The 112,123-nt window shown below is 70.5% G+C and carries 110 protein-coding genes and 3 tRNA genes (2 of these 113 only partly in view); 16 read left to right on the forward strand and 97 right to left on the reverse strand.

What is annotated here, in order from left to right; genetic code table 11:
* Positions 1–935: the 3' portion of an MFS transporter gene (locus INTCA_RS13695; protein ID WP_013493525.1), read on the forward strand. The gene continues 358 nt to the left of window position 1, outside the view; the window shows 935 of its 1,293 coding nt (coding positions 359–1,293); the start codon falls outside the window, past its left edge; it ends in the stop codon at positions 933–935.
* A 184-nt stretch (positions 936–1,119) separates the two neighbouring features.
* Here INTCA_RS13695 and INTCA_RS13700 read toward each other — a convergent pair whose 3' ends face one another.
* From INTCA_RS13700 to INTCA_RS13725, 6 genes are all read right to left on the reverse strand, one after another.
* Positions 1,120–1,953 (reverse strand): hypothetical protein, encoded by an 834-nt coding sequence (locus INTCA_RS13700; RefSeq protein ID WP_013493526.1) that lies wholly within the window; start codon positions 1,951–1,953, stop codon positions 1,120–1,122.
* The gene (locus INTCA_RS13705) at positions 1,950–2,495 is read right to left on the reverse strand and encodes a hypothetical protein (RefSeq protein ID WP_218916268.1); all 546 of its coding nucleotides are present in this window, start codon (positions 2,493–2,495) and stop codon (positions 1,950–1,952) included. Before INTCA_RS13705 ends, INTCA_RS13700 begins: the two co-directional genes overlap by 4 nt.
* A gap of 43 nt (positions 2,496–2,538) precedes the next feature.
* Positions 2,539–3,483, reverse strand: coding sequence for an aldo/keto reductase (locus tag INTCA_RS13710; RefSeq protein WP_013493528.1), 945 nt, complete (start codon positions 3,481–3,483; stop codon positions 2,539–2,541).
* A 96-nt stretch (positions 3,484–3,579) separates the two neighbouring features.
* Positions 3,580–9,384: a pullulanase-type alpha-1,6-glucosidase gene (pulA, locus tag INTCA_RS13715; RefSeq protein WP_013493529.1), complete on the reverse strand. Its 5,805-nt coding sequence runs from the start codon at positions 9,382–9,384 to the stop codon at positions 3,580–3,582.
* A 218-nt stretch (positions 9,385–9,602) separates the two neighbouring features.
* Positions 9,603–10,130, reverse strand: a complete 528-nt coding sequence (locus tag INTCA_RS13720) for a YbaK/EbsC family protein (protein WP_041308781.1) — start codon at positions 10,128–10,130, stop codon at positions 9,603–9,605.
* 43 nt (positions 10,131–10,173) lie between these two features.
* The gene (locus INTCA_RS13725) at positions 10,174–11,238 is read right to left on the reverse strand and encodes a nitronate monooxygenase (protein WP_013493531.1); all 1,065 of its coding nucleotides are present in this window, start codon (positions 11,236–11,238) and stop codon (positions 10,174–10,176) included.
* Positions 11,239–11,365: 127 nt separating this feature from the next.
* On the opposite strand from INTCA_RS13725, the gene INTCA_RS13730 reads away from it, so the two are divergent.
* Entirely contained in the window at positions 11,366–13,636 is a 2,271-nt protein-coding gene (locus tag INTCA_RS13730) for a cell wall-binding repeat-containing protein (RefSeq protein ID WP_013493532.1), read from the forward strand.
* Between the two features lie 58 nt (positions 13,637–13,694).
* Here INTCA_RS13730 and INTCA_RS13735 read toward each other — a convergent pair whose 3' ends face one another.
* The 13 genes from INTCA_RS13735 to INTCA_RS13795 all read right to left on the reverse strand — a co-directional run bounded on the left by INTCA_RS13735 (position 13,695) and on the right by INTCA_RS13795 (position 23,820).
* Complete coding sequence (locus INTCA_RS13735) at positions 13,695–15,377, reverse strand: ABC-F family ATP-binding cassette domain-containing protein (RefSeq protein ID WP_013493533.1); 1,683 nt, start codon at positions 15,375–15,377, stop codon at positions 13,695–13,697.
* Positions 15,378–15,450: 73 nt separating this feature from the next.
* The gene (locus INTCA_RS13740; protein ID WP_013493534.1) at positions 15,451–16,065 is read right to left on the reverse strand and encodes a hypothetical protein; all 615 of its coding nucleotides are present in this window, start codon (positions 16,063–16,065) and stop codon (positions 15,451–15,453) included.
* A 2-nt stretch (positions 16,066–16,067) separates the two neighbouring features.
* Entirely contained in the window at positions 16,068–16,529 is a 462-nt protein-coding gene (locus INTCA_RS13745; RefSeq protein ID WP_013493535.1) for a hypothetical protein, read from the reverse strand.
* A 209-nt stretch (positions 16,530–16,738) separates the two neighbouring features.
* Positions 16,739–17,650, reverse strand: a complete 912-nt coding sequence (gene truA / locus INTCA_RS13750; RefSeq protein WP_013493536.1) for a tRNA pseudouridine(38-40) synthase TruA — start codon at positions 17,648–17,650, stop codon at positions 16,739–16,741.
* On the reverse strand, positions 17,647–18,570 hold the full coding sequence (locus tag INTCA_RS13755; RefSeq protein WP_013493537.1) for a serine hydrolase: 924 nt from the start codon (positions 18,568–18,570) through the stop codon (positions 17,647–17,649). The genes truA and INTCA_RS13755 overlap by 4 nt, the downstream gene beginning before the upstream one ends.
* Positions 18,571–18,874: 304 nt before the next feature.
* Positions 18,875–19,666, reverse strand: a complete 792-nt coding sequence (gene rplQ / locus INTCA_RS13760; RefSeq protein WP_013493538.1) for a 50S ribosomal protein L17, sunset domain variant — start codon at positions 19,664–19,666, stop codon at positions 18,875–18,877.
* 68 nt (positions 19,667–19,734) lie between these two features.
* A complete protein-coding gene (locus INTCA_RS13765) occupies positions 19,735–20,760 on the reverse strand; it encodes a DNA-directed RNA polymerase subunit alpha (protein ID WP_013493539.1) in 1,026 nt (341 codons plus the stop codon).
* A 196-nt stretch (positions 20,761–20,956) separates the two neighbouring features.
* On the reverse strand, positions 20,957–21,565 hold the full coding sequence (gene rpsD, locus INTCA_RS13770) for a 30S ribosomal protein S4 (RefSeq protein WP_013493540.1): 609 nt from the start codon (positions 21,563–21,565) through the stop codon (positions 20,957–20,959).
* Positions 21,566–21,598: 33 nt separating this feature from the next.
* Complete coding sequence (rpsK, locus tag INTCA_RS13775; RefSeq protein WP_013493541.1) at positions 21,599–21,994, reverse strand: 30S ribosomal protein S11; 396 nt, start codon at positions 21,992–21,994, stop codon at positions 21,599–21,601.
* Between the two features lie 58 nt (positions 21,995–22,052).
* Positions 22,053–22,427 (reverse strand): 30S ribosomal protein S13, encoded by a 375-nt coding sequence (rpsM, locus tag INTCA_RS13780; RefSeq protein WP_013493542.1) that lies wholly within the window; start codon positions 22,425–22,427, stop codon positions 22,053–22,055.
* Between the two features lie 221 nt (positions 22,428–22,648).
* Positions 22,649–22,762: a 50S ribosomal protein L36 gene (gene rpmJ, locus INTCA_RS13785; RefSeq protein ID WP_007928044.1), complete on the reverse strand. Its 114-nt coding sequence runs from the start codon at positions 22,760–22,762 to the stop codon at positions 22,649–22,651.
* Between the two features lie 123 nt (positions 22,763–22,885).
* Complete coding sequence (gene infA / locus INTCA_RS13790) at positions 22,886–23,107, reverse strand: translation initiation factor IF-1 (protein ID WP_013493543.1); 222 nt, start codon at positions 23,105–23,107, stop codon at positions 22,886–22,888.
* A 359-nt stretch (positions 23,108–23,466) separates the two neighbouring features.
* Positions 23,467–23,820 (reverse strand): iron chaperone, encoded by a 354-nt coding sequence (locus INTCA_RS13795; protein WP_013493544.1) that lies wholly within the window; start codon positions 23,818–23,820, stop codon positions 23,467–23,469.
* A gap of 16 nt (positions 23,821–23,836) precedes the next feature.
* On the opposite strand from INTCA_RS13795, the gene INTCA_RS13800 reads away from it, so the two are divergent.
* Positions 23,837–24,496, forward strand: a complete 660-nt coding sequence (locus INTCA_RS13800) for a hypothetical protein (RefSeq protein WP_234423789.1) — start codon at positions 23,837–23,839, stop codon at positions 24,494–24,496.
* A gap of 69 nt (positions 24,497–24,565) precedes the next feature.
* Here INTCA_RS13800 and INTCA_RS13805 read toward each other — a convergent pair whose 3' ends face one another.
* The 48 genes from INTCA_RS13805 to INTCA_RS14040 all read right to left on the reverse strand — a co-directional run bounded on the left by INTCA_RS13805 (position 24,566) and on the right by INTCA_RS14040 (position 70,132).
* The gene (locus INTCA_RS13805; RefSeq protein WP_052338017.1) at positions 24,566–26,080 is read right to left on the reverse strand and encodes a DHA2 family efflux MFS transporter permease subunit; all 1,515 of its coding nucleotides are present in this window, start codon (positions 26,078–26,080) and stop codon (positions 24,566–24,568) included.
* Between the two features lie 190 nt (positions 26,081–26,270).
* Positions 26,271–27,617: an NADP-specific glutamate dehydrogenase gene (gene gdhA / locus INTCA_RS13810; protein WP_013493547.1), complete on the reverse strand. Its 1,347-nt coding sequence runs from the start codon at positions 27,615–27,617 to the stop codon at positions 26,271–26,273.
* A 152-nt stretch (positions 27,618–27,769) separates the two neighbouring features.
* Positions 27,770–28,612: a type I methionyl aminopeptidase gene (map, locus tag INTCA_RS13815; protein WP_013493548.1), complete on the reverse strand. Its 843-nt coding sequence runs from the start codon at positions 28,610–28,612 to the stop codon at positions 27,770–27,772.
* A 9-nt stretch (positions 28,613–28,621) separates the two neighbouring features.
* Positions 28,622–29,200: an adenylate kinase gene (locus INTCA_RS13820; RefSeq protein ID WP_013493549.1), complete on the reverse strand. Its 579-nt coding sequence runs from the start codon at positions 29,198–29,200 to the stop codon at positions 28,622–28,624.
* Positions 29,201–29,249: 49 nt separating this feature from the next.
* Entirely contained in the window at positions 29,250–30,572 is a 1,323-nt protein-coding gene (secY, locus tag INTCA_RS13825) for a preprotein translocase subunit SecY (protein ID WP_013493550.1), read from the reverse strand.
* Between the two features lie 177 nt (positions 30,573–30,749).
* Complete coding sequence (gene rplO / locus INTCA_RS13830) at positions 30,750–31,223, reverse strand: 50S ribosomal protein L15 (RefSeq protein WP_013493551.1); 474 nt, start codon at positions 31,221–31,223, stop codon at positions 30,750–30,752.
* Positions 31,224–31,225: 2 nt separating this feature from the next.
* Positions 31,226–31,408, reverse strand: a complete 183-nt coding sequence (gene rpmD, locus INTCA_RS13835; RefSeq protein ID WP_013493552.1) for a 50S ribosomal protein L30 — start codon at positions 31,406–31,408, stop codon at positions 31,226–31,228.
* Positions 31,408–32,070 carry a 30S ribosomal protein S5 gene (rpsE, locus tag INTCA_RS13840; RefSeq protein WP_013493553.1) on the reverse strand — a complete coding sequence of 221 codons (663 nt, stop codon included), beginning with the start codon at positions 32,068–32,070 and terminating at the stop codon, positions 31,408–31,410. The genes rpmD and rpsE overlap by 1 nt, the downstream gene beginning before the upstream one ends.
* A 37-nt stretch (positions 32,071–32,107) precedes the next feature.
* On the reverse strand, positions 32,108–32,482 hold the full coding sequence (rplR, locus tag INTCA_RS13845; RefSeq protein ID WP_013493554.1) for a 50S ribosomal protein L18: 375 nt from the start codon (positions 32,480–32,482) through the stop codon (positions 32,108–32,110).
* A 3-nt stretch (positions 32,483–32,485) separates the two neighbouring features.
* The gene (gene rplF, locus INTCA_RS13850) at positions 32,486–33,022 is read right to left on the reverse strand and encodes a 50S ribosomal protein L6 (protein WP_013493555.1); all 537 of its coding nucleotides are present in this window, start codon (positions 33,020–33,022) and stop codon (positions 32,486–32,488) included.
* A 12-nt stretch (positions 33,023–33,034) separates the two neighbouring features.
* Positions 33,035–33,433: a 30S ribosomal protein S8 gene (rpsH, locus tag INTCA_RS13855; RefSeq protein WP_013493556.1), complete on the reverse strand. Its 399-nt coding sequence runs from the start codon at positions 33,431–33,433 to the stop codon at positions 33,035–33,037.
* Positions 33,434–33,609: 176 nt separating this feature from the next.
* Positions 33,610–33,795 carry a type Z 30S ribosomal protein S14 gene (locus INTCA_RS13860; protein WP_013493557.1) on the reverse strand — a complete coding sequence of 62 codons (186 nt, stop codon included), beginning with the start codon at positions 33,793–33,795 and terminating at the stop codon, positions 33,610–33,612.
* Position 33,796: 1 nt separating this feature from the next.
* Positions 33,797–34,381, reverse strand: a complete 585-nt coding sequence (gene rplE, locus INTCA_RS13865) for a 50S ribosomal protein L5 (protein ID WP_013493558.1) — start codon at positions 34,379–34,381, stop codon at positions 33,797–33,799.
* Positions 34,382–34,383: 2 nt separating this feature from the next.
* Positions 34,384–34,755: a 50S ribosomal protein L24 gene (gene rplX / locus INTCA_RS13870; RefSeq protein WP_013493559.1), complete on the reverse strand. Its 372-nt coding sequence runs from the start codon at positions 34,753–34,755 to the stop codon at positions 34,384–34,386.
* A gap of 2 nt (positions 34,756–34,757) precedes the next feature.
* A complete protein-coding gene (rplN, locus tag INTCA_RS13875; protein ID WP_013493560.1) occupies positions 34,758–35,126 on the reverse strand; it encodes a 50S ribosomal protein L14 in 369 nt (122 codons plus the stop codon).
* Between the two features lie 246 nt (positions 35,127–35,372).
* Positions 35,373–35,654, reverse strand: coding sequence for a 30S ribosomal protein S17 (gene rpsQ, locus INTCA_RS13880; protein ID WP_013493561.1), 282 nt, complete (start codon positions 35,652–35,654; stop codon positions 35,373–35,375).
* Positions 35,651–35,995, reverse strand: coding sequence for a 50S ribosomal protein L29 (rpmC, locus tag INTCA_RS20495; protein ID WP_013493562.1), 345 nt, complete (start codon positions 35,993–35,995; stop codon positions 35,651–35,653). The genes rpsQ and rpmC overlap by 4 nt, the downstream gene beginning before the upstream one ends.
* The gene (gene rplP / locus INTCA_RS13890) at positions 35,995–36,414 is read right to left on the reverse strand and encodes a 50S ribosomal protein L16 (RefSeq protein WP_013493563.1); all 420 of its coding nucleotides are present in this window, start codon (positions 36,412–36,414) and stop codon (positions 35,995–35,997) included. The genes rpmC and rplP overlap by 1 nt, the downstream gene beginning before the upstream one ends.
* Before the next feature lies 1 nt (position 36,415).
* Positions 36,416–37,249: a 30S ribosomal protein S3 gene (gene rpsC / locus INTCA_RS13895; protein ID WP_013493564.1), complete on the reverse strand. Its 834-nt coding sequence runs from the start codon at positions 37,247–37,249 to the stop codon at positions 36,416–36,418.
* Complete coding sequence (rplV, locus tag INTCA_RS13900) at positions 37,249–37,614, reverse strand: 50S ribosomal protein L22 (protein WP_013493565.1); 366 nt, start codon at positions 37,612–37,614, stop codon at positions 37,249–37,251. Before rplV ends, rpsC begins: the two co-directional genes overlap by 1 nt.
* Positions 37,615–37,649: 35 nt before the next feature.
* On the reverse strand, positions 37,650–37,931 hold the full coding sequence (rpsS, locus tag INTCA_RS13905; protein ID WP_013493566.1) for a 30S ribosomal protein S19: 282 nt from the start codon (positions 37,929–37,931) through the stop codon (positions 37,650–37,652).
* Between the two features lie 15 nt (positions 37,932–37,946).
* On the reverse strand, positions 37,947–38,783 hold the full coding sequence (gene rplB / locus INTCA_RS13910) for a 50S ribosomal protein L2 (RefSeq protein WP_013493567.1): 837 nt from the start codon (positions 38,781–38,783) through the stop codon (positions 37,947–37,949).
* 30 nt (positions 38,784–38,813) lie between these two features.
* Positions 38,814–39,113 (reverse strand): 50S ribosomal protein L23, encoded by a 300-nt coding sequence (gene rplW, locus INTCA_RS13915; protein WP_013493568.1) that lies wholly within the window; start codon positions 39,111–39,113, stop codon positions 38,814–38,816.
* Positions 39,110–39,748 carry a 50S ribosomal protein L4 gene (rplD, locus tag INTCA_RS13920; protein ID WP_013493569.1) on the reverse strand — a complete coding sequence of 213 codons (639 nt, stop codon included), beginning with the start codon at positions 39,746–39,748 and terminating at the stop codon, positions 39,110–39,112. The genes rplW and rplD overlap by 4 nt, the downstream gene beginning before the upstream one ends.
* Positions 39,745–40,410, reverse strand: coding sequence for a 50S ribosomal protein L3 (gene rplC / locus INTCA_RS13925; protein ID WP_013493570.1), 666 nt, complete (start codon positions 40,408–40,410; stop codon positions 39,745–39,747). Before rplC ends, rplD begins: the two co-directional genes overlap by 4 nt.
* A gap of 10 nt (positions 40,411–40,420) precedes the next feature.
* On the reverse strand, positions 40,421–40,729 hold the full coding sequence (rpsJ, locus tag INTCA_RS13930) for a 30S ribosomal protein S10 (RefSeq protein WP_009775966.1): 309 nt from the start codon (positions 40,727–40,729) through the stop codon (positions 40,421–40,423).
* A gap of 405 nt (positions 40,730–41,134) precedes the next feature.
* Positions 41,135–42,448: a M18 family aminopeptidase gene (locus INTCA_RS13935; RefSeq protein WP_013493571.1), complete on the reverse strand. Its 1,314-nt coding sequence runs from the start codon at positions 42,446–42,448 to the stop codon at positions 41,135–41,137.
* A gap of 281 nt (positions 42,449–42,729) precedes the next feature.
* Positions 42,730–43,926 carry an elongation factor Tu gene (gene tuf, locus INTCA_RS13940; protein WP_013493572.1) on the reverse strand — a complete coding sequence of 399 codons (1,197 nt, stop codon included), beginning with the start codon at positions 43,924–43,926 and terminating at the stop codon, positions 42,730–42,732.
* 126 nt (positions 43,927–44,052) lie between these two features.
* Positions 44,053–46,170: an elongation factor G gene (fusA, locus tag INTCA_RS13945; protein WP_013493573.1), complete on the reverse strand. Its 2,118-nt coding sequence runs from the start codon at positions 46,168–46,170 to the stop codon at positions 44,053–44,055.
* 121 nt (positions 46,171–46,291) lie between these two features.
* Positions 46,292–46,762, reverse strand: a complete 471-nt coding sequence (rpsG, locus tag INTCA_RS13950) for a 30S ribosomal protein S7 (RefSeq protein WP_013493574.1) — start codon at positions 46,760–46,762, stop codon at positions 46,292–46,294.
* Positions 46,762–47,136: a 30S ribosomal protein S12 gene (rpsL, locus tag INTCA_RS13955; protein WP_013493575.1), complete on the reverse strand. Its 375-nt coding sequence runs from the start codon at positions 47,134–47,136 to the stop codon at positions 46,762–46,764. The genes rpsG and rpsL overlap by 1 nt, the downstream gene beginning before the upstream one ends.
* Positions 47,137–47,611: 475 nt before the next feature.
* Positions 47,612–48,154, reverse strand: a complete 543-nt coding sequence (locus INTCA_RS13960) for a hypothetical protein (protein ID WP_013493576.1) — start codon at positions 48,152–48,154, stop codon at positions 47,612–47,614.
* Positions 48,155–48,293: 139 nt separating this feature from the next.
* Positions 48,294–52,193 (reverse strand): DNA-directed RNA polymerase subunit beta', encoded by a 3,900-nt coding sequence (locus INTCA_RS13965; RefSeq protein WP_013493577.1) that lies wholly within the window; start codon positions 52,191–52,193, stop codon positions 48,294–48,296.
* Positions 52,194–52,356: 163 nt separating this feature from the next.
* The gene (gene rpoB, locus INTCA_RS13970; RefSeq protein WP_013493579.1) at positions 52,357–55,809 is read right to left on the reverse strand and encodes a DNA-directed RNA polymerase subunit beta; all 3,453 of its coding nucleotides are present in this window, start codon (positions 55,807–55,809) and stop codon (positions 52,357–52,359) included.
* A gap of 443 nt (positions 55,810–56,252) precedes the next feature.
* Positions 56,253–57,296, reverse strand: a complete 1,044-nt coding sequence (locus INTCA_RS13975; RefSeq protein ID WP_083807990.1) for an agmatine deiminase family protein — start codon at positions 57,294–57,296, stop codon at positions 56,253–56,255.
* The gene (locus tag INTCA_RS13980; protein ID WP_013493581.1) at positions 57,286–58,260 is read right to left on the reverse strand and encodes a nitrilase-related carbon-nitrogen hydrolase; all 975 of its coding nucleotides are present in this window, start codon (positions 58,258–58,260) and stop codon (positions 57,286–57,288) included. The genes INTCA_RS13975 and INTCA_RS13980 overlap by 11 nt, the downstream gene beginning before the upstream one ends.
* Positions 58,261–58,314: 54 nt before the next feature.
* A complete protein-coding gene (locus tag INTCA_RS18770) occupies positions 58,315–58,932 on the reverse strand; it encodes a hypothetical protein (RefSeq protein ID WP_013493582.1) in 618 nt (205 codons plus the stop codon).
* 19 nt (positions 58,933–58,951) lie between these two features.
* Positions 58,952–59,452, reverse strand: a complete 501-nt coding sequence (locus tag INTCA_RS13990; protein WP_013493583.1) for a hypothetical protein — start codon at positions 59,450–59,452, stop codon at positions 58,952–58,954.
* A gap of 26 nt (positions 59,453–59,478) precedes the next feature.
* A complete protein-coding gene (locus INTCA_RS13995; protein ID WP_013493584.1) occupies positions 59,479–60,759 on the reverse strand; it encodes an MCE family protein in 1,281 nt (426 codons plus the stop codon).
* On the reverse strand, positions 60,756–61,817 hold the full coding sequence (locus tag INTCA_RS14000) for an MCE family protein (protein WP_013493585.1): 1,062 nt from the start codon (positions 61,815–61,817) through the stop codon (positions 60,756–60,758). Before INTCA_RS14000 ends, INTCA_RS13995 begins: the two co-directional genes overlap by 4 nt.
* Positions 61,814–63,028, reverse strand: a complete 1,215-nt coding sequence (locus INTCA_RS14005) for an MCE family protein (protein ID WP_013493586.1) — start codon at positions 63,026–63,028, stop codon at positions 61,814–61,816. The genes INTCA_RS14000 and INTCA_RS14005 overlap by 4 nt, the downstream gene beginning before the upstream one ends.
* Entirely contained in the window at positions 63,028–64,083 is a 1,056-nt protein-coding gene (locus tag INTCA_RS14010) for an MCE family protein (RefSeq protein ID WP_013493587.1), read from the reverse strand. The genes INTCA_RS14005 and INTCA_RS14010 overlap by 1 nt, the downstream gene beginning before the upstream one ends.
* Positions 64,080–65,096 carry an MCE family protein gene (locus INTCA_RS14015; RefSeq protein ID WP_013493588.1) on the reverse strand — a complete coding sequence of 339 codons (1,017 nt, stop codon included), beginning with the start codon at positions 65,094–65,096 and terminating at the stop codon, positions 64,080–64,082. Before INTCA_RS14015 ends, INTCA_RS14010 begins: the two co-directional genes overlap by 4 nt.
* A complete protein-coding gene (locus INTCA_RS14020; protein ID WP_013493589.1) occupies positions 65,093–66,451 on the reverse strand; it encodes an MCE family protein in 1,359 nt (452 codons plus the stop codon). Before INTCA_RS14020 ends, INTCA_RS14015 begins: the two co-directional genes overlap by 4 nt.
* Positions 66,448–67,296, reverse strand: a complete 849-nt coding sequence (locus INTCA_RS14025; protein WP_013493590.1) for an MlaE family ABC transporter permease — start codon at positions 67,294–67,296, stop codon at positions 66,448–66,450. The genes INTCA_RS14020 and INTCA_RS14025 overlap by 4 nt, the downstream gene beginning before the upstream one ends.
* A 9-nt stretch (positions 67,297–67,305) precedes the next feature.
* Positions 67,306–68,076 carry an MlaE family ABC transporter permease gene (locus INTCA_RS14030; protein ID WP_013493591.1) on the reverse strand — a complete coding sequence of 257 codons (771 nt, stop codon included), beginning with the start codon at positions 68,074–68,076 and terminating at the stop codon, positions 67,306–67,308.
* Positions 68,076–69,080, reverse strand: a complete 1,005-nt coding sequence (locus INTCA_RS14035; RefSeq protein ID WP_013493592.1) for an ABC transporter ATP-binding protein — start codon at positions 69,078–69,080, stop codon at positions 68,076–68,078. Before INTCA_RS14035 ends, INTCA_RS14030 begins: the two co-directional genes overlap by 1 nt.
* Positions 69,081–69,253: 173 nt before the next feature.
* A complete protein-coding gene (locus tag INTCA_RS14040) occupies positions 69,254–70,132 on the reverse strand; it encodes a LysR family transcriptional regulator ArgP (RefSeq protein WP_013493593.1) in 879 nt (292 codons plus the stop codon).
* 70 nt (positions 70,133–70,202) lie between these two features.
* Between INTCA_RS14040 and INTCA_RS14045 the strand changes: the two genes are divergently transcribed.
* Positions 70,203–70,886 (forward strand): LysE/ArgO family amino acid transporter, encoded by a 684-nt coding sequence (locus tag INTCA_RS14045; RefSeq protein WP_013493594.1) that lies wholly within the window; start codon positions 70,203–70,205, stop codon positions 70,884–70,886.
* An 87-nt stretch (positions 70,887–70,973) separates the two neighbouring features.
* Here the strand turns inward: INTCA_RS14045 and INTCA_RS14050 are convergent, their stop codons facing one another.
* The 3 genes from INTCA_RS14050 to rplJ form a co-directional block, all read right to left on the reverse strand.
* On the reverse strand, positions 70,974–71,978 hold the full coding sequence (locus tag INTCA_RS14050; protein WP_013493595.1) for a hypothetical protein: 1,005 nt from the start codon (positions 71,976–71,978) through the stop codon (positions 70,974–70,976).
* Between the two features lie 127 nt (positions 71,979–72,105).
* A complete protein-coding gene (gene rplL / locus INTCA_RS14055; RefSeq protein WP_013493596.1) occupies positions 72,106–72,498 on the reverse strand; it encodes a 50S ribosomal protein L7/L12 in 393 nt (130 codons plus the stop codon).
* Between the two features lie 66 nt (positions 72,499–72,564).
* Complete coding sequence (gene rplJ / locus INTCA_RS14060) at positions 72,565–73,152, reverse strand: 50S ribosomal protein L10 (protein WP_013493597.1); 588 nt, start codon at positions 73,150–73,152, stop codon at positions 72,565–72,567.
* A 342-nt stretch (positions 73,153–73,494) separates the two neighbouring features.
* On the opposite strand from rplJ, the gene INTCA_RS14065 reads away from it, so the two are divergent.
* A complete protein-coding gene (locus tag INTCA_RS14065) occupies positions 73,495–74,313 on the forward strand; it encodes a DUF3152 domain-containing protein (RefSeq protein WP_148236606.1) in 819 nt (272 codons plus the stop codon).
* A gap of 72 nt (positions 74,314–74,385) precedes the next feature.
* Here the strand turns inward: INTCA_RS14065 and rplA are convergent, their stop codons facing one another.
* The 5 genes from rplA to INTCA_RS14090 form a co-directional block, all read right to left on the reverse strand.
* Complete coding sequence (gene rplA / locus INTCA_RS14070) at positions 74,386–75,105, reverse strand: 50S ribosomal protein L1 (protein WP_013493599.1); 720 nt, start codon at positions 75,103–75,105, stop codon at positions 74,386–74,388.
* 130 nt (positions 75,106–75,235) lie between these two features.
* Positions 75,236–75,670: a 50S ribosomal protein L11 gene (rplK, locus tag INTCA_RS14075; protein WP_013493600.1), complete on the reverse strand. Its 435-nt coding sequence runs from the start codon at positions 75,668–75,670 to the stop codon at positions 75,236–75,238.
* 234 nt (positions 75,671–75,904) lie between these two features.
* Positions 75,905–76,783 carry a transcription termination/antitermination protein NusG gene (gene nusG, locus INTCA_RS14080; protein WP_013493601.1) on the reverse strand — a complete coding sequence of 293 codons (879 nt, stop codon included), beginning with the start codon at positions 76,781–76,783 and terminating at the stop codon, positions 75,905–75,907.
* Between the two features lie 49 nt (positions 76,784–76,832).
* Positions 76,833–77,102: a preprotein translocase subunit SecE gene (secE, locus tag INTCA_RS14085; RefSeq protein ID WP_013493602.1), complete on the reverse strand. Its 270-nt coding sequence runs from the start codon at positions 77,100–77,102 to the stop codon at positions 76,833–76,835.
* A 102-nt stretch (positions 77,103–77,204) separates the two neighbouring features.
* Positions 77,205–77,277, reverse strand: a tRNA-Trp gene (locus tag INTCA_RS14090).
* Positions 77,278–77,465: 188 nt separating this feature from the next.
* Here INTCA_RS14090 and INTCA_RS14095 point away from each other — a divergent pair.
* The 4 genes from INTCA_RS14095 to INTCA_RS14110 all read left to right on the forward strand — a co-directional run bounded on the left by INTCA_RS14095 (position 77,466) and on the right by INTCA_RS14110 (position 81,188).
* Positions 77,466–78,785 carry an aspartate aminotransferase type Ic gene (locus INTCA_RS14095; protein ID WP_013493603.1) on the forward strand — a complete coding sequence of 440 codons (1,320 nt, stop codon included), beginning with the start codon at positions 77,466–77,468 and terminating at the stop codon, positions 78,783–78,785.
* Positions 78,786–78,811: 26 nt separating this feature from the next.
* Positions 78,812–79,312: a DUF5709 domain-containing protein gene (locus INTCA_RS14100; protein ID WP_013493604.1), complete on the forward strand. Its 501-nt coding sequence runs from the start codon at positions 78,812–78,814 to the stop codon at positions 79,310–79,312.
* Between the two features lie 62 nt (positions 79,313–79,374).
* Positions 79,375–80,436: an adenosine deaminase gene (locus INTCA_RS14105; protein ID WP_041307764.1), complete on the forward strand. Its 1,062-nt coding sequence runs from the start codon at positions 79,375–79,377 to the stop codon at positions 80,434–80,436.
* Between the two features lie 62 nt (positions 80,437–80,498).
* Entirely contained in the window at positions 80,499–81,188 is a 690-nt protein-coding gene (locus INTCA_RS14110; RefSeq protein ID WP_041307766.1) for a DUF4352 domain-containing protein, read from the forward strand.
* 18 nt (positions 81,189–81,206) lie between these two features.
* Here the strand turns inward: INTCA_RS14110 and INTCA_RS14115 are convergent, their stop codons facing one another.
* The 6 genes from INTCA_RS14115 to INTCA_RS14140 form a co-directional block, all read right to left on the reverse strand.
* Entirely contained in the window at positions 81,207–82,277 is a 1,071-nt protein-coding gene (locus INTCA_RS14115; RefSeq protein WP_013493607.1) for a UDP-N-acetylmuramate dehydrogenase, read from the reverse strand.
* Between the two features lie 9 nt (positions 82,278–82,286).
* Entirely contained in the window at positions 82,287–82,733 is a 447-nt protein-coding gene (locus tag INTCA_RS14120; protein ID WP_013493608.1) for a MaoC family dehydratase, read from the reverse strand.
* Positions 82,733–83,179 carry an FAS1-like dehydratase domain-containing protein gene (locus tag INTCA_RS14125; RefSeq protein ID WP_013493609.1) on the reverse strand — a complete coding sequence of 149 codons (447 nt, stop codon included), beginning with the start codon at positions 83,177–83,179 and terminating at the stop codon, positions 82,733–82,735. The genes INTCA_RS14120 and INTCA_RS14125 overlap by 1 nt, the downstream gene beginning before the upstream one ends.
* A gap of 175 nt (positions 83,180–83,354) precedes the next feature.
* Positions 83,355–83,525 (reverse strand): 50S ribosomal protein L33, encoded by a 171-nt coding sequence (rpmG, locus tag INTCA_RS14130; RefSeq protein ID WP_013493610.1) that lies wholly within the window; start codon positions 83,523–83,525, stop codon positions 83,355–83,357.
* A 123-nt stretch (positions 83,526–83,648) separates the two neighbouring features.
* Positions 83,649–83,725, reverse strand: a tRNA-Met gene (locus INTCA_RS14135).
* Positions 83,726–83,771: 46 nt separating this feature from the next.
* A tRNA-Thr gene (locus INTCA_RS14140) sits at positions 83,772–83,844 on the reverse strand.
* A 139-nt stretch (positions 83,845–83,983) separates the two neighbouring features.
* On the opposite strand from INTCA_RS14140, the gene INTCA_RS14145 reads away from it, so the two are divergent.
* Entirely contained in the window at positions 83,984–85,243 is a 1,260-nt protein-coding gene (locus tag INTCA_RS14145) for an AI-2E family transporter (RefSeq protein WP_013493611.1), read from the forward strand.
* An 85-nt stretch (positions 85,244–85,328) separates the two neighbouring features.
* Here the strand turns inward: INTCA_RS14145 and INTCA_RS14150 are convergent, their stop codons facing one another.
* Together INTCA_RS14150 and INTCA_RS14155 are read right to left on the reverse strand one after the other, a co-directional pair.
* Positions 85,329–86,216, reverse strand: a complete 888-nt coding sequence (locus INTCA_RS14150) for a hypothetical protein (RefSeq protein WP_148236608.1) — start codon at positions 86,214–86,216, stop codon at positions 85,329–85,331.
* Positions 86,217–86,218: 2 nt separating this feature from the next.
* Entirely contained in the window at positions 86,219–87,082 is an 864-nt protein-coding gene (locus tag INTCA_RS14155; RefSeq protein ID WP_013493613.1) for a GNAT family N-acetyltransferase, read from the reverse strand.
* Positions 87,083–87,183: 101 nt separating this feature from the next.
* Here INTCA_RS14155 and INTCA_RS14160 point away from each other — a divergent pair, with 101 nt between their 5' ends.
* Positions 87,184–87,999, forward strand: coding sequence for an MBL fold metallo-hydrolase (locus tag INTCA_RS14160; RefSeq protein WP_013493614.1), 816 nt, complete (start codon positions 87,184–87,186; stop codon positions 87,997–87,999).
* A gap of 134 nt (positions 88,000–88,133) precedes the next feature.
* On the opposite strand, the gene INTCA_RS14165 is transcribed toward INTCA_RS14160, so the two are convergent.
* Positions 88,134–90,242 carry an MMPL family transporter gene (locus tag INTCA_RS14165; protein WP_013493615.1) on the reverse strand — a complete coding sequence of 703 codons (2,109 nt, stop codon included), beginning with the start codon at positions 90,240–90,242 and terminating at the stop codon, positions 88,134–88,136.
* Positions 90,243–90,447: 205 nt separating this feature from the next.
* Here INTCA_RS14165 and INTCA_RS14170 point away from each other — a divergent pair, with 205 nt between their 5' ends.
* Complete coding sequence (locus tag INTCA_RS14170) at positions 90,448–92,094, forward strand: cell wall-binding repeat-containing protein (protein ID WP_041307767.1); 1,647 nt, start codon at positions 90,448–90,450, stop codon at positions 92,092–92,094.
* 78 nt (positions 92,095–92,172) lie between these two features.
* Here the strand turns inward: INTCA_RS14170 and INTCA_RS14175 are convergent, their stop codons facing one another.
* Positions 92,173–92,949: a helical backbone metal receptor gene (locus INTCA_RS14175; protein WP_013493617.1), complete on the reverse strand. Its 777-nt coding sequence runs from the start codon at positions 92,947–92,949 to the stop codon at positions 92,173–92,175.
* A 62-nt stretch (positions 92,950–93,011) separates the two neighbouring features.
* On the reverse strand, positions 93,012–96,254 hold the full coding sequence (gene icmF, locus INTCA_RS14180; RefSeq protein WP_013493618.1) for a fused isobutyryl-CoA mutase/GTPase IcmF: 3,243 nt from the start codon (positions 96,252–96,254) through the stop codon (positions 93,012–93,014).
* 109 nt (positions 96,255–96,363) lie between these two features.
* Between icmF and INTCA_RS14185 the strand changes: the two genes are divergently transcribed.
* On the forward strand, positions 96,364–96,876 hold the full coding sequence (locus tag INTCA_RS14185) for a MarR family winged helix-turn-helix transcriptional regulator (RefSeq protein WP_013493619.1): 513 nt from the start codon (positions 96,364–96,366) through the stop codon (positions 96,874–96,876).
* Positions 96,877–97,005: 129 nt separating this feature from the next.
* On the opposite strand, the gene INTCA_RS14190 is transcribed toward INTCA_RS14185, so the two are convergent.
* The 5 genes from INTCA_RS14190 to INTCA_RS14210 form a co-directional block, all read right to left on the reverse strand.
* Positions 97,006–98,412 (reverse strand): sensor histidine kinase, encoded by a 1,407-nt coding sequence (locus tag INTCA_RS14190; protein ID WP_013493620.1) that lies wholly within the window; start codon positions 98,410–98,412, stop codon positions 97,006–97,008.
* Positions 98,413–98,419: 7 nt separating this feature from the next.
* Entirely contained in the window at positions 98,420–100,114 is a 1,695-nt protein-coding gene (locus INTCA_RS14195; protein ID WP_013493621.1) for an NAD(P)/FAD-dependent oxidoreductase, read from the reverse strand.
* A 145-nt stretch (positions 100,115–100,259) separates the two neighbouring features.
* Positions 100,260–101,444 carry a galactokinase gene (galK, locus tag INTCA_RS14200; protein WP_013493622.1) on the reverse strand — a complete coding sequence of 395 codons (1,185 nt, stop codon included), beginning with the start codon at positions 101,442–101,444 and terminating at the stop codon, positions 100,260–100,262.
* On the reverse strand, positions 101,441–102,568 hold the full coding sequence (galT, locus tag INTCA_RS14205) for a galactose-1-phosphate uridylyltransferase (RefSeq protein WP_013493623.1): 1,128 nt from the start codon (positions 102,566–102,568) through the stop codon (positions 101,441–101,443). Before galT ends, galK begins: the two co-directional genes overlap by 4 nt.
* 152 nt (positions 102,569–102,720) lie before the next feature.
* Positions 102,721–103,494: a class I SAM-dependent methyltransferase gene (locus INTCA_RS14210; RefSeq protein WP_013493624.1), complete on the reverse strand. Its 774-nt coding sequence runs from the start codon at positions 103,492–103,494 to the stop codon at positions 102,721–102,723.
* A gap of 72 nt (positions 103,495–103,566) precedes the next feature.
* Here INTCA_RS14210 and INTCA_RS14215 point away from each other — a divergent pair, with 72 nt between their 5' ends.
* A complete protein-coding gene (locus INTCA_RS14215; protein ID WP_041307769.1) occupies positions 103,567–104,286 on the forward strand; it encodes a hypothetical protein in 720 nt (239 codons plus the stop codon).
* Between the two features lie 132 nt (positions 104,287–104,418).
* On the opposite strand, the gene INTCA_RS14220 is transcribed toward INTCA_RS14215, so the two are convergent.
* The 3 genes from INTCA_RS14220 to INTCA_RS14230 form a co-directional block, all read right to left on the reverse strand.
* Entirely contained in the window at positions 104,419–105,636 is a 1,218-nt protein-coding gene (locus INTCA_RS14220; protein WP_013493626.1) for an NAD(P)/FAD-dependent oxidoreductase, read from the reverse strand.
* A 153-nt stretch (positions 105,637–105,789) separates the two neighbouring features.
* Complete coding sequence (locus tag INTCA_RS14225) at positions 105,790–106,113, reverse strand: hypothetical protein (protein WP_013493627.1); 324 nt, start codon at positions 106,111–106,113, stop codon at positions 105,790–105,792.
* Positions 106,114–106,196: 83 nt separating this feature from the next.
* Positions 106,197–106,415, reverse strand: a complete 219-nt coding sequence (locus INTCA_RS14230) for a hypothetical protein (RefSeq protein WP_013493628.1) — start codon at positions 106,413–106,415, stop codon at positions 106,197–106,199.
* Positions 106,416–106,447: 32 nt separating this feature from the next.
* On the opposite strand from INTCA_RS14230, the gene INTCA_RS14235 reads away from it, so the two are divergent.
* Together INTCA_RS14235 and INTCA_RS14240 are read left to right on the forward strand one after the other, a co-directional pair.
* The gene (locus INTCA_RS14235; protein ID WP_013493629.1) at positions 106,448–106,897 is read left to right on the forward strand and encodes a MarR family winged helix-turn-helix transcriptional regulator; all 450 of its coding nucleotides are present in this window, start codon (positions 106,448–106,450) and stop codon (positions 106,895–106,897) included.
* 132 nt (positions 106,898–107,029) lie between these two features.
* Positions 107,030–107,563, forward strand: a complete 534-nt coding sequence (locus tag INTCA_RS14240) for a hypothetical protein (protein ID WP_013493630.1) — start codon at positions 107,030–107,032, stop codon at positions 107,561–107,563.
* Positions 107,564–107,654: 91 nt separating this feature from the next.
* Here INTCA_RS14240 and INTCA_RS14245 read toward each other — a convergent pair whose 3' ends face one another.
* The 3 genes in view from INTCA_RS14245 to INTCA_RS14255 are tightly spaced (at most 24 nt apart) and all read right to left on the reverse strand, a layout consistent with a single transcriptional unit that may run on beyond the window.
* Positions 107,655–108,800, reverse strand: coding sequence for an Mrp/NBP35 family ATP-binding protein (locus tag INTCA_RS14245; protein ID WP_013493631.1), 1,146 nt, complete (start codon positions 108,798–108,800; stop codon positions 107,655–107,657).
* Positions 108,800–111,691 (reverse strand): molybdopterin dinucleotide binding domain-containing protein, encoded by a 2,892-nt coding sequence (locus INTCA_RS14250; protein WP_013493632.1) that lies wholly within the window; start codon positions 111,689–111,691, stop codon positions 108,800–108,802. The genes INTCA_RS14245 and INTCA_RS14250 overlap by 1 nt, the downstream gene beginning before the upstream one ends.
* A gap of 24 nt (positions 111,692–111,715) precedes the next feature.
* Positions 111,716–112,123: the final stretch of a 4Fe-4S dicluster domain-containing protein gene (locus INTCA_RS14255; protein WP_013493633.1), read on the reverse strand. 1,119 nt of this gene lie beyond the right edge of the window; 408 of the gene's 1,527 nt are visible here — the last part of the coding sequence; its start codon lies off the right edge, out of view; the stop codon is at positions 111,716–111,718.

A 112,123-nucleotide genomic window follows, 5' to 3' on the forward strand; every position in this document is an offset into this window, starting at 1 on the left:
CGTGGTTCGTCGACACCGTGCATGCCACCGAGCCCGACGCGGACGTCGACGGCGCCCTGGCCGCCCACGGGACGGTCGTCGGCGTCTCGATCGCTGCGGGCGCCCTGCTGTCGGGCGGTCTCATCGCGTGGCACCCCGTCGAACAGCAGTCCGCGCTGTGGCTGCCCGTGCTGTGCGGAGCCGGCTTGTCCGTGCTGCACCTCGTCATGGTCCTGCTCCTGCTCAAGGAGCCACGCGGCGTCGGCCACCTCGACGTCTCCGGTCTGCGTCGGGCGGCCGCCTCTGCCAAGGAGGCCCCGATGGTCGTGCGGGACGGCCTGCGGCTGGTGCGGTCGAGCCGCGTCCTGCAAGGGCTGATGCTCGCCGAGGTCGCCTGGTCGGTCGCCATGGTTGTGTTCGAGATCTTCCAGCCGGTGCGGTTGGCCGAGCTCCTTGGCAGTGAGGAGGCCGCCGGCGCGTGGATGGGACCCATCGCAGCCGGTGGCTGGGCCATCTTCGCGGCGGGGTCCGCGCTCGCCGGCCTGACGAGCAAGCGGCTCGGGGTGTCGCGCACGGCCATCCTCGGACGGCTGCTCAACAGCGTCGGAGCGATCGTGATGGGTCTCGTGGCCGGCCCGGTCGCGCTCGTCATCGCCTATGCGTTCACCTACTCGATGCACGGATTCCTCGGACCCATGCACGCCGCCCTGCTGCACCGGGTGGCTGAGGCGCGCAACCGCGCGACGATCCTGTCGATGAACTCCATGACCGCGTTCGCCGCCTTCTCGATTGCCATGCCCCTGCTGGGCGTGTTCGCCGAGCGTGCGTCGACGCAGGTCGCGATGCTCGTGGCGGGCGCGATCAGCCTCGCGGGTCTGCTCGCCTACCTCCCGGCCCGCCGGGCCGAGCGCACCCGCGCCCGCGCGAGTGGCTCCGGTGTGCACACCCTCGGCTGATCCCGGAGCGGGCTGACGGGCGACCCAGGCCCGCAACTTTCGGACCCGCGTCCGATAGTGGGCGGCCGCTCCCGACCCAGGCCCGCAACTTTCGGACCCGCGTCCGATAGTGGGCGGCCACCCCGACCCAGGCCCGCAACTTTCGGACCCGCGTCCGATAGTGGGGCGCGGGGGCGGCGGTCTCCTACCTTCCTGGGACTCCGCAGACCGGCGGCTCGGTGAGGCGGCGAGCCAATGCGGCGCCGCCGAGCACCATCGCGAGGGCGGCCCGCTCCCCCTCGTGCGCCGTCTCGATGGCGAGCCACGGACCGGCGACGGCGAGAGCCAGGCCGGCCACGGCGCACGGCGCGCAGCCGAGGTCGGGTCGCCACCCTTCGCCCGGCCGCGGGACGAACAGGGCCAGCGCGAGGGACGACAGCACCGCGGCTCCGGCGGTCAGCACCGACCAGAGTGGCGCGTCCACCAGCGGCCAGCCCACGGTCGCCCCGATGAGCACGAGCAGTCCGACGAAGATCAGCACGGCCGCCACCCGCCGCCGCTGCGGCCACCGCACCCTCTCCCCGGACGCGGCAGTCGGACGCACGCCGCCGAGGATGGTCTGACCAGTGAGGATGTCCCCGACACCGGGAGCTGCCGGCCCACCGGCCCGCGCCCCCCGGAGGTCGTCCTCCAACGCGGTCAGGGCGTCGAGGCCGCCTGCGACGTACTCCCCGGAGCCGGGCCGGGCGGCGAGCGGCCCGCTGATGCCCTGCCAGGCTGACCTGACCTCCTCGATCACGGCCTGGGCGCGCTCCGCAGCCACGGCCCCGGTCGGCTCGCCGGCTTCACGCCGCAGCGCACGCCGCACGTCCGACAGCGCGGCCGCCGCGCCCTCGCTCGCCTTGACGGTCTGCCGGGTGCCGTCGACCCGGCAGAGCGGGGCCCCGCCGGTCGTCGCCTCCAGCGCGGCCAGGGCCGCGGCCTGGTGCCGCTCGACGATCTCGAGTGGTGCTGCACTGCGCGGCGGCGACTCGGTCATGACGCACCCGCGACTCGGCACGCGCCGTCAGCGCACGGGCGGCGTCTGGCGGCATAGCCGACCGCCCCCACGAGGGCCAGGAGCGAGATCGCGGCGAGCCACGGCTGGAGCGGCTCCCAGATGCCGAGGGCACCGGACGTGCCCAAGGCGATGAGGACGATCTTGTTGCAGACCGGGCACGCCACGGCGAACAGGGCCAGGCCCGCTGCACCGACCGCCGGTGCGTTCGAGTCCTCGCCCGCCACCGAGCCGTCGGCGGCAACGACCCGCCGGGCCCGCTGCAGACCGAACCAGAGGCCGGTGAGGACGCTCGTCGCCAGCAGGACCCACGGCTCCCAGGCGCGCACCGGCACCTGTCGCCCGAAGACCGGGTTCGGCACGATGTCCGTCGGCACGCCGATGACGAGGAACGTCGCCGCAGCCGCCAGCAGGCTGATGCCGAGGTGGGGCCTGGGCCGTTCCCAGTGAGCCGTCTCGTCGGGCTGCGCACCGGCGCCCGGGTCCGGAGCGTGGGTGAGGTCGTCGGACACCATTCGATCCATACCCCCTAGGGTATATGCCGCAGAGCCTCACCCCCAGCCGGTCTCAGCGATCCGGTCCCAGGGTGATGTCGTCCAGGGCCACGAGGTCCGCAGCCGTCGGCTCCCACGAACCGGCGCGCACGTTGTCGAGGACCTGTTCCGGGCTGGTCGCCCCCGAGATGACCGACGCCACCGCGGGCTGGGCCGCGAGCCCGCCGATGGCCACGTCGATGAGACGGAGACCGCGCTCAGCGGCATACGCCTCCAGAGCCTCGATCGTGTCCCAGTCCGCGCGGGCGAGCCGGTCGGAGGGGTCCGCCAGCCGCGTCCCCGTGGGCGCGGCCTCGCCGCGGCGGTACTTGCCCGTGAGGAGCCCGGACGACAGCGGGAAGTACGGGAGCACGCCGACGCCCACGTGGTCGCACGCCGGGACGAGCTCGTCCTCAACCCCCCGCTCGAGCAGCGAGTACTCGTTCTGCGCCGAGACGAACCGCTCGAACCCCTCCGACCGCGCCACCCAGTCGGCGTCGACGACCTGCCATCCGTCGAGGTTGGACGAGCCGAGGTAGCGCACCTTGCCCTCCTGGACCAGCTCGGTGAGGGCCGCGAGCGTCTCCCCGATCGGCGTCACCCCGTCCGGGCGGTGCAGCTGGTAGAGGTCGATCCAGTCGGTGCCGAGACGGCGCAGGCTCGCCTCCACGGCGCGGCGGACGTAGCGGCGCGAGCCCCGCGAACCCCAGTCCGGACCGTTGGACCCCTGCATGTCCATCCCGAACTTCGTTGCCACGACGACGTTCTCACGCTCGGAGCCGAGCGCCCGGCCAAGCAGCTCCTCGCTCGCACCCTGTCCATAGGTGTCCGCGGTGTCGAAGAGCGTCACACCCGCGTGGAGCGCCTGGCGCACCACGGCCGCCGTCGTCTCCTCGTCGATCCGGCGGCCGAAGTTGTTGCAGCCGAGGCCCACCGTGGACACCGTGAGGCCGCTGTCGCCGAGCTGTCGGTACGTCATCTCTGGAGTGGTCACGCACCACACCGTAGTTGGCGCGGCCCCGCGCCCGAGGGCACGGGGCCGCGTCAGCGAGCCCAGCGGCATACGACGTGGGTGTCAGCTGGGCTGGACGAAGACCGCCACCGTCCGCGCGGGCACCGTCAGCGTCGACGACGACGAGTCGTATGCCGCTGACCTCGCCACGCTGTCCGCCCCCTCCCGCTGGACCGGGCTCAACGAGACCGGGCCGCTGAGTCCCGGGACCCGCTGGGCCACCGCGTCCGGCGAGGCGTTGAGGACGACGACGAGGCCGCGCAGGGCGGGGTCGACATCCGTCCCGACCGTGTCGTCGATCCGCATGACGATGACGCCGGGGTGCGCGTCCGAGGTGCCGGACACCGGGAAGCTCACCTTCGCGCGGATCGCCTCCGCCGAGCCGAGGCGGAAGAGGGGCGTGCTGAACCGCAGCTCGAGCAGGTCCTGGGCCATTGCCGTCGCCTGGCGGGCGTCGTCCTGCGTCGGCTTGAGGGCCGGGTCGGCGAGCAGCGGCCGCATGAACGGCCACTTCGCCGCGTTGACCCCCTCCGGCGGCAGGCCGTGACCGAAGCCGTTGTCCTGCCCGGTCCAGTCGAGCTCGTTGAACCAGTCGCCGCTGTCGTAGGAGTCGCGGTTGAGGCTCTTGCTCCGGAGCAGGTCCGCGCCCGCGTGCCAGAACGACGGAGTCTGGGCGAGAGCGGTCGTCGCGAGGGACAGCGAGTTCATCCGGACCCGGTCGGCCATCGTCGTGGGGACGGGCAGCTTGTAGGTCAGGGCGTCGAAGAGCGTCTCGTTGTCGTGCGCGTCGACGTAGGTGACCACCTCGTCGGGCTCGTCGGCGTAGCCCGCCGGCGACCCGTTGTAGTCGACGTCGGTGCCCTGGACGACCTCCCCGGTGGCCTGGCTGCGGAACGCGTAGGTGCGGAGGTTCCCGGCGAGCCCGAGCTGGACGAGGTCGGTCTCGTGGGCGAGACGTGCGGCGGCCGCGGCGGCGTCACCGTTCGTCGCGGCGCCGTTGGGGTCGGTCGCCAGCCCTGTGCCGAAGCCCTGCTTGCGCGGGTCCTCGTCGAACGGCCCACCGCCGCGGACGGCGTCGCGGAGCCGGTCGGAGAAGGTGCCGATGTGGGTGCCGCCCAGCTGTCCCTGAGTCGCCTGCTCGAAGAGCGTGTTGCCGGCGACCTCCCCGAAGTTCCAGCCCTCTCCGTAGAGGTAGATCCTCGTGCCGTCGACCCCGTCCCTGGCCGGGGTGAGCGCGTCGAGGGCGGTGCGGATCGCGAGCAGGTTTGCCTTGCTGTGGTGGCCCATCAGGTCGAAGCGGAAGCCGTCGACCTTGTAGTCCCGGGCCCACGTGACGACCGAGTCGACCATCATCTTCTCGGCCATGGCGTGCTCGGTCGCGACGTTCTGGCAGCACGTCGACGTCTCGACCGCACCGGTGGCGTTGAGGCGGTGGTAGTAGCCGGGGACGACCTTGTCGAGCACGGACCTGGCGCCCTGACCCGACTCGGCGGTGTGGTTGTAGACCTCGTCGAGCACGACCCGCAGGCCGTCCTGGTGCAGGGCCCCGACCATGGTCCGGAACTCGGCGATCCGGGCCCCGCCGTCAGCGGCCGCGGCCGTCGAGGCGTAGGACCCCTCGGGCGTCGTCCAGTGGTACGGGTCGTAGCCCCAGTTGAAGGCGTCGGCGCCGGCCACCTTCGTCGTGCACTTCTGCTGCTCCTCGCTGTCGGGGGCGAAGGACTCGAGGTCGCAGTCCGGCTCCTGCTGCCTGGCCGGGTCCTCCTCGATCGAGGCGATGTCGAAGGTCGGCAGGAGGTGGACCGTGTTGAGGCCGGCCTCGGCGAGCGCGCGGAGGTGCTTGCGGCCGTCGCCCTCCTGCGCGAAGGCGAGGTAGCTGCCCCGCAGCTCCTCGGGGACCGTCTCGTCCGTGGCCGAGAAGTCGCGCACGTGCAGCTCGTAGATCGTCGTGTCGACGTTCTGGGCCAGCTGCGGCGACGGGGTCGTGCGCCAGGCCGACGGCATGTGCTCACGGTCCTTGAGGTCGACCGCGACCGAGTGGGTCGAGTTCAGCGTCAGGGCAACCGAGCTGGGGTCGGTGACCCGGTTGGTCTCGACCTTCCCGGTCGTCGGGGCGAAGACCCTCACCTCGTAGAGGTAGCGGGCCTCCTTGGCGGAGGCGCCGAGCGTCACGGCCCAGGAGCCGTCGGCCGCGCGCTTCATCGGGGTGCGCCTGGCCCGGTCGACACCGAGGTCGTCGGACCCGGCCGGCCAGGTGAGGAGGTCGACGTCCTGGGCGGTCGGCGCCCAGAGGGCGAACGAGACCCCGCCCTTCGGGAAGCCGACGCCGTACGAGCGCTTGCGGGCGGCACCGGAGTACATGGCGTCGAGCGCGATGGCGATCTGCACGCCGGTCGCGTCGAGCAGCACGCCGGTCGAGTCGTACATCCCCACCGCGACCTGGCCCGTCAGGATCTCGGGCATCAGGGCGGCGGTCCGCTTGTCGGTGCGCAGGGCCACGGCGTCCTTCAGCTCGGGATGGGCGGCGAGCACCGCTGCGGGCAGCCCCTTGGGGTCGCGGGTGAGGGTCGCGACGGACCCGCCCGTCACGGCCTCGGCGTCGACAGCGAGACCGCCGCCCGCCGACCAGTGCAGCCGCCACGTCAGGGTGGCCGGGTCGACCCCGGCCGGCACCGACGACGCCGGCCACGCGACGAGGTCGTCGTCGACGATGAACGCCTTCGCCTTGGTCAGGTCCGGAGCCGCGCCGGCGCGGGACGTCCGCACCGAGATCTGGTGGGTGGCGAGGACGTAGCTGATCGTGACGAGCGTCCCGTCGGACGGCACGGAGAAGGCGACGTTGGGGCCGTTCTGCTCACCACCGGCGCCGTAGTTGACCTTCCACGACAGCCCGTGCGTGACCTTGAACTCGTAGCTGCCGGCGGGGACCTGGCTCGACGACCACGTGTAGGTGCCGTCGCCGTCGGGGTCCTGCAGCCAGGAGCGCATGCAGTCCGGCGCCCAGTCGCCCGCGCAGCCGAGCTCGCTCTGGAAGCTGCCGGGCGCGGTGATGATCTCGCCCTGGGCGTCGCTGGTCACCCAGTGCGTCCGGTGGTCGTAGTAGAAGGTCACCGGTGCCCCGGTCGCCGTGAGCGGGATGTTGGAGCCGTTGCGCGCGCCACCGAGGCCGTAGTTCTCGTCCCACCCCTTGTTGATCGCGGCCTTGTACTCGTAGTCGCCCGCGGGGATCGTGGTCGTCAGGCGCCAGATGTCGTCGTTCGGGTTGCGGGTCAGCTGGGCCCGGTCGCAGGCGGGGTCCCAGTCACCGGCGCAGCCCATCTCGGAGTTGAGGTTCCCGGGGACCGAGACGTGGTCCGGCTGGACGACCGGGCCGGTCCCGCCGCCGCTGCCGCCGTCACCGCCCCCGGCCCTGGGGTCACCGACGATCCCGTAGGTCGACGTGGCCGCGAGGTTGCCCTCGATGTCGCGAGCGACCATCCGGTACTCGAGGAGGGTGCCCTTCGCGAGGCCCGTGACATCGTGGAAGACCCGGTAGGGCGCGTTGTCGTCGGTGCCGATCGGGGTCCACGCGGTCGTGCCCACGGGCCGCTGGAGGAAGGTGACCTCCGCGAAGGCGTTGCCCGGCATCGCGGCGCCGATCTCGGCGCGGCCGCCGACCACTCCTCCGGCCGCCGGAGCAGCGGGATGGACGGTGATCGCCGACTCCGGCGCGTGGAAGGCGGTCTTGGCGCGGAACACCTGGACCGACAGCGGCGGCACCGTGACGGTGACCCGCCCGGCCCGGTCCGAGGTGACGCCCTTCGACGTGCCGAGCAGGGGCAGGAAGCTCGTCTTGGGGGACGCGGTGGCGAACGTCGCCGTCTTCGCTTCGGTCGCGTTGTTCGCGACGACGACGTACTCGCGGCGGGCGTTCTTGTCGATGCGGCTCACCGCGTAGATGCCGGCGGAGTCCGAGGCGTAGCGGTGCAGCTGGGCCCCGTCGGCGAGCGCCGGGTGGGCCTGGCGCAGGGCGGCGAGCCGGGCGGTGTGCGTGTAGAGCGGGCCGGCCGTGCCGTAGCGGTCGGCCGAGCCCATCGGCTCGTCGGCGCCGCCGTCGATGATGACGTCGTCCTCGTAGTCCGCGACCTGCGTCGCGAACATGTCCTGGCGCGCGTCCTTGTCGCCGCCGGCGCCGGTGAAGCCCTGTTCGTCGCCGTAGTAGACGACCGGCTGGCCGCGGGTGAGGAACATCAGCGAGTTGGCGAGCTCGGTGCGGGCGAGCAGCTCGTCGCCGCCGAACTCCGCGTCCCGCAGCATCGCGCCGACGCGGCCCATGTCGTGGTTGCCGAGGAAGGTCGGCAGGGAGTAGGCGTTGGAGTCGAGGTCGGTGTAGTAGTCGTCACCGGCGAAGAGGTCGCGCAGGCCGGTCGTCGGTGTGCCGGAGGCGAAGCCGAGCGCCGCACCCTGGAAGCCGAAGTCGAGCGTCGCGGGCAGCCGACCCTCGGTCGTGTACCGGCTCATGTAGGCCGGGCTGCCGTCGAACACCTCCCCAAACATGAAGAAGTCATCGTTCCCGGCGGCCTTGGCGTGCTCCATCAGGGCCGGCCCGAAGCTGCGCCAGAACGGCAGGTTGACGTGCTTGACGGTGTCGATCCGGAACCCGTCGATGCCGAGGTCGACCCACGCCTCGTAGATGTCCTCCATCCCCTTGACGACCACGGGGTCCTCGGTGAAGAGGTCGTCCAGGCCGAAGAAGTCACCGTAGAGGCTCGACTCGCCGGCGAAGGTCGAGTTCCCGCGGTTGTGGTAGCGCACGGGGTCGTTGAGCCAGGCGGGCACCTTGACCGTCTCGTCCTGGGGCGTGCGGAACGTCGGCACGTAGGGGAAGGACGTGGCGGGGTCGAGCGTGGGGAAGTCGCTCGTGCCGGCGACGTCGGTGTCGTCGAAGACGGTCCCGTTGGCGTCCTGGTACGGGTGGGCCTCCTTGGAGCGGTAGTCGTCCGAGTCGCCCTCGTAGTCGATGACGTCCGCGGTGTGGTTGGTGATGATGTCGAAGTAGACCTTCATCCCCTTCGCGTGCGCGGCGTCGATGAGCGCCGTCATCTCGGCGTTCGTGCCGAGGTGCGGGTCGATCTGGGTGAAGTCGGTGATCCAGTAGCCGTGGTAGCCGGCGCTCACGTCGTCGCCGCTGCCTTGGACGGGGCGGTTCTTGAAGGACGGCGTGAGCCAGATGGCGGTCGTGCCGAGGCCCTTGATGTAGTCGAGCCGGTCGCTGATGCCCGCGAGGTCACCGCCGTGGTAGAAGCCCTTGTCCGTCGGGTCGTAGCCGGTCGCGAGCCGGTCCCCGGCGAGGCCGCCGTCGTCGTTGGACGGGTCGCCGTTGGCGAAACGGTCGGCCATGACGAAGTAGAACCGCTCCTTCGTCGGTGCCTGCCGGAGCGAGGGGGTGGCGAGCGCCGCGTCGGCGTCGGTGGCCGGGCCGGAGAGCTCGACCGGGGCGATGCCGATCTGGTGGGACACGTCGTCGTAGCTGAACCGGATGCGCGCCGGCCCTTCGAGCACGAGCGGCAGGTTGGCGCCGCCCTTCGCACCGTCCGCGCCGTAGTTCTCGTCCCAGGAGCGGTTGATCGCCACCTTGAGCTCGTAGCTGCCCTTCGGCACGTCGAAGACCTTGGCGTATGCCGCTGAGCCCGCTTCCAGCACCAGCTCCGTCGCGCTGCAGCCGGGGTCCCAGTCGCCCGGGCACCCGAGCTCGTCCTGCAGCGAGCCGACCAGGGTCACCGTGCGGTCCCCGGCCCACGCCGTGACCGCTCCGGACACCGGGGTGACGAGACCAGCTGCGGCAACGGCGGCGACCGTGGCGGCGGACAGGAACGGGCGTCGGCGCATGCGCACTCCTTCGTGGCACGAGGAACTCGTGAGGCTTCGGCCGCGCGGTGGGAGCGCGACGGGGTCGCACCATGCTCGGCACGGGCAACCTAGCGCTGCGCAGGTTCGACACGCCAGAGGTTTCTGCAATTTTTTGCAGAACCGGTCCTGGTTCTTGCGGATGCTTGCGGGGAGCGTCCACCACTGACCGGACCCCGGCCCGATCGCGGGCGGACCGTTCAGAGGGTGAGGTCGAGTACCTCGGCGCCCGGGAGGTCCGCGAGTGCGGCACCGTCGACGAGCAGCTTCGCACCGCGAATCCCGGCGCCGATGACGACCGGCCCCGCACTGGCGACCTTCGCGTCGACGAGGACCGGCCAGTCGGACGGCAGACCCACCGGAGTGATGCCGCCCTGTTGCATCCCGGTCAGCTCCTCGGCGACCGACTGGTCGGCGAAGGAGATCTTCCGCACGCCGAGGTGCTTGCGCACCACGCGGTTGACGTCGGCTCGGTCGGTCGCGAGGACCATGACGGCTGCCCGGGTCGTCACGTCGCCGCGACGCCCCTCGACGACGACGCAGTTGGCGGACGCGGCGGGGTCCACGTCGTAGGCGTCGCAGAACGCAGCGGTGTCGGCGAGCGCGGCATCGATCGCCGCGACCTTCGCGCCCGGGACCGCGGGCAGGGCCGCGGCGACGGGCGTGGCGAGGAGCTCAGGATGCTCCAGGGCGGGCTTCCAGGTCAGGTTCCCCTCGGCGCTCGGCATGGCGTCACCGTACGACACCGCTGGTCTCGATGCCTGCGCCTGGTCAGTCCCCGGCGATCTGCCGCACGACGGTGGCGGCGGGGACGTCGGCCGCGTCGCGCCACCCCGTTCCCGCCCAGAGGGCCATCGCCCGGTGGTCGTCCGCCGCGGCCGACGCCCGGCGCAGCGGGCTGGTCAGGTGGTGCAGCTCCGGGTACGCGGCGGGTGCGAGGTGGTCTCGCTCCCGCACGAAGTCCGTCTCCAGGGCCCGGGCCAGTCGACCCGAGAAGGCCCGGGTGACGACCGTGCGGGTGAGCTCCGGGTCGGCGAGGGCGCGGCGGTAGGCGAGCGCCGTCCCCGCCTCGGGGGTGCGGAGCAGAGCCGTGCCGACCTGCACGGCCGTCGCCCCCGCGTCCAGAAGCTCACGGGCCCGCGACCGCGTCGAGATCCCACCTGCGGCCACGATGGGGACCGAGCATCCCTCGCGGACCAGCCCGACGAGCTCGACGACGTCGAGGGTGGACGGCTCCTTGGCCACGTCGAGCGTGCCCCGGTGTCCACCCCCGTCCGGCCCCTGGACGACCAGGGCGTCGACCCGCGCCTCGAGCGCGGCCTCGGCCTCCTCGACGTCGCTCACGGTCACGACCACCTCGATCCCCGCGCGACGCAGCTCCGCCAGAACGGCAGGGCCGGGCAGCCCGAAGGTGAAGGACACGACCGGCACCTTCTCCCGGACGACGAGGTCGAGCTTGCGCTCCCAGTCGTCCGAGTCGCCCGGCACCTGCTCGGGCAGCTCCACCCCGAACCGCTCCGCGACGGGGAGCAGGCACTCGCGGTAGCGGGAGACGGCCCGGGCGCGGAGGTCACCGGTGAGCGGGACGAGCCCAGCGGCATACGGCATCGCGAAGGTGTTGGCACGGTCCGGCACGAAGAGGTTGACCCCGAAGGGTCGCGAGGACGCGTCCCACACGTCGGCGATCTGACGCGCCAGCTCGTGCGTCGCGAGGTAGCCACCCGCGAGGAAGCCCAGCCCGCCCGCCTCGGACACCGCCGCGACGAGCTCCGGAGTGGACGGGCCGCCCGCCATGGGCGCCCCGACGAACGGGACGGCGAGCGCGTCGATCACCATCCCTCGACGCTACTCCCCTGCCACCGGACGCGCCGGTCCGCGCACGGTGCGCCACACAGGGCCGTCGGTCCTTGTCGTTCGGGGAATCCGGTCACACACTGGCGGAAGACCCCGAAGCGAGGCCACCGTGCACACTCCCCCCGCCGTCAGACGACGTCGCTCCCGCCTGCTCCGAGCGGGAGCCGTCGTCGTGGCCCTCGTCTCCGTCGCCGCGGCCGCTCCGGCGAGCGCGGTCACGTCCGCCGACCCGGCCGTGGCCACGACGCCCACCGTGGCGACCGCCCTGCCCGACCCCGTCCCGGGCGCCGAGGTCTACCCGCGGCCGGCCGACGGCACCTACGACATCACCGGCGGAGGGTTCGGCCACGGGATCGGCATGTCGCAGTACGGCGCCCACGGCGCAGCCCTGGCCGGGCTGACCCACGGGCAGATCCTCGACTTCTACTACCCCGGCACGCAGCAGGGTGCCTCGCCCCTCACCTCGCTCCGCGTCGGCGTGCTCGCCGACAACGACGGCGTCCTGACGCTCCCCGCGCGTCCCTCGCTCGCCGCGACGATCGGCGGCACCACGGAGACCTTGCCCGCCGCGCCGACCCAGTGGCGGGTCCGGGCGACCGGCGCCACCACCAACACCTGCTCACTCGACTCGTACGACGGCTCCTCGTGGACGGTCCACCGCAGCGGCACCATCTGCCCCGTCCGCTTCTCGACGACCGTCGGGACCGTCGACGTGCTCCTGCCCAGCGAACGGCGCGTCTACCGCGGCACGCTGCTCGCGATCTGGCGTTCGGCCAGCACGGTGGGGACGGCCAACGACGTCGAGATGCAGTCCTACCTGCGCAGCGTCGTCCCCGCCGAGATGCCACCGTCCTGGGCGGACGAGGCCCTGCAGTCCCAGGCCGTGGCGGCACGGACGTACGCGGCCCGCCGGTCCGGCGGCACGTCGTGGTACGACACGTGCGACACCACGGCCTGCCAGGTGTACCGGGGGCTGGGTCGGCGCAACAGTGACGGGAGCATCACGTCGTACGAGTACGCGACGACCGACGGCGCGGTCGCGGCGACCGACGGGGTCGTGCTCACCTACCGCTTCAGTGACGGGGTCACCCGGCTCGCGACGACGATGTTCTCGTCCTCCAACGGCGGCCAGGTGGCGCCGGGCTCGCCGGACCACCCGTACCTCGAGGCGCACCCCGACGGCTACGACGACGTGTCGATCAACTCGAGGCACCGCTGGTCCGCGTCCCTGCCCGTCACCGCGCTCGAGTCCTCCTTCGGGATCAACCGGGTCGAGCGACTGCAGGTCCTCGCACGCGACGGCCAGGGAGCCTGGGGTGGACGCATCCTCAAGGTCCGCGTCGAGGGCGTCACCTCCGCCGGCGCCTACACGGCCGTGGACACCTCGGGCGACGCGCTCCGGGCAGCCCGACCGTGGCCCACCTACAGCAGCGGCCTGTCCTCCAACTACTTCTCCATCGCACCGACCGTCACCACGGTGCGCCTCGCCGGCGCGGACCGGTACGCCACGGCCGCCGCCGTCGCGGACGCGCGCTACTCCCCCGGCGTCGACGTCGTCTACGTCGCGACCGGGCTGACCTTCCCGGACGCCCTTGGGGGGGCAGCCCGTGCCGGCGTCACGCGCGGCCCGCTGCTGCTCACCCGCACCAGCTCGCTGCCGACCGTGACCCGCGACGCCATCGACCGGCTCCAGCCCGCACGTGCGGTCGTGCTCGGCGGAACCGCCAGCGTGGAGGAGCCGGTTGCGGCCAGCCTGGCCCCGCTGACGACATCGGGCGACGTGCAACGGGTCGGTGAGCAGGACCGCTACGCCACCGCCGCCGCACTGTCCGGCTACTACCCCAGCGGTCTCGCGGTCGCCTACGTGGCCTCGGGTGAGAACTTCCCCGACGCGCTCGCCGGCGCAGCCATTGCCGGGCGGGACCGCGTCCCCATCCTGCTCACCCGCGCCGGTGCGCTCCCCGGCGTGACCGCCGACGCCCTGCGGCGGTTGGCTCCCGGCCGGATCGTCGTCGTCGGTGGGACGGCGACGGTGTCGGACACGGTCGTCGAGCAGCTGCGCCCCCTCGCCAGCTCCGGCAACGTGGCGCGGTACGCCGGCGCTGACCGCTACGCCACCGCGGCTCGCGTCGCCGCGGAGTACCCGACGGCCGCCACCGTCTACGTGGCCTCCGGTCAGACCTTCCCCGACGCGCTCGCCGGCGCCGCGGCGGCGGGACGCGACGGGGTCCCCATCCTGCTGACCCGCTCGGACACCTTGCCCTCGAGCACGCGCGACGCCCTGAGCCGGCTCAACCCCGCCCGCGCCTACATCGTCGGCGGCACGGCCACCATCACGGACGGGGTCCGAGCGGCCATCCTCGACGCGATGTCCCGCTGAGGCGGGGCGGCCGGTCCCCCACCCGGACCGGGGCGGGGCGGGGCGGGGTGACCCTGCCTCACCTGGGACGGACGACCCGGCCCTCGTCCCACACCGGCTCCGTCGCCTCGTAGACCCGCCCGTCCGCGCCGAAGACGAGGAACCGGTCGAAGCCGCGCGCGAACCACCGGTCATGGGTCACCGCGACCACGGTCCCCTCGAACAGGTCCAGCCCCTCCTCGAGCGCCTCGGTGGACTGTAGGTCGAGGTTGTCGGTGGGCTCGTCGAGCAGCAGGAGCGTGGCCCCGGACAGCTCGAGCAGCAGGATCTGGAACCGCGCCTGCTGCCCACCGGACAACGACTCGAACCGCTGCTCCCCGGCGCGCGCCAGGCCGTAGCGGTCGAGCGCCCGGGCGGCCTCCTCGCGCGGCTTGCCGGCCCGGTGCTCGTCACCGCGGTGGAGGACCTCGAGGAGGGTGCGGCCGAGGAGCGACGGGTGGTCGTGGGTCTGCGCGAACCAGCCGGGCCGGACCCGCGAGCCGAGCCGGACGACACCGGTGTGCTCGACCGGTGTGGGCCGGACGTCGCCCACCGGCTCGTGCTCCCGCTCCGGGTCGGTCCCCCCGGCGGCGAGCAGTCGCAGGAAGTGGGACTTGCCGGATCCGTTGGAGCCGAGGACCGCGACCCGCTCGCCGTACCAGACCTCGAGGTCGAACGGCTTCATCAGGCCGGTCAGCTCGAGGCCGGTGGCGACGATGGCCCGCTTGGCGGTGCGCCCGCCCGTCAGGCGCATCCGGACGTTCTGCAGGAGCGGGACGGCCTCGGGTGGGCCGGCCTCGACGAACTTGGCCAACCGGGTCTGCGCGGCCTGGTACCGCGAGGCGAGCCCGTCGTTGTAGGCGGCCTTCTGCTTGTACATCAGCACGAGGGCCTTGAGCTTGGCGTGCTCCTCGTCCCAGCGGCGGCGCAGCTCCTCGAGCCGGGAGTTGCGGTCGAGGCGGGCCTGGGCGTAGGTCGCGAAACGACCGGGGTGCACCCACAGCGTCGCACCGACGCCACCCGGCTCGAGGGTGGCCACGCGGGTGGCGACCCGGTCGAGCAGCTCGCGGTCGTGGCTGATGAAGAGCACCGTCTTGGGCGAGGCGATGAGGGCGTCCTCGAGCCAGCGCTTCGTGGGCACGTCGAGGTAGTTGTCGGGCTCGTCGAGGAGCAGCACCTCATCGGGTCCACGGAGCAGCGCCTCGAGGACGAGCCGCTTCTGCTCGCCACCGGACAGGGTGGTCACCGGCCGCCACTGGGCCTTCTCGTAGGGCAGGCCCAGCGCGGCCATCGTGCACTGGTCCCACAGGGTCTCCTGCTCGTAGCCGCCGGCCTCGCCCCACTCGACGAGGGCGTGGGCGTAGGCGAGCTGGTCCTCCTCCGAGTCGCGCTCCATCATGAGCAGCTCGGTGCGGTCGATCTCCGTCGCCGCCGTGCGGATGCGCTCGGGCGCCACGGAGACGAGCAGGTCGCGCACGGTCGACTCGTCGCGGACCTTGCCGATGAACTGCCGCATGACGCCGAGCCCGCCGGACCGCGTCACGGCGCCCTCGTGCGGGTCGAGGTCGCCGGCGATGATCCGGGTCAGGGTCGTCTTGCCGATTCCGTTGGGCCCGATGAGCGCGACCTTCGCCCCCTCGCCGACGCGGACGGAGACGTCACGGAGCAGCACCCGCCCGTCGGGGAGGGTGTAGGTGACGGAGTTGACGTCGACGTGTCCCACAAGCGTCAAGCGTTCCGTATGCCGCTGGGCTCGGTCACCCGGTTATCCGAACGGGGTGCCCTCCCGCGCCGGCTCATCCCCAGGTCCAGGAGTCGAGGACAGCGGCGAAGGCTGCGAGCGCCTCCTGCTCGTGGGCGGGATCGTAGGTCACGCGGATCGGGAAGGCTCGCTCGGCGTAGATGCTGATCGCGTAGACGTGGCGCGTGCGAGGTGGCACGTCGACGATGACCCCCGCAGACGCGAAGCCGGCGACCTGCCGCCGCGGCAGGGCCCCCAATTTGCCCTCCCCGGAGAACCCGTCCTCGAGCTGGGCGACCACTTCGTCGAGACTGCGGGCACCCACGCCGAAGACCCGGTCGACGGCGATGTAGTAGGGCAGCGCCTCGTCGCGCGGAGCGATCGTCGAGTCCGGCTGCGGGTCCGCCTCGAGGTCCACCTCGGTCCAGTCCCGCGGGACGCTGTAGGCGTAGTCCTGGCCGCGGACCCGGGCCTCGCTGAGCGCCACGGGAGGCAGTGCGGTGGGGAGGGAGACGATCGGCACCGGAGCGCCCCGGGCGGGCGCCACGGCGGTGGATGCCGCCTCACCCGACGTGGACGGCGTCGCGTCGGAGCAGCCGGCAGCGGCGACCACCAGGCCCGCGGCGACGGCGAGGAGGGCGCCACGGGCGCGTTCTGCAGGACGGGACATGACTACGTCCAGGTCCAGCTCTCGAGGATCTCGGCGAAGTCGGCGGCGGCCTGGGTGGACGCAGTGGTGCCCGAGCTGAGGGTGAGCAGGTAGACGTGACTGTCGTGGTGCACCCCGTAGGAGCGCGCGACGACCTCGACACCCTGTTGGCTGAAGGAGGTCGTGAAGCCGGTGGCTCGCACCCCGCCGACGGTGACTCCGGGCGCATCCGAGACCGTGCGCCCGAGGTCCGCGAGCTCCTCCCGGCCCGTGGCCAGCTCGGTCGCGAGCAAGGCGGCGTCGCCCGGCGCGACGTGGATGACGAGGTTGGTGTTGAACCCGGCCGCCTTCTCCGACGACATCAGGACCAGGTCGATCCCGGGGACGGCGCCGACGGCGTCGGTGGCCTCCCCCCATCCAGCAGGGGGGAGCACGGAGTAGGTGCCACTGCGCCCGAGCACCGCGTCCGCCGCGTCGACCGGCACGGACGGTGCGGCTCCCGACGTGCCGGAGGTTGCCGTCGACGGGCTCGCCGGGGGCGCGGGCCGGGAGGTGGCGCCGGGCTGCGGTGCCTCGCTCGCGCATCCCGTCAGCAGCAGTGCCGCAGCGACGCAGGCGGCCCGGGCCTGCCGGGACCTTCGCGGCGCAGTGAGGCATCGGGGGAGCATGGCCAGATCAAACCACAGCGGCCCCGTCAGGCAGGGGCGTCCCCCACAGGCGGAGGTTCACGGCGGGCCCGAGCGGTCTCGGCGCGGCTCGCCAGCTCTGAGTCGGGGGGGTAGGTGACGGCCTCGAGGCTCAGTCCGTGCGCCGGCATCACCCGCACGTCGGCGGCGCGCTGGGTGCGCTGCTGCAGCTCGGCCGGCCAGGAGGTCGGCCTCCGCCCCTCCCCCACGGCCACCGCCGCACCGACGAGGGAGCGGACCATCGAGTGGCAGAAGGCGTCGGCCCGCACGGTTGCTGCGAGGACTCCATCGCCGAGGCGGACCCAGCGGTACTCGAGCAATGTCCGGACCGTCGTCGCGCCCTCCCGGCGTTTGCAGAACGCGGCGAAGTCCCGGAGCCCCACGAGGGGCCGGGCCGCCTCGTCCATCCGCTCCGCGTCGAGGGGCCGCGGCCACCACACCGTGTCGTGGCGGCGGAGGGGGTCGCGGAGGGCGTCCGCGTCGGCCAGTCGGTAGAGGTACCGCCGCTCCTGAGCCGAGAAGCGGGCGTCGAAACCCTCCGGTGCGCGGGCCACGCGGTGGACCACGACGTCCGGGTCCAGGAGTCCACCGAGGCGGCGCAGGAGCGCCTCCTCGGGCGTCCGGTTCGATCGGCCGGGCAGGGCGGCGAGCGCGGCCGGCTCGACGTCGACATGGACGACCTGCCCGCGGGCGTGGACGCCGGCATCGGTGCGTCCGGCGACCGTGAGGCTGACCGGCGCGGGGGCGCGCAGGACCGTCGTCACGGCGGTGGCCAGCTCGCCCTCGACGGTGCGGAGCCCCGGCTGGGCCGCCCACCCGGAGAACGCCGTTCCTTCGTAGGCGAGGTCGAGACGGAGGCGGACCGTCGTCGCAGGGCCATCGTCCCGAACCGTCGTCTGGACCGTCGTCTGGACCGTCATCGCAGTGGTGTCTCGAGGGCTGCGAAGACCGCCCTGCCGATCCGGCTGGCCCGGGCGATCCCACTGTCCTGGTCCGGCTGAGCTCGCTGCAAGAGGGCCATCGCGTAGTCGCGCCCGGCCCCGCGGACGTCGCCGACGCTGTTGATCACCCACGGGTCGTCGACGCGCATCCAGCCGTTCTTGACGTGGACGTCCACCGTGGCCGTTCGGACCGTGCCGACGCCCCAGCGCTGGCCGTCAATGACCTGGGCCATGAGGTCGAGCAGCGCGGCGTCGTCGTCGGGATGGGTCACGGGGTTGCCTGCGCGCAGCTGCTCCATGAAGCGGACCAGGTCGTTCGGGGTGGTCAAGGTGAGGCCCCAGTGGTCGGCGGGCCTGGCCCGGGCGGTCGCTGCGAGGCCGAGCTGGGCAGCGAGGTCGGCGATCGCCGCGTGTCCGCCGATCCAGGCGTAGAGGGCGTCGGCGGAGGCGTTGTCACTGCGGGTGATGGCCATGCGCGCCTGCTCCCGCCGCGCCGTCGTCAGGGTGCTGTCGGAGGCCCGGGCCTTGCGCAGGGCGGCGGCCACGATGAAGACCTTCGAGACGCTGCCCTTCGGGGCCAAGGCGTCGCCGCGGTAGTGCCACCACGCCCCCGTGCGTCGGTCCAGGACGCTGACCCCGATGACCGGGGAGCGGCCGCCGAGGACCTCGAGGACAGCCTTGGACAGGGCGGCGCGGCTGGGCGTGTCGGCGCGTGCCGAGGCGGCCGGGACGGCGCTGCGGGCGAGCACGCCCGCGATGTCGAAGGCGCGCCGCGCCGCCGTCCCGATCCCCCCGGACAGGGCCTCGCCGACGCTGCCGGACCCCAGCGCCAGGACCGCCGTGGGAAGCAGGAGGAGGGCGCCGCGGCGCGTCACCGACCGGTCGGGCCCCAGCGGCACGGCCGGGCGGGGGCACGGGACGCCCCGCCTGGGGGATCGCCTGGGGGATCGCCTGGGGGATCGCCTGGGGATCAGCTGCACGCCGTCATTGTGTCGCACTGACCCGCCTGGCTGATCAGTGCGGCAGCCGCGGGCGGGCGCGCAGAAAGGAGTGGCGCACCAGGCAGAGGCGCGGCGCGCAGGGGCGGCGCAAACGAACATCGAGTGTGCACTTGTGCCCGCACCGCCTCGGGAGGCAGGTGGAGCAGCACGTGCACACTCGATGTCAACGGCTGACTTGGGTCAGCCAGGGTTCAGCACGAGCTCACTTGGAGCCGGAGCCGGCCTTCTTGAAGCCGGCGGCCTCGGCGTCCTCCGCCGACTTGAACCAGAACTCCGCGATGGTCGCGTCGTACCACTGGCCGTCCGGCTCGTGGTACAGACCCGAGTCGGCGTTGCCCTTGACGGTGTAGCCCTCGGGGGCGGAACCGTCCTCGTTGGCCGGGGCGGCGCCGGCGGGCAGGTCGACGGCCGGGGCGTCAGCCTCGGCGTCGACCACCGCGGCAGCCTCGGTCGCGGGACCGTCGGTCGCCTCGACCTCGGGGGCGGCCTCGGTCAGCGTGAGGTCCTCGGCCTGGTCGGACTTCGCAGCGTCCTCGGCGGCCTTCGTCGCAGCGGCGGCCTTCTTGGACTCGCTCTGCTTGGCGGCGCGCTTGGTCGCAGCCTCGGCTTCCTTGACCGTCGCCTTCTTGGCCGACAGCGGCTCGCGGACGAGCTCGACGACGACCATGGGGGCGTTGTCACCCTTGCGGGCGCCGATCTTGGTGATCCTGGTGTAGCCGCCCGCGCGCTGCGCCATGTCCGGGGCGATCTCGGCGAAGAGGCGGTGGACGACGCCCTTGTCACGGACGACCGTGAGGACGCGCCGACGCGCGGAGAGGTCACCGCGCTTGGCGAACGTGATGAGCCGCTCGGCAAGCGGGCGAAGGCGCTTCGCCTTGGCCTCGGTCGTCGTGATGCGGTCGTGCTCGAAGAGCGACGTCGCGAGGTTGGCGAGGATCAGCCGCTCGTGAGCGGGACCGCCACCGACGCGGGGACCCTTGGTGGGGGTGGGCATTGTGTTCTCCTAGAAGGGGATCTGACCAAGCCGCTCGGGACTCCCCGGCAGCGAGGTCAAGCGGTTGGTCAGAGCTGCTCGTCCTCGACGAAGGACTCGTCGTCGTTGTAGTCCTCGTCGCCGTAGTTGTCCACGAGGGCCGACGGGTCGAACCCGGGGGGGCTGTCCTTGAGGGCCAGACCCATGCCGACGAGCTTGGCCTTGACCTCGTCGATCGACTTCGCACCGAAGTTGCGGATGTCGAGCAGGTCGGCCTCGCTGCGGCCCACGAGCTCACCCACGGTGTGGATTCCCTCGCGCTTGAGGCAGTTGTAGGAACGAACCGTCAGGTCGAGGTCCTCGATCGGCAGCGCGAGGTCCGCAGCCAGCGCGGCGTCGGTCGGCGACGGGCCCATGTCGATGCCCTCGGCCTCGACGTTGAGCTCGCGCGCCAGGCCGAAGAGCTCGACGAGCGTCTTGCCGGAGGAGGCCATCGCGTCGCGCGGGGTCATCGAGTTCTTCGTCTCGACGTCGACGATGAGCTTGTCGAAGTCGGTGCGCTGCTCGACACGGGTCGCCTCGACCTTGTAGGTCACCGCGAGGACCGGCGAGTAGATCGAGTCGACCGGGATGCGGCCGATCTCCTGGTCGCCGGACTTGTTCTGCTGCGCCGAGACGTAGCCGCGGCCGCGCTCGACGGTCAGCTCCATCTCGAGCTTGCCCTTGTCGTTCAGGGTGGCGATCGCCAGGTCGGGGTTGTGCACCTCGACGCCTGCAGGCGGGGTGATGTCACCAGCGGTGACGACGCCGGGGCCCTGCTTGCGCAGGTACATGACGACCGGCTCGTCGTGCTCCGAGGAGACGACGAGGCCCTTGATGTTGAGGATCATCTCGGTGACGTCCTCCTTGACACCCGGCACGGTCGTGAACTCGTGGAGCACGCCGTCGATGCGGATGGACGTGACCGCGGCACCGGGGATGCTCGAGAGCAGGGTGCGACGGAGGCTGTTGCCGAGCGTGTAGCCGAAGCCGGGCTCGAGCGGCTCGATGGTGAAGCGGCTGCGGTTGTCCGCGACGACTTCCTCGGAGAGCACGGGACGCTGTGCGATGAGCACTTTGTGTTTCCTTCCCACGGGCGACCGCCATATGACGCCTCGTGACGTCCGGGACGAGTCCCGGATGTGAGGCCCATCTCTGTCTGTGGGCCTCACTGGCCCGAGGGGCCCGCGCAGCGGCGGGGGAGCAGCCGCGCGGGTCCTTCGGGGGTTCTCGGGGGCGCAGGCCCGCTGGGGCCGTGCGCTCCCGAGGGGGTCAGTTCTTGGAGTAGAGCTCGACGATCAGCTGCTCGGTGAGCTGCGAGTCGATCTGCGCGCGCACCGGGAGCTGGTGGATGAGGATCTGCAGCGAGCCGGGCACGACGTGCATCCAGGCCGGCGGGGTGCGATCCCCGAACGTCTGGCGAGCCAGCTCGAACGGGAAGGTCTCGACGGACTGCTTGCGAACCGTGACCACGTCGAACTGCTCGACGCGGTACGAGGGGACGTCGACGCGAACGCCGTTGACCTCGAAGTGACCGTGCGTGACGAGCTGACGAGCGTGCCGACGCGTGCGAGCCAGGCCCGCACGGTAGACGACGTTGTCGAGCCGGGACTCGAGGATCTGGAGCAGGTTCTCGCCGGTCTTGCCGGGGCGGCGGGCCGCCTCCTTGTAGTACCGGACGAACTGCTTCTCCATGACGCCGTAGGCGAAGCGGGCGCGCTGCTTCTCCTGGAGCTGGGTGAGGTACTCCTTCTCCTGGATCCGGCGACGGCCGTGCTGGCCGGGCGGGAAGGGACGGAGCTCGAAGTTCTTGTCGCCGCCGACGAGGTCCATCTTGAGGCGGCGGGACTTCTTGGTGATCGGGCCGGTGTAACGAGCCATGTTTCTTAGTTCTCTCTCTCGCTCAGGCCGGGATCAGACGCGACGGCGCTTGGGCGGGCGGACACCGTTGTGCGGCGTGGGGGTGACGTCGCTGATCGCGCCGACCTCGAGCCCAGCAGCGGTGAGGGAACGGATCGCCGTCTCTCGGCCCGAACCCGGACCCTTGACGAAGACGTCGACCTTGCGCATGCCGTGCTCCATCGCGCGACGGGCAGCGGCCTCGGCGGCCATCTGCGCGGCGTACGGAGTCGACTTGCGGGAGCCCTTGAAGCCGACCTGGCCGGCAGAGGCCCAGGCGATCACGGCGCCCGTGGGGTCCGTGATCGAGATGATCGTGTTGTTGAACGTGCTCTTGATGTGAGCGTGCCCGTGGGCGACGTTCTTCTTTTCCTTGCGACGAACCTTCGTCACACGAGCCTTGGGAGGCATGTTTCTCCTACGTCAGAACTTGAAGTCGATGAGGACCCGACCGGCGAACCGATCAGGGTCACTTGGCCTTCTTCTTGCCGGCCACGGTGCGCTTCGGGCCCTTGCGGGTGCGCGCATTGGTCTTCGTGCGCTGACCGCGCACGGGCAGACCGCGACGGTGACGAAGGCCTTCGTAGGAGCCGATCTCGACCTTGCGGCGGATGTCGGACTGAACCTCACGGCGCAGGTCACCCTCGAGGCGGTAGTTGCCCTCGAGGAAGTCACGAAGCGCAACGAGCTCGGCGTCGCCGAGGTCCTTGACGCGGGTGTCGGGGCTGACGCCGGTGGCTGCCAGCGCCTCCTTGCTACGGGTGCGACCCACACCGAAGATGTAGGTCAACGCGACCTCGACGCGCTTGTCGCGCGGAAGGTCAACTCCAACAAGACGAGCCATGTTGGTGAATCTCCTGATTTCTGTTTTCGCGGAGGTCTGGTGCAGTCACCGGTCCGGTTTCGTGTCCGCCCTTCAGAACGGGCGGGCTCCGGTCCCCGGCCTCCGAGCCGGGGGTGACGTCCTGCGCCGACGCGACGGTCGGTCATCAGGGGCCGGGTGCTGCTGTTACTTCGTGTGCGTGCGGTCGAAGCTCGACGACACTGCAGGGTGTGGGTCTCTGCTCAGCCCTGGCGCTGCTTGTGGCGCAGGTTGTCGCAGATCACCATGACGCGCCCGTTGCGGCGAATCACCTTGCACTTGTCGCAGATCTTCTTGACGCTCGGCTGAACCTTCATCTGCCTGCTGTCTTCAGATCACGCGCCTGTCGCCGCCGACCCATGGCGGGCCGGCACCGTCAGGCGCTGTTCGGTAATCGGGAGTTGGTTGCTTCGTGCGCGTGCCCTCGCGGGCCCGTGCGCTCAGCGGTAACGGAAGACGATCCGACCGCGGGTCAGGTCATAGGGCGAGAGCTCCACCACGACCCGGTCCTCGGGGAGGATCCGGATGTAGTGCTGGCGCATCTTGCCCGAGATGTGTGCGAGCACCTTGTGACCGTTGCTCAGCTCGACCCGGAACATCGCGTTCGGGAGAGCCTCGACGATCGTGCCCTCGATCTCGATGACACCGTCCTTCTTGGCCATATCCTCCGTCAATCTGTTGGCGACCGTCCCTGGCTGGGTCGGCACATGAATGAATGGCGTGCAGGCGCACGACACCCAAGGATCAAGATTACGCCACTGGGGCGCAGACCGGAAATCGGCCGCACCCCTCTCCCACACGCCTGACCGGCCGACACACGGCGGGGTCCGCACACGGCGTGTCGGCCGAGCTCACTGTCCTCCCCGAGGAGGATCCCGGATGCCGCTGGGCTCGGCGCGTGGGAGGCGTCCGCGGACGTCCACGTCCACCTGCCGCGGGTCGGGGTCGAGGAGCGGTTGCATGCTCGCAGCCCCCAGAGCAGCGACCTACCGTGCGTGGTCGAGGCACGGTGACCGAGGAGCTACCTGCGACCCTCGATCTCGTCGGCGCGCAGTCGGACGAGGCGCGCGACCACGGCGTCCGGCACGGGCCGGTCCTCGGTGAAGCGGATCGTGCCCTTGGACAACGAGAACCCGTCCAGGTCACCGGCCACCGCGTCGACGACGGCGCTGCTGAACGGGAACACCGACAGGTGCTTCGCGGCCCAGACGACCGCCACGAGCGGCTTGCCGCGGTGCCGCAGGGCCGGCATCCCGTAGCCCATCCCCTCCTCCGCGTCCGGGACGACCTGTCGGGCGAGGTCGATGACCCGGGTCAGTGCGGCGCGGCGGCCGGCATCGTCGATCGCAGCCAGGTAGTCGGTGACGGTGCCCATGGGCCATGATCTCAGCGTGACTGACCAAGCGACAGTGCCAGCCGGCCCGGAGACCATCGAGGACTATGACGCCAGGATCCGCGCGGCGGCCGACGGGGAGGGCCGGCTCCCGGTCGCCGTCGAGGAGATGCCCGGGTGGGACATCTACCCCTACGAGATCGACAGCCTCCGGCTCAAGCCGCTCCAGCCCCTGGCCGACGTGGAGCCGGCCCGACGCGGCGAGGACGCGTCCGACTGCTGGTGTGCGCAGGCCGTCCTCGAGGACGACGGCCAGCTCGTCTGGAGCAACGACCGGTGGCGCGTTCGGATCCCCGGGTCGACCGGACTGCCGATCGCGCTGATCCTCAGCCCGCTGGAGCACCACGACGTGCCGAGCCTGCCCACCGAGCTGGCCGCCGAGATGGGCCAGCTCGTCGTGGCCCTCGGCGAGGCGATCGAGCGGCTCCCCTCCGTCGGTCGGTTCCACGTCGCCAAGTGGGGTGACGGCGGCGCCCACGCGCACCTGTTCTTCATGGGGCGCCCGGCCCGGATGCTCCAGTTCCGCGGTTCGCCGCTCATCGACTGGGAGGAGAACCTCCCGCGCGTCCCGCTCACCGTCCTCCAGCGCAACGCCCGTGCCGTCGCGGACCGCCTCGTCGTCCACGTGGGCGGCCAGGCGGGCTCGCTCGGCCGGTAGGAGCTCGACCGGGCCGTATGCCGCTGAGCCGGCTCAGCGGCATACGGAACCTTCGGGGTGGGCCGGCCCTCAGGCGGTCTGGTGGCGCGGGCGCTCGAAGAAGAGGACGGCGACGACTCCGGCCAGCAGCACCGCGGCGGGCAGGACCATCGACTCGGCCATCGCGGCCGCGAACCCGTCGGCGATCGCCGGGGGCATCGTGCCGCCGCCCTGGCGGATGGCGGCGCCGTCGGTGGGAATGCCGGGGAGGTTCGTCGCGAGCCGCGCCTGCATGAGCACGGCGATGGCCGCGCTGCCGAGCACGGCGCCGACCTGACGGGTCGTGTTGTAGACGCCGGACCCGGCGCCGGCCGCCGACATCGGCAGGTTGCGGGTGGCCGTCGCCGACAGCGGCGCCCAGAGGAACGGGCTGCCCACCCCCATCAGCGACATGGGGAGCAGCAGCTGCCACGTCTCGGTGTCGGGCCGCATCACGGAGGCCAGCCAGAAGATCGCCCCCGCTGTCGTCACGACGCCGAAGCTCGCCAGACTCCGCGGGTGGAGCCGGTCGGTCAGGCGACCGGCGACCGGGGCGAGACCTCCCGAGATGACCGCCATCGGGGCGAGCAGCAGCGCGGCCCCCGTCGGCGACAGGCCCCGCACTCCTTGGGCGTAGAGCATCAGCGGGAAGGCCATCGCCGTGATGGAGCAGCCGACGGCGGAGATGCCCGCGTTGGCGAGCGAGAAGTTGCGGTCCCGGAAGAGGCCGAGCGGAAGGAGCGGCTCGCGTGAGTTGCGGCGCTGCCACCAGAGGAAGACCCCGATGACGATGAGGCCGAGGATGATGAGCGCCGGGATGGAGACGGGCCCGGTGATGGTGCCCCAGTCGTAGGTCTCGCCCTCCTGGATGGCGAAGACGATGAGGAACATCCCCACGGCGGACAGCACCACGCCGAGCCAGTCGAAGCTGTGGGTGTGGGTCTCGAGTCGCGGCACGAGCCGGATGGCGAGGACGAGCCCGACGATGCCGACGGGAACGTTGACGAAGAAGATCCACTCCCAGCCGGGGCCGTCGGTGAGCAGGCCGCCGAGAATCGGCCCGACGAGCATCGCCACCCCCGCGGTCGCTCCCCAGAGGGCCATCGCCTGACCGCGCGAGGCCGCCGGGAAGGTGCGGGTGATGACGGCCATCGTCTGCGGCGTCAGCATCGAGGCACCGATCCCCTGGACGACACGGGCGACCACAAGGGCACCGATCGTGTCGGTCAGCCCGCACCACAACGAGGCCAGGGTGAACACGGTCAGGCCGATCAGGTAGAGCCGCTTGGGCCCATAACGGTCGCCGAGCCGTCCGGTGATGAGCAGGGGCACGGCGTAGGCGAGCAGGTAGGCGCTCGTGACCCACACGACCCCGTTCACGTTCGCGTCGAACGCGACCATGATCGCCGGCGTCGCGACCGAAACGATCGTCGAGTCGACGAGGATCATGAAGAAGCCCAGCACCATGGCCCACAGGGCTGGCCACGGGCTGCGCGGCGGCTCCTCCGTCGGCGCAGCGGTGCGGCTCCCCTCGCTCACGCGGGTCGTGCGTCCTTCGCTCGTCATGCCCTCGCCCCACTCCCCCAGCGGCCCGGGACCGCCCCGGACGCACAAGGAGCCCACACTCTCTCGGGAACCTGTGGGAATCCTGAGAGTCCTCTGAGTGCCAGGGCGAAGTGAGGTGACTCGGCGCACGCCGGTCAGGTCACGCCGGTCAGATCACGCCGGTCAGATCACGCCGGTCAGATCACGCCGGTCAGATCACGCCGAGCGCGAGGACGGCATCGGCGAGCTGGACGAACGACGACGTGTTGGCCCCGATGACGTAGTTCCCCGGTGCGCCGTACTCGTCCGCGGCCGCGGCGCAGCGCTCGTGGATGCCGCGCATGATCCCGGCCAGGCGCTCCTCCGTGTACTCGTGGGTCCACGAGTCCCGGGACGCGTTCTGCTGCATCTCGAGGGCGGAGGTGGCCACGCCACCGGCGTTGGCCGCCTTTCCCGGCGCGAAGAGCACGGCGGCGTCGCTGAAGACGCGGGTCGCGGCCGGTGTGCTCGGCATGTTCGCTCCCTCGGCAACCACCTGGACGCCGTGCTTGACCAGCGTGATCGCGGCGTCCTCGTCGAGCTCGTTCTGGGTCGCGCAGGGCAGCGCGATGTCGCACTCGACGTCCCAGATGCTGCCCGCCGCCACGTACGTCGCGGAGGGGCGCGCGTCGACGTAGCTGCTGATGCGCGCGCGCTGGGTCTCCTTGAGGTCCTTGAGCAGCTCCAGGTCGATCCCGTCCTCGTCGACGATGTAGCCACCGGAGTCCGAGCAGGCGATGACGCGGGCACCGAGCTGCTCCGCCTTCTCGACGGCGTAGATCGCGACGTTCCCTGAGCCGGAGACGACGACGCGCTTGCCGTCGAACGACTCGCCTCGGGACTTCAGCATCTCGTCCGCGAAGAAGACGGTGCCGTACCCGGTGGCCTCCTTGCGGACGAGGGAGCCACCCCACCCCAGGCCCTTGCCGGTCAGTACCCCGGACTCGTAGCGGTTGGTGATCCGCTTGTACTGTCCGAAGAGGTAGCCGATCTCCCGCCCACCCACGCCGATGTCACCCGCGGGCACGTCGGTGTACTCGCCGATGTGGCGGTAGAGCTCCGTCATGAAGGACTGGCAGAAGGCCATCACCTCACGGTCGCTGCGCCCCTTCGGGTCGAAGTCGCTCCCGCCCTTGCCGCCGCCGATCGGCATGCCGGTCAGGGCGTTCTTGAAGATCTGCTCGAAGCCGAGGAACTTGATGATGCCGAGGTTGACGCTCGGGTGGAAACGCAGGCCGCCCTTGTAGGGCCCGAGGACCGAGCTGAACTCGACCCGGAACCCGCGGTTGATCTCGATGTCCCCCGCGTCGTTGACCCACGGCACGCGGAAGATGACCTGCCGTTCCGGCTCGCACACCCGCTCGAGGACCTTGGACTCCGCGAACTCGGGGTGCTTGCGAACGACCGGCGCCAACGACTCGAAGACCTCGAGGACGGCCTGGTGGAACTCGCCCTCGCCCGGATTGCGCCGCAGGACGACGTCGTAGATGTCCTGCAGGTGCGGGTCAAGGGTGGTCATCGCGGTCTCCTGTGGGCTGTAGCGGGTCCTGCCGGCATCCTCCCGCCACTGGACTCGCCCCGCAGAAGCGTCCGAATCGCGAACCCCCTATCTCACCATGTGAGATAGGGGGGAGGGCCGAGGCGACCGGGCCCGCGCGGTGGGGTGCCGGGTCAGCCCAAGGGGGCGTATGCCGCTCCGTTCGCTTCCAGCGCAGCCTGGCCTCCGTCGATGGCCGTGAGGACCCACAGGCCCTCGGGACGCACCGCGACCGAGTGCTCCCAGTGCGCGGCCCGGGTGCCGTCGGCCGTGACCACGGTCCAGTCGTCGCCGAGGACGCGGGTCGACGACCCACCGAGGGTCACCATCGGTTCGATCGCGCCGGTGAACCCTGCCGGCAGCTTCGGCCCGCTCTCCCCCACGGCATAGTTGGGGATCTGCGGGTCCATGTGCATCTCGGTCCCGATGCCGTGGCCGACGTACTCATCGACGATCCCGTAGGTGTGGCCGTCGCGCTCCGCTGACGCCTCGATGCTCGCCTCGACAGCGTCGCCCACCGCGTAGAGCCGTCCGCCGACGCGCATCGCCGCGATGCCGGCGTAGAGGCTCGCCTCGGTGGCGGCGATGAGAGCCAGGTCCGCGGGACGGGCAGCCTCGGGTCCGCCGACGACGACGGAGACCGCGGCGTCACCGTTCCAGCCCCTCACCTCGGCACCGCAGTCGACCGAGACCACGTCACCGGCCTCGAGGACCCTGCCGCCCGGGATCCCGTGGACGACCTCATCGTTGACGCTCGTGCACAAGGTGTGCGAGTAGCCCGGCACGAGCTGGAAGTTCGGGATCCCGCCGTGACCGCGGATGAACTCCTCAGCCAGCCGGTCGAGCTCGAGCGTGGTGACGCCGGGGACGATGCGCTCCCGGAGCATCTCGAGGGTACGGCCGACGAGCAGCCCCGCCTCACGCATGAGGAGCAGCTGCTCGTCGGTCCGACCCTGGAGCTTGCGACGACCGAACACGGGGCGCGCTCAGTCCTCGGCTGCCGGCGTGGGCAGGGCGCGGATGATCCGGTCGGTGACCTCGTCCACCTCGCCCATGCCGTCGACCTGGACGAGGAGCCCGGCGTCGGCATAGTGCTCGGCCAGCGGGGCGGTCTCACGACGGTAGATCGCCTGACGCTCCCGGATGACTTCCTCGCTGTCGTCGGCGCGACCCTCGATCTCGGCGCGCTTGAGCAGCCGCTCGACGACCGCATCCTCATCGACGGTGAGCTCGAGCACGGCGTCGAGGGCGTGACCGCGGCGGGACAGCATCCCCTCGAGGGCCTCGACCTGACCGGCGGTGCGGGGGTAGCCGTCGAGCAGGAACCCCTCGGTCGCGTCGGGCCAGGAGAGCCGGTCCTCGACGATCTCGTTCGTGACCTCGTCCGGGACGTAGCCGCCGGAGGCGAGGATCGCCTCGACCTTGCGGCCGAGCTCGGTCTGCTCCTTGATGTTCGTCCGGAAGATGTCCCCGGTCGAGATGGCCGGGATCTGCAGGCGCTCGGCGATGTGCGCGGCCTGGGTGCCCTTACCGGCTCCGGGCGGGCCGAGGATGATCATGCGCATGAGGGCGTCCCCTCGGGGGTGGCGGTCGGGCAGGTGGAGCGGGTTGACATCAACGGAGGAACCCTTCGTAATGGCGCTGCTGCAGCTGCGCCTCGATCTGCTTGACCGTCTCCAGACCGACACCGACGATGATCAGGATCGAGGTACCACCGAAGGGGAAGTTCTGGTCCGCGCCGATCGCCGCGATGGCGATGAGCGGGATCAGCGAGACGATCGCTAGGTACAGGGCACCCGGCACGGTGATTCGGGTGATGACGTAGTTCAGGTACTCCGCCGTGGGTCGCCCGGCACGGATTCCTGGGATGAAGCCCCCGTACTTCTTCATGTTGTCGGCGACCTCGGTCGGGTTGAACGTGATCGACACGTAGAAGAACGTGAAGAAGATGATGAGCGCCGTGTAGATGATCATGTAGACCGGGTGGTCGCCCTTGGTGAGGTTCGTCTGCACCCACTGGACCCAGAGCGGCGGCGTCTGCGTCGGGTCGGTGTTGAACTGCGCGATCATGCCGGGGAGCGCCATCAGCGACGCCGCGAAGATCACCGGGATGACGTTGGCCATGTTGACCTTGAGCGGGATGTACGTGGAGGTCCCGCCGTACATCCGGCGGCCGACCATCCGCTTGGCGTACTGGACCGGGATGCGCCGCTGCGACTGCTCGACGAAGACCACGGCGGCGATGACGAAGAGACCGAGCAGGATGACGCCGAGGAAGGTGCCCCAGCCCTGGTTGTCCTTGATGGCCCAGAGCGCGCGGGGGAACGATGACGCGATCGAGAGGAAGATCAGCAGCGACATGCCGTTGCCGACGCCACGGTCGGTGATCAGCTCGCCGAGCCACATGATCAGGCCGGTGCCGGCCGTCATGGTGAGCACCATGATGAGGATGGTGACGAACGACGAGTCGACGAGGATGTTGTCGCAGGCCGGGCCGAACAGGGTCGAGGGGTTGCGCGCGAAGGTCACCAGCGTCGAGGACTGCAGGACGGCCAGGCCGATCGTGAGGTAACGCGTGTACTGCGTCATCTTCGTCGTGCCGGCCTGCCCCTCCTTCTTCAGCTCCTCGAAGCGAGGGATGACGACGGTGAGCAGCTGCACGATGATGCTCGCCGTGATGTAGGGCATGATCCCGAGCGCGAAGACGGACAGCTGCAGGAGCGCGCCACCGCTGAAGAGGTTCGCGAGGTTGAGGAACCCGGACGCCGCGTCACCCGAGGCGTCCCGCGACGCGAGGCAGTTCTGCACCAGCGGGTAGCTGACCCCTGGGGTGGGCAGGTGCGAGCCGAGGCGGAACAGCACGATGATGCTCAGGGTGAAGAGCAACTTGTTGCGCAGGTCCGGGGTACGGAACGCGCGAACGAAGGCGGCGAGCACAGGGTCCTCCTGAGGGCCCGACCCGGTGGGGTCGGCTGAAGTCGAGCAATCCGTGGAAGGTTAACGCAAAGGCCCAGCGCCCCGGGCACCGTCCCCGATGGTCGACATCTCATCGACCGCGGATCAGGCGCCCGGGGCGCTGGGTCACACGATGTGCAGGATGGTCACGGGGACCACTCAGTTGTCGGCCAGGGCCTTGACCGAGCCGCCGGCGGCCTCGATCTTCTCCTTGGCGGACGCCGAGACCTTGTGCACCTCGACATCGACCTTGACTGAGATCTCGCCCGTGCCGAGCACCTTGACCGGGTGGCCGTCACGGACGGCACCCTTGGCCACGAGGTCGGCGACCGACACCTGCCCGCCCTCCGGGAAGAGGACCTGCAGGCGGTCCAGGTTCACGACCTGGTACTCGGTGCGGAACGGGTTCTTGAAGCCGCGGAGCTTGGGCAGGCGCATGTGGAGCGGCATCGAGCCGCCCTCGAAACGCTCCGGGACCTGGTAGCGGGCCTTCGTGCCCTTGGTGCCACGTCCGGCGGTCTTGCCCTTGGAGCCCTCACCACGACCCACGCGGGTCTTGGCGGTCTTGGCCCCGGGAGCCGGACGCAGGTGGTGCACCTTGAGGGCGGACTCGCCCTGCTTCTTGGTAGCCATGGTCAGTCAACCTCCTCGACGGTGACCAGGTGGGTCACCGTCTTGACCATCCCGCGGATCTCGGGACGGTCCTCCTTGACGACGATGTCGCCAATGCGCTTCAGACCGAGGCTGCGCAGCGTGTCACGCTGGTTCTGCTTGCCGCCGATCTCGGAACGGATCTGGGTCACCTTGAGCCGCGCCATCACGCACCAGCCTTCTCGGCGGCCTTCTCGGCGAGGCCGGCCGCGCGGGCCCGCAGCATGGCGGCCGGGGCCACCTGCTCGAGGGTCTTGCCGCGACGCGCCGCGACGGACTCGGGGCGCTCGAGGTCACGCAGGGCCTGCGCCGTCGCGTGCACGATGTTGATGGCGTTGTCGGAGCCCAGCGACTTGGAGAGGACGTCGTGGATGCCGGCACACTCCAGCACCGCACGCACCGGACCGCCGGCGATGACACCGGTACCGGGGGCTGCGGGACGGAGCATGACGACCCCAGCGGCCGCCTCACCCTGGACGGGGTGGGGGATGGTGCCCTGGATGCGGGGGACCTTGAAGAAGTTCTTCTTGGCCTCCTCGACGCCCTTGGCGATGGCCGCGGGGACTTCCTTGGCCTTGCCGTAGCCGACGCCCACGGTGCCGTCACCGTCACCGACGACCACGAGGGCCGTGAAGCTGAAGCGACGGCCACCCTTGACGACCTTGGCGACGCGGTTGATCGTCACGACGCGCTCGACGTACTGGCTCTTCTCGGCGTCCCGACCGCCGTCACGGTTGTCACGGCCGCCGCGGCGGTCCTGACGATCGCCGCGCTCGGTGCGCTCGCCGCCACCGGCGGGACCGGTGCCTCGACGCTGCTGTCCGGGCATCAGATGTTCCTCATCTCAACGATTGCATGGTGCGTGGTCACAGGGACAGCCCGCCTTCACGAGCGCCCTCGGCGATCGCCGCGACGCGACCGTGGTACTTGTTGCCCCCGCGGTCGAAGACGACGGCCTCGACCCCGGCGCTCTTGGCGCGGGCCGCGACGAGCTCGCCGACCTTCTTGGCCTTGGCGGTCTTGTCGCCCTCGAACGTGCGCAGGTCCGCCTCCATCGTCGACGCAGACGCGACGGTCTTCCCGACGGTGTCGTCGACGACCTGGACGAACATGTGCCGGCTCGAGCGTGACACCACGAGACGGGGACGGGCCGAGGTGCCGGCGATCTTCTTGCGACCGCGAACCTGGCGCCGGATGCGGGCGGCAGCCTTGGACTTGCCGCGCTTGATGATCATTGCCATGGCTTACTTACCGGCCTTTCCGACCTTGCGACGGATCTGCTCGCCCGCGTAGCGAACGCCCTTGCCCTTGTAGGGGTCGGGCTTGCGCAGCTTGCGGATGTTCGCGGCGACCTCGCCGACACGCTGCTTGTCGATGCCCTGCACCGAGAAGCGCGTCGGGTTCTCGACCGCGAAGCTGATCCCGTCCTCGGCCTTGACGAGGATGGGGTGCGAGTATCCGAGCGAGAACTCGAGGTCCGAGCCCTTCGCGGCGACACGGTAACCCGTGCCGTGGATCTCCAGCTTCTTCTCATAGCCCTCGGTGACACCGAGAACCATGTTGTTGAGGAGCGAGCGGGTCAGGCCGTGCAGCGAGCGCGCCTCGCGCTCGTCGTTCGGGCGCTTGACCTCGATGGCTCCGTCCGTCTGCTCGACGGTGATGGGTGCGGGGACGGTGAGCGACAGCTCACCCTTCGGGCCCTTGACCGTGACGTCCTGACCGCTGAGGGTCACGTCGACACCTGAGGGCACGGTGACAGGGAGTCGTCCGATTCGCGACATGTCAGTGCCTCCTTACCAGACGTAGGCGAGGACTTCCCCACCCACGCCCTTCTCGTGTGCCTGCCTGTCGGTCAGCAGACCGCTCGACGTCGAAAGGATCGCGACGCCGAGGCCGCCGAGAACCTTGGGGAGGTTCGTCGACTTGGCGTAGACGCGCAGACCCGGCTTGCTCACGCGCCGCACCCCGGCGATGGAGCGCTCGCGGTTGGGGCCGTACTTGAGGTCGACGGTCAGCGTCTGGCCGACCTCCGCCTCCTCGATCTTCCAGCCGGCGATGTAGCCCTCGGCCTCGAGAATCTCGGCGATGTTCTTCTTCAGCTTCGAGTACGGCATGGAGACCGTGTCGTGGTGCGCCGAGTTGGCGTTCCGCACACGGGTCAGCATGTCCGCAATCGGGTCAGTCATGGTCATGTGGGCTCTCCGCCCTTCCTCACCGGGGTTTCGACCTGGGCATGGTGCCGGTGGTCGACCTACGGTGTCAGAGGTTTGTTAGGTGGTTGCGTCCCGGTGTTCTGTGTTCTCACCACGCGGGCTTTTCGGGGGAACTCGGGGGCGCAGGCCCGCCAGGGCCGTGAGCCCCCGAGCGTTTACCAGGAGCTCTTGGTCACGCCCGGCAGCTCGCCCGCGTGAGCCATCTCGCGAAGGCAGATGCGGCAGAGGCCGAACTTGCGGTACACCGAGTGCGGACGACCGCACTTCTGGCAGCGGGTGTACGCGCGGACCTTGAACTTCGGCTTCCGGTTCGCCTTGTTGATCAGCGCGGTCTTGGCCATGTCAGTTCTCCTTGAAGGGGAAGCCGAGCGCCTTGAGCAGCGCGCGACCCTCGTCATCGTTGGTCGCCGTGGTGACCACGGTGATGTCCATGCCCCGCACGCGGTCGATCTTGTCCTGGTCGATCTCGTGGAACATCGACTGCTCGGTCAGACCGAACGTGTAGTTGCCGCGGCCGTCGAACTGCTTGGGCGAGAGCCCACGGAAGTCGCGGATGCGCGGGAGGGCGATCGTCACGAGACGGTCGAGGAACTCCCACATGCGGTCCCCACGCAGCGTGGTGTGCGCACCGATGGGCATGCCCTCACGGAGCTTGAACTGGGCGATCGACTTGCGGGCCTTGGTCACGACCGGCTTCTGGCCGGTGATGTTCGTCAGGTCGCGGACCGCACCCTCGATGAGCTTGCTGTCCTTGGCTGCGTCACCGACACCCATGTTGACGACGACCTTGACGACGCCGGGCACCTGCATGACGTTGTCGTAACCGAACTGCTCGAACAGCGCGGACTTGATCTCGTCCTCGTAGCGCTGCTTGAGGCGCGGCTTGGTCAGCACCGCGGCGGTGGCGGTGGTCTCGGTCTCACTCATGATCAGAGGTCCTTGTCCGACTTGACGGCGACCCGGACGCGGGTCGCCTTCTGGCGGCCGTTCCGCTCGACGGTCTCGACCCGCGTCCGGACGCGGGTCGGCTTCTTCGACTCGGGGTCGACGACGGCCACGTTGCTCACGTGGATCGCGGCCTCGGTGTGGGTCAGGCCACCGGTCCGGGTGCCACGAGCCGTCGCACCGGCCTTGATGTGCTTGGTGACGCGGTTGACGCCCTCGACCAGCACGCGCTGGGTCTCGGGGTAGACCGCGATGACCTTGCCCTGCTTTCCCCGGTCGCCGCCGTTCTTCTGGCTGCGCCCGGAGATGACCTGGACCAGGTCACCCTTCTTGATCTTCATCTTCTGCTTCGCCATGTTCACAGCACCTCCGGCGCGAGCGAGATGATCTTCATGAACTTCTTCTCGCGCAGCTCGCGGCCGACGGGGCCGAAGATTCGGGTTCCGCGCGGGTCGCCGTCCGCCTTGAGAATCACCGCGGCGTTCTCGTCGAACTTGATGTAGGAACCGTCAGAGCGACGACGCTCCTTGACCGTGCGGACGATGACCGCCTTGACGACGTCGCCCTTCTTGACGTTGCCACCCGGGATGGCGTCCTTGACGGTGGCGACGATGGTGTCGCCGATGCCGGCGTATCGACGGCCCGACCCACCGAGAACACGGATGCAAAGGAGTTCCTTGGCACCGGTGTTGTCGGCGACGCGCAGTCGCGACTCCTGCTGAATCACTGTCTAACTCCTGTCGTCGTGCTGGTTCTCCCGGCGAAAGAACTGGCGCTCAGCGCCATTTCTTTCGCCGGAAGCCTTGCCGAACCAAATGGAAAACGTTCTGTGTGGGACCAAGCCCAGCGGCATACGCAAGAATCTGCGCGAGGCCACCCACCTGGCTGCCCGACTTTCCGCGCGGCCCCTGCCACGCGGGTTTTCGGGGGGTGCACGGGGGGGCAGGCCCGCCAGGGCCGAACCCCCCGTGGGCTACTTGGCCTTCTCGAGGATCTCGACGACGCGCCAGCGCTTGGTCGCTGAGAGCGGACGCGTCTCCATGATCAGGACGCGGTCGCCGACACCTGCCTCGTTCTTCTCGTCGTGCGCCTTGACCTTGCTCGTCCGACGGATGACCTTCGCGTAGAGGGCGTGCTTGACGCGGTCCTCGACCTCGACGACGACGGTCTTGTCCATCTTGTCGCTCACCACGTAACCCTGGCGGGCCTTGCGGTAGTTGCGCTCGGTGGTCTTCTCGGGGGTCTGCTCACTCATGCCTGGGCCTCCTCGTCAGCCGCCACAGCCGTCTTGGCCGACTTCTTCTCGGCCTTCTTCGCGGCCTTCTCGGCCTTCTTGTCCGACGCCTCGGCCGGGACGGCCTTGGGCGCAGCGGGCGGCGAGCCGATGCCGAGCTCGCGCTCACGCATCTCGGTGTAGATCCGCGCGATGTCCTTCTTGACGGCACGGAGGCGGCCGTGGTTGTCCAGCTGCCCGGTGGCGGACTGGAACCGGAGGTTGAAGAGCTCCTCCTTGGCCTTCTTCAGCTCGTCCGCGAGACGGCCGTCGTCGAGACCACGCAGCTGCTCGGACGCCAGGTCCTTGGTACCAACTGCCATCAGATGTCACCACCTTCACGCTGAACGAAGCGGCACTTCATGGGGAGCTTGTGCATCGCGAGACGCATCGCCTCACGCGCCACCGGCTCGGTCACGCCCGAGAGCTCGAACATGACGCGGCCCGGCTTGACGTTGGCGATCCACCACTCCGGTGAGCCCTTACCGGAACCCATCCGGGTCTCGGCGGGCTTCTTGGTCAGCGGACGGTCGGGGTAGATGTTGATCCACACCTTTCCGCCACGCTTGATGTAACGGGTCATCGCGATACGAGCGGACTCGATCTGACGGTTCGTGACGTAGGCGGGCTCGAGGGCCTGGATGCCGTAGTCGCCGAAGGCGATCGTCGTGCCACCCTTGGCCGCACCGTGGCGGTTGGGGTGGTGCTGCTTGCGGTGCTTGACTCGACGGGGAATCAACATGTCAGGCCTGCTCATTCTCGGTCACGGCCGGGGCTGCAGCCTCGGCGGTCACCGTGGACTCGGGGGCGGCCGTCTCGCGCGGAGCGCCACCCTCGTTGCGGTCACCGCGACGGGCGCGGCTGGGGCGGTTGTCGCCGTCCCGGCGCGGGCCACGCGACGGTCGCGGGGCGGCGGCCTGCTGGGCCGCGAGCTCCTTGGCCGTCATGTCACCCTTGTAGATCCACACCTTGACGCCGATCCGGCCGAACGTCGTACGAGCCTCGTAGAAGCCGTAGTCGATCTGCGCGCGCAGCGTGTGCAGCGGGACGCGTCCCTCGCGGTAGAACTCGGTCCGGCTCATCTCGGCGCCGTTGAGGCGACCGGAGACCTGGACGCGGATGCCCTTGGCCCCGGCGCGCTGCGCGGACTGCATGCCCTTGCGCATCGCACGACGGAAGGAAACTCGGGCCGAGAGCTGCTCGGCGATGCCCTGGGCGACCAGCTGGGAGTCGATCTCGGGGTTCTTGACCTCGAGGATGTTGAGCTGGACCTGCTTGCCCGTGAGCTTCTCGAGCTCGCCGCGGATGCGGTCGGCCTCGGCGCCGCGGCGACCGATGACGATGCCCGGACGCGCCGTGTGGATGTCGACCCGGACCCGGTCACGGGTGCGCTCGATCTCGACCTTGGCGATGCCGGCGCGCTCCATTCCCTTCTCCATGAGGCGACGGATCGCGACGTCTTCCTTCACGTAGTCGCGGTAACGCTGGCCGACCTTCGTCGAGTCAGCGAACCAGTGGCTCCGGTGGTCCGTGGTGATGCCCAGACGGAAGCCATGGGGGTTGACCTTCTGACCCATCAGCGGGCTCCCTTCTTCTCGAGCTGGGACACGATCACGGTGATGTGGCTCGTGCGCTTGTTGATGCGGCCGGCGCGGCCCTGGGCCCGCGGGCGGAACCGCTTCATGGTCGGGCCCTCGTCGACGAACGCGGAGGTGACGACGAGCTCGCGCTCGTCGAACGCGAGCGACTCGCGGTCGGCCCTGAACCGGGCGTTGGCGATGGCGCTCTCGAGCACCTTCTTCACCGGCTCAGAGGCAGCCTGCGGCGCGAAGGTCAGCGTGGTGACGGCCTCCGTGACGGCCTTGCCGCGGATGAGGTCCACGACACGGCGCGCCTTCTGCGGGCTGACCCGGACGTGCCGCGCCGAAGCCTTGGCTTCCATGACAGATTCCTTGGTTGTTCCCGTTGCGGTGGCCATCAGCGACGACGACCCTTCTTGTCGTCCTTCACGTGACCCTTGAAGGTCCGCGTCGGAGCGAACTCGCCGAGCTTGTGGCCGACCATCGACTCGGTGATGAACACCGGGACGTGCTTGCGGCCGTCGTGGACGGCGAAGGTGTGACCGAGCATGTCGGGGCTGATGACCGAACGACGCGACCAGGTCTTGATGACGTTCTTGGTGCCCGCTTCGTTCTGGGCGTCCACCTTCTTCTGAAGGTGGTCGTCGATGAAGGGACCCTTCTTGAGGCTACGAGGCATGTCCAGAGGCTCCTATCAGCGCTTCTTGCCAGTCCGACGGCGACGCACGATGAGCTTGTCGCTTTCCTTGTGTCCCTTGCGGGTGCGGCCCTCGGCCTGGCCCCACGGGCTGACCGGGTGACGTCCACCGGACGTCTTGCCCTCGCCACCACCGTGCGGGTGGTCAACCGGGTTCATCGCGACACCGCGGACGGTCGGGCGCTTGCCCTTCCAGCGCATGCGGCCGGCCTTGCCCCAGTTGATGTTGCTCTGCTCGGCGTTGCCGACCTCGCCGACCGTGGCACGGCAGCGGGCGTCGACGTTGCGGATCTCACCGGACGGCATGCGCAGCTGGGCGTAGGGGCCGTCCTTGGCGACGAGCTGGACACGCGCACCCGCGGAGCGGGCGATCTTCGCACCGCCACCCGGCTTGAGCTCGATCGCGTGGACGACCGTGCCGACCGGGATGTTGCGCAGCGGAAGCGAGTTGCCCGGTTTGATGTCGGCCGCTGGGCCGTTCTCGATCGGGTCGCCCTGCTTGAGCTTGTTCGGCGCGAGGATGTAGCGCTTCTCGCCGTCGGAGTACTGGACGAGCGCGATGCGCGCGGTGCGGTTGGGGTCGTACTCGATGTGAGCGACCTTGGCCGGCACGCCGTCCTTGTCGTGGCGACGGAAGTCGATGACCCGGTAGGCGCGCTTGTGGCCCCCACCGATGTGGCGCGTCGTGATCCGGCCCGCGTTGTTGCGGCCGCCCGTCTTCGTCAGGGGGCGGACGAGGGACTTCTCCGGCGTGGAGCGCGTGATCTCGACGAAGTCGGCGACCGACGAGCCGCGACGGCCCGGTGTGGTCGGCTTGTACTTACGGATACCCATGTTCGTTAGTCCTTAGGATCTTCGTCGTTCTCAGGCGCCCGCACCGAAGATGTCGATCGAACCCTCGCGGAGGGAGACGATCGCACGCTTGGTGTCCTTGCGCTTGCCGATGCCGAAGCGGGTGCGACGAGCCTTGCCCTGACGGTTCAGGGTGTGCACCTTGTCGACCTTGACGTTGAAGATCTGCTCGATGGCGATCTTGATCTCGGTCTTGTTCGCGCGCGGGTCGACGATGAAGGTGTACTTGCCCTCGTCGAGGAGGCCGTACGACTTCTCGGAGACGACCGGTGCGATGAGGATGTCGCGCGGGTCCTTGGCGTGGATGCTCACTTCGAGTCCTCCTGGACAGCAGCCTTGTCCGCCTTGACCGGACCGGCGACGAACGCGTCGAGCGCGGCCTGCGTGAAGACGATGTCGTCAGCGCACAGGACGTCGTACGTGTTCAGCTGGTCGGCCACGAGGACGTGGACGTTCGGCAGGTTGCGGACCGACTTGAAGGCGACCTCGTCGCCGCGCTCGATCACGACGAGCAGGTTGGGCCGGTCGGTCAGTCCGGCGAGGAGCGCGAGCGCGGCCTTCGCCGACGGAGCGTCACCACCGACGATGGAGTCGACCACGTGGATGCGGTCGAAGCGAGCCCGGTCCGACAGGGCCCCGCGCAGGGCGGCGACCTTCATCTTCTTGGGGGTCCGCTGCGAGTAGTCACGCGGCTGCGGGCCGTGGACGACCCCACCGCCGGCGAACTGCGGTGCGCGGGTCGAGCCCTGGCGGGCGCGGCCGGTGCCCTTCTGGCGGTACGGCTTGCGGCCACCGCCGCGCACCTCGCCACGGGTCTTCGTCGAGTGCGTGCCCTGGCGGGCGGCCGCGAGCTGGGCCACCACGACCTGGTGGATCAGCGGGATGTTGGTCTGGACATCGAAGATGTCAGCGGGAAGATTCGGCGTCTTGGTTGCCATGTCGATCATGCACCCTTCGCAGCCGTGCGGATCAGGACGATGCCACCGCGGGGGCCGGGAACGGCACCCTTGATGAGCAGCAGGCCCTTCTCCGCGTCAACGGCGTGGATCTGGAGGTTCTGGGTCGTCTGGCGGACGCCACCCATGCGACCAGCCATGCGCATGCCCCGGAAGACCCGGCCCGGCGTGGCGCAGCCGCCGATGGAGCCCGGCTTGCGGTGGTTGCGGTGGGAGCCGTGCGAGGAGGAGACGCCGGCGAAGCCGTGGCGCTTCATGACACCCGCGAAGCCCTTGCCCTTGGTCGTGCCCGTCGCGTCGACGCGCTGGCCGGCCTCGAAGACGTCGGCCGAGATCTCCTGGCCGAGCTCGTAGTCGGCGGCGTCCGCGGTGCGGAGCTCGACGAGGTGGCGGCGCGGCGTCACGCCGGCCTTCTCGAAGTGGCCGGACATCGGCTGGTTGACCTTGCGCGGGTCGATGGCGCCGAAGGCGATCTGGACGGCGTCGTAGCCGTCGGTCGCACCGTTGCGGACCTGCGTCACGACGCAGGGGCCGGCCTCGACCACGGTCACGGGAACGAGTCGGTTGTCGGCGTCCCAGACCTGGGTCATGCCGAGCTTCTTGCCGAGCAGGCCCTTGAGGGTCCGGTTGGAGGTGGTGGCTGCAACAGTCATCGTGGCCGCCTCAGAGCTTGATCTCGATGTTGACGTCCGCCGGCAGGTCGAGACGCATCAACGAGTCGACGGCCTTGGGCGTCGGGTCGATGATGTCGATGAGACGCTTGTGCGTCCGCATCTCGAAGTGCTCGCGGCTGTCCTTGTACTTGTGCGGCGACCGGATGACGACGAAGACGTTCTTCTCCGTCGGCAGCGGAACCGGGCCCACCACGGTGGCACCGGCACGCGTGACCGTGTCGACAATTTTGCGCGCCGAGTTGTCGATGACCTCGTGGTCATACGACTTCAAGCGGATGCGGATCTTCTGTCCCGCCATCTCCGTTACGTCTCTCTCGCCGTACCTTGCTGACCGGTTCCCTTGGCATCCGACCCCCGAGGTCGGGCGTGTCGCGCCCGCTTCGCGGTGAAAGTCCGCACCGAAGTGCCACTCTCGTTGTGGATGACCCGGCCGAACCGGGTGGCCTGCGCTTCCCTCGGCCTCTCGATCGAGTCCTAGTCACGCCCGGTGGGACAGTGACGAGGGGCGGCGGTGCCGACATGGGTCAGCAACGCGCGACAAGCAACCTGACAAGTGTGCCAGAGGCTTGAACCTCTATCAAATCGAGGCGGCTGGCGCGCGGACGTCTGCTTCCGTGGCGCGCCGTCGGACGACCGCTGCGTATGCCGCTGGGCGCGCTCACGCTCGCCCGGCCTGCTCCCAGCCCGGCGTCCCCGCTGGACGTCAGCGCAGGGGCGCCAGGAAGGCGGAGAGGGCGGCGGCGTACATCGCCGGGTCCTCCGCGCCGCAGAGCTCCCGCGCGCTGTGCATCGACAGCAGGGGCGCCCCGAAGTCGACGGTCGTGGCCCCGGTCAGTGCGGACGTCATCGGTCCGATGGTGGACCCACACGGCAGGTCGGTGCGGATGACGAAGCTCTGCATCGGCACGCCGGCCTGCTCGCACGCGAGCCGGAAGGCGGCTTCGCCGAGCGAGTCGGTCGCATAGCGGAGGTTCGCGTTGACCTTGAGGACGGGACCGCCGTTGACGGCGATCTGGTGGAGCGGCTCGTGCCGGTCGGCGTAGTTCGGGTGGGTCGCGTGGGCCATGTCGCCGCTCGCGATGACGGTCGAGGCCAGGGCCCGCCAGTAGTCCTCCCGGGACCCGCCCGCGGACAGGACGAGGCGCTCGAGAACAGAGGGCAGGAGCGTCGACATCGCGCCCCGCTCGGACGTGCTGCCGATCTCCTCGTGGTCGAAGAGCACCAGCACCGGCACGAGGGCCGGCTCGTCCACCGCCGCCTGGAGCAGCGCCCGCACGCCCGCGTAGGAGGTGGCGAGGTTGTCGAGGCGGGGTGCCGCGACGAGCTCCCGACGACGGCCCAGGCGCCTCGAGGGCTCGACCGGGTGGGTCATCACGTCCCAGCCAAGGATGTCCCCGGCGGGCACGCCGACCTGCTCGCTGAGGTAGCCCCGGAAGTCGCCCGGGGCGTCCCCCAGCCCCCAGAGCGGCTCGAGGTGCAGCTGTCGGTTGAGCGTGAGGCCGTCGTTCTGCTCGCGGTCGAGGTGGATGGCGAGCTGGGCGACCCGCAGCAGCGCGGAGGTGTCGTGGAAGAGCCGCGTCTCGACGCCGCCCCTCCCCTCGCCGCGCACGGTCACCCGACCAGCGAGCCCAAGGTCCCGGTCGAGCCACGAGTTGAGCAGGGGGCCGCCGTAGACCTCGACCCCGAGCGACTGCCAGCCGGCCTTGAGATGGTCCGGGTTGGGTTTGACCCGAAGGTTCGGGCTGTCGGTGTGCGCCCCCACGACGCGGAAGCCGGCAGCGGGACCGAGCCCAGCGGCATCCGCCCCACGGGTGTCCCACGCGATGAGCGAGCCGCCCCTGACGAGGAAGTGGGCCCCCGGCTCGGTCGGGAACGCCTCCGACTCGGAGACCTCGGTGAAGCCCGCCTCGCTGAGCCGGGCCGCCGCCTGACCGCACGCATGGAACGGGGTGGGCGAGGCGTCGACGAAGTCGATCAGGCCCTGGGCTTCGGTCTCGGCGTCGAAGGGGTGTGCCATGGCAGCGACCCTATCCCCCGCGCCAACGGCCGCCTCCCTCGCCTTGTATGCCGCTGAGCCCGCTCCGCGCCCGCCCCTTCCTCCCCGCCCTCCCGCAGGTCTCCGAGCGGCCTCCACGGCCTCTGTGGACCCGACTGGCCCCAGCAGAGAGGTGCTCCGCACGACCGGCCGGGCCACCGGCTGGGCCTCCGACGGACCCCACTGCGCCGAGTGCGACCGGGGATGCAGGAGGGCCCGGCCCGCCGAAGCGGACCGGGCCCTCCCGGACGTGGTGCGTCAGATCACTTGTTGATCTTGATGACGCGGCCGGCGCCGACCGTCCGGCCACCCTCGCGGATGGCGAACTTGAGGCCCTCCTCCATGGCGATCGGCTGGATCAGCTCGACCTTCATGTCGGTGTTGTCGCCGGGCATGACCATCTCGGTGCCCTCGGGCAGGTGCACGACACCCGTGACGTCCGTGGTCCGGAAGTAGAACTGCGGACGGTAGTTGTCGTAGAACGGCGTGTGACGGCCGCCCTCGTCCTTCGACAGGATGTAGACCTGCGCGTCGAAGTCGGTGTGCGGGGTGATCGAGCCCGGCTTGCAGACGACCTGGCCGCGCTCGACGTCCTCGCGCTTGACACCGCGGAGGAGCAGACCGACGTTCTCACCCGCGCGACCCTCGTCGAGGAGCTTGCGGAACATCTCGACACCGGTGACGACCGTCTTGGTGGGCGGGCCGGTGTGGATGCCGACGATCTCGACCTCCTCGTTGACCTTGAGGACACCGCGCTCGATGCGGCCGGTGACGACCGTGCCACGACCGGTGATGGTGAAGACGTCCTCGACGGGCATGAGGAACGGCTTGTCGATGTCGCGCTCCGGCTCGGGGATGTAGGTGTCCACCGCGTCCATGAGGTCGAGAACCGACTTGCCCCACTCAGCGTCACCCTCGAGCGCCTTGAGCGCCGAGACCTTGACGACCGGCAGGTCGTCGCCCGGGAACTCGTAGGACGAGAGGAGCTCACGCACCTCCATCTCGACGAGCTCGAGGATCTCCTCGTCGTCGACCATGTCGGCCTTGTTGAGCGCCACGACGATGTAGGGGACGCCGACCTGCTTGGCCAGGAGGACGTGCTCACGCGTCTGCGGCATGGGGCCGTCAGTCGCGGCGACCACGAGGATCGCACCGTCCATCTGGGCCGCACCGGTGATCATGTTCTTGACATAGTCGGCGTGGCCGGGGCAGTCGACGTGGGCGTAGTGACGGCCCTCCGTCTGGTACTCGATGTGGGCGATCGAGATGGTGATGCCGCGCTGACGCTCCTCGGGAGCCTTGTCGATGTCCTCGAACGCGAACTGGGGGTTGAGGTCCGGGTACTTGTCGTGCAGGACCTTGGAGATCGCAGCCGTCAGCGTCGTCTTCCCGTGGTCGATGTGACCAATGGTGCCGATGTTGACGTGCGGCTTGGTCCGCTCGAACTTTGCCTTCGCCACTGTGGTCCTCCTCAGGACTTCATAGTGTTACGCCGTACGACCAGGGCAGGACGTGGCGCTGTGGGTGTGATGGGGTGTGATTCCCGTGGGATTCCTCGGGAGAGCCTATCGGGGAAGCCCCGAAAGTCACTCGCCGCGGGTCTTCTTGATGATCTCCTCGGCAACGGCCTTGGGGACCTCTGCGTAGGAGTCGAACTCCATGGAGAAGCTCGCGCGACCCTGGGTCTTGGACCGCAGGTCGCCGACGTAGCCGAACATCTCGGACAGCGGGACGAGGCCGCGGACGACCTTGGCGCCGCTCACGTCGTCCATGCCCTGGATGTGGCCACGGCGGGAGTTGATGTCGCCGATGACGTCACCCATGTAGTCCTCGGGGGTGCGGACCTCGACGGCCATCATCGGCTCGAGGAGCACGGGGTCCGCCTTGCGGACGGCCTCCTTGAGCACCATCGAGCCGGCGATCTTGAACGCCATCTCCGAGGAGTCGACGTCGTGGTAGCCGCCGTCGACGAGCGTCGCCTTGATCCCGACGAGCGGGTATCCGGCGAGCACGCCGTACTGCATGGCGTCCTGGATACCGGCGTCGACCGACGGGATGTACTCCCGCGGGACACGACCACCGGTGACCGCGTTGACGAACTCGTAGAGCTCGCCACCCTCGGCGTCGACGAGGGGCTCGATGGTCACCTGGACCTTGGCGAACTGGCCGGAGCCACCCGTCTGCTTCTTGTGGGTGTAGTCGTACTTCTCGACGGCCCGGCGGATGGTCTCGCGGTAGGCGACCTGCGGCTTGCCGACGTTGGCCTCGACCTTGAACTCGCGCTTCATGCGGTCGACGAGGATGTCCAGGTGGAGCTCGCCCATGCCGGCGATGATCGTCTGGCCGGTCTCGTCGTCGAGGTGGACCTGGAAGGTCGGGTCCTCGGCGGAGAGCTTCTGGATGGCCGTGGAGAGCTTCTCCTGGTCGCTCTTGGTCTTCGGCTCGATGGCGACCTGGATGACCGGCTCCGGGAACGTCATCGACTCGAGGACGATCGGGTTGCTCAGGTCGGAGAGCGTGTCACCGGTCGTCGTGTCCTTGAGACCGATCGCCGCATAGATGTGACCGGCGAGGGCCTCCTCGACCGGGTTCTCCTTGTTGGCGTGCATCTGGAAGAGCTTGCCGATGCGCTCCTTGCGGCCCTTGGTCGAGTTGATGACCTGGCTGCCGGCGGCGATCCGCCCGGAGTACACGCGGATGAAGGTCAGCGTGCCGAAGAACGGGTGCGTGGCCACCTTGAAGGCGAGCGCGGAGAACGGCTCCTCGGTGCTCGGCTTGCGGGTCATCTCGACCTCTTCGTGGCCCGGCTTGTGACCGATCATGGGCGGCACGTCGAGGGGGGAGGGCAGGTAGTCGACGACCGCGTCGAGCATCGGCTGGACACCGCGGTTCTTGAAGGCGGAGCCACAGATGACGGGGTAGAGCTCGGAGGAGATCGTGAGCTTGCGGATCGCGCCCTTGATCTCCTCGGGCGTGAGGTCCTCGCCGCCGAGGTACTTCTCCATGAGCTCGTCGTCGGACTCGGCGACGCGCTCGACGAGGGCGTGACGGTACTCCTCGGCCTTCTCCTTGAGGTCGGCCGGGATCTCCTGGATCTCGTACTTGGCGCCCATGGTCACGTCACCCTTGGCGTCGCCCGGCCAGACCAGGGCGCGCATGTAGATGAGGTCGACGACGCCGACGAACTCGCTCTCGGAGCCGACGGGCAGCTGGAGGACGAGCGGCTCCGCACCGAGGCGGTCCTTGATCGTCTGCACCGTGAAGTAGAAGTCCGCGCCGAGCTTGTCCATCTTGTTGACGAACGCGATGCGGGGGACGTCGTACTTGTCGGCCTGGCGCCACACCGTCTCGGACTGGGGCTCGACGCCCTCCTTGCCGTCGAAGACGGCGACCGCGCCGTCGAGGACGCGCAGCGACCGCTCGACCTCGACCGTGAAGTCGACGTGGCCGGGCGTGTCGATGATGTTGATCTGGGTGCCCTCCCAGAAGCAGGTGACGGCGGCGGACGTGATCGTGATGCCGCGCTCCTTCTCCTGCTCCATCCAGTCGGTCGTCGACGCACCGTCGTGCGTCTCCCCGATCTTGCGGTTGACACCGGTGTAGAAGAGCACACGCTCGGTCGTCGTCGTCTTGCCGGCGTCGATGTGCGCCATGATGCCGATGTTGCGGACCTGGTTGAGGTCCGTCAGGACGTCGAGTGCCACGTCAGTTGTCTCATCTCATTCGTGTGGGAAATCTGTGGGAGCCGAGCCGGCGTGAGCACGGCAGGGCTCGGTCCCGGGGTGTGCCGCTGAGCTGTCCCAGCGGCACACCACCGGCCCGCTGTCACCAGCGGTAGTGCGCGAAGGCCTTGTTCGACTCGGCCATCTTGTGCGTGTCCTCGCGGCGCTTCACAGCGGCGCCGAGGCCGTTCGAGGCGTCGAGGATCTCGTTCATCAGGCGCTCGGTCATCGTCTTCTCGCGACGCTGCCGCGCGTAGCCGACGAGCCAGCGCAGCGCGAGCGTCGTGGAGCGGCCCGGCTTGACCTCGATCGGCACCTGGTAGGTCGCACCACCGACGCGGCGGGACTTGACCTCCATGGCCGGCTTGACGTTGTCGAGCGCCCGCTTGAGCGTGGCGACGGGGTCGGTGCCGGTCTTGCCGCGAACGCCCTCGAGGGCGCCGTAGACGATCATCTCGGCGATCGACTTCTTGCCGTCGAGGAGGATCTTGTTGACGAGCTGCGTGACGAGCGGGCTCTGGTAGACCGGGTCGACGACGAGCGGACGCTTCGGAGCGGGTCCCTTACGAGGCATCAGCCCTTCTCCTTCTTCGCACCGTAGCGGCTGCGAGCCTGCTTGCGGCCCTTGACACCCTGGGTGTCGAGGGTGCCGCGGACGATCTTGTAGCGAACACCGGGGAGGTCCTTCACACGACCGCCGCGGACGAGCACGATCGAGTGCTCCTGGAGGTTGTGGCCGACGCCCGGGATGTAGGCCGTGACCTCGATGCCGCTGCTGAGTCGCACCCGGGCGACCTTGCGGAGCGCCGAGTTCGGCTTCTTGGGGGTGGTGGTGTACACGCGGGTGCACACACCGCGGCGCTGGGGCGAGCCCTTGAGCGCCGGGGTCTTGGCCTTCGTGGCCTTGTCCTCGCGGCCCTTGCGGACCAGCTGGTTGATGGTAGGCAACCTGGTTACTCCGTAACGTTGCTGTTGTCGCGCCGACCCTCGTGGGTCGACTCCTTGGCTGTTCGCGTCCTCGACCCCCGAGGTCGGGCGTGTCGGACGCGGTTCTCCCACCCGCACTCCCCATGAGCTCAGTGCTTCGAGCTCATGGATTGCCCGGTGAGAGGTTCGCTCCTGACCTCCGTGATGTCTCGCAGGCCGTAGCCGTCAGACAGGGCACCGAAGCCGTCATCGCGCATGCCTGAGCGCATGTCTCAGACACAGTGTTCAAGCGTACCGGCGCGCGGCACGCCGACCAAATCCGTGGCCCTTGCGCTCAGGACCCCCGATGCCGTATGCCGCTGGGCTCGCTCCCACCGTCCGGCGCACTCCCCGCCCCGTTCGAGGTGAGATTCGACCACCTGTGGTCGAGCGATACCTCGAACCGACGTCAGCCGAGTGGTCAGCCGAGTGGTCAGCCGAGTGGTCAGCCGAGTGGTCAGCCGAGTCGCCAGTCGCCCGCGTAGATGTGCAGCACCGGCAGGCCCAGGACCTCCCGGGCCCGGGAGGCCCAGTCGGTGTGGAACGTGTCCTCCAGTGCATGCGGCTCGGTCACGACGACGACCTCGCGCGCGTTGAGGCGCTCGACCTCGGCGACGAGAGTGGGCATCGGGTCGTCCCCGGTCACCTCGCCGGTCACGGTCAGGCCCCGCTTCTCGAACTCCGCGATGCTGCGGGCCAACGCCGTCGTCGCGTCGGCGTGGGCCCCCTCACGGTCGACGGGGCGCAGGGCCTCGAGGGCCTCCCGCATCTCGAAGAGGCTGAGGTGGTTGAGGAACGCGCTGAGCATGTTGCGGTCCGTGTCGGCGGGGACGAGCACGCGGTACGTCTCCTCCTCGTCATCCCCGGCGTGCAGGCCGACGATCTTGTCGACGTCGACGGGCTTGAGGGCCTCCTCGGTGAGGACGATGACCGTGGCCAGGGCCGGTGCCTCCGGGGCGTCCGGTTCGGAGGGGGTCTCGACGTGCGGTGCTTCGCTCATGCGAGAACCCTAGCGAGCACTCGGCCACCCCCGAGACCGGATCGGTCGGCTGAGGTCCGGCAAGCCAGCTGGGCCGGGACCGCGCGTGGTGCGCGGTCCCGGCCCAGCGGCATACGGCCTGGTGGCCGGTGACGCAACGTCAGAGCTTGTCGAGCCCCAGCGCCTCGTCGTCGAGACGGATCGCCTCGCCGGTGCCCGTGCCGAACTGCGCGTAGTCGTACGCGTCGTAGCTCGGCAGCGAGTACATCGCGGCCTTCGCCTCCTCGGTCGGCTCCACCTTGATGTTGCGGTAGCGCGGCAGGCCCGTCCCCGCGGGGATGAGCTTTCCGAGGATGACGTTCTCCTTGAGGCCGAGCAGCGGGTCGGACTTCGCCTCCATGGCGGCCTGCGTGAGGACACGCGTGGTCTCCTGGAAGGACGCGGCCGACAGCCACGACTCGGTGGCGAGGGACGCCTTGGTGATGCCCATGAGCTCCGGTCGACCGGCGGCCGGACGGCCACCCTCGGCCATCACCCTGCGGTTCTCGTCCTCGAAACGGCCACGCTCGGCGAGCTCGCCCGGGAGGAGGTCGGCGTCGCCCGCCTCGATGATCGTCACGCGCCGGAGCATCTGCCGGACGATGACCTCGATGTGCTTGTCGTGGATCGACACACCCTGCTGGCGGTACACCATCTGGACCTCGTCCACGAGGTGCTTCTGGGCGGCCCGGGGGCCGAGGATGCGAAGCACCTGCTTGGGGTCGATGGCGCCCTGCACGAGCTTGTTGCCCACCGTGACGTGGTCACCGTCCTGGACGAGCAGGCGGGAGCGCTTGCTGACCGGGTAGGCGTGCTGCTCGGAGCCGTCGTCCGGCGTGAGCAGGATGCGCCGCGCCTTGTCGGTGTCCTCGATCTCGATGCGGCCGGTGGCCTCGGCGATCGGGGCGACACCCTTGGGCGTGCGCGCCTCGAAGAGCTCGACCACACGCGGCAGACCCTGGGTGATGTCGTCGGCCGCAGCCGCACCACCGGTGTGGAAGGTCCGCATCGTCAGCTGCGTGCCCGGCTCACCGATCGACTGGGCGGCGATGATGCCGACCGCCTCGCCGATGTCGACGAGCTTGCCCGTGGCGAGCGACCGCCCGTAGCACTTGGCGCAGGTGCCCACCTTGGAGTCGCACGTCAGGACCGAGCGGACCTTGAGCTGGTCGACCCCGGCCTCGTAGAGCGCCCCGATGACGACGTCGCCGAGGTCGATGCCGGCCTCGGCCAGCACGGTGCCGTCCGCGTCCGTGACGTCCTCAGCGAGGGTCCGGGCGTAGATGGACGCCTCGACGACCTCCGAGAGGCTGCGCGTGCCCGTGGTCTCGTTGACCTGGGCGATCGGCAGCGTCAGGCCACGGTCGGTGCCACAGTCGTCCTCACGGATGATGACGTCCTGCGACACGTCGACGAGACGACGCGTGAGGTAGCCCGAGTCCGCGGTGCGAAGCGCGGTGTCGGCCAGACCCTTGCGGGCACCGTGGGTCGAGATGAAGAACTCGAGCACCGTCAGGCCCTCACGGAAGTTCGCCTTGATCGGGCGCGGGATGATCTCACCCTTCGGGTTGGCCATCAGGCCACGCATCCCGGCGATCTGGCGGATCTGGAACCAGTTACCACCAGCACCCGAGGACACCATCCGGTAGATGGGGTTCGTGCGCGGGAAGTTGGTCTCCATCTCCTTGGCGACCTGGTTGGACGCCTGCGTCCAGATCTCGACGAGCTCCTGACGACGCTCGTCGTCGGTGATCAGACCACGCTCGTACTGCGTCTGGACCTTGGCGGCCTTGGTCTCGTAGCCCTCGAGGATCTCCGTCTTGTTGCCCGGCGTCGTGACGTCGATGATCGAGACGGTGCTGCCCGAGCGGGTGGCCCAGTGGAAACCGGCCTCCTTCAGGGCGTCGAGCGACGCGGCGACCTGGACCTTCGAGTACCGCTCGGCCAGGTCGTTGACGATGGCCGACAGGGCCTTCCGGTCGACCGCCTTGTTGATGAACGGGTAATCCACCGGGAGCGTGTCGTTGAACAGGGCCCGGCCCAGGCTGGTCTCGAGCGTCAGCGACGGGACGATGCCGGACGCGTCTGGCTCGACCCCCTCGGGCAGCTCGAAGCCGGCCGGCGGCACGACATCGGTCAGGCGCAGCTTGACCGCCGAGCCGAGCTGGATCTCGCCCCGGTCGAAGGCCATCCGGGCCTCGGCGGGAGACGAGAAGGCACGGCCGGCGCCCAGACCCCCACCGTCGACCAGGTCGGTCAGGTGGAAGATGCCGGTGATCATGTCCTGGGTCGGCATGGTCACGGGGCGACCGTCAGCCGGCTTGAGGATGTTGTTGCTCGAGAGCATGAGGATCCGAGCCTCGGCCTGGGCCTCGGCCGACAGCGGCACGTGCACCGCCATCTGGTCACCGTCGAAGTCGGCGTTGAAGGCCGAGCAGACGAGCGGGTGGATCTGGATCGCCTTGCCCTCGACGAGCTGCGGCTCGAAGGCCTGGATGCCGAGACGGTGGAGCGTGGGTGCCCGGTTGAGCAGCACCGGGTGCTCGGTGATGACCTCTTCGAGGACGTCCCACACGACCGGACGGGCCCGCTCGACCATGCGCTTGGCCGACTTGATGTTCTGCGCGTGGTCGAGGTCGACCAGCCGCTTCATCACGAACGGCTTGAACAGCTCGAGCGCCATCTGCTTCGGCAGGCCGCACTGGTGCAGCTTCAGCTGCGGGCCGACGACGATGACCGAACGGCCGGAGTAGTCGACGCGCTTGCCGAGGAGGTTCTGGCGGAACCGGCCCTGCTTGCCCTTGAGCATGTCGGACAGCGACTTGAGCGGCCGGTTGCCGGGGCCCGTGACCGGGCGACCACGACGGCCGTTGTCGAAGAGGCTGTCGACGGCCTCCTGGAGCATCCGCTTCTCGTTGTTGACGATGATCTCGGGCGCGCCGAGGTCGAGCAGTCGCTTGAGGCGGTTGTTGCGGTTGATGACGCGACGGTAGAGGTCGTTGAGGTCCGACGTCGCGAAACGGCCGCCGTCGAGCTGGACCATCGGGCGCAGGTCCGGCGGGATGACCGGGATCGCGTCGAGGACCATGCCGGTCGGGTGGTTCGTCGTCATCTGGAAGGCGTTGACGACCTTGAGCCGCTTGATCGCCCGAGTCTTCTTCTGCCCCTTGCCGGTGGCGATGATCTCCTGGAGGGAGTCCGCCTCGGCGTCGAGGTCGAAGGACTGGAGCCGCTTCTGGATCGCGGCCGCGCCCATCCCACCCTCGAAGTAGAGACCGAACCGGTCCCGCATCTCGCGGTAGAGGATCTCGTCGCCCTCGAGGTCCTGGACCTTGAGGTTCTTGAACCGGTCCCAGACCTGCTCGAGGCGCTCGACCTGCTGGTCCGCGCGACGACGGATCGCGTTCATCTCACGCTCGGCGGAGTCGCGGACCTTGCGCTTGACGTCGGCCTTGGCGCCCTCGGCCTCGAGCGCGGCGATGTCCTGCTCGAGCTTCTGGGCGCGGGACTCGACGTCCGCGTCGCGGCGGTTCTCGATCTCCTTCTTCTCGACCTGGATCTGCGCCTCGAGCGAGGGCAGGTCCTGGTGGCGCTGCTCGTCGTCGACCGACGTGATCATGTAGGCCGCGAAGTAGATGACCTTCTCGAGGTCCTTCGGGGCGAGGTCGAGCAGGTACCCGAGGCGTGACGGGACGCCCTTGAAGTACCAGATGTGGGTGACGGGGGCGGCGAGCTCGATGTGGCCCATCCGCTCACGGCGCACCTTGGCGCGCGTGACCTCGACGCCACAGCGCTCACAGATGATGCCCTTGAAGCGGACGCGCTTGTACTTGCCGCAGTTGCACTCCCAGTCCCGGGTGGGGCCGAAGATGCGCTCGCAGAACAGGCCCTCCTTCTCCGGCTTCAGGGTGCGGTAGTTGATGGTCTCGGGCTTCTTGACCTCGCCGTGGCTCCATCCGCGGATGGACTCCGCGGTGGCAAGGCCAATGCGCAGCTCGTCGAAGAAGTTGACGTCGAGCACGTGGTTCCTTCTCTCGTAACTCTTGCTGAGTCTCGTCAAATGTGTCTGGTCGTCGTGTTCTGACCGGCCGGGCTGTCGCTGGTGAGCTCAGCCCCGTGCCTGGGGTGCCGTATGCCGCTGAGCTGGCTCAGCGGCATACGGCCGCCTGGGGTGCGTGGCCGGGTCAGACTTCCTCGACGCTGGACGGCTCACGCCGGCTCAGGTCGATGCCGAGCTCCTCCGCCGCGCGGAAGACCTCTTCGTCGGATTCCTTCATCTCGATCGTCGTGCCCTCGGAGTTCAGGACCTCGACGTTGAGACACAGGGACTGCATCTCCTTGAGGAGGACCTTGAACGACTCCGGGATGCCCGAGTCAGGGATGTTCTCGCCCTTGACGATGGCCTCGTAGACCTTGACGCGACCGGGCACGTCGTCGGACTTGATCGTCAGCAGCTCCTGCAGCGTGTAGGCGGCGCCGTACGCCTCGAGCGCCCACACCTCCATCTCACCGAAGCGCTGGCCACCGAACTGGGCCTTACCGCCGAGCGGCTGCTGGGTGATCATGGAGTACGGACCCGTCGACCGAGCGTGGATCTTGTCGTCGACGAGGTGGTGCAGCTTGAGGATGTACATGTAGCCCACCGCGACCGGCTCGGGGAACGGCTCGCCGGAGCGGCCGTCGAAGAGCCGGGTCTTGCCGGTGCCGTCGATGAGACGGACGCCGTCGCGGGTCTTCAGGGTCGAGTCGAGCAGTCCGGTGACGACATCCTCGGAGGCACCGTCGAAGACCGGCGTCGCGACCCGGGAGCCGGGGGGCGCCTCGTGGGCGTCGGCCGGGATCTGCTTGGCCCACTCCGGGTTGCCCTCGATCTTCCAGCCGCGGTTGGCGGCCCAGCCGAGGTGCAGCTCGAGGATCTGACCGAGGTTCATCCGGCGCGGCACACCGTGCGGGTTGAGGATGACGTCGACGGGCGTGCCGTCCTCGAGGAACGGCATGTCCTCGACGGGCAGGATCTTGGAGATGACGCCCTTGTTGCCGTGCCGGCCGGCGAGCTTGTCACCGTCGGTGATCTTGCGCTTGTTCGCGACGTAGACGCGGACGAGCTGGTTCACACCCGGGGGCAGGTCGTCGCCGAGGTCGGCGCGGAACTCCTTGACGCCGATGACCGTGCCGGTCTCACCGTGCGGGACCTTGAGCGACGTGTCCCGCACCTCGCGGGCCTTCTCGCCGAAGATCGCGCGGAGCAGTCGCTCCTCGGGCGTCAGCTCGGTCTCGCCCTTGGGCGTCACCTTGCCGACGAGCAGGTCGCCGTCGCGGACCTCGGCGCCGACGCGGATGATGCCGCGCTCGTCGAGGTCGGCCAGGACGTCCTCGGAGACGTTCGGGATGTCCCGGGTGATCTCCTCCGGCCCGAGCTTCGTGTCGCGGGCGTCGACCTCGTGCTCCTCGATGTGGATCGAGGAGAGGACGTCGTCCTGGACGAGACGCTGGCTGAGGATGATCGCGTCCTCGTAGTTGTGGCCCTCCCACGACATGAACGCGACGAGCAGGTTGCGCCCGAGCGCCATCTCGCCGCCGTCCGTCGCGGGACCGTCGGCGATGACGCCACCGGTCTCCACCCGGTCGCCCTCGTTGACGACGACGACCTGGTTGTAGCTCGTGCCCTGGTTGGACCGGGCGAACTTGGCGATCCGGTAGGTCTGGTACGTGCCGTCGTCGTTGGCGACGGTGACCAGGTCGGCGGAGACCTCCTGGACGACGCCGGCCTTCTCGGCGCGGACGACGTCACCGGAGTCGAGCGCGGCACGGAACTCCATGCCGGTGCCGACGAGCGGCGCCTCGCTCTTGACGAGCGGGACGGCCTGACGCTGCATGTTGGCCCCCATGAGGGCGCGGTTGGCGTCGTCGTGCTCGAGGAAGGGGATCATCGCTGTCGCGGCCGACACCATCTGGCGCGGGGAGACGTCCATGTAGTCGACGTCCTCGCCGGGGATGAGCTCGACCTCACCCTTGCGGCGCACGAGGACGCGGTCCTCGGCGAAGCGGCCGTCCTCGTCGACCCGGGCGTTGGCCTGGGCGACGACGTACTTGTCCTCCTCGTCGGCCGACAGGTAGTGCACCTCGTCGCTGACGACACCCTCGTTCACCTTGCGGTACGGCGTCTCGATGAAGCCGAACGCGTTGATCCGCCCGTAGGAGGCCAACGAGCCGATGAGGCCGATGTTCGGGCCTTCCGGAGTCTCGATCGGGCACATGCGGCCGTAGTGCGAGTGGTGGACGTCGCGGACCTCCATCTGGGCGCGGTCCCGGGAGATACCACCCGGGCCGAGCGCGGACAGCCGACGCTTGTGCGTCAGACCCGCGAGGGGGTTGTTCTGGTCCATGAACTGCGAGAGCTGCGACGTGCCGAAGAACTCCTTGATCGACGCCACCACGGGGCGGATGTTGATCAGGGTCTGCGGGGTGATCGCCTCGACGTCCTGCGTCGTCATGCGCTCGCGGACGACCCGCTCCATCCGGGACAGGCCGGTGCGGACCTGGTTCTGGATGAGCTCACCGACGGAGCGGAGGCGACGGTTGCCGAAGTGGTCGATGTCGTCGACCTCGACGCGGACGTCGATCGGCTCGCCGTTCTTGACGCCCTGCATCGAGTCGCGCCCGTCGTGGAGCGTGACGAGGAACTTGATCGTCGCGACGATGTCGTCGATCGCGAGGGTCGAGTCGTTGATCGAGCCGTCGAGGCCGAGCTTCTTGTTGATCTTGTAGCGGCCGACCTTGGCGAGGTCGTAGCGCTTCGGGTTGAAGTAGAGGTTGTCCAGCAGGGTCTGGGCGGCCTCCTTGGTCGGCGGCTCACCCGGACGCAGCTTGCGGTAGATGTCGAGGAGCGCGTCGTCCTGGCCCTGCGTGTGGTCCTTCTCGAGGGTCAGTCGCATCGACTCGAAGTCGCCGAACTCCTCGAGGATCTGGGCCTCGGTCCAGCCGAGGGCCTTGAGCAGCACCGTGACGGACTGCTTGCGCTTGCGGTCGACGCGGACGCCGACCATGTCGCGCTTGTCGATCTCGAACTCGAGCCAGGCACCACGGCTCGGGATGATCTTCGTCGTGTAGATGTCCTTGTCGGACGTCTTGTCGGGGGTGCGCTCGAAGTAGACGCCCGGGCTGCGGACGAGCTGTGAGACGACGACCCGCTCGGTGCCGTTGATGATGAAGGTGCCGCGCTCGGTCATGAGCGGGAAGTCACCCATGAAGACCGTCTGGCTCTTGATCTCGCCGGTCTGGGCGTTCATGAACTCGGCGGTCACGAACAGGGGTGCGTCGTACGTCTGGTCGCGCTCCTTGCACGCCTCGATCGTCTTGCGGGTCTCCTCGAACCGGTGGTCTCGGAACGACAGCGACATCGAGCCGCTGAAGTCCTCGATCGGGGAGATCTCCTCGAAGATCTCCTCGAGTCCGGACCGGTCAGGGACGTCAGTGCGGCCCTCGGCCTTGGCGGCGGCGACGCGAGCCTGCCACCGCTCGTTGCCGAGCAGCCAGTCAAAGCTCTCCGTCTGAAGGGCAAGGAGGTCGGGGACCTCGAGGGGTTCGCGAATCTTCGCGAAGGACAGACGCCCGGAGGGGGTCTGTGCGGTGGACATTTTCGTCGCAGTACGCGCGGCAGCCAAGGAGGGTCCTTCCACGGGCCTTTTCGTCTTCGTCAACTCCGCCACGCATGGCTCGACACACGGGTCCCAGGGCGGAGTCCGTGCTGGCGGCACGGCGAAGGACGCGACTGGGGATCGTGGGGCGAGGGCATGGGCAGCGCAAAGGCCTAGCCTACTGGCAAAGGGCAGGAGTGTCCAGCCGGGTCAAGAAGCGGAGGTCGCAGACCTCAACACCTCCCGGACCGGGAGTCCCGCGAGGGAACGCGACGAATATGGCCCGCTCCGGTCGCCACGTCAAGCCCTTCCCGCCGGTAGGCAGGTCACGGATCGCTCACACCCCCTCAAAGCGGCCCGTATGCCGCTGGGTGACCTCCCCTCGAGTGTGCAGTTCGTGCCGCCGTCCGTGTGGCCCGAAGTGCACACTCGACGAGGCCGGGTCAGACGGCCGGCTGCTGCTGGGTGATGCAGTGGACCCCGCCGCCGCGGTCGAACAGCGGCCGTGCGTCGACGCCGACGACCCGACGACCGGGATAGGCGTCCGCGAGGATCCCGAGAGCCCGCTCGTCCTGCTCGTCGGCGAAGGTGCAGGCGATGACGCCGTCGTTGACGACGAGGTGGTTGAGGTAGGACCAGTCGACGGGCCCCGAACCGTCGGCCAGCGTCCGCGGCGCCGGGACGCCCACCACCTCGAACCGCTCGCCCCGGGCGTCCCGGACGTCGGAGAGCAGCTCGCGCAGCTCCTTCGACACGCCATGGTCCGGGTGAGCCGGGTCCTCCTGGACATGCAGCAGCAGCACGCCGGGCGACGGGATGGTCGCCACGATGTCGACGTGGCCGCGGGTCCCGAGCTCGTCGTAGTCCCGCGTCAGGCCGCGCGGGAGCCAGATCGCGTGCGTGGCGCCGATGGTCCGGGCGAGCTCCGCCTCGACGTCGGTCCTCGTCAGTCCCGGGTTGCGACCGGGGTCGAGCTGGACCGTCTCGGTGAGCAGCACGGTTCCCAGCCCGTCGACGTGGAGGCCACCCCCCTCGTTGACCAGGGACGACGGGATCAGCTCCGCCGGGGTCTGCCCCGCCACGAACGCGCCGACCCGGGCGTCGTGCTCCCAGGACGCCCACGGCTGGGCACCCCACCCGTTGAAGACCCAGTCCACGGCACCGAGCCGTCCGTCGGCACCGAGGACGAAGGTCGGCCCGATGTCGCGCATCCATGCGTCGTCGAGCTGGGTCGGGATGAGCTCCACGTCGGCGTGGAGGTGGCGCCGCGCGATCTCGACGTCCTCCGGCACGACCACCATCCGCACCGGCTCGAACCCGATGACGGCATTGGCGACCGCGGCCCAGGTCAGCCGGGCCCTCGTGACCTCCTCAGGAGTCTCCCCGAGGGTGTAGCCCTGGCTCGGCCACGCCATCCACGTGCACTCGTGCGGCGCGGTCTCGGAGGGCATCCGCCACGTCGTCACCGGGCCAGCCTCAGCCGACATCACGACGGTGCTCGTCACGGCGGTGCTCGGCACGGATCGGCTCGACCAGCGCGCGGTACGAGTCGGGTCGCCGGGTCGCGAGGAACGGGAAGAGGTCGAGCCAGTCCTGTCGCTGGGCCAGGTCGAGGTCGGCCACGAGCACGGCCGCCTCGTCGCGGGGCGCCTGGGCGAGGACCCGGCCGTAGGGGTCGGAGATGAAGGAGGACCCGTAGAAGGTGATGAGCCCCTCGGTCCCGAAGCGGTTCGGGACGACCATGAAGAGGCCGTTGGCGATCCCGTTGCCGACGATGACCTGCTGCCACAGGGGCTGGGTGTCGAAGTCGGGGTGGTCCGGCTCGGAGCCGATCGCCGTCGGGTAGCAGAGCACCTCGGCGCCGCCGAGCGAGTAGAGCCGCGCGACCTCCGGGAACCACTCGTCCCAGCAGGTCGGCAGGCCGAGCCGCACCGCGGGTTCCCCGAGCTCGACGACGGGGTAGGCGTGCTCGGCGGGGCCGGGACGGAAGTACTGGTCCTCGTAGTAACCGGCCGTGACGGGGATGTGGGTCTTGCGGGTCCGGGCGACGATCTCGCCGGTCGGGGCGACGAGGACGGCCGTGTTGAAGCCGAGCCCGTCCCCCTGGTCGGCGCGCTCGTAGAGCGACGCGTGGACGTGGACGCCGAAGTCCCGCGCCGCGTCCCGGGCGAGCGCCACCGTCGGGCCGCTCTCGAGGTCCTCGGCGAGGTCGCTCGGCGTCCCGGTGGGACGGGCGTCCGCCGGGTAGCGCGAGAGCGTGAGCTCGGGGAGGAAGACGATCCTCGCGCCGGCCTGCGCCGCGGTGCGGATCCCGTCCCGCAGGGTCTCCACGAGAGCGGCAGGGTCCTCGACCCACTCGTGCTGGACGAGCCCGACCCGCACGGGCTGGGTCCTGGGCTGGTCGACTCGTGCGGGGGACTCAGGGACGCCGTCGGCCTGGATGAGTTTCACGCCCCGCAGTATGGCCCAACGTCACCCCACCGTGCCCTTGCCCCGCCGCTGACCTCAGTACGCCTCGAGCGCGCTGAGCAGCCAGCGGTCGCCGACCCGGGTCATCGTCGCGATGACGCGATTCTGGTCGACGGCGGGCGTCTTCTGCACCTTCGACGTGGTGGCCTGGTTGACGAAGGCCATGACCCGGACCACGGTGCCCGCTCCCCCGTCGCCGGTCGTGTCCATGACACCGGCCTCCTGGACGCGGGCCTGGACGGTGGCCTGGTTCTTCTCGGCCAGCGGCTTGATGTCGGTGCGGGCGACCTGGGTGAACTCGTCCTTGAACGGCGCTGCGAGGAGGGGCGTGACCTCGGCGACGTGCGCGTCGAAGGTCGTCGCGCTGTAGCTGAGCACCGACTCGAGCGTCGTCCGGGCTGAGCCGACGGCGGCCATCCGGTCGGCGTCGGCGAGCGCGGGGCGCAGCCCGTGAACGAGGGTGGCCGCGAGGAGCGTCGCCGCGAGGGCGAGCGCGAGGAGGGGCCACCGCAGTTCGGTGAGGGTATGCCGCTGGGCTCGGTCGGCGTTGCCCGTGGCAGCGGGGCGCGAGGCGGGTTCCGGGATGTCGGACGGTCGACGTCGCGAGCCCGCCACGCGCCTGCGAGGGCCGGGCTGGGAGGGGCTCAGCGGCATACGGGCTGCTCGTGCGGTGTCAGCTGACGAAGTCAAGGGTGCTCACCTTCCAGGAGTCGCCGACCTTCGCGAGGTCGAGGCGGATCCGGTACGTCTTCTTCTCCGGCTCGGTCGCCGAGGCGTTGGTCGTCGGGGCCACGAGACCGACGAGGACCACGGCGGAGTCGGCGTCCCCGGAGACGTACGACGCCTCGGCGCGCTCCACGGTGGAGACCGTGCGGTTCGACTCGACGACCGGCTTGAGCTCGCGGAGAGCGTCCTCGTACTGCTTCTTGAAGTCTCCCGTCGCCCCCTCGACGACGCGGCCCGTGTCCGCGTCGAAGCGGGACGCGTCGAGGGTCACGAAGTTCACGGCGAGCTGGCGCCCGGCCGCGAGGGCCTCCGCGCGGGTGGCGGCGCCGCGGTCGCGCTCCCAGGCCGCACGGCCGAGGGTGGTTGCCACGATGACGGCGGCCAGTGCGAGGAGCACGGCGACGGCCCAGAGGAGCTGGCCGGTCCGACGGGGTGTGGTGGTGGTCATTGAGGGGTTCCCTTCGTCGCCGTGCCTCAGCGCACGGCCTCCTGCATCAGCCAGAGCCAGCTTCGCGGCCCGGAGGGACCCGTCGGGGCGACGGGCGCCTGCACGAACAACGACGCCGGCCCGCCCGGGGTCACGCCCGGGCCGGGAAGGGTGATCGGCTCCGTGCCCCGGGACCCGGGGTGGGACTGGCCGCCTCCGCGTGTCGGCCGCGGGGCGTTCTGGGCGCCACGCACGTTGGTGCCGGACCCACGCGGCGCCGCGCAGTGGGCGTCGAGGTTCGTGGGTGGCAGGTCGACGGTCCGGTGCGGCTCCACCTTCTGCGTGCCCTCGTACCCCACCTCACACGCGGGCGGGTCCTCGGCGTTGAGGACGAGCCCGAAGTGCGCCGTACCGTCCCCGGGGACCACGGTGTACCCGCCCTCGACGACCTCGGGGTAGGTGACGAGGACCTGCTCGATCCCGTCGAGGCGGGCCGTGGTGACGTTCCCGATGGTGATGAAGTTCGCGATGAGGGCGGCGAGGCCGGTCCGGTTCTCCTGCACGAGGCGGTCGAGCTCGTCGGCCGCGAGCGCCCCGCGGTCGAGGACGACGCGGAGGTCCGGGTCGGCGAGCCGCAGGGCATCCGTGACGTCCGCGAAGCCCGTGACCGTCGTCCGCAGGTCGTCGGCCCCGGCCACCTGGGTGCGCAGCACGATCCGCCCGTCGTCGATGAGCCGGACGGTCTCCGGGAGGGCGTCCGCCGCCGCGCGGGTGAGGCTGTTGCCGGAGTCGATGAGCCGTTGCAGGTCCGCCCCACCGCCCCGGAACGCCGCGGCGAGCTCGTCGATGGTCGTGACGAGCGACTCCTGGGGGACCGACTTCACCGTCCGGTTGACGTGCGTGAGGAGCCGGTCGATCCGCAGGGGGGTGGCCGTGCTGGCCCTGGGGATGACGTCGCCCGCGGCGAGGAAGGGGCCGCCGTCGCGGCGCGGCTGGAGGTCGAGGTACTGCTCCCCCACGGCGGAGCGGTTCTCGACGACGGCCCTGGTGTCTGCGGGAACCTCGGTGCCGCGGTCGAGCCGCGCGTCGACGAGGACGCCGTCGCCGTTGAGCCGCAGTCCTTCGACACTGCCGACGGTCACCCCGCGGTAGGTGACCTCGGCGCCGACGAAGATCCCGCCCGAGTCGGCGAGGTCCGCCGAGACGACGTAGCTGCCGCCGAGCACCTTGTCGGTGAGGCCGACGTAGCTCGCCGAGAGGACGGACACGAGGCCGAGGGACAGCAGGAGGAAGGCTGCGAGACGGACGCGCACGCCGCGGGTGATCATCGGGAGACCTCGCTGTCGAAGAGTGCTGTCCAGGAGCCCGACCCGTCGGGTGGGCGGGCCACGCCCATGCCGTCGGCGAGGCCCTGCACGTCGGTGTCGAGGGTGACCCAGAGGTTGGTGAAGTCGCCCTTGATCGCGGCGGCCGAGGACGCCGGGAAGGGGTAGGTGAGCAGCAGCTGGTAGGACTGGGGCAGGCTGTCCCCGGCCTCGTTGAGCCGGGTGAGGATCGGTTCGAGGGCGCGGAGGTTGGCCTCGAGGTCCTCGCGCGAGCCGCGGATGACCCGGGTCCCCACCTCACCGAGGTCGGCTAGCGCGGTGAGCATCGCGGTGAGCTGCTCTCGCTGGTCGGCCAGGACCTTGAGGCCCTTGGGCAGCTCGTCGAGGGCGGCTGCGATGGTGTCCTGGTTCTCGGAGAGGGTGTCGGCCAGCCCGTCGAGGCTGTCGATGGCCCGGACGATGTCGGCCTTCTGGTCGTCGAGCCCGCCGATGAAGGTGCCGAGCTCGTGGACGACGCTGCGGATGTCGTCACTGCGCCCGCGCATGGCGTGGTTCAGCTCCACCTCGATCGTCTTGAGCTGGGCGACGCCCCCGCCGTTGAGGAGGAGGGACATCGCGCCGAGGACCTCCTCGATCTCGGGGTGGCGGGCGGAGCGGTCGAGCGGGATGCGGTCCCCTTCCGCGAGTCGCCCGGTCGGGGGAGCGTCCGTGGGCTCGGCGAGCGAGACGTACTTCTCACCGAGCAGGGAGGTCTGCTGGAGCTCGGCCACGGTGTTGTCCGGCAGGACGAGGCTGGCGGGCAGTCGCAGCCGCACGACGGCCGTCCACCCGACGACCTCGATGGCTTCGACCGACCCGACCGTCACCTGGTTGACCTTGACCGAGGACTGCGGCACGAGGTCCAGCACGTCGGCGAACTCGACGGTCACCGCGTAGGAGTCGGAGCCCGTGCCGGCTCCGCCCGGGAGCGGGAGGTCGGCTGCGCTGCACCCCGCCACCCCGGCGGTGACACCGACCACGAGGGCAGCGAGGGCCCCGCGGGACCGCTGCGACGTCCTCATCGGGCACCTCCCAGCAGCCCGCCGAGCGTGGGGTCCGCGCCCCTGACGTCGACGAGTCCACCCGGCTGCGGCTCCCCGCGAAGGGTGCTGCCCTCGGGGACCGCGGACAACTGGGGCAGCCGGGGCTCGACGGCCCGCTTGAGGTCGTCGCACAGTCCCGAGTTCCCGGTGCCGGTCGGCCCGGTGAGGATCGAGCAGACGAGCAGGAGGGGGTCGTCCAGGCCCTTGGCATTGTTGCGCGTGTCGAGGGTTCCGGTCTGCGGATGGTAGGCGTGCGAGAGGTTGGTCAGCGCGACGGGTGCGTTCTCGAGCGCCTCGGCGAGCGCCTGCCGCTGCGTGACGAGCGACGACGTCACCGAGACCAGCCCGTCGACGTCGGCCTTGACCAGGCTCCGGTTGTCCTTGACGAAGGTCGAGACCTCGTCCAGGGCCACGCCGAGGTTCTCGAGGGCGCCCCGGAGGTTGTCGCGCTCCTCGCGGAGCTGGAGCGCGACGGTCGCGAGGTCCGAGTTGAGCCGCCGCACGGCCGCGTTGTTGTCGGCGAGCATGGTCGTGAAGGTCTGGAGGTTCTGCACCGTCCCGAAGAGATCCCCCTTGTGGTCGGCGAGGGTGGTGACCGCCCTGGAGAGGTCCCGGACGGTCTGGTTGAGGCGGGCTCCGTTGCCGTCGAGGTTCGCGGCGGACGTCTCGAGCAGGGCGCTCAGGGCGCCGTCCTTGTTGGCGCCGTCCGGCCCGAGGGCGACCATGAGGTCGTCGAGGCTCTGCGAGACCCGGTCCAGCTCGACGGGGACCGCGGTGCGGGACAAGGGGATTCGGGCCCCGTCGGCCATCGCCGGCCCCGCCGTCCACACCGGCAGCAGCTGGACGTAGCGGTCGGACACGAGCGAGGGCGCGACGATGGCGGCCCTCGCGTCGGCGGGGATGCGGTGTCGCGAGTCCACCGAGAAGGTCACTCGAACGTGTCGACCCTGGGGCTCGACCACGTCGACCTGTCCGACCTTGACGCCGAGGATCCGGACGTCGGAGCCGGGATAGAGCCCGACGGCGCGGGTGAAGTCGGCGGAGATCGTCGTCGGGGCGCCGCTCGGCCAGAACGCGACCGCCCCCGCGACGAGGCCGAGCAGGAGCAGTCCTGCCGCGACCGTGGCGAGCAGTCGGCTGGACAGGGCGCCGAGGTCGGGGACCCGTGGGGGTCGGTGACGGCCGGGCATCAGCGGCCTCCTCCTGTGGCGTCTGGTGTTCCGGCGTCAGGCGGCACGAGGTCAGGCAGGTCGGTCCCGGGTGCCGCCAGGCCGACGGCGCCGACGGGGACGACGAGGTTGGCGACCCACGTGTCGAACCACCGGCCGGTGCCGAGGGTGTTCGCGTAGACGCGCGTGAACGGTGCCATCAGGGAGATGGTCCGCTGGAGCGCGGTGTCGTGCTTCTGGAGCATGTCCAGCGTCGTGTGCAGCTCACGGAGCGCCGGACCGAGCTGTGCGCGGTTGTCCCGGACGAGCCCGGTGAGCTGCTGGGCGAGCGCCGAGGTGTTGGTGAAGAGGGTGCGGATGTCCTGTCGCCGTCTGGCGAGCTCCACCATGAGCAGGTCGGCGTCCTCGATGAGCGACTGGAGCTGGTCGGTCCGGGACGCGACGAGGCCCGTGACGCCCTCGGTGCGGTCGAGCAGCCGGCCGAGCTGCTCGTCGCGCCCGGCGATGGTCCGGGAGAGCCGGGAGAGCCCGTCGAGGGTGGTCCTGACGTGCTCGGGGCTGTCCTTGAACTCGGTTGCGAGCACGGTCAGGGACTCGGCGAGGGCATCCGTGTCGATCCGTTCGGTGGTCGTCGTCAGGTCCTGGAAGGCCGTGATGACGTCGTACGAGCTCACCGTGCGCGCCAACGGGATCTGGGTGCCGGACTCCAGCTGGCCCGGGCCCTCCGGTTCGAGCGCGAGGTACTTCTCCCCGAGGATGGTCTTCATCCGGACCGCTGCTCGGGTCGTGGGACCGAAGGGGGCGTCCTCGGTGATGACGAAGTCGACTCGCACGTGGCCTGCCTCGAGGTCGACCCCGGTGACCTTCCCGACCTTAACGCCCGCGATGCGCACGTCGTCGTCGGGCTTGATCCCGCCGGCCTCAGTGAAGGCCGCGCTGAACGGGGTGCCGCCACCGATGAGGGGCAGGCTCGCGGCGTTGAAGGCGAGGACGAGCAGCAGGGCGATGACGACGAGCCCGGCCAGGCCGATGGGCACGGGGTTGCGCTCCCGGAAGGGGATGGACCGGCGACTCATGAGCACCTCTCGGCGGCAACGGTGTAGCGGGGGCTGACCCCGGGCAGGATGGGGCCCTTGGTGTCGAACTGGCAGAGGTAGAAGTTGAACCAGGACCCGTAGGTCGCGGTCCGGGTCAGCGTCTCCAGGCGCCCCGGCACGGTGGTGATGAACGACTCGAACTCACGGACGTTCGCAGGCTTGTTGAGCGTCGCGGCGAGGGTGCGCAGCTGGGCGACGTCCTCCTTGATGAGGGGACGGGTCGTCACGAGCAGGTCCGCGGTCTCGGCGGACAGGTCGTTGATCCCGGACAGGGTGCGACCGATGGCAGCGCGGTCCTCGGCCAGCCCGCTGGTGAAGCGCTGGAGCTGGTCGATGAGGGAAAGGAGCTGGTCGTCGTGGGCCTCGACCGTGCCGAGCACGGCCGTGAGGTTGTCGATGGTCCGGCCGATGACGGCGTCCCGGTCGGCGATCGTCGAGGTGAGCGAGGCCGTGCGCGCGAGGAGCTCGTCGATGTCGCCGCCCTCACCCTGCAGGGTCTGGACGATGAGCCCGGACAGCTCGTTGACGTCCTGCGGGGACAACGCGGCGAAGAGGGGCTTGAAGCCGTTGAAGAGGGCGGTGAGGTCGAGGGCGGGGTGGGTCCGTTCGCGGGGGATGGTCGCCCCGTCCGCGAGTGCCGTTGCGCCACCGGCGCCCGGTGCCAGGGCGAGGTAGCGCTGGCCCACGAGGTTGCGGTACTTCAGCGTCGCCTCGGTGCCGCGGGTGAGGACCGACGACGTGAGCACCGTGAACTCGACGACGGCGCTGGCCCGGTCCGCACCGACGCGCACCCCGGTGATCTCACCGACCCGCACCCCGGCGATCCGCACGTCCTGGCCGGGCAGCACGCCGGTGGCGTCGCTGAAGACGGCCCGGTAGGTGGCCTTCGAGCCCACCTGGACGTTGGCGATCGTGAGGGCGAGGATGCTCGTCGACAACACCGTCACCGCGGCGAAGAGGACGAGCTTGACGAGGCTCCCTGCCGTCCTCATCGGTTACTCACCACCGTGCCGCGCAGGACGGGGCCGGCGAGCAGGGTCCGGATGCCGCTGGGCTCGCTCTGGCTGTCAGGGGCGAGCAGCGCGTCCACCAGCTGCTGCTCCTCCGCCGTTCCTGCCGTCCCGCTGTCGGCGGGCCCGCCCGTGACGAAGCCCGAGGGGACGGCGGTGAGCCCCGGTGCGAGGGAGTGTTCTCGCGCTGGATCCGCCCCGTCCCGCGAGGGTGGTGGCTGGTGCGGGTTCGCTTGGGAACCGGGCGGGTTGGGCAGCGTGGCGCAGTCGGGCCCGGACTTGGGCAGCCACCGGGGCTCCTCGCCCACCGTGTAGGCATCGCGCGGCGGCACCACTTCGAGCGTGATGTGGAGTCGTCCCTCGGCGAAGGCTCCCTCGATCCGCGGGATCCAGCGCGCGAGACCCTGGCTGAAGCAGGGGTAGATCGGCGAGTAGCGGGCGAGCAGCTCGTTCGTCGGCCGGGTGACCTGGCCGACCTGGATGATGCGCCGCTCGTTGTCCCGGAGGAAGCCGGCCAGCGTCTGTGCGAAGCCGGCGGTGCCGACGAGGAACCCGGCCAGCTGCTGGTCCTTGTCGACGACGGTCCGGTTCGTGACGCGGAGCGCCTCGACCATCCGGAACAGGTCCGGGCTGACCTCGTCGTACGTGTCGAGCGTGTCCGCCAGCAGGCCGAGGTCCTCCTGGATGGCGGGGAGCGTGGGGTTGATCTGCTTGAGGTAGCCGTCGAGGACCTCGACGTGCTCACCGATGGCCTCGCCGCGTCCCTCGAGGGCCGTCGAGAGGGCGCCCAGTGCGGTCGCGAGCTTGGCGGGGTGGACCGTCTGGAGCAGCGGGTGGAGGTGGTCGAGGACCGTCTCCAGCTCGATGGCCACCCGGGCGCGGTCCTGCCCGATCACGGCACCCTCGGCGATGGCCGCTCGCTCCGACCCCTCGACGCCGGCTCGGTCCGCCGGCGGGACGAGGTCGACGTAGCGCTCGCCGAAGAGGGTCTTGGGCAGCAGCCGGGCGCTCACGTCGGCAGGGATCTGCGAGGCCTGCTCGGGATCCAGGGCCAGCCCGAGCCGGGCTCCCTGCTGGGTCGCCTCGATGGTGCGCACCTCCCCGACGACCAGGCCACGGAGCTTGACGTCGGCGTGCTCCTGGAGCTGGCTGCCGAGGCGGTTCGTCTCGAGCGTGACGAGGACCACCGGGGTGAACCGCTTCTGGTAGGAGGCCACGGCCAGGCTGACGAGGAGGGCGAGGACGACCAGGAAGACCACCCCGTACGCCTTGAGCCCGATTCGCCAGCGGGTGTGCTGCGTCAGGGGGCCCGCAGCGATCCCCTTGGTGGTGCTCATCCGGCGAGCCGAACGCTCGTCGTCGCGCCCCAGATGGCCAGGGAGAGGAAGAAGTCGACGACGTTGATCGCGACGATGGACGTCCGGACCGCGGTCCCGACGGCGACGCCCACCCCCGCGGGACCGCCGGACGCGGTGTAGCCGTAGTAGCAGTGGATGAGGATGATGACGACCGCGAAGACCATCACCTTCCCGAACGACCAGAAGATGTCACCCGGGGGCAGGAAGAGGTGGAAGTAGTGGTCGTAGGTGCCCTCGGACTGCCCGAAGTACGTCGTCGCGATGAACCGCGTCGCAGCGTACGAGCTGAGCAGTCCGATGACGTAGAGCGGGACGACGGCGACGAAGCCGGCGATCATCCGGGTCGTCACGAGGTAGGGCAGGGACGGCACGCCCATCACCTCGAGGGCGTCGACCTCCTCGGAGATCCGCATCGCCCCGAGCTGCGCGGTGAAGCCGCAGCCGACCGTCGCCGCCAGGGCGAGTCCGGCGACGAGCGGGGCGATCTCGCGCGTGTTGAAGTAGGCGGAGAAGAAGCCGGTGAAGGCACCCGTCCCGAGCTGCTCCAGCGCCGAGTACCCCTGGAGGCCGACCTCGGTGCCGGTGAAGAAGGCCATGAAGGCGATGACTCCGACCGTGCCGCCGATGACGGACAGGGCCCCGGTCCCCAGCGAGACCTCGGCAAGCAGCCGCACGACCTCCTTCTTGTAGCGCCGGACCGTCCGTCCGCTCCAGGCGAGCGACCGCACATAGAAGCGCATCTGCGCCCCGAGCGACTCGAGGCCACGGCCGGGCCGGCCGGCGAGCCGGGCCAGCGGACGGGAGACTGCCTGAACGGGACTCATCGCGGCCACCTAGAGCTTCTGCGGGACGACCTGGAAGTACACGGCCGTGATGACGAAGTTGACGACGAACAGCAACATGAAGGTGATGACGACGCTCTGGTTGACGGCGTCCCCGACCCCCTTGGGTCCCCCACCCGCGGTCAGGCCCTTGTGGGCCGCGACGATGCCGGCGATGGCGCCGAAGACGAGCGCCTTGAGCTCACCGGCCCAGAGGTCCGGCAGCTGCGCCATGGCCGTGAACGACGCGATGTAGGCGCCGGGCGTGCCACCTTGGACGATGACGTTGAAGACGTACCCGCCGACGACTCCCACGACGGAGACGAGGCCGTTGAGCAGGACCGCGACGAGCATCGAGGCGAGGACCCGCGGCACGACGAGCCGCTGGATCGGACTGATGCCGAGGACCTCCATCGCGTCGATCTCCTCACGGATCTTGCGCGAACCGAGGTCGGCACAGATCGCCGAGCCCCCCGCACCGGCGATGAGCAGCGCCGTGACGATCGGCGAGGCCTCCCGGAGCACGGCGAGGACCGACGCGGCGCCGGTGTAGGACTGTGCGCCGAGCTGGCGCGTCAGCGTCCCGAGCTGGAGCGCGATGACGGCCCCGAACGGGATCGAGACCAACGCCGTCGGCAGGATCGTGACGCTCGCGAGGAACCAGGACTGCTGGATGAACTCCTTGACCTGGAACGGTCGCCGCGGCAGCGCGCGCAGGACGTCGAGGGCCAGGGCGAAGAGCGAGCCGGACTGCCGGAGCACACCGGTGACGGGGGTCGCCATCAGCCCACCTCGCCGGAGCGGGAGGCCAGGGCTCCAGCGGGAGCGAGCCCGGCGGCATACGGGATGGCGTGGTCCGCGGAGGCGAAGGAGCCGGGGGGCGGGGTCACCGCGTGCGTGCGGCACCACTCGCCCGGCTCTCGCTGGGCGCGGCGGCGGAGGCCGTTGCTCGGGGACAGCTGGAGCGGGATCGGCGGCAGTGGCGGCAGCTCCTGACCGGACTCCGCGGCGAGCTCGTCGGCGTCCTTCTCCTCGGACATGCCGATCGGGCCGACGGTCTGCGCGTTGAGGAACTGGCGCACCACCGGCTCCTCCGATGACAGGAGCATCTCCCGCGGCCCGAACATCGCCAGGTGGCGGTGGTAGAGCAGGCCGATGTTGTCGGGCACCGTCCGCGCGGTGTTGATGTCGTGCGTGACGATGAGGAACGTCGCATCGATCTGGGCGTTGAGGTCGATGAAGAGCTGGTTGATGTAGGACGTGCGCACCGGGTCGAGCCCCGAGTCCGGCTCGTCGATGAGCAGGATCTCCGGGTCGAGCACGAGGGCCCGCGCGAGTCCGGCCCGCTTGCGCATCCCCCCGGAGATCTCACCGGGCAGCTTGCGCTCGGCGCCGGTCAGGCCGACGAGGTCCATCTTCTCCATGACGATGCGCCGGACGTCTGACTCGGCCTTCTTCGTGTGCTCGCGGAGCGGGAACGCGACGTTGTCGAAGAGGTTCATCGAGCCGAAGAGCGCGCCGTCCTGGAAGAGCACGCCGAAGAGCTTGCGGATCTCGTAGAGGTCGTGTTCGCGCAGCCGAGGGACGTCCTGGCCCCCGACGACGATCGAGCCGGCATCCGGCTTGAGCAGCCCCACGAGCGTCTTGAGGAACACCGACTTGCCGGTCCCCGAGGGGCCGAGCATGACGGAGATCTCCCCCGCAGGGATCGTCAGCGTCACGTCCCGCCAGATCGTCTGCGAGCCGAAGGTCTTGGTCAGGCCCGTGACCGCGATCTCCACACCCATGTGGCACCTACCGTTTCCGACCGTCTCGACTCGGTCACGGGGAAAACGAGGTGCGGGCCCGGAGGTTACGGGAGGTTACCGACGAGTTCAGCCGTATGCCGCCGGGCCGGGTCCGCGCCCAGGCTGCGGTCCCAGCCCTCCCGCCCACCCCGTCGAGTGCGCACTTCGTGCCATCAGCCCTGGTGCAGCTGGGCCGCGGCGGCAGCCACGACCGCTGCCGTGACCGCGTCGAGGGCGGGCGACGAGAGCTTCCACGCCTGCCAGAAGAGCTCGACGCGATCCGTGCGCCTCGGGTCGAGGTTGACCAGGAGGTCCCGGGGATCCTGCAGGTCCGGGACCATGCCCCAGCCGACGCCGTGGCGAATGGCCGCGACGAACTGGCTGGAGTCGGGCACGAACGTCGCGGGCGGCTCCGCGCCGGGCGCCACGGAGTCGAGGACGGTGCGCTGCATCCGGTCCTTGCGGTCGAAGTGGACGACCGGTGCCGCGGCGAGAGCGTCTGGGCTCGCTCCGTCCGGGAACCACTGGCGAACGAAGGACCTCGCGGCCTTGGCCCGGTAGACCATCGTCCCGAGGCGACGGGCCCGGCAACCCTGGACCGGCGTGGGCTCGGTCGTGACCGCCGCCATGACCTCACCCGTGCGCAGGAGGTCCGCGGTGACGTGCTCGTCGTCGCGACGCACCTCGAGGTCGACCAGTCCGGTGCCGGCGATCGCCGCCAGCGCCTCGGGGAACCACGTGGCGATGGAGTCCGCATTGACGACGATGGGCAGGCGCACGCGCGGCCGGGAGCCTGCCGCGGGTGACCGGAGGTCTGACCAGGCCTCGTCGGCGAGGTGCAGCAGCTGACGGGCGCTGCGCAGCAACGCAGCGCCGCGCTCCGTGGGCCGGACCGGCCGGGACCGCTGGACGAGGACGGACCCGGCGCTCACCTCCAGCGCCTTGATCCGCTGGCTCACGGCGCTCGGCGTGATGTGCAGGGCCGCGGCGGCGGCCTCGAACGTCCCATGGTCGACGACCGTGACGAGGGCGCGCAGCTGGTCGAGTTCCATGAAGCAACTCTAATGTTCCATGAGGAAGATGCGCTGGTCTTGACCAGGTTGCGGCCCTACCGTCGGACCCGTGCCACTGCTCTCCCCCGCCCTCTCCCCCGCGCTCGCCGGCTTCGGCACCGGCGCCGGCCTCATCGTGGCCATCGGCGCCCAGAACGCCTTCGTCCTGCGGACCGGGCTCGCTCGCACGTGGGTCCTGCCCGTCGTCCTCGTGTGCCTCGTGTCGGACGCCGTCCTCATCGTCGCCGGCGTCGCGGGAATCGGCGCGGTGACGGCGCGGGCGCCGTGGGCGCTCGAGGTCGTCCGGTGGCTCGGGGTCGCCTTCCTCGTCGGCTATGCCCTCCTCGCCCTCCGGCGCGCCGCCCGTCCCTCGGCGCTCGCCGCCGGGGACGTCGGTGCAGGGGTCGGTGCCGGAGTCGATGCGAGGGTCGATGCAGGGGTCGGTGCAGGGGTCGCGGCACGGTCCGCTCGGCGAGCCGTCCTCACGGCCGTGGCCCTGACCTGGCTCAACCCGCACGTCTACCTCGACACCATGGTCCTCATCGGCTCGCTCGCGGCCACGTACGGCGACCCGGGGAGGTGGACCTTCGGAGCCGGGGCGGCCCTCGCCAGCGCCGTGTGGTTCCCGCTGATCGGCTTCGGGGCGATGCGACTCGGCCGGTTCCTCACCCGACCGGCCGCGTGGCGGATCGTGGACTCGGTCATCGGGATCCAGCTGCTCGTCGTCGCGGCGGCCCTGGCCTCCCCCACCTGACCTCGCAACACACCCGCTTACCGTCTGCAGGTGCCGGCATCAGACGGCATGACCGCGCGGTAAGCGGGTGTGTTGCGGTGGGGGTGGTCAGCTCCGGGCGAGCTCGATGTCCTCGGAACCCTGCCCAAGGCGGACCCGCACCCCGCGGACGTCAGCGGTCGTCGGGTCCTCGCCGAGCCGCGCGAACACGTCGTTCAGCTTGGCGAACGTCTCCGTGGTCGGCTCGGGAGCCTGCCCGTCGGCGTTCCCGCGCAGACCGGTGACACGATGGTCCTCGCCGAGGCTGAAGCTCGCCGACAGCCGGGTCACCGGCCGGCCGAGCCGCTGCTCGATCCCCTGCCGCAGGATCACCGCCGCCTCACGGGCGACATCGGTGCCGGCAGCCGGCTCCCGCTCCGACGCCGCCCCGGGACGTGCCTCGGGCTCACGCTGGGGCCCGGTCTGGGTCGGAGCCTCGGCCTCTGGCTGGGTCCCAGGCTCGCGCTGGGTCCCAGGCTCGCGCTGGGTCCCAGGCTCGGGCTGGGTCTTCGGCCCCGGTTGGGTCTCCGGCTCGGGCGCGATGACGGACCCCACGGCGGTCGTCGCAACGGCCGTGGGCAGGCGCTCGCCGTGGCCCTCCGAGATGAACCCCGACCCCGCGTACGCGACCTTCGCAAGGTCCAAGCGCTCGTCGCGGGCGAGCGAGTTGTCGACGACGAAGGCGACGTGGACGGGCAGGTCCGCCATCTGGGGGTGGAGCTGCTCGCCGACGAAGCGGGCGCACACGACGAGCGCCTGAACCCGGACCATGGGCCGGCCCTTGCGGTCCGGGACCCGCTGGGTGGCGTCGACCCGGCCCAGGTCGAAGCCCACGGGCGGGTAGAAGTGCAGCGGCCGTCGCAGCACCACGAGGGAGTAGTCGGGCCGGTCCGGCCCGGGCAGCAGCCGGTACAGCTCGCCGTTCACCGGGAGCTGCCAGCTCAGCTCCGGGGCCGCCCCGTCGAAGTGGGAGATGTGGACGAGCGGGCCGTGGCGGCCCCGGGACGGCTCGGGCGGTGCGCCCGAGGGCGCAGCCGGCGCCGATGCCGGGCGGTCGGCGGCGGGTGACGTCATGGTGGCCAACCTACCCGTGCGGGTCCGGGCCCGGCCCTGGGAGCCAGCTCAGCGGCATACGGCAAAAAGGCGGGCCCGACCACCCAGCTGGGTGAACGGGCCCGCCTTCGCGAGTGAGAGCGTCAGCTCACTTGAGCTCGACCGTGGCGCCGGCGCCCTCGAGCTGCTCCTTGGCCTTCTCGGCGGCAGCCTTGTCGACCTTCTCGAGAACGGCCTTGGGAGCGCCGTCGACGAGGTCCTTGGCCTCCTTGAGGCCGAGGCTCGTGAGCGCGCGGACCTCCTTGATGACCTGGATCTTCTTCTCACCAGCGGCGACGAGCACGACGTCGAACTCGTCCTGCTCCTCCTCGGCGGCCGCGCCGCCGTCGCCGGCGGCCGGGGCGCCGGCAGCCGCAACGGCGACCGGGGCAGCAGCGGTGACCTCGAAGGTCTCCTCGAACAGCTTGACGAACTCGGAGAGCTCGATCAGGGTCATCTCCTTGAAAGCGTCAAGGAGCTCTGCGGTGCTGAGCTTCGCCATGATGGCTTCCTTCCTGTTACTTGCCGTGAGTGGCGGTTTGGTGAATGAGCGGAGGCGCGAAGCGCGTCAGCTCTCGTCGCCACCCTCGGCGACGTCGGTGGCTGCCTCGGCGGCCGGAGCGGCCTCCGTGGCGGGGCTCTCTGCCTCGACCTTCGCGCGCAGGGCGTCGACCGTGCGAACGGCCTGCGAGAGAGGAGCGGCAAAGAGGTAAACGGCCTTGGTGAGGGAGCCCTTCATGGCCCCCGCCAGCTTGGCCAGGAGAACCTCGCGCGACTCAAGGTCGGCGAGCTTCGTGATCTCCTCGGCGGTCAACGGCTTGCCGTCGAGGACGCCAGCCTTGATCACGAGGAGGGGGTTTGCCTTGGCGAAGTCACGCAGACCCTTGGCCGCTTCGACCGGGTCACCGGTGACGAAGGCAATGGCAGTCGGGCCCTGGAGCTGGCCCTCGAAAGCCGTGATGCCGGCCTCCGCTGCAGCCTTCTCGGTGAGCGTGTTCTTGACCACGGCGTAGGTTGCGTGCTCTCGGATCGAGTTGCGCAGCTGCGAGAGCTGCTTCACGGTCAGGCCGCGGTACTCGGTGAGAACGGCCGCGCCGGACTCCCGGAGCTTGTCCGCGATCTCGGCGATGGCAGCGGTCCTATCGGACTTGCTCATCTGGGCCTCCTTCCCTTGCGTCGTGCCGCAGGCGGAAGGCTCGAGGGGCCCACACGACAAGAGCCCCGGCGCAGGCGCTCGGGGCTCACAAGGACATACAAGGTCGTATGCCGCTGGGCTGAGTGTCCTGCGCTGGCTGCCCACATCGTGTGGAACCTTCGGGAGGGGCGTGGTACCCACGTCCTCCAACCGGCGGTCATTGGTCGTGACTCAGAGTACGGGCTCCGTGGTCCTCGGCCAAATCGGCGGTTCCGCGCGCGGAGATCGCGGCCCCGCTGGACTCCTCCTTCGGTGCGGCGCGGGTGTTCGCTTCTGGAGCAGGCGTGTCCTAGCGTGGGCCGTATGCGACAGCAGGCGACGTCACGGCCTGCCCGACCCGTGCGATCCCTGCGCCGGCTGCGTGCTCAACGAGCCCTGGCCGCGGCGGCGGTCGCGGCCTGCCTCGTCGCCAACGTCTGGGCCGTCGCCAGGGCCGCGACCGACCCGGGCACGAGCGGGGCGTTCACGGCGATGAGCCGGGTGTCCTTCGACCTCGGGCTCCAGCCGGTGGCGGGGAGCACGGCGAGGACGGTGTCACCCGACCCGTCGGCTCCCGCAGAGGTGGTCGAGCGTGGCAACGGGACGCTGACGCCCGTGGCCATCCCGGACGAGGCCCTGCGGACGGCGAAGGACGGCCGTCAGGTGCGGATCAGCGTGGAGACCGAGGGCGGCCTGCCGGTCGACGCCGCGGAGTTCGCCGCAGCCGTCGCCACCACCTTGTCGGACCCCCGCGGCTGGCAGCAGGTCGACCGGGTGCGGTTCGTGGCGGTCTCCCCCGCCGATCTCGCGAAGGGCGCCGAGTTCGACGTCCGCATCACCCTCGCGAGCCCCGACACCACGGACCGGCTCTGCGCGCCGCTGCAGACGCGGGGCCAGGTCAGCTGCCACAACGGTGGCCGCGCCGTGATCAACCTCCGCCGTTGGCAGCTCGGGGCCGAAGCCTACGGCGACGACGTGGCCGCCTACCGGGAGTACGTCGTCAACCACGAGGTGGGCCACGGACTCGGCCACGGGCACGCGTCCTGCGCCGGCCCCGGGAAGGTGGCGCCGGTGATGATGCAGCAGACCCACGGCCTCAAGGGCTGCATCGCCTGGGCGTGGCCGGCTCAGCAGACCGCCTGACCCTCGCTCGCCGGACCCGAGACCGCGATGGCCCGCCACCCCGAGGGGTCGCGGGCCGTCGTGCGAGCAGGCTCAGGCCTGTGCGTCCTCCTCGACGAGGAGGTTGCGCGTCTTGCTGAAGTCGAGCGGGATGCCCGGGCCCATCGTCGTGCTGATGGTCGCCTTCTCGATGTACCGGCCCTTCGAGCTGGAGGGCTTGAGCCGGAGGATCTCCTCGAGCGCGGCGGCGTAGTTCTCGACGAGTGCCTTCTCGTCGAAGGACGCCTTGCCGATGATGAAGTGGAGGTTCGCGTGCTTGTCGACGCGGAACTCGATCTTGCCGCCCTTGATGTCGGTGACGGCCTTGGCCACGTCCATCGTCACGGTGCCGGTCTTGGGGTTCGGCATGAGACCGCGCGGGCCGAGGACCTTGCCCAGCCGGCCGACCTTGCCCATCATGTCCGGGGTCGCGACGACGGCGTCGAAGTCGAGCCAGCCGCCCGTGATCTTCTCGATCATGTCGTCCGAGCCGACATAGTCCGCGCCGGCCTCACGGGCCGCCTCGGCCTTCTCGGCGTTCGCGAAGACGAGGACGCGGGCGGTCTTGCCCGTGCCGTGCGGCAGGTTGACCGTGCCGCGGACGGCCTGGTCGGCCTTGCGCGGGTCGACACCGAGGCGCATCGCGACCTCGACCGTCTCGTCGTACTTGGCCTTCGCCGTCTGCTTCGCGACGCGGACCGCCTCGAGCGGGGGGTAGACCTTGCCGGGCGTGACGAGCCCGGCGGCGGCGCGGTAGTTCTTGCTGCGCTTCATGGTTCTCCTTGGTGTTACGGGGTGGAGTCGTGGTGCTGGGCCAGCGCTGGCCCTCCCACTGCCCAACAGCATGTCGTATGCCGCCGGGCTCGGTCCCCGGCGCACGTTGCCGCACGCCGGGGTCGAGGTGTCACAGCTCGGTGTCGATGCCCATCGAACGAGCCGTGCCGGCGATGATGCGCGCCGCCATCTCCTCGTCGTTGGCGTTGAGGTCTTCCATCTTCTGGCGAGCGATCTCGAGGACCTGGTCCCGCGACAGCTTGGCGACCTTCGTCTTGTGCGGCTCACCGGAGCCCTTGGGGACGCCCGCAGCCTTCTTGATCAGCTCAGCGGCCGGCGGCGTCTTGGTGATGAACGTGAAGGAGCGGTCCTCGTAGACCGTGATCTCGACCGGGATGACGTTGCCACGCTGGGCCTCCGTCGCGGCGTTGTACGCCTTGACGAACTCCATGATGTTGACGCCGTGCTGGCCGAGGGCCGGACCGACGGGCGGGGCCGGCGTGGCCGCACCAGCCTGGATCTGCAGCTTGATGAAGCCGGTGGCCTTCTTCTTCTTGGGGGGCATGACTGCCTACCTTCTGTGGTGTGTGGGCCGACGCCTTGGGCGATGACCCGGTTGCATGACCGGGAAAGCGAAGCCTTCTCGGGGTCTGTTCCGCGGACGGAGCCAGCAAACCTGTCAATTGTGCCCTGCACCGATGCCGACCACCAAAACGGGGGTCGATCACCGGGGCAGCCACGCGGGTGGTTCCGGGGTACACGGGGGCGGAGGCCGCCAGGCCGGTGAGCCCCCGCGCGGTCAGATCTTGGCGACCTGGCCGAACGAGAGCTCGACCGGGGTCTCGCGGCCGAAGATCGACACGAGGACCTTGAGCTTCTGGGTGTCGCTGTTGATCTCGGAGATGGTCGCCGGGAGCGTCTCGAACGGGCCCTCCATGACGGTGACCGACTCGCCGACCTCGAAGTCGACGACAGCAGCCGGCTTCTTCGCAGCGGACCTTCCCGCCCCGGAGCCACCCTCGGTCGGAACCTCGAGGTTCGGCGCGAGCATGGTGAAGACCTCGTCGATCGACAGCGGCACCGGCTGGTGCGCGTTGCCGACGAAACCGGTCACCCCGGGCGTGTGACGCACGGCGCCCCAGCTCTCGTCGGTGAGGTCCATCCGGACGAGGACGTAGCCAGGCATCCGAACCCGCCGGACGAGCTTCTTCTGGCCGTTCTTGATCTCGGTCACCTCTTCCATGGGGACCTCGATCTCGAAGATGTAGTCCTCCATGTTGAGGGTCTGGATGCGGGTCTCGAGGTTGGCCTTGACCCGGTTCTCGTACCCGGCGTAGGAGTGCACGACGAACCAGTCGCCGGCGCGGGAGCGCAGATCGGCCTTGAACGCAGCGACCGGGTCCTGCTCGGCAGCGGCGGCAGTGGCGTCCTCCTGCTCGGCGCTCGTGTCCTCGACCTCGGACTCCTCGGCCACGTCGGACTCGTCTGCGGCAGCCGTCTCCGTCTCCTCGGTCTCGGCCACGTCAGCCTCGGAAGCGGCGTCACCGCTGCCGGTCTCGGCGTCCACGACAGCGTCGAGCTGCGCATCGAAAGAGCGATCCGTGTCGGCCTCCGTGGCCCGGACGTCGCTCTCGGCGTACTCGGTGTCAACGCCCTGCTGGGCGAACTGGTCGGACACGCTCTGACCTACTTCCTTGCTGGTTGATTCGGCTCGGGGCTCGCGGCGGCTAGAGCGTCTCGCCGGCCAGGACCCACGACACGAGCTTGCTCCACCCGAGGTCGAGCCCGGACACGAGCGCCATGATCACCAGCACGAAGACGATCACGACGGAGGTGTACCGAACGAGCTCGGGTCCCGTCGGCCGCACCACCTTGCGCAGCTCGTCCAGGATCTGGCGCACGAAGAGGCTGATCGCGTCGAAGAGGCGCGAGACCGGGTTGCCACCCGCCGCCTTGTCGGCCCGACCGGACCCACGCTTGGCGCTCGTCTCCGTCACGATTCCTACTTTCTGTCTTGGGTGCAGCCCGCGACAGCACCTCGACGCATCTCGCGAGGCGATGAGCCGCGTGCCGCCACGCACGACGACCACTCTGGAACGCAGGGCAAGAGGGACTCGAACCCCCAACCGCTGGTTTTGGAGACCAGTGCTCTACCAATTGAGCTATTGCCCTTCACCGGGTCTCGTTGGGGGATTCCCGGCGGAACGGCAGCCAGCAGCATGCGCCGGCGTGCCGTCCGAAGGTCGATCATACGGGACAGAGCCGTGCATGGCGAACCGGGCGGACACCTCCCCCGAGGCCCTTGCACCGGCATGCGGACGAGGCACGACGGGCCCGTTCGCAGGTGGCAGGATCGAGGCGTGACGACGCATGCGCCCTTGGCAGATCTCACCGACGACGAGCTGACCGCCTTCCTCCAGGACCAGCAGGGGGCCTACGACCGGCTTCGCGCCGCTGGTCTCAAGCTCGACCTCACCCGCGGCAAGCCCTCACCCGAGCAGCTCGACCTCTCCGATGCGCTTCTCGAGCTCCCGACCACCACCAAGGATCGGGCCGGCACCGACGTCCGCAACTACGGCGGCCTCGAGGGCCTGCCAGAGCTGCGCGAGATCTTCGCCGAGCTGCTCTCCACCAGTCCCGCCCAGGTCATCGTCGGGGGCAACTCGAGCCTGAGCATGATGCAGGCCACGATCGTCAACTTCCTGCTGCACGGCGGTATCGACTCGCCACGCCGGTGGGCGGACGAGGAGAACGTGCGCTTCATCTGCCCGATCCCCGGCTACGACCGTCACTTCTCGCTCGTCGGCTCCTTCGGGATCGAGATGGTGACCGTCGACATGCGGCCGGACGGACCGGACATGGCCGCCGTCGAATCGCTCGTCAGGGACGACCCCTCCGTGAAGGGCATCTGGATCGTCCCGACCTACTCCAACCCGACCGGCGCCGTCGTCTCCCAGGAGATCGCCGCGCGCTTGGCCGCGATGCCGACCGCAGCGCCCGACTTCACCATCTTCTGGGACAACGCGTACGCCTTCCACCACCTCACGGACGACGAGGCGAAGAGCGCCGACATCCTCTCGCTCGCCGCCGCGTCCGGGCATCCGAACCGCGCCATCGCGTTCGCGTCGACGTCGAAGATCACGTACGCCGGATCCGGGGTCGCGGTGCTCGCGGCGAGCGAGGCCACCATCGCCTGGTACCTCAAGCACCTCTCCATGGCGTCGATCGGTCCCGACAAGGTCAACCAGCTGCGCCACGTCCAGTTCTTCGGGACCGCCCAGGGAGTGCGTGACCACATGGCCAGGCACCGCGACATCCTGGCGCCGAAGTTCGCGGCCGTGGATGCGGCCCTGACGGACGAGCTGGCCGGCCGTGGCATCGCCGAGTGGAGCCGTCCGACGGGCGGCTACTTCGTCAACCTCGACGTCCTCGACGGCACCGCATCCCGGGTCGTCGCGCTGGCCAAGGAGGCCGGGATCGGCCTCACCCCGGCCGGCGCCTCCTTCCCGCACGGACACGACCCTCGCGACCGCAACATCCGGCTCGCACCCAGCTTCCCGGAGCTCGACGAGGTCCGCACCGCGATGGCCGGAGTGGCCACGTGCGTGGCGCTCGCGGCCGGGGAGCAGGTCGCGGCTCGTCGCGGGCTGCGGGTAGGTACAGGGCAGAGCACGTCTTGACTCGCTGAACCAGGAAGGAAACCAGCATGAGCGGCACCGAGCCCAACGAGAACATCTCCGACGACCTCACGACGTACAGCGTGGACGACGAGGACCAGCTCCAGCCCGAGGACACGCTCGTCGGCGACGACGTCGAGGATGCGCTCGACCGCGGTTACTCCCCTGCGGACAGCCCCCGTGGCTCGCACGCCTTCGGCACGACGGCCTACGAGCAGTCCCTCGACGAGACGATCGACCAGCGGATCCTCCAGGAGGAGCCCGACCCGACGTCGGCATACGGCGCCCCCGACAACGAGAGCGGGCTGGACGAGGACGACAGGATCGGGGGGGACGACCCCGATGCCATCGACGCCGAGGACGACTGGCTCGGCGACAGAGAGGTCGGTTCGCGCCGGGCCGGACGTCTCGTGGCCGACGACGAGGGCGCCCACGAGGACACCGAGAAGGAGTCCTGGGCCCGCGACGTCGGCGTCGACGGCGCGGCCGCCTCCGCCGAGGAGGCCGCGGTCCACATCATCGAGGAGTGAGTGACCTCCGGTGACGGCCACGTCGTGCCTCGGCGGGCCGGGCTGGTGCCACACTGGCCCGCATGACTCGCGGGACTCGGCTCGTGGACGTGCTGCCCAAGGCGCACCTCCACCTCCACTTCACCGGGTCGATGCGGGTCGGGACCGTGCGGGACCTCGCCGCGAAGCACGGCATCCGACTGCCTGACGCCCTGCTCACTGACTGGCCGCCGCGGCTCGCCAAGGCCACCGACGAGCGCGGCTGGTTCCGGTTCCAGCGCCTCTACGATGCAGCGCGCGCCTGCGTGCGCGGCGAGGACGACATGCGGCGGATCGTGCGGGAGGCCGCGGAGGACGATGCCGCCGAGGGTTCCCGCTGGTTGGAGATCCAGGTGGACCCCACCTCGTACGCCCCCTTCGTCGGCGGCATCACGCCGGCTCTGGAGATCGTCCTCGACGAGGCACGGGCGGTGTCGGCCGCGGGTGAGGTCGGAGTCGGGGTCGTCGTCGCCGCCAGCCGCATGCGCCACCCGCTCGAGGCGCGGACCCTCGCTCGGCTCGCCGCCCGACATGCGGGGTCCGACCCCGGCGACGTCGTCGGTTTCGGACTGTCCAACGACGAGCGTCGGGGTGCCATCGCCGACTTCGCACCGGCCTTTCGCATCGCCCGACGGGCGGGACTCGGCCTGGTGCCCCACGGCGGCGAGCTGCTCGGCGCCCAGTCGGTCATGGAGACGCTCGAGCACCTCGACCCGGACCGGATCGGCCACGGCGTGCGGTCGGTCGAGGACCCGCAGGTCCTGGACGCCGTGGCGGAGTCCGGTGTCGCACTCGAGGTCTGCCCCGGCAGCAACGTGGCGCTCGGGGTCTACGCCGATCGGCAGGACGTTCCACTCCGCCGGATCCTCGACGCGGGTGTCGTCGTGGCCCTGGGGGCGGACGACCCCCTCCTCTTCGGCAGCCGGCTGGCCGATCAGTACGCCACCGCGCGGATCCTCGGCTGCTCCGACGCGGAGCTGGCCGAGCTCGCCCGGGGCTCCATCGCCGCCAGTCGTGCCCCGGAGGACGTGCGCGCCGCAGCTCTGCGGGACATCGACGGCTGGCTCTCGGAACCGCCGCCGATGCCGGTCGACCCCCCCTCGTGAGGTCGACCGGCCGTGGTCCTGGTTTGCCCGAGGCCGGGTGGGCCGTCCATGCTGGAGCGGATATGACGACACAGATGCAGCTCCCCGCGCGCCCCCGTCCAGCCGGCCCGACCCGACTCCGACGCCTCGGTGCGGTCGCCGCCCTCGCACCCCTCCTCGCCGTCGCAGCGTGCAGCAGCGAGGCGCCCGTGACGTCGGACCCGACGCGTCGGCCGGCCACCACGCCGACGGCCACGTCGTCCTCGAGGTCCACCGCCAGCCCGTCGAGCTCTGGGACGACCACGACCGAGGCGACGCCGACTCCGGACGCCAAGCCGACCAGGAGCCTGGTGAAGGTGCGCCTCGACGTCCCCACCCTGGGGCACGTGATCACGGTGTCGCGCGTGGTGCGCCACATCCCGTGGCCGGAGGGGAACCCCGTGGCGGAGGAGGCCTTCGAGCTCGTGGGGATCCGGGTCACCCTCGCCGCAGGCGACCGTTACACGGCCACCCTGTCGCCGAACCAGCTCTTCCTGCGCCTCGGCGACCTCGACGTCAAGCCGACGACGGAGTTCGCCAAGGCGTTCGGGAAGTCCTACGGCCAGGTCGTCGGGACCGCCAAGCGCGGGGAGACGAAGACGGGCTGGCTCTACTTCAAGATCGACAAGGGCGTGAGCCCCCTCGTCCTGGAGTACCACCGCCCCGCCTACCAGGTGTCGACGACGGACAAGGTGATCAAGGCACAGGTCTTCGCGCGCAAGATCATCGACTGAACGACGCCGCCGTGGCGGTCAGAGCGTCTCCCCCACGAGGACCGGCTCGTTGACGAGACGGATCCCGAAGGCTTCCTCGACCCCGTCTCGCACCTGTCGCGCCAGCGCCAGGATGTCCGAGGCGCTGGCCCCGCCCCGGTTCGTGACGGCAAGGGTGTGCTTCGTCGACAGCGCCGCCGGTGCAGGGAGACCAAAGCCCTTGCCGAACCCGGCGTGGTCGATGAGCCAGGCCGCGCTCGTCTTGACCCGCCCGTCCGGCTCGGCGAACCTCGGCGGTGACACCTCGGAGCCCAGGCGACCAGCGGCGCGCTCGGCCAGCGCGTCGAACCCGTCCTGGCTCAGGACGGGGTTGGTGAAGAATGAGCCGCAGGACCAGGTGTCGTGGTCGGCCGCGTCGAGGACCATCCCGCGCCTGCGACGTTGGTCGAGCACCGCTGCCCGCGTCTCGGCGAGCGGCACCCGTGTGCCGAGGCCCACCCCGAGGCCGTCGGCGAGCGCGGCGTAGGCGATGGGCCGGCTGAGGTCGGCGACCTCGAGCTGGAAGAGCACGTCGAGGACGACGTGGCGGTCGGATCCCTTGAAGCGCGAGTGGCGGTAGGTGAAGGCGCAGTCGGCGTTGAAGAACGTCCGAACCGCCTGTTCCTGCCGGTCCCAGACCCGAACCTGGGCGATGGTCTGGGCGACCTCCTGGCCGTAGGCGCCAACGTTCTGGATCGGGGTCGCGCCGGTGAGCCCCGGAATACCGCTCAGAGCCTCGACCCCGGCCCACCCCTCGTCGACGGCGCGGGCGACGACGCCGTCCCACCCCTCCCCCGCGGCCACCCTGACCATGGCACCTCCGCAGGAGTCCACCGACTCGCGGACGACCCCGCTTGTGGCGATCCGGACGACGGTGCCCGCGAAGCCGGCGTCGGCAACGACGAGGTTCGACCCGCCCGAGAGGATGAGCAGGGGCTCGTCCGCGTCGTCGACCTCGCGGATCGCGTCGACGAGCTCGTCCGTGCTCTCCACCGTGACGAGACGCGCAGCCGGGCCGCCGACGCGCATCGTCGTCAGGCCGGACAGCGGGACGCCGTGTTCCTCGCGCACGCTGACCGGTCAGTCCAGCCGAGCCACGGCGACGGCACGACCGAGAACCTTCTCGCCGGCGGCCGTTGCGGTCAGCTCGACGGTGACGCGTCGCGACTCCGGGTCGACGGCCTTGACGACCCCGGAGACCTCGAGGTCCGCGCCCGACTCGTAGGGGACGACCACGGGCCGGGTGAAGCGCGTGCCGTACTCGACGACGCGCCCGGCGTCGCCGGCCCACTCGCAGACGAGGGTGACCGCCGCCCCCATCGTGAACATGCCGTGAGCGATGACGTCGGGCAGGCCGACCGCCTTGGCGAACGGCTCGTCCCAGTGGATCCGGTTACGGTCCAGCGACGCGCCGGCGTACTGGACGAGCCGGGCCCGGTCGACGTGGATCGTCGTCGACGGCAGCTCGTCGCCGACGGTGACGTCAGCCGCTCGCCGAACCCTGGGGACTGCGGTGGACTCGGGCATCACTCGCCTCCTCGGATGACGATGGTGGACGTCGCGGTGCACACCGGCTCGCCGCCCTCGGTGGCCAGCTCGGTGCGCGTCGTCACCATGGCGTGGCCCCCGGCCTCGCGCACCGTGTCGACGTGCAGCGTCCCGACGATGGAGTCCCCAGCGGTGAGTGGCCGGTGGTGGACGAACTTCTGCTCGCCGTGGACCACGCGGGAGAAGTCGATCCCGGCGTCCGGGTCCGCGATGAGCTGGGCGTCGCACTGCTGCGCGATGAGCACCGCGAAGGTGGGCGGTGCGATGACGTCGGCGTACCCCCGGGCGCGGGCCGCGTCGACGTCGGTGTGGACCGGATCCGCGGAGCCCACCGCCTCGGCGAACTCCCGGATCTTCGCCGCGCTCACCCCGTAGGGCTCCGTCGGCGGGTACGTGCGTCCTTGGAAGTCAGCGTTCACCGGCATGGCGGCAGCCTATCGGCGATCGAAAGAGCAGTTCGCGCCAGGCGCCCCCAGCCGCGCATCGGGTGCCAGCCCGTCCCGAACTGCGCTTTCGTCGGGAACGAGCCCAACGGCATACGGCCACACAGCAACGCTCCCCCGGCCAGGAGGCCGAGGGAGCGTTGACGGCGATGGACGCTCAGCGCGTCTCGCGGTGCTCCGTGTGCTTGCCGCAGTTGGGGCAGAACTTGTTGAAGGCGAGCCGGTCGGGGTTGTTGCGACGGTTCTTCTTCGTGATGTAGTTGCGGTGCTTGCAGTCGGCACACGCCATGGTGATCTTGGGACGGACGTCCGTGCTCTTGCTGGCCACAACAACCTGCTCTCGAAATGACTGCGGATGAATCTGGGCTCGATGTCGCGCGCTGGGCACGCACGCGACGTCCAAGAATACGCGAGACCCGGGCGTTTCCTGAAATCGCCCGGGCCCGCGCGATGGTAGCGGGAGCGGGACTCGATCCCGCGACCTCACGATTATGAGTCGTGCGCTCTAACCAGCTGAGCTACCCCGCCATGGGCTGTCGGGCAGCCCATGTACGGACCACTTCCGACCGACCAGAGCCCCAATAGGGAATCGAACCCTAGACCTTTTCCTTACCATGGAAACGCTCTGCCGACTGAGCTATTGGGGCAGGGCCAAGCCGTGCGCGAAGCGCTGGGCTGACCTTTCGTGCGACCGCGAGACTACACGGTCGACCCGGCAGAGAGGAAATCGGTGCCGCCCGCGCGTCCCCGGTGTGCACCCGGCTCCGGCGCTGCAAGGATGCGTCCATGAGCGACGACCCGGGGACCGAGCCCGGCACTGAGTCCAGCGACCTCGCGGAGGAGGTGGAGATCCGCGCGCCCCGGATCCCCGACGACGCGACCGACGTGCAGATCCACCTCAACCGCTACAGCATCTGGCGGGCGGCTTGGGTCGTCGTTGCCGTCATCGCACTCGCGGCCCTGGCCCGGTTCGTCCTGGCCGATGCGGGCGGGGTCATCTTCACGCTCATCCTCGCCTTCCTCGCCTCGATCGCGATGGAGCCTGCCGTCGCCAGGCTGAGCCAGTCGATGCAGCGGGGCCTGGCGACCGCGATCGTCATGTTCGGCAGCCTCCTTGCCCTGGCAGCCTTCATCTTCGTGTTCGGCCGCCTGCTGTCCGACCAGATCGGCACCTTCGCCGAGTCGGTCCCCGCGCTCGTCGAGGACCTGACGAAGTGGGCGTCCGAGCGCTTCGGCATCGACCTCGACTACCAGAAGCTGCTGGACCGGCTCGGAGTGGGCACCTCGACGCTGACCACCGTGGCCCAGAACCTCGCCGGTGGCGTCCTCGGCTTCCTCCTCTCCGTCGTTGCGGCGGCCTTCAGCACGCTGACGTTCGCCTTCTTCGCCTTCTACTTCTCGGCGGACGGGCCTCGTCTGCGCCGGTGGATCGGACAGCTCGTGCCGCAGCGGCAGCAGGAGGTCTTCGGACTCGCCTGGGACCTGGCGGTGCGCAAGACCGGTGGCTACGTCTCCGCGCGGGTGGTTCTCGCCGCGATCAACGGCGGCCTGACCGCGGCCTTCATGCTCGTCATCGGGATGCCCTACTGGCTCGCCCTCGGCATCTGGACCGGCGTCGTCGCGCAGTTCGTGCCGACGGTCGGCACCTACATCGCCATCGCCCTGCCGGTGGTCATCGGCCTCATCGGCGACCAGCCGTGGCAGGGACTCGCTGTGCTCGCGTTCGCGGTGGTGTACCAGCAGATCGAGAACGTCACCCTGGAGCCGCGGATCTCCGCCTCGGCGGTCAATGTCCATCCGGCGGTGTCGTTCGGGGCGGTCCTCTTCGGCGCGTCGCTCTTCGGGATCGGGGGCGCGTTCGTGGCGGTTCCCGTGGCCGCGCTGCTCCTCGCGCTCTTCGACATCTACTCACACAAGTACGAGCTGGTGCCTGACCTGGCGGAGCTGAAGCCCGGCGAGCGGGAGACCGAGGACAGCTCCGGCGACGAGGACCTCGTGGCGAAGCACCACCGCCTCCGCGGGTTGATGGGGCGGCGCTCGGACTGAGCCGCGTCGGGGCGTCCACGGCGGCTGCCGTATGCCGCTGGGCTGGCTGGCGCTCGGCGGCGAGGTTCCGGAGGTGGGTCGGCCGTCACCGCCTGGGGTCGTGGTCGCTGAGCGCCTCCTCGGCCTGCTCCTGCGCCGCTTGGCGGCGGTCTCGCGCGCCCAGCGCATCCTCCAGCTCTGCCGTGACCTTGGCCAACCGGTCGCGGGCCGTCGCGAGGCGGCGCTCGAGGTCGGCGATGCCCTCGGTCACCTCCTCCTGACGGGCCGTGAGGACCGCGACGTTGCGGTCGGCCTCCCGGGCGGCATCCCGGGCTGCCTTCAGGGCACCCGCGAGCCGGTTGCGCTGAGCCTCCCGCTTCGCCCGGCGGCGCTCCTCCAGGTCGTCGGCCACCGACGACGCATTGGCGTCGGACCGGCCGTCACCCTCGCCGGAGCCCTGGACGACGGTGAGTGCGGGCTCGTCGTCGTCGATGGCGACGGCGTCCTCGATGTCGACCGACCCGAAACCGGAGTAGCTGAGCGCCTTGACGAGCGCGCCGGTGAGGACCTTCTTCTCGGCCTCCTCGTCCGCGATGAGCGCGACCAACGTGTCGTGCACCTCGACGAGCGGCGCGGCGCCGACCGGGTTCCCGGCATCGCGGGCTGCAGCGGCGATCTGGAGGCCGAGCGCGTCGACCCGCCTGGCCCGCTCGCGTCCGAGCGCCCGGAGCTGGTCCGCATCGAGCGTCCGCTGCGCCTCCCTGAGCAGCTCGGCAAAGCTGCGGAACTCAGCCAGCTCGTCGAGGTGAGTGCGCACGAAGTGGTTCAACGCCCAGGCGGCCACCGTGGGTTTGCGCAGTGCGGCGACCTGCTTCGCGAGGTCCTGGTCCCCTGCGGCCCTGGCCTCGTTCGCCAGCCTCCCCCGGAGCGCGGTGAAGTCGCCCGGTGGCACGGCGTAGAGCTGCTGGACCGCGGCGCGCAGGTGGAGGATCACGATCACATTGTGTCGCTCCCGTGGTCGCGCGGCTCGCGGGGCGACGTGGCTGATGCGTCAACGGCGCCACACGGGCGCCACACGTAGGGCGTGGTCGTCGAGACCTTCACCAGTCCGGCTCGCTCGAGGATGGGCCGGGAGAACTCCGTCGAGTCGCTGTTGACGAAGACCTTGCCGAGTGCCACGGCCGACCTGGCCCGCTCGGAGGTCAGGGCCCGGTAGATCCCTCGTCCGCGCCAGTCCGGGCGCGTCGCGCCACCCCAGATCCCCGCGAACGCCGTGCCGGCGACCGGTTCGAGACGGCCGGCGCAGACGATCGCCCCGTCGGCCTCGGCCACCCACAGCTCCATGCCGTCGTCTCGGGTCAGACGGAGCAGGAGTGAGTCGGCCACCCGTTCGGCGTCGGCGTGGGTTTCGCCGAAGACCGCGGCCACCATCGACGTCATCGCCCGCACGTCCGGCGGCTCGGTGATCCGCCGCAGGGTGACTCCCGCAGGCAGCGGCACGTCTGCGAGGAGCCGACGGGCTTCCCCGATCATGATCGACTCCGGCTCCTCCGGCTCGAACCCGGCCGCGACCAGCACCTCCGTCAAGCCGGGTGCGTGGTCGTGCGAGCGTGTCTTCCATTCGACGAGCCGGATCTCCGGCTTCGCCGAGAAGTGCGCCAGGCCGGCCGAAACCAGGCCTTCAACCCCGGCGCGGTCGGCTCCCGCCAGGTCCCGGTAGGTGACGAACCCACGCCCGCCGTGGTAGGTGCCGAGCACCAGCGGTCCGTGACGCGCGACGGACAGTGCGCCGGCCAGCTCCGCGTCCGTGCGCAGCTGGTCGTCGTAGGCGGCGAGCAGGGCGGTGCGGTCGAGGGTCATGGGGTCATCCTGACGACCCCAGCCGCCCCTGCGCGACGCGGTATCGGCCAGCCGTGCGAAAAGAACTGGTCCGACGCCTGCCCGTCGGCGAGGCTGGGTCGGTGATCTGGATCTGTGCGACCTGTGGCGTCGAGACGGCAGACAGTGCGGCACCGCCCGGCACGTGCGCCATCTGCGAGGACGAGAGACAGTGGGTGCCGCCGGAGGGACAGCAGTGGACCACGTTGAGCACCTTGCGCGGCCAGGGGACCCGCATCGTCGTCACGAAGGTCGAGCCCCAGCTCTGGGGCCTGACGGCCGAGCCGACGGTGGGGATCGGGCAGCAGACGATGCTCGTCCGGACACCCGAGGGTTCGCTGCTCTTCGACTGTGTCGGTTTCGTGGACGATGCCTCGGTCGAGTTCGTCCTCGGCCTCGGCCCGGTGCTCGCCGTCGCAGCGAGCCACCCGCACATGTACGGCGTCCAGACCGAGTGGGCCACGGCCCTCGGGGCTCCGGTCATCCTCGCGGACCGGGACCGCGAGTGGGTCCGACGCCCCGACCTGGTGGAGTTCTTCGACGACGCCCGCGAGGTGGGCCCGGGGCTGACTCTCCACCGGGTCGGCGGCCACTTCGCCGGGCAGACGGTCGTCGAGTGGCCCGCCGGCAACGGGGGCCGGGGTGTCCTGCTCGCCGGGGACGCGATCTTCCCCAACCCGGACGGCCGGACGGTCAGCTTCATGCGCAGCTACCCCAACCGTCTGCCGTTGTCCGGCACTGTGGTGCAGCGCATCGCTGCGCAGGTGTCGCTGCTGCACTTCGATCGGCTGTACAACAACTTCGGGGCCGTCGTCGCCAGCGATGCGAAGGCGGTGATCCGGTACTCGGCGGACCGCCACACCGCGTGGGTGCGCGGCGACTACGACCACCTCACCTGACGATCGAAAGAGCAGTTCGTGACACGTCGAGTGTCACCAACTGCTCTCTCGATCAGGGGGTACGAACTGAATTTTCGATTCGGGAAAGTGCGAACTGCTCTCTCGATTGTCGGGGGTAGGAAGTGCTCTTTCGATCAGGGGCGTCGCGGCCACCACATCCGGTCGCCGAGGAGCGCGAACAGCGCGGGCACGAGCAGGGTCCGGACGACGAAGGTGTCGACGAGGACGCCGAGCCCGACGATGAGGCCCATCTGGGCCAGCACCATGAGAGGCAGCACGCCCAGTGCGGCGAAGACTGCAGCGAGGACCACTCCGGCGCTCGTGATCACGGTCCCCGTGGCGCCCACCGCCCGGCGCATCCCCTCGACCGTCCCGACCTCGATGGCCTCCTCCCTCGCCCGGTGGACGAGGAAGATCGTGTAGTCGACACCGAGCGCCACCAGGAACATGAAGGCGAGCAGCGGCACGTTGACGTCCAGCCCGGCGAACCCGAGCGCGGCGCTGCCCACCCACGAGCCGAGACCGATCGCCGCGAGGGCGGAGAGCGCGTTCACCGTGAGCAGGACCAGTGGCCCGACCACCGCACCGAGGAGGGCGACGAGCACGAGCAGGACGATGCCGAGAATCACCGGCACGACGACCCGGAGGTCGCGGTCGGCGAACTCGCGGGTGTCGAGCAGGTCAGCGGCCTCGCCGCCGACCTTCGCCTCGGCACCTGCCACCGAGTGCACCGCTGCCCGCAGCGCACGCACGGTCCGCTCCCCCTCGGTCGTCCCCGGTGCGGCCTCCGCCGTGACCGTCAGCCGAGCGAGACCCCCTGAGGCTCCGGCCGGGTGCACCGACACGACCCCGTCCACCTGCCCGGCGACCCCGGCCACCCGGTCGATGGCGGCCTCGTCGGCGATGACGACGAGCGGCGCCGACTCGCCGGACGGGAAGTGGAGGGCGAGGCGCTCGGCGCCGACCTGTGACTCCGTGGCGACGCGGAACTTCTCCGTGGGGGCCAGGCCGACCCTGGTGCCGAACAACGAGGACGCCAGGACGGCGAGGAGCCCGAGGACGACCAGGGTCGTGAGCACCGGTCTGCGCATCGACCGTCCGGCCACCCGACCCCAGAGCGACGGCCCCGGCGCCGGCGCGCCGGGCTGCGGGACGAACGGCCAGAACACTCCCCGGCCCGTGACGGCGAGCGCCGCGGGCAGCACGACGAGGCCGAAGGCGAGCGCCACGAGCAGGCCGATCGCAGCGGCCACTCCCAGCCCGGCGGTCGAGGGCAGTGCGGCGAGCAGCAGTGCGAGGAGGCTGAGGACGACCGTGACGTTGCTCGCGACGACGGCGCCGGCCGTCGAGCACCAGGCCCTGCGCAGGGCCACCCGATGGTCGACCTGGTGCCGCAACTCCTCGCGGTAGCGCGAGATGAGGAGCAGGGCGTAGTTCGTGCCGGCGCCGACGACGAGGACGCTGATGATCCCGGCATCGAACCTCAGGTCCCAGATCTCACCGGCCTGAGCCGCGAGGACCGCCGCGACCTGGTCGGCCAGGGCCACGACGGTGAGCGGCACGAGCCAGAGCGTCGGGGACCGGTAGGTGAGAAGCAGGAGGAGCACCACGGCGGCGATCGTCACGAGGAGCAACGTGAGGTCCGCACCGTCGAACGCGGACGCCACGTCCGCGCCCAGGGCGGGGCCACCGGTGACATGCACCTCCAGGCCCGCGGGTGGCCCGGCCGCCGCCTGTCGCAGCGCGGCGATGGTCACGGCGATCTGGCCGTTCGTGCGGTCGACGTCGACGGGGACCGGGAGCAGAGCGGCACGACCGTCCTCCGCGACGGTCGGCGGCAGACGCGGCGCACCAACCGACGCGCTGATCGTCGGCGCCTGGGCACGGAGCGCCGACACGTCCGCCGGCGTCAGCGGGCCACCGTCCGCGCGAGTCCACAGCACCAGGGCGGGCGCCTGGTCGCCACTGGCGAAGTGGGTCTGCAGGTCCGCGACCTCGCGGGCCTCGGCGCTCGCCGGGAGGGCGCCGGCGGCGCCGCCTCCGACGGGCGGCTCGGTGCGCAGCCCGCCGATGATCCCGGCCGCCACGACCAGCGCAATGAGGAGCGTCGCCCAGGCCCCACGTCGGGAGGTGAGGCGGGAGATCAGGCCGGTCCAGCCGCCGGTTGGGGCGCTGGCGGCGGCGCGGGGGGCGACTGGAGCGGGTGGAGGAGTGCTGGACGAGGAGGTGCGTGTCAGGCTCATGCCTTCACTCTGGGCGCGGTTCGGAGGGATTCCCCTCCATCGAAAGGTGGAACCGATGCGACCGTCCGACGGTCGGTCGATATGTCGTGCAACACCCTTTTGCCGTTCTGGCCCCGTTTCGCGCACCCGGGAGTAGCGTCGGGGAGCACGGGCGCCTCGCAGACTGCGCGCCCACCACAAGGGGAGGAACACCATGCGAAAATCCATGGCCGCGCGTCGAGCGACCTCAGCGACCGTCGTCGGCGTCCTGGCCGTCGCCGGCCTCGGCCTGGCCGCGTCGTCGAGCGCCGCGGAGACGTCCGTCGAGAAGGTCCGGGCGAGTGACATCAGCGCCTGGGACGCGGCGGGCACCGATCCCGTGCCGACCGGCTGGTTCGCACAGGCCGACGACCAGATCGGCGACGGAGCATACGCGCTCGTGGAGTCCTCGGAGGGCGGCGACGGCGACGGCAACCTGCGCCTGACGACCCCGGCGGGCACCGACAAGGCCACCCTCAAGAAGCTGGCTCCCGCCGGGACCGCGCTCGCCGACGTGGCGTCCGGCAGCTACCAGGTCAAGACCACGACCGGGGCTGCACCGGCGTACCAGATCGTCATCGACTGCAACGGCGGGACCTTCGCCGACAGCGGCTTCTCGACCCTCAACCACATCCCGACGCAGGCACCGGCCGACGGCTGGAAGACCTGGGACACCGTCTCCGGCGGCGCCGCGACGTACTGGTCGACCTGGAACATCCTCGACGACGGCACGACCAGCGGCGCGACGGTGCCGGAGGGGAAGACCGTCGCCATCCCGCGCTTCGAGCCCAGGCCGCTGTCGGCCTTCCAGACAGCCTGCGCGGACGGTCTGGCCGTGACGTACGGCGTGAGCGTCGGCCGCGACGAGGCACACGTCGCCGACGTCGACCACGTCGCCTTCAACGGCTCGGAGACCAACTTCCAGGTCGTCACGGTGGAGCGCTTCGCTGGTTCGGACCGGGTCGCCACGGCAGTCGAGGCCTCGCAGGGACTCTTCCCCGACAAGGGTGACCCGGACGCCGCGCACGCCGCGGTCGTGGCCACGGCCAAGGACTTCGCCGACGGGCTCGCCGGCGGGCCACTCGCCGTCGCCGCCGACGGACCGCTGCTGCTCACCAACGCGTCCTTCCTCGACGGCCGGGTCGCCACGGAGCTGCAGCGCCTCCTGGCGGCTGGGTCGCCGGTCTACGTCCTGGGCGGGACCAACGCGCTCAGCGACGAGGTCGAGGCCGGCATCGCCGCTCTGGGGTTCGAGCCGATCCGTCTCGCCGGCGCCACGCGGTTCTCCACCGCCGTGGAGATCGCCAACGAGATCGGCACCCCGGACGCCATCTTCCTCACCTCCGGCACGAACTTCCCCGATGCCCTGAGCGCCAGCCCAGCGGCAGTCCGGGCCGGCGGCGTCCTCCTCCTCACCAGGGACACTGCGATGACGGCCGAGACGCTGGCCTACCTGTCCGAGCACTCGTCGGCAACGCGCTTCGCCATCGGCGGGCCCGCCGCCCAGGCAGCGGGTGCCCTGGTCAGCTCGGCGAACCGCATCGTCGGTGTCAACCGCTTCGACACTGCGGTGCGGACCGCGCAGCGCTTCTTCACGGGCAGCGCGGTCGTCACCTTCGCCTCGGGTCGCGCCTTCCCGGACGCCTTGGGGGGCGGGGCCTTCGCCGGCTTCGTCGACGCGCCGATGCTCCTGGTCGAGCCGAGCTCGGTGCCTGCGGTCCTCGCCGCCTACCTTGACGGGCAGCGCCTCTCGATCGACGGTGCGGCGCTCTTCGGAGGAACCGCAGCCGTGTCCACCTCCGTCGAGAACGCCCTGACGGCAGCGTTGAACTGAACGACGGTCGTGCCGGTCGGTGCTCTCGAGCGCCGGCCGGCACTGCTGTGCCCACAGTCGGGTCGCCAGCGTGCCAGGTCAGCGGCCAGCGGCCACCTGGTCCGTCAACGCGGCCCTCGCGCCGACCATCGCCGGTCCGTACCAGGTGAGGAGCCGCCCGCTGCACAGGGCGGTCGCGGTCCGGGTGAAGGCCTCGGGCCCGTCATCGGACGTGAAGACGTAGGGCTCATCGGGCAGGAGCACGATGTCGATCTCCGACCGGTCGAGTTCGGCCAGCTCGACGTGCGGGTACCGGTCGCCGCCTCCGTCGAAGACGTTCCGCCAGCCGAGCCGGGCGACGAGGTCCCCGGTGTAGGTGTTGCTGCCGACCACCATCCACGGGTCGCGCCAGATCGCGATCGCCACGTCGAGCCGGGGCTCGGGCACGGGGCCGGACCACTCCTCCCGGGCCGCGCGCAGCCAGTCGGGGACTCCCGTCCGCAGCACGCCGGCGAACAGCCGCTCGAGCGAGTCGAGGGCACCTGGGATCGTCACGATGTCCGTGACGTAGACCGGGACGCCGCTCTCCCGGAGGCGGCGGACGTCGATCTCGCGGTTCTCCTCCTTGTTGGCGAGAACGAGGTCGGGCTGGAGCGCCCGGATCGCCGTGAGGTCCGGGTTCTTCGTCCCGCGGACCCGCGGCACGTCGAGGTCCGAGGGATGCGTGCACCAGTCCGTCGCCCCCACGAGCAGGTCCGGCGCAGAGACCGCGACCGCCTCGGTGATGGAGGGGACGAGCGAGACGAGGCGCCTCAGGCTGGAAGCCAGCTCAGCGGCATACCCCAGGTCGTCGAGGACGGTACGAGAGCTCACCATGCGGGCCTTTCGGGGGGCACTCGGGGGGCGCAGGCCGCCTGCGGCCGTGAGCCCCCGAGCGTTCATACGTTGCGGCGGTACTGGCCACCGACCTCGAAGAAGGCCTCGGTCACCTGCTGGAGCGAACACACCCGGGCCGCCCGCATGAGCACGTCGAAGACGTTTCCGCCCTCGATGGCCACCTGCCTGAGCTCTTCGAGCGCCACCTTCGCCTCGTCCGCGTGGGCCTGCTGGAAGGCGCGCACCCGGGCGAGCTGGCTCTGCTTCTCCTCCTCCGTGCCGCGGGCCAGCTCGATCGTCTTCGGCTCCTCGTCGTCGGCGTGCGGGTTGCGGAAGGTGTTGACGCCGATGATCGGCAGGGAGCCGTCGTGCTTGCGGTGCTCGTAGAGCATCGACTCGTCCTGGATCCGGCCCCGCTGGTAGCCGGTCTCCATCGCCCCGAGGACGCCGCCACGCTCGGTGATCTTGTCGAACTCCCGCAGCACCGCCGCCTCGACGAGGTCAGTCAGCTCGTCGACGATGAACGAGCCCTGGAGCGGGTTCTCGTTGATCGCCAGGCCCCACTCACGGTTGATGATGAGCTGGATCGCGAGCGCCCGGCGAACCGAGTCCTCGGTCGGGGTCGTGACCGCCTCGTCGTAGGCGTTGGTGTGCAGCGAGTTGGCGTTGTCGTAGATCGCACACAGGGCCTGCAGCGTCGTGCGGATGTCGTTGAACTGCATCTCCTGCGCGTGCAGCGACCGACCCGACGTCTGGACGTGGTACTTCAGCTTCTGCGAACGGTCGTTGGCGCCGTACTTCTCCTTCATCGCCACGGCCCAGATCCGCCGGGCGACCCGGCCGAGCACGGTGTACTCGGGGTCCATGCCGTTGCTGAAGAAGAAGGACAGGTTGGGGGCGAAGTCGTCGATGCTCATCCCGCGCGCGAGGTAGCTCTCGACGTAGGTGAAGCCGTTGGCCAGGGTGAAGGCGAGCTGGCTGATCGGGTTCGCGCCCGCCTCGGCGATGTGGTAGCCGGAGATCGACACCGAGTAGAAGTTGCGCACGTGGTGCTCGATGAACCACTGCTGGATGTCGGCCATCATCTTCAGCGAGAACTCGGTGCTGAAGATGCAGGTGTTCTGCCCCTGGTCCTCCTTGAGGATGTCGGCCTGCACGGTGCCGCGGACGTTGGCGAGGGCGAAGGCGCGGATCTCCTCCGTCTCGGCGCCGCTCGGCTCCCGACCCTCCCGCTCGCGGAACCTGTCGAGCTGCTGGTCGATGGCCGTGTTGAGGAAGAACGCGAGGATCGTCGGGGCGGGGCCGTTGATCGTCATCGAGACCGACGTGGTGGGCGACACGAGGTCGAAGCCGTCGTAGAGCGCCTTCATGTCGTCGAGGGTCGCGATGGAGACGCCCGACGTGCCGACCTTGCCGTAGACGTCGGGCCGCGGGTCGGGGTCGCGACCGTAGAGCGTCACCGAGTCGAACGCCGTGGACAGGCGCGTCGCCGGCTGGCCCTCCGAGAGCAGCTTGAACCGGCGGTTCGTCCGGAACGGATCGCCCTCGCCGGCGAACATCCGTGCCGGGTCCTCCCCCTCGCGCTTGAACGGGAAGACGCCCGCGGTGAAGGGGTAGTAGCCGGGCAGGTTCTCGCGACGGAGGAAGGAGACGAGCTCGCCGTGGTCGGAGTAGCGCGGCAGCGCCACCCGCGGGATCTTGTTGCCGGAGAGCGACTCTCGGGTCAGGACGTTGCGGATCTCCTTGTCCCGGATGGTGATGACCTGCTCGTCGCCGGAGTAGGCCTCGACGATCCGCGGCCAGCCGGCGAGCTGGTCGGCCACCTCGGACGGCAGCTCGCGGCGGGCCGCGTCCAGGAGCTGCTCGACCGGCGCGGCCTCCGAACCGGCGGCGGCCAGCTCGTCACGCACGGCTTCAAGCCGCTGGACCCGCGCGGCCTGTGCTGCGAGCTCCTCCGTGGTGGAGTGGTAGTCGCGCACCGTCTCGCTGATCTCCGCGAGGTAGCGCACCCGGGAGGACGGGACGACCGTGGCGATGCGGGTGGACTGCTTCGTCGAGACGGCGGGCAGGGCGCCCTCCTCGACCGGCACGCCCTTCTCGGCGAGGAGGCCCCGCAGCTCCTGGTAGAGGGCCGTGACGCCGTCGTCGTTGAACGTCGCCGCGCTCGTCCCGAAGACGGGCATGTCGCCGGGGCCCCGGCCGAAGGCCTCGCGGTTGCGGACCAGCTGCCGGCCCACGTCGCGCAGGGCGTCCTCGGCCCCGCGGCGCTCGAACTTGTTGATGGCCACGACGTCGGCCCGGTCGAGCATGTCGATCTTCTCGAGCTGGCTGCTCGCGCCGAACTCTGGCGTCATGACATAGAGCGACACGTCGGCGTAGTCGACGATCGCCGCGTCGCCCTGGCCGATGCCCGGTGTCTCGAGGATGACGAGGTCGAAGCCGGCGGACTTGGTGATGGCGATGACGTCGGCGAGATTGGCCGGGACCTGGCTGTGCCCGCGGGTCGCCAGGCTGCGGAAGAAGGCCCGGTCGCCGTCGAGCGAGGACATCCGGATCCGGTCGCCGAGCAGGGCCCCGCCGCCCCGGCTGCGGGTCGGATCGATGGCGAGGATGGCGACGCGCAGCTTGTCCTGCTGGTCGAGGCGCAGGCGGCGGACCAGCTCGTCGGTGAGCGAGCTCTTGCCCGACCCGCCCGTGCCGGTGATGCCGAGGACGGGAACCTGGCGTCGTGAGGCGGCCTCACGGATCGCCTCGAGCGTGCCCGAGTCGAGGTCGCCCTCCTGCGCGCCGGTGATGGCGCGGGCCACGGCGGCCCGTTCTCCTGCGAGCACGGCGTCGAGGCCGGCCGCGCGCACGTCCCACGGGTCGAAGTCGCAGTCCTTGATGATGGTGTTGATCATCCCGGCCAGGCCGAGCCGCTGCCCGTCCTCGGGGCTGAAGATCGTGACGCCGCTGCTGCGGAGTCGGGCGATCTCCTCGGGCACGATGACACCGCCGCCGCCGCCGACGACGCGGATGTGCTCTGCGCCGTTCTCCTTGAGGAGCTCGACGAGGTACTCGAAGTACTCGACGTGGCCGCCCTGGTAGGACGACACGGCGATGCCCTGGACGTCCTCCTCGATCGCCGCGTCGACGACCTCCTGCACGGAGCGGTTGTGGCCGAGGTGGATCACCTCGGCGCCCTGGCTCTGCATGATCCGCCGCATGATGTTGATCGATGCGTCGTGCCCGTCGAAGAGGCTCGAGGCGGTGACGATGCGGACGTGGTGAGCCGGCTGGTGCAGCTCGGGCTTCGGGTTGCTCACGAGGGGCCTCCGGACAGGGTGCGGCGGTGCGACGGTGCGGCACTGATGGGAAAATAGTAGGACTTCCAACTAATGGACGTCAACGCGTCGACCGTCCTACGATGTCGGCATGACAGGTGAAGCCACGCGCGGGCTCGAGTTCGACCCGATCGAGCAGGCCCGTACCCAATGGGTCGAGTCAGGCTGGGCCGACGCTGCCGCCGGGATGGCCGCCGTCACCTCGCTCATGCGCGCCCACCAGATCGTCCTCGCGCGCGTCGAGGCCACGCTCAAGCCCCTCGGCGTGACGTTCGCCCGTTACGAGGTGCTCATGCTGCTGTGGTTCAGCAAGCGTGGGTCGCTGCCGATGAAGATCATCGGCTCACGCCTGCAGGTCCACCCGACGAGCGTGACCAACGCCGTCGACCGGCTCGAGGACGCGGGCCTCGTGACGCGCTCGACCCACCCGGAGGACCGGCGCGCCTACCTCGTCGCGCTCACCTCCACGGGCCGCGAGCTCGCCGAACGGGCCACGAAGGCGCTCAACACCGAGGTCTTCGAGCAGCCGGGCCTCTCCGGACGCGACCTGCGCACGCTCGTCGACGTGCTGACCCGCCTCCGTCGCAGCGCGGGCGACTTCTAGCCGCGCTCGTCAGAGCCGGGCGTATGCCGCTGGGCTCGCTCGCGTTCGCGCGCCCCCATCGCGAGCGGCGGGGTGGGTGGACGACGAGCCGGCCCAGCGGCATACGGCATGGCGTTGGCGGCGAACCGCTCACTCCCCCGCGGGGCGGACGAGCGGGAGACGGACCCGGAACACGGTCCGGCCCGGGGCACTGTCGACCGAGATGTCGCCGCCGTGCCGGTCGACGACGATCCGGCGCGCGATGTCGAGGCCGAGGCCGGTGCCACTGCCGACCTGCTTCGTCGTGAAGAACGCCTCGAAGGCGCGCTCGACCACGTCGGCGGGCATCCCGACCCCCGTGTCCGAGATCTCGACGACCAGCCCGTCCCCGCCCGTCTCCGGACGAGCCGTGATCCCGAGGGTGCCCGACCCGGACATGGCGTCAACCGCGTTGTCGATCAGGTTGGTCCAGACCTGGTTCAGCTCGCCGGGGTGCGCGTCCACCCTCGGCAGGTCGTCGGAGTAGTCGCGGACCACCGCGACCCCATCGCCCTCGCGGAAGCGGGGGCCGAGGACGACGAGCGTGCTCTCGAGCCCGTCGCGCACGTCGACCTGCTGCCGGCCGGCGCGGTCCATCTGGGTGTAGGAGCGGACCGCGGCGACGATCCCCGAGACCCGGCGGGTCGACTCCTGCATCTCGTCCAGGAGGGAGGTGACGGACACGGTTGTGGCCACCCACTCGAGCCCCGAGGCCAGCGCGTCGCGGCCGACGATCCCGAGCGCCCGCTCGCACCACGACACGTCGGCACCCGACGAGGCCAACGCCGCGGCGACCGCCCACGGACGCGCGACGGAGTGATCCCCGAGCCACTCCCCCAGCGCCTCTTCCTCGTCCGCGAGCGCCACCGCGTCGTGCCGTGGCAGCCGGGGGCCCAGGTTGCGGCGCAGCTCGTCGAGCTCGACGAACTGCTCCGGAGTGAGGTTGTTCGCGAGGCCACGGATCGAGTCGATCAGCCGCGGCAGCTCCCCGGACAGCACCTCGGCAGCGCGGGCCGCCGCTGATGCGGGGTTGTTCAGCTCATGGGCGAGCCCGGCCGACAGGGTGCCGAGCGTGATGAGCGAGCCGCGTTGGCGCACCATCGACTCGATCGAGCGCGCGGTGACCATGATGCCCTCGATGAGGCGTCCGCCCAGCGGGAACCACTCCTGGGTCAGCTCACGCAGGTCCGTGGCCGCGACGCGCAGGAGCCGACCGGATGCGACGACCTGCCCCGTGGCGAGGTAGACGCCCGCCTGGTCCCACGCGCGAAAGCCTCCGGCCCACTGCCCGGGCGTGCGCATGTGGCTGACGACGACGCGCTCGTGGCCGACTCTGCGAGTCAGCTCGATCTCGCCCTCCAGCAGGACCCACCAGTGGTCGGCATGCTCACCCTCCCGCCAGGCGACGGCCCCGGGCTCGACGAGCACGTCCTCCGCAGCTGCGAGGAGCTGGGCCAGCTGGGAGGCCGCCAGTCCCTCGAAGATCGGCAGGTCGCGCAGCTCGAGTCCAGTGGCCATTTCGCTCCTAGACCGTTGCGAGGTAGCGGTGGACGAGGTGCACTGCCATCGCACCCTCACCCACGGCGGAGGCCACCCGCTTCATCGAGTCGAGGCGGGCGTCGCCCGCGGCGAACACCCCCGGCACGCTCGTCTCCAGGGCGAGCGGGGCACGCTCCAGAGGCCAGGGGTGGGCGCGGCTGCTGAACCTCGGGCCCGTCAGGTCGGTGCCCGTCACGATGAACCCGGCCGGATCGCGGGTGATGTCCTCCCCGAGCCAGTCGGTCCGTGGCGAGGCGCCGATGAAGATGAACAGCCAGTTGGTGTCGACCTCCTCAGCGGCACCCCGGTCGCCGGGGTCACCCTGGTCGCTCGACCGGGGGCGCGCGAGGGTGAGCGCCTCAAGGTGGCCGTCCCCGCGGGCGGCAGCCACCTCGGTGCGGAAGCGCACCATGATGTTCGCCGTCTGGTCGATGCGCTCGATGAGGTAGCGCGACATGCTCTCCGCGAGGGAGCCCGAGCGGACGAGCAGCGTCACCCGCTCGGCGAACCGGGCGAGGTTGAGGGCCGCCTGACCGGCCGAGTTGGCGGCGCCCACGACGTACACCTCCTCGCCTCGGCACTGGCTGGCCTCGCTCGCCGTCGCGCCGTAGTAGACGCCCCGGCCGGTGAAGGCGTCGAGCCCCGGTGCGGGAAGCCTCCGGTAGGAGACACCCGTCGCGACGATGAGGGCCCGGGCCTCGACATCGTCGGCGCCCTCGATGCGCACGGCCTGCACCGATCCCCTCGTCTCGCGACCCACGACGTCGCGCGCCACGACCATCTCGGCCCCGAAGCGAACGACCTGGGCCACCGCTCGCTGGGCGAGGTCGGAGCCGGTGAGGCCGCGCGGAAAACCGAGGTAGTTCTCGATGGCGGCACTCTGGCCCGCCTGGCCGCCCGGCGCCTCCCGCTCGACGATCACCGTGTCGAGCCCCTCGGAGGCCGCGTAGACCGCCGCGGCCAGGCCGGCCGGTCCGCCGCCGACGATGCAGACGTCGTAGAGCGGGCGCTCGGCGCGAGTGCGCAGCCCGAGCGTGTTGGCGACGTCCACGGTGGTGGGGTTTCGCAAGGCGTCCCGGCCGGGCGCGAGGACGATCGGCAGGTCCGAGTCGGCGGCACCTGCGATGGTGGCGAGCCGCTGCGCCTCGGCATCGCGCTCGACGTCGTACCAGCGATAGGGGACGTGGTTGCGCGCGAGGAAGGTCTTGATCTCGTGGCTGCGGTCCGACCAGCGGTGACCGACGACACGGACGTCCGTGGAGTGATCCGGATGCTGCTGCCCCCAGTCGCCGAGCAGGTCGTCGAGCACGGGGTAGAGCCGCTCCTCCGGTGGGTCCCACGGCTTCAGCAGGTAGTAGTCGAGGCCGATGTCGTTGATCGCCCGGATCGCGACGTCGGTGTCGGCGTAGGCCGTCAGCAACAGCCGCTTCGCCTCCGGCGCGTGGGTGCTGGCCTGCTCGAGCAGCTCGATGCCGGTCATGCCCGGCATGCGCTGGTCGGAGGCGATCAAGGCGACCGGCTGGCCGCGGAGCGCAAGCGTGGTGAGGACGTCGAGCGCCTCGGCGCCCGAGGTCGTCCGGATGACCCGGTAGTGGTCGGCGTACCGACTGCGCAGGTCGCGGGTGATCGCAGCCGACACGGCCGGGTCGTCGTCGACCGTCAGGATGGCAGGTTTGGGCATCCACCCTCCCAGATCCGCCCCCGGACCCAGCTTCGGGCAACGTGGAGGGGCCGATGTTGCGGTCAGCGTAGTTGCGAACTCGACCGCCGTCCGGGAAACCGCGGAACCTCCGAGTGAGTCCCTGACGGCGAGCAGGCGCGCCGCGTCAGCGCTCCTGCCGCGCCGACCCGTCCGCTGTGACGGGGAAGAGCTCAGGCTCGCGCAAGCCGCAGTCGGAGAACGCCGCTGCCACCGCCTCACTGACCTCGTCGAGCAGGTCGGTTCGCACGATGGCGATGGCCGAGCCACCGAAGCCCCCGCCGGTCATCCTCGCCGCGAGCGCCCCCCTGGCGCGCGCCGTGTCGACGGCGGTGTCGAGCTCCGCGCAGGAGATCTCGAAGTCGTCGCGCATCGAGGCGTGCGACGCGTCGAAGAGGGCGGTCAGCGCGGCGAAGCCGTCGGACTCGAGCGCCGCGACCGTCCGGGTGACCCGGTCGACCTCGGTGACGACGTGCCGGACACGCCGGCGCAGCACCTCGCTCGACAGTCGTGGCAGGACGCGCTCGAGGTCGGGGGGACGCAGCTCGCGCAGGGACCCGAGCCCCAGCTCGGCCACCGCGGCCAGGCACTCCTCGCGCCGGTTGCCGTACTGCCCGTCGTCGAGGGAGTGCTCGGCGCGGGTGTTCATGACCAGGAGCGCCAGGTCGTGCGCCGCCAGGTCGAACGGCACGTGGACGGGTGGCCGGTCGCCGTCGAAGTCGAGCAGCAGCGCCTCGTCGGCACGGGCGAGCAGCGCGGCCGACTGGTCCATGCCCCCGGTCGGGGCGCCCGCCACGTCGTTCTCGGCCCGGACGCAGACCCCTGCGAGCCGGCGGCGCCCGTCGTCGCCGTCGAGGCCCTCGAGGGCGAAGAGGTCGACCGCTGCGACGGCGACCGCGCACTCCAGGGCGGCGGAGCTCGAGAGCCCGGAGCCGAGCGGCACCCGGCCGTCCACCACGACGTCGAGGCCCCGGACCTCATGACCGGCCTGCTCGAGGGCCCAGAGGACGCCGACGGCGTAGGCCGCCCACCCACCCCGGTTGCCCTCGAGGAGCCCGTCGAGGGCGATGGTCCGCTCCCCCGGGACCTGCCGGGAGAGGATCCGCATCCTGCGGTCCTCGCGCCGGGCGGCGGCCACCCAGGTGCGGCGCGGGATCGCCATGGGAAGGCAGAGCCCTCGGTTGTAGTCGGTGTGCTCGCCGATGAGGTTGACCCGGCCGGGCGCGGACCAGACCCCGCTCGGCTCCCGTCCGAAGGCGTCCCGGAACGTGTCCCCGAGCTCGGCCGGAATGGTCGTCGGATCGGCGCTCATGCGTCGGCCAGGTCGCGCAGGCGGGCCGCCACCGACTCGGGCGCGACGTCGGTCACCCACCCGCCGACCCCGGACTCCGAGCCGGCGAGGTACTTGAGCTTTCCGGGAGCGCGCAGGATGGAGGTGATCTGCAGGCTGAGCCGCCAGTCCTCGCGGCCATCGTGGACCGGCGCCTGGTGCCAGCCGGCGATGTAGGGCAGCGGGATCGGTGCCGCATCAGGTCCGTCGGCAACCACCGGTGCCGCGTGGAACAGGTCGAGGCGACGGAGCAGCTGCGGGTAGACCTGCGCGAAGTCGGCGCGCTCCGGGCTGTCGAGCGAGGGCAGGTCGGGCACGGCCCGGTTGGGCACGAGGTGCACCTCGACGGGCCAGCGTGAGGCGAAGGGCGCATAGGCCGTCCAGTGCTCCGATCGCAGGACGACCCGCGACCCCGCGGCCAGCTCGGCGGCGAGGACGTCGGAGCCGAGCAGCCGGCCGGTCGCCGCCCGGTGCTCCCGGGCCCGCTCGAGCATGGCGCGAGTGCGCGCGGGCACGTAGGGGTAGGCGTAGATCTGGCCGTGCGGGTGGTGCAGGGTCACGCCGATCTCCGGGCCACGGTTCTCGAAGCAGAAGACGTACTCGACGCCGGCGAGCCGGCCCAGCTCCTCCGTCCGGTCGCACCAGGCCTCGAGGACTGTGGCGACCCGGGCAGGCGGCAGCTGCGCGAACTGTCCATCGTGGTCGCTGGTGAAGCACACGACCTCGCACCGGCCGCGCGCCGGGACCGTCGCGAAGAGCGGCTCCGGGACCGCCGACCCGAGGAGGTCCGCGGCTCCCTCGGAGAAGCTGGGGAACCGGTTCTCGAAGACGACCACGTCATAGGCAGGGTCCGGCACCTCGCTCGGCACCGACCCGCGGCCCGTAGGACACAGGGGACACTCGTCCGGCGGCGGCAGGAAGGTCCGGTTCTGACGGTGGCTCGCGACGGCCACCCACTCCCCCGTCAGGGCGTCGAACCGCATCTCGCCGGCCTCGGCTCGCGGCCCCAGCGGGCGCTCGTCCCGCAGGGGCGACCGCGCCTGGGTCACGTCGTCGAAGTAGATGATCTCGCGACCGTCTGCCAGCCTCGCGCTCGTTCGCCGCATCTCCCGCGCCACCTGGTCCCTCGTCTTCCACCGACATCCAGCCGCACCACGGATCCGTGCTCCCGGAGGGCTGGCCGTGACACCGGGGCGAGCCCAGTCTGTCGGACGTGACCCCCGTCACAACGACCGGGTCGAACGCTGGACGTCCAGGCTCAGGTGACCACCTCTGTGGCGAGCACGCGCCCCCGGACGCGCCCGGACTCGACGAGGCCCCCCATCCGGCGTTCCTGGTCCCTGACCGCGGCGTACCGCTCGTCCTGGCCGTGAGCCTCGCGAACAGCTGCCTCGACCTCGTCCTCGAGGCGCTGCCACGTCCCCCCGGCCGGTGGCAGGTCGTCCGTCCACGCCTCCTCCGCCACGGTGAACCCGCCGGCCGCCAGCAGCTGCCTCAGCTCCCCCAGTGAGGGGAAGGCGTTGCCCCACGGCACGTGGAAGGACTCGCCCGTCGCCACGACGACGAGCAGCCCGAGCCGGGCTCGTGGTCGCAGGACGCGACGCAGCTCGCCGAGCCACACCGCCTTCTCGTCGGTGGTGCAGAGCGTGCCGAGCGACCAGGCCAGCCCGAACGAGCCGGTGGCCAGGGGCAGCCGGGCGCCCTCGCCCAGGACGGAAGGCAGGTCGAAGAGGGCGGCAGCTCCCGCTGCTGCCGCCCGCATGGGCTCCACGCAGACGGGACGCACACCGGCCGCTGCCCTGGCATAAGCGGCCGGCCCGCCGAGCCCGGCCCCCACGTCGAGGAGCGGGTCGCCCGGTCCGGCGCCGAGCCGGGCCAAGAGCCAGTCGAGACCCGAGGGCCGCCCACTGCCGCGGCAGCCGGCCGGGATGGCGTGGTCGGGGCCGAGACGGGTCACCGCCTCGCGAGTCCACGCGGCCATCGTGCCGAACTCGTCCTGCATCTCCTCGTCCATCTCGTCGTGCATCACCATGCACCAGTCCTACCCGAACGGGCTGCGCCGGTTCGCAGCGACAGGCCCGCACCGCGTCGCTACGGTGGTCGAGTGACCACCCCGGTCCTTGCCTCGACCTCCACCGGCCGACCCGCACGCCGCATCCACCGGCACCTGCGAATGGGTCTCCTGGCGCTCTCCGTCGCCTTTGCCGCCGCGGTTGTCCTCACGGGCGCCCGGGGCGCCTCGCTGCAGGAGCTGCAGTGGGCGATCGGTGCCGGCAGCGTCGACAAGGTGCGGGTGATCGGCGCGCTCCCACCCGAGGCCACCGGGTCCAGCCGGGTGAGCATCGAGTGGCAGAACGGCTGGAACCGGCACGTGACCACGGTGCTCCAGGTCAGCACGCCCGACGAGCAGTCGTCATCGACGATGACAAGGGATATCGAGCCGTTGCACGGCGACGTCGAGCGCCAGCTGCGCGCGTGGGACGGAGACGGTGCGCTCGTCGTGGAGGGCGGGATCCGACCTCGTTGGGAAGCCACCGTCGCGGGGTGGCACGTGCCGGCGTGGCTGAGTCCGGTCGCTCCATTGCTGTGGATATCCGCAGTGCTGCTCCTCGTCGGCGGCCCCGAGCCGTGGCGGGCGACGCGCTGGGCCTGGATCTGGGTGTTCGCCAGTCCCTTCGCCGTCGTCGGCATACCCCTCTTCGCGGTCCTCAGCGGCCCCACCCGCGGGGTACGCCAGCCGAGCCGGCCGGAGCGCAGGTGGACCGGCGGCTGGACCTTCATCGGCGTGACGCTCATCGGGATCTTCCTCGGCCTCGCCAGCTGACGCCCCAAATCAAGCCCCGACCAGGCCCCGACCAGGCCGCGGGCGCTCAGATCACTCGGGCTTGCGCCACACGGACACGTGGCTCTCACTGTCACTCGTGAACGGTGCGCCCGCTGTTCACCGGCGACGCGGTCAACCGCGGAGCAGCCGCCGGAGGTCGGTGGACGGGTCGGCGAGAGCGGCCGGGTCGACGGGTATCGCGCGGTCGATGAGGCGCCGCGCCGCACGGACGGCCCTGGGGTCGTCCACGGCAACGGCGCCCGCGACCATCCCCTCATGGACCGAGAACGCCGAGAACGGCGGTGTCCCCAGCTCTCCGCGGAGGACGAGGTCGCCGGCCGTGAGGTCGCCGACGACCTCGACGTGCAGGCCATGGCGCTCCGTCCAGAACCAGCTCGCCGTCGGAGCGGGCAGGGGCGCGCCGAGGATCGTCGCGGCCGCCCGCTCACCGTCGAGCCGGGCCGCCTCCCAGTGCTCGGCGCGGGGCCGGACCACGCCGTCCACGACCACCTCCGTGGCGTCGCCGATGGCGAGCACGGCCGGGTTCGAGGTCAGCTGGCCCCGGTCGACGCGCACTCCGCGCCCCGTGCGGAGTCCCGCGCTCACGGCGAGTGTCGTCTCGGGCACCATGCCGACGGCGAGCACCACCAGGTCGGCCCGCACGTCGTCCGCACCGCCGCTGAGCCGCACGCGAAGGCCGTCGGTGGTGGCATCGAGCCGCTCGACACCGGCGTGGTGGAGGGCCAGACCGCGCGCCCGGTTCAGCTCGTGGAGCCAGTGGGCGACCGGCTGGCCGAAGACGAGGGCGAGGGGCGGCGCCACCGGGTCGACGAGGACGACGTCCGCCCCGAGTCCCGCCAGCGTGGAGCCGGCCTCCGCGCCGACGAGGCCGGCACCGACGACGAGCACGCGGGTCCCCGGTGCCACCGCCGCCCGGAGCCGGTCGGCGTCCTCCACGGTGCGCAGCACGTGAACCCGCGCGTCGTCGGCGCCCGGGATCGGCGGTCGGGCCGCCCGCCCGCCGGTGGCGAGCACGACGCGGTCTGCCGCGAGCGTGCGGCCGTCCTCGGTCTCGACGGCACCTTCACCGGGACGCAGCGCCGACACGCGCGTGCGAGGCACCAGGCGAACGTCGTGGTCGTCGTACCAGTCCGGCTGCTCCAGTGCGAGATCCGTCAGCGAGCGGGTGCCCGCGAGGTACTCCTTGCTGAGCGGAGGGCGGTCGGTGGGCAGCTCCGCGTCGTCGACGAGCACCAGCTCACCGCCGTAGCCGCCCGCACGCAGCGCCGCCACCGTGCTGACGCCGCCGATCCCCCCACCAACGACGACCACCTTCCCGGGAACGTCCATGTCGAGTGAGGCTACCGACCCAGGGTCCGCCGAACCGCATGCCGTATGCCGCTGGGCTCGCTCACCCGGCCACGCACCCGTCCGCGCGCGGCTGGGGAAGCCAGCTCAGCGGCATACGGCATCGTCGGAGAGCCGTCAGTACCAACAGGGCCGTCAGTGCCGGCGGCGCTTGCGGTCGCTGTCGTGGAGCTCTGGGTGGATGTCCTCGGGCAGCTCCGGAAGGGCCCCCTCGCCGGGGGTCGCCACACCCCAGCCCTGCGTCGTCACGGAGTCCACCGGCGGGTTGCCGACGAGGTGGGAACGCTCCGCCCCTTCCGGGTGGTCGGCCCGGTTGCGCAGCGTGTCGTCCAGATGACGGTTGAGCGACTCCGTGTCGGCATCACCACCCTTGCCACGCCGGGGGTTCACCATGATCAGTCCCACCACGAGCAGGATGACCATCCCGAGCATGAACCAGAGACCAACTCGATCACCCATGGCTCCTCCTGGAGGCCGTGCGGATTGACCCGTCCCCTCGACGGTACCCGAAACCCCCGCAGCCCAACATGGCTCAGCAGTCGTCACGCCGCACGGCGCCGGGCCTGCTCGGCTGCCTCCCGCTGCTCACGGTCGCGCCTGGCGCGGGCGACCTTGGCCGCCCGCTCGGCAGCGAGACGAGTCGTCGGGTCGTTGGTCTCGCCGAGCTGGGCGGGACCGAAGAAGGTCAGGCCGAGGCGCCTCAGCTGGTAGCCGATGCGGTAGCCCACGGACAGGCCCTCGTTGTCACCCTTGCCAGCCATCGTGCTCACTTCCCGATATAGTTTGCCTGCAAATGGTTAGTGTACCTGCGCCGCCTGATGACCTGCTCAAGCTCGACGAGCAGGTCTGCTTCGCGCTCTCCGTGGCGGCCCGCAACGTCATCGCCCTCTACCGCCCGGTGCTCGAGCCGCTCGGGCTCACCCACCCCCAGTACCTCGTCATGCTCGCGCTGTGGGAGCGGGACCAGCTGACGGTCAAGGAGCTCAGCCGGCTCGTCAGCCTCGACCCGGCCACGCTGTCGCCGCTCCTCAAGCGCCTCGAGCGGGCCGGCCTGCTCAGCCGGGACCGCGATCCGGCCGACGAGCGGGCCCTGGCCGTCACGCTGACCCGCGCGGGGCGGTCCCTGCGCGAACGGGCCCTCCAGGTCCCTCCGCAGGTCATCGAGCGGCTCGGGATGGACCTCGCCGAGCTGAAGTCGCTCCACGCCACGCTGACCCGGGTCATCGCCGCCACCCACGGCTGACCGGGAGAGCCGACTCACGACCGGCGCCGCGGCGCGTCGGATGCGTGCCGTCCCGCCCTCGTGGTGGCATGCTGAGAGTGACAGAGGTCACGAACCGACAAGGCCCTTCAGCAGCCGCGGAGGGAGGCCCACGTGGATCACGACAACGACCCCAAGGTCGAGGTGGCGCCGATCCAGTCCAACGGCGTGCTACGCGGGTTCCTCATCGTCGGCCGCTGGCCCGAGGACACGGTCGAGTGGACCCAGGTCCTGCTGCTCGCGGTGCGAATGGCCGCTGTGCCGCACATGCTCCCCCACGGGAGCACCGTCTTCCGCGTGCTCGAGGAGGTCCCGGCACACGCGCCAGAGCACTCGGTCGGGCTCGTCCTCGCCGAGGGCCAGTTCGCCGGGGCGCACCCGCTGCGCCCGGGGCAGTTCGCCGACCCCCTGCCCGCCGGGCTGGCCGTGCTGCACCCGCCGTCGAGCACCCTCGCCTCGCTGCCGGAGTACGAGACCGCCTCCGGGTGCCTCCTGCTGCCCGGCCTGCCGCACCTCGGCCTGGCCCACCGGGCTGCGTGGATCGAGGCGGACCGCCGCGGCACGGTGACCCGGCTGGCCGCGGTCGAGGGGATCGACCCCGACAACGACGTCGACACCGCCGCCCTTTCGCTGCTCCTCGCCTCCTGAGCGCTTACGTCGATGCCCGGTCGGACCGAGACCACGGAGCCTTCGGCGGCCTACGACCTGATCGGACGGGGCGCCCCCTGCACGCCGCAGGTCAGAGGACGGTGAGCGGCAGCTTGCGCCCGACGAGGCTACGCCGGACCACGGGAAGCTGGCCGGCGATGCGCGACAGCGCCTGCGCCGAGGGTGTGGCCGGCGAGCCGAGCACCGCTGGAACCCCGAGGTCGCCTCCCTCACGAAGCGCGACGTCGAGCGGGACCTGTCCGAGCAGCGGGGCGTCGATGACGTCGGCAAGGCGTTGGCCACCCCCGCTGCCGAAGAGCGGCGTGCTCTCGTGGCAGGCATCGCACACCAGGGTCGACATGTTCTCGATGACGCCGGCCACGGGCATCCGGGCGTTGCGCGCCATCCGCCCGACCCGCTCGGCCACCAGCTGCGCGGCCGGCTGCGGGGTCGTCACCGCGAGCAGGGCCGCGTCGGGCACCAGCTCGAGCAGCGACATGGTGATGTCACCGGTCCCGGGCGGCAGGTCGATGAGCAGCACGTCGAGATCGGGCCACCGGACGTCACCGAGGAACTGCTGGAGCGCCTTGTGCAGCATCGGCCCGCGCCAGACCACCGGCTCCTCGTCGGTGACGAAGAAGCCGACCGACATGAGGGACACACCGTGCGCCTCGACCGGGAGCATGAGCCCCTTGATCGCGACCGGTGCGCGGCGCACCCCGAACAGGTGCGGGACGGAGTACCCCCAGACGTCGGCGTCGAGGACTCCGACCCGCTTGCCCTGCAAGGCCAGCGCCACGGCGAGGTTGGCCGTGATCGTGGACTTGCCGACGCCGCCCTTGCCGCTGGCCACCGCGTAGACGGTCGTCCGGGAGTCCGGCCCGAAGGCAAGGCCCGCGGCGGGCATGTCGCCGCGGAGCCGGTCGGCCAGCGCCATCCGCTCCTGCTCGGTCATCGCGGTGAAGTTCACCTCGACCCGGTCGACGCCGGGGACCGCGCCCACCTCGGCCACGATCGAGGCACCGAGCGCGGCCTTCATGGGGCACGACGGGGTCGTCAGCCGCACCGTGAGCCGGACGACACCGTGGCGAGCCACCTCGACGCCACCGACCATGCCGGCCTCCTCGAGGGTCAGGTGCAGCTCCGGGTCCTGGACGACGCCGAGCGCCGCCCGGACGGCTTCGACGTCGACCGGGCTCGTGGCGGCCGGCGAACGCAAGCGAGAGACGAGGCTCATCAGGCTCTGGTCTCCTCGGCCGTCGCGGCGGCGACGCGGTAGGCGGACCGCTTCGGGGTGACGTGCCGCATCATGAACTCCGGCCGGCGCTGCCCGTCGGGTCCGGGTCCGGGACGCGTCATCGCCAGCCACCGGCGGTAGACCTCTCGGGACTTGGTGACGTCGACCTCGACGTCGCCGTACTGGTCGCCCGGGTGCGCCTTCTCGATCTTCACCTTCTGGTGCCAGCAGTGCATGCCGGAGACCGGGTCGGGCTGGACGGGAAAGGCGAGGTTCTGGTGCACGCCTGGATCGTCCCAGTAGATCCGCTCGGAGTCCGGGTCCTCGCTCTTGAAGGGCTTGACCCCCTCGATGTAGCGCAGCTTCCAGATGCCGTCCTCGGACCGGTTGAGGTTGACCTTGCCCATGACCCAGCGGCTGCCGGGGTGCCCGTCCTGCGTCCACCGGCCCATGTGGTGCGACATGCCCACGACTCCGGGCCGGATCGCCTCCGTCGCCCACGCCCGGGCCACGAAGTGGCCGATCTCGGTCGTGACGCGCACGAGGTCGCCGGTGCTGATGCCCATCGTGGTGGCGTCCTTCTTGTTGAACCACAAGGGGTGGGTGTTGGCGATCTCGTTCAGGAACTTGGCGTTGCCGGAACGGGTGTGAATGAGGGTCGGCAGCCGGAAGTTCGGCATGAGGACGAACTCGTCGTTGGCCCGGTCGATCCGTCGGGCCGAGACGTGGGACTCGATGTAGCCCGGGGTCGCCTGCTCGGGCCACCCCCAATCAGCCAAGGTCGTGGAGTAGAGCTCCAGCTTGCGAGACGGCGACAGCCAGCCGGCCGTCCGGGACCCGTCCTCGTGCTCGAGCCCGACCGCACCGGCCTCACCGACGAGGGGCGGTGCGGTGTCGAGCGTGACCGGCTTGCGGAGGACGCCCTTCTCGTCCGCGACGGCGCCGTCGAGCTCGGCCGCGGTCAGCGGCCGCTCGTCGAGCCGGTAGACGTCCTTGGCGATCTCGAAGACGCCGTACTTGCGCATGTACTCGAGCGGGGTCATGCCCTGGTCCGACGCCGCCTGGGGCAGCCCGGGAACACTGCGTGCGAAGAGGATGTCGTAGTACTCGTCCTGGGTCATCTTCTCGCCCGGCCGCTCCTTGGACTCGAAGTACTGACGGATGCCGAGGGAACCGTCCGGGTCGATCTGCCAGGACAGCTCGAACCAGAACTCGTTCTCCTCCCAGACCTCGCCGGGGTTGGTGTCGCGGGTGTCCTGGAAAGGAATCCCCCTCTTGGCCATGGCGACGCGGGTCACCGGCTGCCGGAAGGCGATCCATTTGGAGGTGTGCGTCTCGAACGACATCGTGTCGTGGCGCTCGGACGCATGGCCCATGGGCAGGACGTAGTCGGCGAAGGTGGCCGACTCGCTCCACGTCGGGGTGAGCGCGACGTGCAGGCCGATCCGGCTCTCGTCCTTGAGGACGTCGATCCAGGTGAAGCCGTCGGGGTTGACCCACAGCGGGTTGTAGACCCGGCTGAAGTACACCTCGAGCGTGCCCCGACCGTCCTTGAGGAAGTGCGGCAGGAGGATCGACATCTCGTTCGTCGTGAGCGGGTACTCCGAGGGCCAGAGCTTCTCGCTCCACACGTCGTTCGGCTCCGGCATCTCGGGGAAGTGCGGGATGAACTTGTCCCAGCCGTTCGGGTGCGTCCCGCCGACCGTGCCGACACTTCCGGTGAGGACGTTGAGGAAGAACAGCGAGCGCGTGATCTGCCACCCGCCGAGGTTGCCCGCCGCGGCGGACCGCCACGTGTGCGTGGCGAGCCGGTTGCCCGCCTGAGCCACGATCCGGGCCAGCTGCTCGATCTGCGCGACCGGGACGTGCGCCTCCTGTGCCGCGAACTCGAACGTGTACTTCGAGTAGTCCTCGGTCAGCTTCTCGAGGAAGACCTCGAAGTCCTTCGGCGCGTCAGGGTGCAGTCGCTCCAGGTACACGTCCCAGTTGACCCACCGGCGCAGGAAGGCCGCGTCGATGGTGCGGGTGCGCAGCAGGTAGGAGGCGACCGCCAGGAAGATGGCGGCCTCGCTGCCCGGCCACGGGGAGATCCACAGGTCTGCGTGGGAGGCGGTGTTGGACAGGCGCAGGTCGAGGACGACGAGCTTGGCGCCGTTCTGCTTGGCCTCCATGATCCGCTGGGCGTGGGGGTTGAAGTAGTGGCCGGTCTCGAGGTGGCTCGACAGGAGCAGCATCACCCGGGAGTTGGCATAGTCGGGCGAGGGCCGGTCGTAGCCCATCCAGTGCGTGTAGCCCGAGCGCCCCCCGGACGAGCAGACGTTGGTGTGCGAGTTGTGCCCGTCGACGCCCCACGCCTGCAGGACCCGCTCGGCGAAGCCGTCCTCGCCGGGGCGCCCCACGTGGTACATCACCTCGTCCCGACGGTCCTCGACGATGGCCTTGCGGATCCGGCCGGCGATGTCGCGGACCGCCTCGTCCCAGGACACGCGCTCGAACTGACCGGAGCCGCGCTCGCCGACCCGGCGCAGCGGGTGGAGGATCCGCTCCGGGTCGTGGACCTGGTTGATCGTGGCCGGCCCCTTGGCGCAGTTGCGGCCGCGGGAGCCGGGGTGCGCGGGGTTGCCCTCGAACTTCCTGATGGACAGGTCCTCGTGGTCGACGTAGGCGAGCAGGCCACAGGATGACTCGCAGTTGAAACAGATCGTCGGAATGAGCGAGTAGGTGTGCGGGACCTTCCGCGGGTGCGCCTTCGCGTCGTACTCGACGTGCGCATCCCACTCCTCCGGTGGTGGGAAGTTGCGCAGCTTCTCATGGGTCCGGGCCCCGGGCATGGGTACCGGCGGCCGGTTCGTCGGCCCAGCAGTCGGCTCAGCAGTCGGCTCAGCAGTCATTGGGGGTTCCCTTTCGCGAGTCGCTCAGGAGAGCGGGAGGTCCTGGCCGGCGCGGACGAACACGGTCTCGTAGGCGAGCAGGGCCGGCTGGACGGTGAGGCCGGCGAGCGCCGCGAGGACGCCGCCAGCCTCGGCTCCCATCGCCCAGCCGACAGCGCCGAGGACCGCGGCGACCACGGTCGGGAACACGCTGCCGAGCCAGAAGGTTCGCGCGTACCGACCGTGCGTGATGATGTGGGCCGCTGCAGCCGCCTGACGGGAGACGTGGCGGCCGCCGTACTCGACGAGCAGGATGGCCAGGTGCGCGAGCGTCGAGATGACGAAGGCCGCGACGAGGAGGTCCTGGGCTGCCTGCGGTAGGTCGAGGAACAGCCCGGCGACGAGGAGCGTCCCGCTGCCCACCATGACCGCCTGGGCCTGCAGGTGCCAGAA

The sequence above is a fragment of the Intrasporangium calvum DSM 43043 genome, assembly GCF_000184685.1.
Taxonomy (GTDB): Bacteria; Actinomycetota; Actinomycetes; order Actinomycetales; family Dermatophilaceae; genus Intrasporangium; species Intrasporangium calvum.

Coding starts and splice junctions, on each gene's coding strand:
- rplP (WP_013493563.1), bottom strand. CDS start 36,414: ATGTTGATTCCCCGTCGAGTCAAGCACCGCAAGCAGCACCACCCCAAC.
- INTCA_RS14155 (WP_013493613.1), bottom strand. CDS start 87,082: ATGACCCTCGACCGCACCGCCCTGCTCGCCGCCTACGACGACCAGCTG.
- INTCA_RS13995 (WP_013493584.1), bottom strand. CDS start 60,759: ATGATCACCCGCGGCGTGCGCGTCCGTCTCGCAGCCTTCCTCCTGCTG.
- INTCA_RS13740 (WP_013493534.1), bottom strand. CDS start 16,065: ATGTCCCGTCCTGCAGAACGCGCCCGTGGCGCCCTCCTCGCCGTCGCC.
- rpmC (WP_013493562.1), bottom strand. CDS start 35,995: ATGGCAGTTGGTACCAAGGACCTGGCGTCCGAGCAGCTGCGTGGTCTC.
- INTCA_RS14195 (WP_013493621.1), bottom strand. CDS start 100,114: ATGCCCAAACCTGCCATCCTGACGGTCGACGACGACCCGGCCGTGTCG.
- galT (WP_013493623.1), bottom strand. CDS start 102,568: ATGCGGCGAACGAGCGCGAGGCTGGCAGACGGTCGCGAGATCATCTAC.
- INTCA_RS14175 (WP_013493617.1), bottom strand. CDS start 92,949: ATGGTGAGCTCTCGTACCGTCCTCGACGACCTGGGGTATGCCGCTGAG.
- rplE (WP_013493558.1), bottom strand. CDS start 34,381: ATGAGTGAGACCGAGACCACCGCCACCGCCGCGGTGCTGACCAAGCCG.
- INTCA_RS13710 (WP_013493528.1), bottom strand. CDS start 3,483: ATGACGTACCGACAGCTCGGCGACAGCGGCCTCACGGTGTCCACGGTG.
- rpsQ (WP_013493561.1), bottom strand. CDS start 35,654: ATGAGTGAGCAGACCCCCGAGAAGACCACCGAGCGCAACTACCGCAAG.
- INTCA_RS13705 (WP_218916268.1), bottom strand. CDS start 2,495: ATGGATCGAATGGTGTCCGACGACCTCACCCACGCTCCGGACCCGGGC.
- INTCA_RS13720 (WP_041308781.1), bottom strand. CDS start 10,130: ATGCCGAGCGCCGAGGGGAACCTGACCTGGAAGCCCGCCCTGGAGCAT.
- INTCA_RS13990 (WP_013493583.1), bottom strand. CDS start 59,452: ATGACCACCACCACACCCCGTCGGACCGGCCAGCTCCTCTGGGCCGTC.
- rplA (WP_013493599.1), bottom strand. CDS start 75,105: ATGAAGCGCAGCAAGAACTACCGCGCCGCCGCCGGGCTCGTCACGCCC.
- INTCA_RS14250 (WP_013493632.1), bottom strand. CDS start 111,691: ATGACTGCTGAGCCGACTGCTGAGCCGACTGCTGGGCCGACGAACCGG.
- INTCA_RS14105 (WP_041307764.1), top strand. CDS start 79,375: ATGACTCGCGGGACTCGGCTCGTGGACGTGCTGCCCAAGGCGCACCTC.
- rpsK (WP_013493541.1), bottom strand. CDS start 21,994: ATGCCTCCCAAGGCTCGTGTGACGAAGGTTCGTCGCAAGGAAAAGAAG.
- INTCA_RS14145 (WP_013493611.1), top strand. CDS start 83,984: ATGAGCGACGACCCGGGGACCGAGCCCGGCACTGAGTCCAGCGACCTC.
- galK (WP_013493622.1), bottom strand. CDS start 101,444: ATGAGCGCCGATCCGACGACCATTCCGGCCGAGCTCGGGGACACGTTC.
- rplQ (WP_013493538.1), bottom strand. CDS start 19,666: ATGCCCACCCCCACCAAGGGTCCCCGCGTCGGTGGCGGTCCCGCTCAC.
- rpsM (WP_013493542.1), bottom strand. CDS start 22,427: ATGGCTCGTCTTGTTGGAGTTGACCTTCCGCGCGACAAGCGCGTCGAG.
- INTCA_RS14040 (WP_013493593.1), bottom strand. CDS start 70,132: ATGGAACTCGACCAGCTGCGCGCCCTCGTCACGGTCGTCGACCATGGG.
- rplL (WP_013493596.1), bottom strand. CDS start 72,498: ATGGCGAAGCTCAGCACCGCAGAGCTCCTTGACGCTTTCAAGGAGATG.
- rplX (WP_013493559.1), bottom strand. CDS start 34,755: ATGGCGAAGCAGAAGATGAAGATCAAGAAGGGTGACCTGGTCCAGGTC.
- rpmJ (WP_007928044.1), bottom strand. CDS start 22,762: ATGAAGGTTCAGCCGAGCGTCAAGAAGATCTGCGACAAGTGCAAGGTG.
- INTCA_RS13860 (WP_013493557.1), bottom strand. CDS start 33,795: ATGGCCAAGACCGCGCTGATCAACAAGGCGAACCGGAAGCCGAAGTTC.
- pulA (WP_013493529.1), bottom strand. CDS start 9,384: ATGCGCCGACGCCCGTTCCTGTCCGCCGCCACGGTCGCCGCCGTTGCC.
- INTCA_RS14225 (WP_013493627.1), bottom strand. CDS start 106,113: ATGGGTGATCGAGTTGGTCTCTGGTTCATGCTCGGGATGGTCATCCTG.
- truA (WP_013493536.1), bottom strand. CDS start 17,650: ATGACGGTCCAGACGACGGTCCAGACGACGGTTCGGGACGATGGCCCT.
- INTCA_RS14020 (WP_013493589.1), bottom strand. CDS start 66,451: ATGAGCACCACCAAGGGGATCGCTGCGGGCCCCCTGACGCAGCACACC.
- INTCA_RS14025 (WP_013493590.1), bottom strand. CDS start 67,296: ATGAGTCCCGTTCAGGCAGTCTCCCGTCCGCTGGCCCGGCTCGCCGGC.
- INTCA_RS13700 (WP_013493526.1), bottom strand. CDS start 1,953: ATGACCGAGTCGCCGCCGCGCAGTGCAGCACCACTCGAGATCGTCGAG.
- INTCA_RS14190 (WP_013493620.1), bottom strand. CDS start 98,412: ATGGCCACTGGACTCGAGCTGCGCGACCTGCCGATCTTCGAGGGACTG.
- INTCA_RS18770 (WP_013493582.1), bottom strand. CDS start 58,932: ATGCCGCTGAGCCCCTCCCAGCCCGGCCCTCGCAGGCGCGTGGCGGGC.
- INTCA_RS14035 (WP_013493592.1), bottom strand. CDS start 69,080: ATGGGTGTGGAGATCGCGGTCACGGGCCTGACCAAGACCTTCGGCTCG.
- INTCA_RS14235 (WP_013493629.1), top strand. CDS start 106,448: ATGGTTAGTGTACCTGCGCCGCCTGATGACCTGCTCAAGCTCGACGAG.
- rpsH (WP_013493556.1), bottom strand. CDS start 33,433: ATGACCATGACTGACCCGATTGCGGACATGCTGACCCGTGTGCGGAAC.
- INTCA_RS13975 (WP_083807990.1), bottom strand. CDS start 57,296: ATGTCGGCTGAGGCTGGCCCGGTGACGACGTGGCGGATGCCCTCCGAG.
- INTCA_RS14030 (WP_013493591.1), bottom strand. CDS start 68,076: ATGGCGACCCCCGTCACCGGTGTGCTCCGGCAGTCCGGCTCGCTCTTC.
- gdhA (WP_013493547.1), bottom strand. CDS start 27,617: ATGACCACCCTTGACCCGCACCTGCAGGACATCTACGACGTCGTCCTG.
- rplC (WP_013493570.1), bottom strand. CDS start 40,410: ATGACTGTTGCAGCCACCACCTCCAACCGGACCCTCAAGGGCCTGCTC.
- INTCA_RS14100 (WP_013493604.1), top strand. CDS start 78,812: ATGAGCGGCACCGAGCCCAACGAGAACATCTCCGACGACCTCACGACG.
- rplJ (WP_013493597.1), bottom strand. CDS start 73,152: ATGAGCAAGTCCGATAGGACCGCTGCCATCGCCGAGATCGCGGACAAG.
- rpmD (WP_013493552.1), bottom strand. CDS start 31,408: ATGGCGCGGCTCAAGGTGACCCAGATCCGTTCCGAGATCGGCGGCAAG.
- INTCA_RS14065 (WP_148236606.1), top strand. CDS start 73,495: ATGCGACAGCAGGCGACGTCACGGCCTGCCCGACCCGTGCGATCCCTG.
- INTCA_RS14220 (WP_013493626.1), bottom strand. CDS start 105,636: ATGGACGTTCCCGGGAAGGTGGTCGTCGTTGGTGGGGGGATCGGCGGC.
- INTCA_RS14185 (WP_013493619.1), top strand. CDS start 96,364: ATGACAGGTGAAGCCACGCGCGGGCTCGAGTTCGACCCGATCGAGCAG.
- rplB (WP_013493567.1), bottom strand. CDS start 38,783: ATGGGTATCCGTAAGTACAAGCCGACCACACCGGGCCGTCGCGGCTCG.
- INTCA_RS14110 (WP_041307766.1), top strand. CDS start 80,499: ATGACGACACAGATGCAGCTCCCCGCGCGCCCCCGTCCAGCCGGCCCG.
- rplF (WP_013493555.1), bottom strand. CDS start 33,022: ATGTCGCGAATCGGACGACTCCCTGTCACCGTGCCCTCAGGTGTCGAC.
- rpsG (WP_013493574.1), bottom strand. CDS start 46,762: ATGCCTCGTAAGGGACCCGCTCCGAAGCGTCCGCTCGTCGTCGACCCG.
- rpoB (WP_013493579.1), bottom strand. CDS start 55,809: ATGTCCACCGCACAGACCCCCTCCGGGCGTCTGTCCTTCGCGAAGATT.
- INTCA_RS13805 (WP_052338017.1), bottom strand. CDS start 26,080: ATGACGAGCGAAGGACGCACGACCCGCGTGAGCGAGGGGAGCCGCACC.
- rpsD (WP_013493540.1), bottom strand. CDS start 21,565: ATGGCTCGTTACACCGGCCCGATCACCAAGAAGTCCCGCCGCCTCAAG.
- infA (WP_013493543.1), bottom strand. CDS start 23,107: ATGGCCAAGAAGGACGGTGTCATCGAGATCGAGGGCACGATCGTCGAG.
- INTCA_RS14125 (WP_013493609.1), bottom strand. CDS start 83,179: ATGCCGGTGAACGCTGACTTCCAAGGACGCACGTACCCGCCGACGGAG.
- INTCA_RS14170 (WP_041307767.1), top strand. CDS start 90,448: ATGGCCGCGCGTCGAGCGACCTCAGCGACCGTCGTCGGCGTCCTGGCC.
- INTCA_RS14230 (WP_013493628.1), bottom strand. CDS start 106,415: ATGGCTGGCAAGGGTGACAACGAGGGCCTGTCCGTGGGCTACCGCATC.
- INTCA_RS13935 (WP_013493571.1), bottom strand. CDS start 42,448: ATGGCACACCCCTTCGACGCCGAGACCGAAGCCCAGGGCCTGATCGAC.
- INTCA_RS13725 (WP_013493531.1), bottom strand. CDS start 11,238: ATGGTGATCGACGCGCTCGCCGTCCCGTTCGTCGGGGCGCCCATGGCG.
- rpsE (WP_013493553.1), bottom strand. CDS start 32,070: ATGCCCGGACAGCAGCGTCGAGGCACCGGTCCCGCCGGTGGCGGCGAG.
- rpsC (WP_013493564.1), bottom strand. CDS start 37,249: ATGGGTCAGAAGGTCAACCCCCATGGCTTCCGTCTGGGCATCACCACG.
- INTCA_RS14000 (WP_013493585.1), bottom strand. CDS start 61,817: ATGAGGACGTCGCAGCGGTCCCGCGGGGCCCTCGCTGCCCTCGTGGTC.
- rpsJ (WP_009775966.1), bottom strand. CDS start 40,729: ATGGCGGGACAGAAGATCCGCATCCGCTTGAAGTCGTATGACCACGAG.
- INTCA_RS13795 (WP_013493544.1), bottom strand. CDS start 23,820: ATGGGCACCGTCACCGACTACCTGGCTGCGATCGACGATGCCGGCCGC.
- rplD (WP_013493569.1), bottom strand. CDS start 39,748: ATGATCGACATGGCAACCAAGACGCCGAATCTTCCCGCTGACATCTTC.
- rplK (WP_013493600.1), bottom strand. CDS start 75,670: ATGCCCCCCAAGAAGAAGAAGGCCACCGGCTTCATCAAGCTGCAGATC.
- INTCA_RS14005 (WP_013493586.1), bottom strand. CDS start 63,028: ATGCCCGGCCGTCACCGACCCCCACGGGTCCCCGACCTCGGCGCCCTG.
- INTCA_RS13960 (WP_013493576.1), bottom strand. CDS start 48,154: ATGAGCGAAGCACCGCACGTCGAGACCCCCTCCGAACCGGACGCCCCG.
- INTCA_RS14245 (WP_013493631.1), bottom strand. CDS start 108,800: ATGAGCCTCGTCTCTCGCTTGCGTTCGCCGGCCGCCACGAGCCCGGTC.
- INTCA_RS14165 (WP_013493615.1), bottom strand. CDS start 90,242: ATGAGCCTGACACGCACCTCCTCGTCCAGCACTCCTCCACCCGCTCCA.
- rplO (WP_013493551.1), bottom strand. CDS start 31,223: ATGGCTACCAAGAAGCAGGGCGAGTCCGCCCTCAAGGTGCACCACCTG.
- INTCA_RS13820 (WP_013493549.1), bottom strand. CDS start 29,200: ATGCGCATGATCATCCTCGGCCCGCCCGGAGCCGGTAAGGGCACCCAG.
- rplR (WP_013493554.1), bottom strand. CDS start 32,482: ATGGCAATGATCATCAAGCGCGGCAAGTCCAAGGCTGCCGCCCGCATC.
- INTCA_RS14050 (WP_013493595.1), bottom strand. CDS start 71,978: ATGACGTCACCCGCCGCCGACCGCCCGGCATCGGCGCCGGCTGCGCCC.
- INTCA_RS14015 (WP_013493588.1), bottom strand. CDS start 65,096: ATGAGGACGGCAGGGAGCCTCGTCAAGCTCGTCCTCTTCGCCGCGGTG.
- rplV (WP_013493565.1), bottom strand. CDS start 37,614: ATGGAAGCCAAGGCTTCGGCGCGGCACGTCCGGGTCAGCCCGCAGAAG.
- INTCA_RS14210 (WP_013493624.1), bottom strand. CDS start 103,494: ATGGTGATGCACGACGAGATGGACGAGGAGATGCAGGACGAGTTCGGC.
- INTCA_RS14120 (WP_013493608.1), bottom strand. CDS start 82,733: ATGCCCGAGTCCACCGCAGTCCCCAGGGTTCGGCGAGCGGCTGACGTC.
- INTCA_RS14010 (WP_013493587.1), bottom strand. CDS start 64,083: ATGAGTCGCCGGTCCATCCCCTTCCGGGAGCGCAACCCCGTGCCCATC.
- rpsS (WP_013493566.1), bottom strand. CDS start 37,931: ATGCCTCGTAGCCTCAAGAAGGGTCCCTTCATCGACGACCACCTTCAG.